The sequence below is a fragment of the Paenibacillus curdlanolyticus YK9 genome (genome assembly GCF_000179615.1).
In the GTDB taxonomy this organism is placed as follows: Bacteria; Bacillota; Bacilli; order Paenibacillales; family Paenibacillaceae; genus Paenibacillus_T; species Paenibacillus_T curdlanolyticus.
In genome coordinates this window covers 108,428-220,927 of record NZ_AEDD01000005.1, presented here as the reverse complement: position 1 = coordinate 220,927, position 112,500 = coordinate 108,428, and the positions used below count along the sequence as shown (strand labels likewise).

General features: G+C 52.3%; 105 protein-coding genes, 2 rRNA genes and 2 riboswitches (2 of these 109 only partly in view). Of the genes, 98 read left to right on the top strand and 9 right to left on the bottom strand.

From position 1 onward, the window contains the following. The 12 genes from PAECUDRAFT_RS11195 to rsmI form a co-directional block, all read left to right on the top strand. Window positions 1-2,326: ribosomal RNA gene (locus tag PAECUDRAFT_RS11195) — 23S ribosomal RNA — on the top strand (it extends 605 nt beyond the left edge of the window). A 123-nt stretch (window positions 2,327-2,449) separates the two neighbouring features. After that, window positions 2,450-2,566 (top strand): 5S ribosomal RNA (gene rrf, locus PAECUDRAFT_RS11190). 845 nt (window positions 2,567-3,411) lie between these two features. Then, a complete protein-coding gene (locus PAECUDRAFT_RS11180) occupies window positions 3,412-3,606 on the top strand; it encodes a sigma factor G inhibitor Gin (protein ID WP_006038207.1) in 195 nt (64 codons plus the stop codon). Window positions 3,607-3,716: 110 nt separating this feature from the next. Beyond that, a complete protein-coding gene (locus tag PAECUDRAFT_RS11175) occupies window positions 3,717-5,255 on the top strand; it encodes an aminotransferase class I/II-fold pyridoxal phosphate-dependent enzyme (protein ID WP_006038206.1) in 1,539 nt (512 codons plus the stop codon). Window positions 5,256-5,335: 80 nt separating this feature from the next. Beyond that, window positions 5,336-5,971 (top strand): dTMP kinase, encoded by a 636-nt coding sequence (gene tmk / locus PAECUDRAFT_RS11170; RefSeq protein ID WP_006038205.1) that lies wholly within the window; start codon window positions 5,336-5,338, stop codon window positions 5,969-5,971. Window positions 5,972-6,034: 63 nt separating this feature from the next. Beyond that, window positions 6,035-6,364 (top strand): cyclic-di-AMP receptor, encoded by a 330-nt coding sequence (locus PAECUDRAFT_RS11165; protein ID WP_006038204.1) that lies wholly within the window; start codon window positions 6,035-6,037, stop codon window positions 6,362-6,364. Window positions 6,365-6,397: 33 nt separating this feature from the next. Beyond that, on the top strand, window positions 6,398-6,838 hold the full coding sequence (locus PAECUDRAFT_RS11160; protein WP_006038203.1) for a YaaR family protein: 441 nt from the start codon (window positions 6,398-6,400) through the stop codon (window positions 6,836-6,838). A 22-nt stretch (window positions 6,839-6,860) separates the two neighbouring features. After that, on the top strand, window positions 6,861-7,838 hold the full coding sequence (gene holB / locus PAECUDRAFT_RS11155) for a DNA polymerase III subunit delta' (protein WP_006038202.1): 978 nt from the start codon (window positions 6,861-6,863) through the stop codon (window positions 7,836-7,838). A gap of 4 nt (window positions 7,839-7,842) precedes the next feature. Continuing rightward, window positions 7,843-8,646, top strand: a complete 804-nt coding sequence (locus tag PAECUDRAFT_RS11150; RefSeq protein WP_006038201.1) for a PSP1 domain-containing protein — start codon at window positions 7,843-7,845, stop codon at window positions 8,644-8,646. Window positions 8,647-8,680: 34 nt separating this feature from the next. Next, window positions 8,681-9,100 carry an initiation-control protein YabA gene (locus tag PAECUDRAFT_RS11145; RefSeq protein WP_006038200.1) on the top strand — a complete coding sequence of 140 codons (420 nt, stop codon included), beginning with the start codon at window positions 8,681-8,683 and terminating at the stop codon, window positions 9,098-9,100. An 88-nt stretch (window positions 9,101-9,188) separates the two neighbouring features. Beyond that, window positions 9,189-10,022, top strand: coding sequence for a tRNA1(Val) (adenine(37)-N6)-methyltransferase (locus PAECUDRAFT_RS25670; RefSeq protein ID WP_006038199.1), 834 nt, complete (start codon window positions 9,189-9,191; stop codon window positions 10,020-10,022). Next, window positions 10,023-10,997, top strand: a complete 975-nt coding sequence (gene rsmI, locus PAECUDRAFT_RS25665) for a 16S rRNA (cytidine(1402)-2'-O)-methyltransferase (protein ID WP_006038198.1) — start codon at window positions 10,023-10,025, stop codon at window positions 10,995-10,997. It abuts the gene before it with no gap. A gap of 130 nt (window positions 10,998-11,127) precedes the next feature. Here the strand turns inward: rsmI and PAECUDRAFT_RS11130 are convergent, their stop codons facing one another. Continuing rightward, entirely contained in the window at window positions 11,128-11,382 is a 255-nt protein-coding gene (locus PAECUDRAFT_RS11130; RefSeq protein ID WP_006038197.1) for an AbrB/MazE/SpoVT family DNA-binding domain-containing protein, read from the bottom strand. 285 nt (window positions 11,383-11,667) lie between these two features. Here PAECUDRAFT_RS11130 and PAECUDRAFT_RS11125 point away from each other — a divergent pair, with 285 nt between their 5' ends. From PAECUDRAFT_RS11125 to PAECUDRAFT_RS11030, 19 genes are all read left to right on the top strand, one after another. Beyond that, window positions 11,668-12,966 carry an HD domain-containing protein gene (locus tag PAECUDRAFT_RS11125; RefSeq protein ID WP_040712313.1) on the top strand — a complete coding sequence of 433 codons (1,299 nt, stop codon included), beginning with the start codon at window positions 11,668-11,670 and terminating at the stop codon, window positions 12,964-12,966. Between the two features lie 37 nt (window positions 12,967-13,003). Then, window positions 13,004-13,780, top strand: coding sequence for a TatD family hydrolase (locus PAECUDRAFT_RS11120; protein WP_006038195.1), 777 nt, complete (start codon window positions 13,004-13,006; stop codon window positions 13,778-13,780). A gap of 180 nt (window positions 13,781-13,960) precedes the next feature. Further along, window positions 13,961-14,190: riboswitch (cyclic di-AMP (ydaO/yuaA leader) on the top strand. Between the two features lie 296 nt (window positions 14,191-14,486). Continuing rightward, entirely contained in the window at window positions 14,487-15,635 is a 1,149-nt protein-coding gene (locus PAECUDRAFT_RS11115; RefSeq protein WP_006038194.1) for a 3D domain-containing protein, read from the top strand. Window positions 15,636-15,794: 159 nt separating this feature from the next. Next, a complete protein-coding gene (rnmV, locus tag PAECUDRAFT_RS11110) occupies window positions 15,795-16,361 on the top strand; it encodes a ribonuclease M5 (protein ID WP_006038193.1) in 567 nt (188 codons plus the stop codon). Between the two features lie 2 nt (window positions 16,362-16,363). After that, window positions 16,364-17,275 (top strand): 16S rRNA (adenine(1518)-N(6)/adenine(1519)-N(6))-dimethyltransferase RsmA, encoded by a 912-nt coding sequence (gene rsmA / locus PAECUDRAFT_RS11105; RefSeq protein WP_006038192.1) that lies wholly within the window; start codon window positions 16,364-16,366, stop codon window positions 17,273-17,275. A 64-nt stretch (window positions 17,276-17,339) separates the two neighbouring features. Beyond that, window positions 17,340-18,260, top strand: a complete 921-nt coding sequence (gene yabG / locus PAECUDRAFT_RS11100) for a sporulation peptidase YabG (protein ID WP_006038191.1) — start codon at window positions 17,340-17,342, stop codon at window positions 18,258-18,260. 154 nt (window positions 18,261-18,414) lie between these two features. Next, window positions 18,415-18,687 (top strand): biofilm formation stimulator Veg, encoded by a 273-nt coding sequence (gene veg / locus PAECUDRAFT_RS11095; protein ID WP_006038190.1) that lies wholly within the window; start codon window positions 18,415-18,417, stop codon window positions 18,685-18,687. 169 nt (window positions 18,688-18,856) lie between these two features. Next, window positions 18,857-19,042, top strand: a complete 186-nt coding sequence (locus PAECUDRAFT_RS11090; RefSeq protein ID WP_006038189.1) for a small, acid-soluble spore protein, alpha/beta type — start codon at window positions 18,857-18,859, stop codon at window positions 19,040-19,042. 149 nt (window positions 19,043-19,191) lie between these two features. Next, window positions 19,192-20,046: a 4-(cytidine 5'-diphospho)-2-C-methyl-D-erythritol kinase gene (ispE, locus tag PAECUDRAFT_RS11085; RefSeq protein ID WP_006038188.1), complete on the top strand. Its 855-nt coding sequence runs from the start codon at window positions 19,192-19,194 to the stop codon at window positions 20,044-20,046. Window positions 20,047-20,127: 81 nt separating this feature from the next. Continuing rightward, window positions 20,128-20,952 (top strand): pur operon repressor, encoded by an 825-nt coding sequence (gene purR, locus PAECUDRAFT_RS11080; RefSeq protein ID WP_006038187.1) that lies wholly within the window; start codon window positions 20,128-20,130, stop codon window positions 20,950-20,952. Window positions 20,953-20,982: 30 nt separating this feature from the next. Continuing rightward, window positions 20,983-21,375 carry a RidA family protein gene (locus PAECUDRAFT_RS11075; protein ID WP_006038186.1) on the top strand — a complete coding sequence of 131 codons (393 nt, stop codon included), beginning with the start codon at window positions 20,983-20,985 and terminating at the stop codon, window positions 21,373-21,375. 132 nt (window positions 21,376-21,507) lie between these two features. Continuing rightward, window positions 21,508-21,792 (top strand): septation regulator SpoVG, encoded by a 285-nt coding sequence (gene spoVG, locus PAECUDRAFT_RS11070; protein ID WP_040712312.1) that lies wholly within the window; start codon window positions 21,508-21,510, stop codon window positions 21,790-21,792. Window positions 21,793-21,969: 177 nt separating this feature from the next. Next, window positions 21,970-23,370: a bifunctional UDP-N-acetylglucosamine diphosphorylase/glucosamine-1-phosphate N-acetyltransferase GlmU gene (glmU, locus tag PAECUDRAFT_RS11065; protein WP_006038184.1), complete on the top strand. Its 1,401-nt coding sequence runs from the start codon at window positions 21,970-21,972 to the stop codon at window positions 23,368-23,370. Between the two features lie 175 nt (window positions 23,371-23,545). After that, window positions 23,546-24,106, top strand: a complete 561-nt coding sequence (pth, locus tag PAECUDRAFT_RS11060; RefSeq protein WP_006038183.1) for an aminoacyl-tRNA hydrolase — start codon at window positions 23,546-23,548, stop codon at window positions 24,104-24,106. Between the two features lie 96 nt (window positions 24,107-24,202). Next, entirely contained in the window at window positions 24,203-24,433 is a 231-nt protein-coding gene (locus tag PAECUDRAFT_RS11055) for an anti-sigma-F factor Fin family protein (protein ID WP_006038182.1), read from the top strand. A gap of 167 nt (window positions 24,434-24,600) precedes the next feature. Beyond that, the gene (gene mfd, locus PAECUDRAFT_RS11050) at window positions 24,601-28,134 is read left to right on the top strand and encodes a transcription-repair coupling factor (RefSeq protein ID WP_006038181.1); all 3,534 of its coding nucleotides are present in this window, start codon (window positions 24,601-24,603) and stop codon (window positions 28,132-28,134) included. Continuing rightward, window positions 28,121-29,215, top strand: a complete 1,095-nt coding sequence (locus tag PAECUDRAFT_RS11045) for a peptidylprolyl isomerase (RefSeq protein WP_006038180.1) — start codon at window positions 28,121-28,123, stop codon at window positions 29,213-29,215. The genes mfd and PAECUDRAFT_RS11045 overlap by 14 nt, the downstream gene beginning before the upstream one ends. 191 nt (window positions 29,216-29,406) lie before the next feature. Further along, the gene (locus PAECUDRAFT_RS11040; protein ID WP_050794324.1) at window positions 29,407-30,501 is read left to right on the top strand and encodes a peptidylprolyl isomerase; all 1,095 of its coding nucleotides are present in this window, start codon (window positions 29,407-29,409) and stop codon (window positions 30,499-30,501) included. A gap of 135 nt (window positions 30,502-30,636) precedes the next feature. Continuing rightward, window positions 30,637-31,784, top strand: a protein-coding gene (locus PAECUDRAFT_RS11030) for an IS3 family transposase (protein ID WP_085979470.1) whose coding sequence is annotated in 2 segments (ribosomal slippage) — window positions 30,637-30,895 and window positions 30,895-31,784 — 1,149 coding nt in all. Because the reading frame shifts where the segments join, the coding sequence is not laid out codon by codon here. 81 nt (window positions 31,785-31,865) lie between these two features. Here the strand turns inward: PAECUDRAFT_RS11030 and PAECUDRAFT_RS24625 are convergent. After that, window positions 31,866-33,395: a diguanylate cyclase gene (locus PAECUDRAFT_RS24625; RefSeq protein WP_158306244.1), complete on the bottom strand. Its 1,530-nt coding sequence runs from the start codon at window positions 33,393-33,395 to the stop codon at window positions 31,866-31,868. Window positions 33,396-33,873: 478 nt separating this feature from the next. On the opposite strand from PAECUDRAFT_RS24625, the gene urtA reads away from it, so the two are divergent. The 7 genes from urtA to PAECUDRAFT_RS10990 all read left to right on the top strand — a co-directional run bounded on the left by urtA (window position 33,874) and on the right by PAECUDRAFT_RS10990 (window position 40,712). Beyond that, complete coding sequence (urtA, locus tag PAECUDRAFT_RS11020) at window positions 33,874-35,130, top strand: urea ABC transporter substrate-binding protein (protein WP_006038175.1); 1,257 nt, start codon at window positions 33,874-33,876, stop codon at window positions 35,128-35,130. 98 nt (window positions 35,131-35,228) lie between these two features. After that, window positions 35,229-36,134: an urea ABC transporter permease subunit UrtB gene (gene urtB, locus PAECUDRAFT_RS11015; RefSeq protein ID WP_040712155.1), complete on the top strand. Its 906-nt coding sequence runs from the start codon at window positions 35,229-35,231 to the stop codon at window positions 36,132-36,134. A 13-nt stretch (window positions 36,135-36,147) separates the two neighbouring features. Further along, window positions 36,148-37,239 carry an urea ABC transporter permease subunit UrtC gene (urtC, locus tag PAECUDRAFT_RS11010; RefSeq protein ID WP_006038173.1) on the top strand — a complete coding sequence of 364 codons (1,092 nt, stop codon included), beginning with the start codon at window positions 36,148-36,150 and terminating at the stop codon, window positions 37,237-37,239. Beyond that, window positions 37,205-37,996: an urea ABC transporter ATP-binding protein UrtD gene (gene urtD, locus PAECUDRAFT_RS11005; RefSeq protein ID WP_006038172.1), complete on the top strand. Its 792-nt coding sequence runs from the start codon at window positions 37,205-37,207 to the stop codon at window positions 37,994-37,996. Before urtC ends, urtD begins: the two co-directional genes overlap by 35 nt. After that, window positions 37,974-38,669: an urea ABC transporter ATP-binding subunit UrtE gene (gene urtE / locus PAECUDRAFT_RS11000; RefSeq protein WP_006038171.1), complete on the top strand. Its 696-nt coding sequence runs from the start codon at window positions 37,974-37,976 to the stop codon at window positions 38,667-38,669. The genes urtD and urtE overlap by 23 nt, the downstream gene beginning before the upstream one ends. Window positions 38,670-38,820: 151 nt before the next feature. Then, on the top strand, window positions 38,821-39,429 hold the full coding sequence (locus PAECUDRAFT_RS10995; RefSeq protein ID WP_006038170.1) for a hypothetical protein: 609 nt from the start codon (window positions 38,821-38,823) through the stop codon (window positions 39,427-39,429). Window positions 39,430-39,536: 107 nt separating this feature from the next. Then, window positions 39,537-40,712, top strand: coding sequence for a stalk domain-containing protein (locus tag PAECUDRAFT_RS10990; RefSeq protein WP_006038169.1), 1,176 nt, complete (start codon window positions 39,537-39,539; stop codon window positions 40,710-40,712). An 82-nt stretch (window positions 40,713-40,794) separates the two neighbouring features. On the opposite strand, the gene PAECUDRAFT_RS10985 is transcribed toward PAECUDRAFT_RS10990, so the two are convergent. The 4 genes from PAECUDRAFT_RS10985 to PAECUDRAFT_RS10970 are packed head-to-tail and all read right to left on the bottom strand — an operon-like array spanning window position 40,795 to window position 43,816. Next, complete coding sequence (locus PAECUDRAFT_RS10985; RefSeq protein WP_006038168.1) at window positions 40,795-41,646, bottom strand: transporter substrate-binding domain-containing protein; 852 nt, start codon at window positions 41,644-41,646, stop codon at window positions 40,795-40,797. Between the two features lie 57 nt (window positions 41,647-41,703). Next, on the bottom strand, window positions 41,704-42,468 hold the full coding sequence (locus PAECUDRAFT_RS10980; RefSeq protein ID WP_006038167.1) for an amino acid ABC transporter ATP-binding protein: 765 nt from the start codon (window positions 42,466-42,468) through the stop codon (window positions 41,704-41,706). Between the two features lie 12 nt (window positions 42,469-42,480). Further along, the gene (locus PAECUDRAFT_RS10975) at window positions 42,481-43,173 is read right to left on the bottom strand and encodes an amino acid ABC transporter permease (RefSeq protein ID WP_006038166.1); all 693 of its coding nucleotides are present in this window, start codon (window positions 43,171-43,173) and stop codon (window positions 42,481-42,483) included. Then, window positions 43,154-43,816: an amino acid ABC transporter permease gene (locus tag PAECUDRAFT_RS10970; protein ID WP_006038165.1), complete on the bottom strand. Its 663-nt coding sequence runs from the start codon at window positions 43,814-43,816 to the stop codon at window positions 43,154-43,156. The genes PAECUDRAFT_RS10975 and PAECUDRAFT_RS10970 overlap by 20 nt, the downstream gene beginning before the upstream one ends. A 389-nt stretch (window positions 43,817-44,205) precedes the next feature. After that, window positions 44,206-44,372: riboswitch (guanidine-I (ykkC/yxkD leader) on the top strand. Window positions 44,373-44,426: 54 nt separating this feature from the next. Between PAECUDRAFT_RS10970 and PAECUDRAFT_RS10965 the strand changes: the two genes are divergently transcribed. The 11 genes from PAECUDRAFT_RS10965 (at window position 44,427) to spoVT (ending at window position 57,937) form a co-directional block, all read left to right on the top strand. After that, window positions 44,427-45,431, top strand: coding sequence for an ABC transporter substrate-binding protein (locus PAECUDRAFT_RS10965; protein WP_006038164.1), 1,005 nt, complete (start codon window positions 44,427-44,429; stop codon window positions 45,429-45,431). Window positions 45,432-45,447: 16 nt separating this feature from the next. Further along, window positions 45,448-46,326 carry an ABC transporter permease gene (locus PAECUDRAFT_RS10960; protein ID WP_006038163.1) on the top strand — a complete coding sequence of 293 codons (879 nt, stop codon included), beginning with the start codon at window positions 45,448-45,450 and terminating at the stop codon, window positions 46,324-46,326. 59 nt (window positions 46,327-46,385) lie between these two features. Beyond that, window positions 46,386-47,105, top strand: a complete 720-nt coding sequence (locus tag PAECUDRAFT_RS10955; RefSeq protein WP_006038162.1) for an urea amidolyase associated protein UAAP1 — start codon at window positions 46,386-46,388, stop codon at window positions 47,103-47,105. A 73-nt stretch (window positions 47,106-47,178) separates the two neighbouring features. Next, on the top strand, window positions 47,179-47,832 hold the full coding sequence (locus PAECUDRAFT_RS10950; RefSeq protein WP_006038161.1) for an urea amidolyase associated protein UAAP2: 654 nt from the start codon (window positions 47,179-47,181) through the stop codon (window positions 47,830-47,832). A gap of 165 nt (window positions 47,833-47,997) precedes the next feature. After that, complete coding sequence (gene uca / locus PAECUDRAFT_RS10945) at window positions 47,998-51,651, top strand: urea carboxylase (protein WP_006038160.1); 3,654 nt, start codon at window positions 47,998-48,000, stop codon at window positions 51,649-51,651. Continuing rightward, window positions 51,651-53,432 carry an allophanate hydrolase gene (gene atzF / locus PAECUDRAFT_RS10940; RefSeq protein WP_006038159.1) on the top strand — a complete coding sequence of 594 codons (1,782 nt, stop codon included), beginning with the start codon at window positions 51,651-51,653 and terminating at the stop codon, window positions 53,430-53,432. Before uca ends, atzF begins: the two co-directional genes overlap by 1 nt. A gap of 20 nt (window positions 53,433-53,452) precedes the next feature. Next, a complete protein-coding gene (locus PAECUDRAFT_RS10935) occupies window positions 53,453-54,289 on the top strand; it encodes an ABC transporter ATP-binding protein (protein ID WP_006038158.1) in 837 nt (278 codons plus the stop codon). 184 nt (window positions 54,290-54,473) lie between these two features. Then, window positions 54,474-55,133: an energy-coupling factor ABC transporter permease gene (locus PAECUDRAFT_RS10930; RefSeq protein WP_006038157.1), complete on the top strand. Its 660-nt coding sequence runs from the start codon at window positions 54,474-54,476 to the stop codon at window positions 55,131-55,133. Continuing rightward, window positions 55,105-55,458: a PDGLE domain-containing protein gene (locus tag PAECUDRAFT_RS10925; protein ID WP_006038156.1), complete on the top strand. Its 354-nt coding sequence runs from the start codon at window positions 55,105-55,107 to the stop codon at window positions 55,456-55,458. Before PAECUDRAFT_RS10930 ends, PAECUDRAFT_RS10925 begins: the two co-directional genes overlap by 29 nt. Continuing rightward, on the top strand, window positions 55,418-57,055 hold the full coding sequence (cbiQ, locus tag PAECUDRAFT_RS25250; protein WP_006038155.1) for a cobalt ECF transporter T component CbiQ: 1,638 nt from the start codon (window positions 55,418-55,420) through the stop codon (window positions 57,053-57,055). Before PAECUDRAFT_RS10925 ends, cbiQ begins: the two co-directional genes overlap by 41 nt. Window positions 57,056-57,394: 339 nt before the next feature. After that, the gene (gene spoVT / locus PAECUDRAFT_RS10915) at window positions 57,395-57,937 is read left to right on the top strand and encodes a stage V sporulation protein T (protein ID WP_040712150.1); all 543 of its coding nucleotides are present in this window, start codon (window positions 57,395-57,397) and stop codon (window positions 57,935-57,937) included. Window positions 57,938-58,016: 79 nt separating this feature from the next. Here the strand turns inward: spoVT and PAECUDRAFT_RS10910 are convergent, their stop codons facing one another. Next, window positions 58,017-58,748: a metal-dependent hydrolase gene (locus PAECUDRAFT_RS10910; protein WP_006038153.1), complete on the bottom strand. Its 732-nt coding sequence runs from the start codon at window positions 58,746-58,748 to the stop codon at window positions 58,017-58,019. A 289-nt stretch (window positions 58,749-59,037) separates the two neighbouring features. Between PAECUDRAFT_RS10910 and PAECUDRAFT_RS10905 the strand changes: the two genes are divergently transcribed. The 16 genes from PAECUDRAFT_RS10905 (at window position 59,038) to PAECUDRAFT_RS10840 (ending at window position 73,626) form a co-directional block, all read left to right on the top strand. Further along, window positions 59,038-59,733, top strand: a complete 696-nt coding sequence (locus PAECUDRAFT_RS10905) for a response regulator transcription factor (protein ID WP_006038152.1) — start codon at window positions 59,038-59,040, stop codon at window positions 59,731-59,733. Continuing rightward, window positions 59,733-61,040 (top strand): sensor histidine kinase, encoded by a 1,308-nt coding sequence (locus PAECUDRAFT_RS24620; protein ID WP_006038151.1) that lies wholly within the window; start codon window positions 59,733-59,735, stop codon window positions 61,038-61,040. The genes PAECUDRAFT_RS10905 and PAECUDRAFT_RS24620 overlap by 1 nt, the downstream gene beginning before the upstream one ends. Before the next feature lie 171 nt (window positions 61,041-61,211). Continuing rightward, window positions 61,212-61,913, top strand: a complete 702-nt coding sequence (locus tag PAECUDRAFT_RS10895; protein WP_006038150.1) for an ABC transporter ATP-binding protein — start codon at window positions 61,212-61,214, stop codon at window positions 61,911-61,913. Beyond that, the gene (locus tag PAECUDRAFT_RS10890; RefSeq protein WP_006038149.1) at window positions 61,906-64,668 is read left to right on the top strand and encodes an ABC transporter permease; all 2,763 of its coding nucleotides are present in this window, start codon (window positions 61,906-61,908) and stop codon (window positions 64,666-64,668) included. The genes PAECUDRAFT_RS10895 and PAECUDRAFT_RS10890 overlap by 8 nt, the downstream gene beginning before the upstream one ends. Before the next feature lie 85 nt (window positions 64,669-64,753). After that, a complete protein-coding gene (locus PAECUDRAFT_RS25245; RefSeq protein WP_006038148.1) occupies window positions 64,754-64,957 on the top strand; it encodes a hypothetical protein in 204 nt (67 codons plus the stop codon). A gap of 86 nt (window positions 64,958-65,043) precedes the next feature. Continuing rightward, on the top strand, window positions 65,044-65,247 hold the full coding sequence (locus PAECUDRAFT_RS25240; RefSeq protein ID WP_006038148.1) for a hypothetical protein: 204 nt from the start codon (window positions 65,044-65,046) through the stop codon (window positions 65,245-65,247). Between the two features lie 95 nt (window positions 65,248-65,342). After that, complete coding sequence (locus PAECUDRAFT_RS10885) at window positions 65,343-65,825, top strand: hypothetical protein (RefSeq protein WP_006038147.1); 483 nt, start codon at window positions 65,343-65,345, stop codon at window positions 65,823-65,825. After that, window positions 65,815-67,581: an ABC transporter ATP-binding protein gene (locus PAECUDRAFT_RS10880; RefSeq protein WP_006038146.1), complete on the top strand. Its 1,767-nt coding sequence runs from the start codon at window positions 65,815-65,817 to the stop codon at window positions 67,579-67,581. Before PAECUDRAFT_RS10885 ends, PAECUDRAFT_RS10880 begins: the two co-directional genes overlap by 11 nt. Then, the gene (locus PAECUDRAFT_RS10875; RefSeq protein WP_006038145.1) at window positions 67,582-68,025 is read left to right on the top strand and encodes a peroxiredoxin family protein; all 444 of its coding nucleotides are present in this window, start codon (window positions 67,582-67,584) and stop codon (window positions 68,023-68,025) included. After that, window positions 68,025-68,426, top strand: a complete 402-nt coding sequence (locus PAECUDRAFT_RS10870) for a DUF6941 family protein (RefSeq protein WP_006038144.1) — start codon at window positions 68,025-68,027, stop codon at window positions 68,424-68,426. The genes PAECUDRAFT_RS10875 and PAECUDRAFT_RS10870 overlap by 1 nt, the downstream gene beginning before the upstream one ends. Before the next feature lie 27 nt (window positions 68,427-68,453). After that, complete coding sequence (locus PAECUDRAFT_RS10865) at window positions 68,454-68,957, top strand: MauE/DoxX family redox-associated membrane protein (protein WP_006038143.1); 504 nt, start codon at window positions 68,454-68,456, stop codon at window positions 68,955-68,957. Then, entirely contained in the window at window positions 68,950-69,384 is a 435-nt protein-coding gene (locus PAECUDRAFT_RS10860) for a hypothetical protein (protein ID WP_006038142.1), read from the top strand. The genes PAECUDRAFT_RS10865 and PAECUDRAFT_RS10860 overlap by 8 nt, the downstream gene beginning before the upstream one ends. Window positions 69,385-69,498: 114 nt before the next feature. Further along, a complete protein-coding gene (locus tag PAECUDRAFT_RS10855) occupies window positions 69,499-71,301 on the top strand; it encodes an oligosaccharide flippase family protein (RefSeq protein ID WP_040712148.1) in 1,803 nt (600 codons plus the stop codon). Window positions 71,302-71,331: 30 nt separating this feature from the next. Continuing rightward, window positions 71,332-72,876, top strand: a complete 1,545-nt coding sequence (gene yabN / locus PAECUDRAFT_RS10850) for a bifunctional methyltransferase/pyrophosphohydrolase YabN (protein ID WP_006038140.1) — start codon at window positions 71,332-71,334, stop codon at window positions 72,874-72,876. A 195-nt stretch (window positions 72,877-73,071) separates the two neighbouring features. Further along, window positions 73,072-73,344: an HU family DNA-binding protein gene (locus PAECUDRAFT_RS10845; protein WP_006038139.1), complete on the top strand. Its 273-nt coding sequence runs from the start codon at window positions 73,072-73,074 to the stop codon at window positions 73,342-73,344. Between the two features lie 3 nt (window positions 73,345-73,347). After that, window positions 73,348-73,626: an RNA-binding S4 domain-containing protein gene (locus tag PAECUDRAFT_RS10840; protein WP_006038138.1), complete on the top strand. Its 279-nt coding sequence runs from the start codon at window positions 73,348-73,350 to the stop codon at window positions 73,624-73,626. Between the two features lie 110 nt (window positions 73,627-73,736). On the opposite strand, the gene PAECUDRAFT_RS10835 is transcribed toward PAECUDRAFT_RS10840, so the two are convergent. Next, window positions 73,737-74,399 carry a histidine phosphatase family protein gene (locus PAECUDRAFT_RS10835; protein WP_006038137.1) on the bottom strand — a complete coding sequence of 221 codons (663 nt, stop codon included), beginning with the start codon at window positions 74,397-74,399 and terminating at the stop codon, window positions 73,737-73,739. A gap of 193 nt (window positions 74,400-74,592) precedes the next feature. Between PAECUDRAFT_RS10835 and PAECUDRAFT_RS24615 the strand changes: the two genes are divergently transcribed. From PAECUDRAFT_RS24615 to spoIIE, 10 genes are all read left to right on the top strand, one after another. Continuing rightward, window positions 74,593-81,015 (top strand): S-layer homology domain-containing protein, encoded by a 6,423-nt coding sequence (locus tag PAECUDRAFT_RS24615; RefSeq protein ID WP_006038136.1) that lies wholly within the window; start codon window positions 74,593-74,595, stop codon window positions 81,013-81,015. 1 nt (window position 81,016) lies between these two features. Then, complete coding sequence (locus PAECUDRAFT_RS10825) at window positions 81,017-81,520, top strand: GNAT family N-acetyltransferase (protein ID WP_050794321.1); 504 nt, start codon at window positions 81,017-81,019, stop codon at window positions 81,518-81,520. Window positions 81,521-81,547: 27 nt separating this feature from the next. Continuing rightward, the gene (locus tag PAECUDRAFT_RS10820) at window positions 81,548-82,060 is read left to right on the top strand and encodes a phage tail protein (RefSeq protein WP_006038134.1); all 513 of its coding nucleotides are present in this window, start codon (window positions 81,548-81,550) and stop codon (window positions 82,058-82,060) included. 51 nt (window positions 82,061-82,111) lie between these two features. After that, on the top strand, window positions 82,112-82,612 hold the full coding sequence (locus tag PAECUDRAFT_RS10815) for a phage tail protein (RefSeq protein ID WP_006038133.1): 501 nt from the start codon (window positions 82,112-82,114) through the stop codon (window positions 82,610-82,612). 20 nt (window positions 82,613-82,632) lie between these two features. After that, on the top strand, window positions 82,633-83,154 hold the full coding sequence (locus PAECUDRAFT_RS10810; RefSeq protein WP_006038132.1) for a phage tail protein: 522 nt from the start codon (window positions 82,633-82,635) through the stop codon (window positions 83,152-83,154). A 56-nt stretch (window positions 83,155-83,210) separates the two neighbouring features. Next, window positions 83,211-83,513 (top strand): sporulation protein YabP, encoded by a 303-nt coding sequence (gene yabP / locus PAECUDRAFT_RS10805; RefSeq protein ID WP_006038131.1) that lies wholly within the window; start codon window positions 83,211-83,213, stop codon window positions 83,511-83,513. Then, window positions 83,510-84,130 (top strand): spore cortex biosynthesis protein YabQ, encoded by a 621-nt coding sequence (yabQ, locus tag PAECUDRAFT_RS10800; protein WP_006038130.1) that lies wholly within the window; start codon window positions 83,510-83,512, stop codon window positions 84,128-84,130. Before yabP ends, yabQ begins: the two co-directional genes overlap by 4 nt. Before the next feature lie 20 nt (window positions 84,131-84,150). Then, the gene (locus PAECUDRAFT_RS10795; protein ID WP_006038129.1) at window positions 84,151-84,462 is read left to right on the top strand and encodes an FtsB family cell division protein; all 312 of its coding nucleotides are present in this window, start codon (window positions 84,151-84,153) and stop codon (window positions 84,460-84,462) included. A gap of 126 nt (window positions 84,463-84,588) precedes the next feature. Further along, window positions 84,589-85,077 carry a S1 domain-containing RNA-binding protein gene (locus tag PAECUDRAFT_RS10790; protein ID WP_006038128.1) on the top strand — a complete coding sequence of 163 codons (489 nt, stop codon included), beginning with the start codon at window positions 84,589-84,591 and terminating at the stop codon, window positions 85,075-85,077. Window positions 85,078-85,488: 411 nt separating this feature from the next. Further along, a complete protein-coding gene (gene spoIIE / locus PAECUDRAFT_RS10785; protein WP_233516758.1) occupies window positions 85,489-87,930 on the top strand; it encodes a stage II sporulation protein E in 2,442 nt (813 codons plus the stop codon). A gap of 247 nt (window positions 87,931-88,177) precedes the next feature. Here spoIIE and PAECUDRAFT_RS10780 read toward each other — a convergent pair whose 3' ends face one another. Continuing rightward, on the bottom strand, window positions 88,178-88,516 hold the full coding sequence (locus tag PAECUDRAFT_RS10780; protein WP_006038126.1) for a YrdB family protein: 339 nt from the start codon (window positions 88,514-88,516) through the stop codon (window positions 88,178-88,180). A 194-nt stretch (window positions 88,517-88,710) separates the two neighbouring features. Here PAECUDRAFT_RS10780 and PAECUDRAFT_RS10775 point away from each other — a divergent pair, with 194 nt between their 5' ends. The 23 genes from PAECUDRAFT_RS10775 to lysS form a co-directional block, all read left to right on the top strand. Next, window positions 88,711-89,436: a vWA domain-containing protein gene (locus PAECUDRAFT_RS10775; RefSeq protein ID WP_006038125.1), complete on the top strand. Its 726-nt coding sequence runs from the start codon at window positions 88,711-88,713 to the stop codon at window positions 89,434-89,436. Continuing rightward, entirely contained in the window at window positions 89,420-90,355 is a 936-nt protein-coding gene (locus tag PAECUDRAFT_RS10770) for a serine/threonine protein kinase (protein ID WP_006038124.1), read from the top strand. The genes PAECUDRAFT_RS10775 and PAECUDRAFT_RS10770 overlap by 17 nt, the downstream gene beginning before the upstream one ends. Before the next feature lie 65 nt (window positions 90,356-90,420). Further along, a complete protein-coding gene (gene tilS / locus PAECUDRAFT_RS10765; RefSeq protein ID WP_006038123.1) occupies window positions 90,421-91,863 on the top strand; it encodes a tRNA lysidine(34) synthetase TilS in 1,443 nt (480 codons plus the stop codon). 194 nt (window positions 91,864-92,057) lie between these two features. Continuing rightward, complete coding sequence (gene hpt, locus PAECUDRAFT_RS10760; protein ID WP_006038122.1) at window positions 92,058-92,597, top strand: hypoxanthine phosphoribosyltransferase; 540 nt, start codon at window positions 92,058-92,060, stop codon at window positions 92,595-92,597. Window positions 92,598-92,701: 104 nt separating this feature from the next. Then, entirely contained in the window at window positions 92,702-94,717 is a 2,016-nt protein-coding gene (ftsH, locus tag PAECUDRAFT_RS10755; RefSeq protein WP_006038121.1) for an ATP-dependent zinc metalloprotease FtsH, read from the top strand. 168 nt (window positions 94,718-94,885) lie between these two features. Further along, window positions 94,886-96,499, top strand: a complete 1,614-nt coding sequence (locus PAECUDRAFT_RS10750; protein ID WP_006038120.1) for a glycoside hydrolase family 26 protein — start codon at window positions 94,886-94,888, stop codon at window positions 96,497-96,499. A gap of 331 nt (window positions 96,500-96,830) precedes the next feature. Beyond that, the gene (nadA, locus tag PAECUDRAFT_RS10745; protein ID WP_006038119.1) at window positions 96,831-97,769 is read left to right on the top strand and encodes a quinolinate synthase NadA; all 939 of its coding nucleotides are present in this window, start codon (window positions 96,831-96,833) and stop codon (window positions 97,767-97,769) included. Between the two features lie 35 nt (window positions 97,770-97,804). Continuing rightward, entirely contained in the window at window positions 97,805-99,418 is a 1,614-nt protein-coding gene (gene nadB, locus PAECUDRAFT_RS10740; RefSeq protein WP_006038118.1) for an L-aspartate oxidase, read from the top strand. Next, a complete protein-coding gene (nadC, locus tag PAECUDRAFT_RS10735) occupies window positions 99,411-100,274 on the top strand; it encodes a carboxylating nicotinate-nucleotide diphosphorylase (protein ID WP_006038117.1) in 864 nt (287 codons plus the stop codon). The genes nadB and nadC overlap by 8 nt, the downstream gene beginning before the upstream one ends. Beyond that, window positions 100,271-101,059 (top strand): type III pantothenate kinase, encoded by a 789-nt coding sequence (locus PAECUDRAFT_RS10730; RefSeq protein WP_006038116.1) that lies wholly within the window; start codon window positions 100,271-100,273, stop codon window positions 101,057-101,059. The genes nadC and PAECUDRAFT_RS10730 overlap by 4 nt, the downstream gene beginning before the upstream one ends. A gap of 58 nt (window positions 101,060-101,117) precedes the next feature. Beyond that, window positions 101,118-102,017: an Hsp33 family molecular chaperone HslO gene (hslO, locus tag PAECUDRAFT_RS10725; protein WP_040712146.1), complete on the top strand. Its 900-nt coding sequence runs from the start codon at window positions 101,118-101,120 to the stop codon at window positions 102,015-102,017. Between the two features lie 17 nt (window positions 102,018-102,034). Next, window positions 102,035-102,997, top strand: a complete 963-nt coding sequence (locus PAECUDRAFT_RS10720) for a peptidylprolyl isomerase (protein WP_006038114.1) — start codon at window positions 102,035-102,037, stop codon at window positions 102,995-102,997. A gap of 101 nt (window positions 102,998-103,098) precedes the next feature. Further along, window positions 103,099-104,037 (top strand): cysteine synthase A, encoded by a 939-nt coding sequence (gene cysK, locus PAECUDRAFT_RS10715; protein ID WP_006038113.1) that lies wholly within the window; start codon window positions 103,099-103,101, stop codon window positions 104,035-104,037. Between the two features lie 133 nt (window positions 104,038-104,170). Next, window positions 104,171-105,844, top strand: coding sequence for an anthranilate synthase component I family protein (locus PAECUDRAFT_RS10710; protein ID WP_233516750.1), 1,674 nt, complete (start codon window positions 104,171-104,173; stop codon window positions 105,842-105,844). Between the two features lie 14 nt (window positions 105,845-105,858). Further along, entirely contained in the window at window positions 105,859-106,440 is a 582-nt protein-coding gene (gene pabA / locus PAECUDRAFT_RS10705; RefSeq protein ID WP_006038111.1) for an aminodeoxychorismate/anthranilate synthase component II, read from the top strand. Further along, window positions 106,437-107,300 carry an aminotransferase class IV gene (locus PAECUDRAFT_RS10700; RefSeq protein WP_006038110.1) on the top strand — a complete coding sequence of 288 codons (864 nt, stop codon included), beginning with the start codon at window positions 106,437-106,439 and terminating at the stop codon, window positions 107,298-107,300. Before pabA ends, PAECUDRAFT_RS10700 begins: the two co-directional genes overlap by 4 nt. A 15-nt stretch (window positions 107,301-107,315) precedes the next feature. Continuing rightward, a complete protein-coding gene (gene folP / locus PAECUDRAFT_RS10695) occupies window positions 107,316-108,167 on the top strand; it encodes a dihydropteroate synthase (RefSeq protein WP_006038109.1) in 852 nt (283 codons plus the stop codon). Window positions 108,168-108,196: 29 nt separating this feature from the next. Next, on the top strand, window positions 108,197-108,583 hold the full coding sequence (gene folB, locus PAECUDRAFT_RS10690) for a dihydroneopterin aldolase (RefSeq protein ID WP_006038108.1): 387 nt from the start codon (window positions 108,197-108,199) through the stop codon (window positions 108,581-108,583). Then, entirely contained in the window at window positions 108,561-109,118 is a 558-nt protein-coding gene (gene folK, locus PAECUDRAFT_RS10685; protein WP_006038107.1) for a 2-amino-4-hydroxy-6-hydroxymethyldihydropteridine diphosphokinase, read from the top strand. Before folB ends, folK begins: the two co-directional genes overlap by 23 nt. Beyond that, the gene (locus PAECUDRAFT_RS10680) at window positions 109,070-109,285 is read left to right on the top strand and encodes a helix-turn-helix domain-containing protein (protein WP_006038106.1); all 216 of its coding nucleotides are present in this window, start codon (window positions 109,070-109,072) and stop codon (window positions 109,283-109,285) included. Before folK ends, PAECUDRAFT_RS10680 begins: the two co-directional genes overlap by 49 nt. Window positions 109,286-109,353: 68 nt before the next feature. Continuing rightward, window positions 109,354-110,382, top strand: coding sequence for a tRNA dihydrouridine synthase DusB (gene dusB / locus PAECUDRAFT_RS10675; protein WP_006038105.1), 1,029 nt, complete (start codon window positions 109,354-109,356; stop codon window positions 110,380-110,382). A 208-nt stretch (window positions 110,383-110,590) separates the two neighbouring features. Further along, a complete protein-coding gene (gene greA, locus PAECUDRAFT_RS10670; protein ID WP_006038104.1) occupies window positions 110,591-111,067 on the top strand; it encodes a transcription elongation factor GreA in 477 nt (158 codons plus the stop codon). Window positions 111,068-111,145: 78 nt separating this feature from the next. Then, window positions 111,146-112,500 carry the 5' portion of a lysine--tRNA ligase gene (gene lysS / locus PAECUDRAFT_RS10665; protein ID WP_006038103.1) on the top strand. Its footprint extends 163 nt past the window's final position, so the window shows 1,355 of its 1,518 coding nt (coding positions 1-1,355); its start codon is at window positions 111,146-111,148; the stop codon falls past the right edge of the window.

Sequence of the window (112,500 nt, the reverse complement as noted above, 5' to 3'; positions counted from 1 at the left end):
GTGCCTTTTGTAGAATGAACCGGCGAGTTACGTTCACGTGCAAGGTTAAGTCGGGAAGACGGAGCCGCAGCGAAAGCGAGTCTGAATAGGGCGAATAAGTACGTGGTCGTAGACCCGAAACCGTGTGATCTACCCCTGTCCAGGGTGAAGGTGCGGTAACACGCACTGGAGGCCCGAACCCACGCACGTTGAAAAGTGCGGGGATGAGGTGGGGGTAGCGGAGAAATTCCAATCGAACTCGGAGATAGCTGGTTCTCCCCGAAATAGCTTTAGGGCTAGCCTCGAGAATGAGCGTCATGGAGGTAGAGCACTGATTGGGTGCGGGGCCCGCCAAGGGTTACCAAGTCCAGTCAAACTCCGAATGCCATGTACGTGCTCCTCGGGAGTCAGACAGTGAGTGCTAAGATCCATTGTCAAGAGGGAAACAGCCCAGATCATCAGCTAAGGTCCCCAAGTGTGTGTTAAGTGGGAAAGGATGTGGAGTTGCACAGACAACCAGGATGTTGGCTTAGAAGCAGCCACCATTTAAAGAGTGCGTAATAGCTCACTGGTCGAGTGACTCTGCGCCGAAAATGTAACGGGGCTAAACACACCACCGAAGCTATGGCATGTACCAGTAGGTACTTGGGTAGGGGAGCGTTGAATGCGGGTTGAAGTCAGACCGGAAGGACTGGTGGACTGCATTCAAGTGAGAATGCCGGTATGAGTAACGAAAAGACAAGTGAGAATCTTGTCCGCCGAAAGCCTAAGGGTTCCTGAGGAAGGCTCGTCCGCTCAGGGTAAGTCGGGACCTAAGGCGAGGCCGAAAGGCGTAGTCGAAGGACAACAGGTTGATATTCCTGTACCACCGTAAACCGTTATGAGCAATGGAGTGACGCAGAAGGATAGTGACGCGGACTGATGGAATAGTCCGTCCAAGCAGTGAGGCTGATGTGTAGGCAAATCCGCACATCGCAAGGCTGGGCTGTGATGGGGAGGGAAAATTATAGTACCGAAGGTCATGTGTTCCCGCTGCCAAGAAAAGCTTCTAGCCAGGTGAAGGTGCCCGTACCGCAAACCGACACAGGTAGGCGAGCAGAGCATGCTAAGGCGCGCGGAGGAACTCTCGTTAAGGAACTCGGCAAAATGACCCCGTAACTTCGGGAGAAGGGGTGCCTCGGTAGGGTGAATAGCCCGAGGGGGCCGCAGTGAAAAGGCCCAAGCGACTGTTTAGCAAAAACACAGGTCTGTGCGAAGCCGTAAGGCGAAGTATACGGGCTGACGCCTGCCCGGTGCTGGAAGGTTAAGGGGAGTGGTTAGCCGCAAGGCGAAGCTATGAACCGAAGCCCCAGTAAACGGCGGCCGTAACTATAACGGTCCTAAGGTAGCGAAATTCCTTGTCAGGTAAATTCTGACCCGCACGAATGGCGTAACGACTTGGGCGCTGTCTCAACGAGAGATCCGGTGAAATTTTAATACCTGTGAAGATGCAGGTTACCCGCGACAAGACGGAAAGACCCCATGGAGCTTTACTGCAGCTTGATATTGGACTTTGGTACGATCTGTACAGGATAGGTGGGAGCCTAGGAAGCCTGAGCGCCAGCTTGGGTGGAGGCGCCGTTGGGATACCACCCTGATCGTATCGGAGTTCTAACCCACTACCGTGAAGCCGGTAGGGGGACCGTGTCAGGTGGGCAGTTTGACTGGGGCGGTCGCCTCCTAAAATGTAACGGAGGCGCCCAAAGGTTCCCTCAGAATGGTTGGAAATCATTCGGAGAGTGCAAAGGCATAAGGGAGCTTGACTGCGAGACCAACAAGTCGAGCAGGGACGAAAGTCGGGCTTAGTGATCCGGTGGTACCGAATGGAAGGGCCATCGCTCAACGGATAAAAGCTACCCTGGGGATAACAGGCTTATCTCCCCCAAGAGTCCACATCGACGGGGAGGTTTGGCACCTCGATGTCGGCTCATCGCATCCTGGGGCTGAAGTAGGTCCCAAGGGTTGGGCTGTTCGCCCATTAAAGCGGTACGCGAGCTGGGTTCAGAACGTCGTGAGACAGTTCGGTCCCTATCTGTCGTGGGCGTAGGAAATTTGAGAGGAGCTGTCCTTAGTACGAGAGGACCGGGATGGACGCACCGCTGGTGTACCAGTTGTTCCGCCAGGAGCATCGCTGGGTAGCCAAGTGCGGACGGGATAAGCGCTGAAAGCATCTAAGCGCGAAGCCCCCCTCAAGATGAGATTTCCCAGTATGTAAGACCCCTGGAAGACGACCAGGTTGATAGGCTCGAGGTGGAAGCGCAGCAATGCGTGCAGCTGACGAGTACTAATAGGTCGAGGGCTTATCCTACAGCTTCTTGTATGAGAAGCAAACTTCGTGAGCAAGACTAAGCTAAGGATTCATCATTCGCATCCAGTTTTGAAGGTGTAACCTTCAGCACGCGTCGCAGCAGCTAGTCTGAGCGATTGCACGTTTGGTGTCGATGGCGGAGGGGTTCCACGCGTACCCATCCCGAACACGACCGTTAAGTCCTCCAACGCCGATGGTACTTGGACCGCAGGGTCCTGGGAGAGTAGGAAGATGCCAAGCACGATGAGCCACTGTCCATGGACAGTGGCTTTTTTGTTTTTATATAGCGAGTGAAAGAAAACACGGTACCTGCGCGAGGTACCGTGTTTGTTTAGCGATGATAATAACATAGTTCGCTGTCGTCCATTTTTAGAACGCCATCGCCACTTTGCTTGCGGAGCAAAAACAATGTAATTTGACCAGGTAAGCATGTCCATAGATGCCATACGATTAAGCAGATGGAGCCGCTAGTGTGTATCCAAGGCATTAAGGCAATAAATATACAAAGTCCAATCCAACAGGCTTGACGTTCTGTTTTGCGGTAAATACTTAATTGTATCTCTGATGCAGGCACATAGCCAATAAAGGGGAGCATATAACTCCATCTCCATCTCCGCCGTTGCCATTCGTCTACGCGTATTAGCGTTAGACGATTAATGACGTAATGGATCACTATAACTGCGGGCAACCCGATAAGAGCGTATAGTAGTCCATTAAGCTTAAAAAGCACAATTAGGGCAGCAATGAAAAGGAAGGGAACAATTCTGTAGCTTTTAAGCAGCTTTGGAGGGATGATGAATTTACAAATTAGCCGGTACTGGTAAACAGTCGCATTGAGCTGTTCTTGTAAGGTTTGTCTCATAATTAGTTCTCCAATAACAGGATTCATTACTTACCTATATCGGTATCGAGCCCTCGGTACTTAAGGCGAACCTAATCTTTATTCAATTTATAATCACCTTTAGACGATCGCCTACATACGATATTTTAATTGGGGAACGGTGTAGGGGAGTGACTAAAGTGGTAGATTGTGTGCCATAATAGTAGATAGTTAGTTTGTATTCCCCCAGACAGGAGGTATTCGCATGGAGGAACAACAGCAAACGTGTAAATGCATCATATGCGGCGAGTTTAAACGCGAAGAAGAAGGGATCCATATCGTAACGGAATTTATCTGTGAGGACTGCGAAGTTGATATGGTGGCTACTGATGTAAATGACGATAGATACCCTTTTTATATTCATCAAATGAAGCAGATATGGGTACAACGAAATGCTTAAGAGACCTTTCCAGTTGAATGGAAAGGCTCTTTTTTGTTTGGATAGGTATGTGCAATCTCGTAATGTTACAATAGGGTCAAGTATACTGACCTGAAGAGGATGACGGATAGATGAAAAATAAAGCTGAGAAGCTGGGGTATGCTCCCTTGTATGAAAAGCTTAATGAGCATGCGTTAACAAGGCCAGTGTCGCTGCATGTTCCTGGACACCGCAATGGCGAAAGCTGGAGGCGGGGGCTGCAGAACAATACTGAGCGATATGGCATAGATCGATATGAGTCGCTGCTGCCTCTTGATATAACTGAGTTGTCGCATACAGATGATCTTCACGCCCCTGAGGGGGTAATAGCAGAGGCGCAGCAGTTGGCATCTCAATTGTATCGATCTGATCATACGTTCTTTCTCATTGGAGGAAGCACGGCTGGCAATCATGGCATGATATTGGCTGTTTGCGATCCAGGTGACTTAATTCTTGTTCAACGTAACGTGCATAAGTCGATCTTAAATGGTTTGCGGTTGGCAGGCGCCAGTGCAGTATTTTTGCAGCCCTCTAGAGAAGAGGCAGAAGGTACATGGACAGTACCTGACCTGCATGTAGTGAAGGAAGCATTAGAACGTCACCCAGAAGCTAAGGCTGTCTTATTGAGTACGCCTAATTATTATGGACGTGCTGTATCCATGCGAGGTTATGCTGACTTGGTCCATGAATATCAGATTCCTCTGTTAGTTGATGAAGCCCATGGGGCGCATTATGGATTCCACCCTGCGTTCCCACGATCGGCATTAGCTGACGGAGCCGACGCTGTGGTCCATTCTACGCATAAAACTTTAACGGCAATGACGATGGGGGCTATGCTGCATATTAAGGGAGCTCGGATCGATCTTGGGCGGTTACGAGATGTGTTAGCCTCCATACAAAGCTCAAGTCCATCTTATCCGATTATGGCATCTATCGATATTGCCCGGGCAATGGTACAGGCCGAGGGGGCCGACCTGTTCGATTCAGGCATTCAAGCGGCCCGTAAGCTGCGGAACCATTTGAATTCCGAAAACAGCCGTTTAATAGCTTCGAGCATCAAAGAGGAGGATTCCACGCCGTTAATTGATCCTCTGCGTATCTTGTTGAAAGATCGTGCAGGCAGGTACAGCGGCTATGAGCTGCAAAAGCGTTTTGAGCAGCATGGGTGCTGGGCGGAGATGGCTGACGAGACACGCGTTCTATTATTATTTGGCGGCTACATGAGCGATGAAGAGCTGTCGCGCATTATAGCTGCCTGTGATGCAGTAGCGGAGAGCCTCCTTGATCCACGTGAAGGGGACGGCATCTGCACAGCGAAGGATGAGGTAGCACACTCTATGGAAGAGGCGGGAGCAGTTGATGCAGTTTCTGAGCCGGTTGCCTTCTCTTTTAAAAGGGTAGATGCCCAACGGATAACGAATATTGCTATAGAACATGCAGCAGGCTACCGAAGCGCAGAGACGGTAATTCCTTATCCGCCAGGAATACCTCTTATATACGCAGGAGAGATGATCACTGCCACCGTTGCCAAGGAACTGAAACGGATTGGCGAGCATGGCGCCAAATGCCAAGGGGCGGCTGATCCGTCCCTTCAAACGATTTGCGTTGTGCAAGACAAGACGAATGGATGACGGGCTTGAATAGCTTTGTTATGATGAAAGATAGGGATAGCTCCTATTAGTATGAATTGAGATGAATTGAGGCGTTAATAGTGGAACAAGGCGTATTCATTACTATAGAAGGTGGAGAGGGCGCAGGCAAGACGACGATTATAAGTCGTTTGGCAGCAGAGCTATCTGCACTTGGCGATACAGTTACGATTACCCGGGAGCCTGGCGGTATTCCGATTGCAGAGCAAATCCGTGCGGTTATTTTGGATCGGAATCATACCGGAATGGACGGACGTACAGAAGCATTACTGTATGCAGCCGCGAGAAGACAGCATTTAGTTGAAAAGGTTGTGCCGGCGCTCGAGAAGGGGCATGTTGTGCTGTGTGACCGTTTTATCGATAGCAGCCTTGCTTACCAAGGGCATGCGCGTGGAATTGGCATGGAGGCAGTGCTGGCCATTAATGCTTTTGCAATCGATGGCATGATGCCGAAGCTGACGTTGTATCTAGATGTGCGGCCGGAGGTTGGTTTGCGCCGTATTCAAGAGGCAGAGGTTCGCGAGATCAACCGAATTGATCTGGAGGCAATAACGTTCCATGAACAAGTCCGTGAAGGGTTCCTCCAGCTTGCCCAGATGTATAGCGACCGGATCGTCGTTATTGATGCAGAGCAGTCGGCAGATGCTGTCTTCGAGCAATGCATGTCGATAATCCTGAAACGGCGGGCAGGATTTTAGGCAATCGATGTCAAAATATTAAGGATGGTCGATTACCGAAGGAAGTCATGGGAGGGATTGAGGATGAAACTAGTCATCGCAATCGTGCAAGATAAGGATAGCAACCGCTTGTCCAATGCGCTCGTTCGAGAAGGTCTTCGGGCGACTAAACTGGCTAGCACAGGAGGATTTCTTCGAGCCGGTAATACGACATTTATGATCGGAATTGAAGATGACCGCGTTCATGAAGTGCTTCAGGTCATCCGTTCCAACTGCAAGGTGAGAGATCAGCTCGTAACGCCAATGTCACCGATGAGCGGGTCGGCAGATTCTTACATTCCGTTCCCTGTGGAGGTACAGGTGGGAGGAGCTGCTGTATTCGTCGTTCCAGTGGAGAGGTTCGAGCATTATTAATGATAAACGTGAAAGGATAGGGCGTGACGACAGATGAAAATCGAATCAGGATGGCGTCCGCTTGAACAGCGTTCGCGGCCAGATCAATTGAACAAGGCGATCGTTACGAGAAGCTTCTCAGACGTCTTGCACCAGAATGACTCAGAACGAACAACAGAGCAGCTGCAGCGTAAGCTGCAGGACATTCATAACCAGGGCGAGCGGTTAGCCCGGTCGATGACCGTACGCGAACTAAAGCAATATCAGCAGATGATCAAGAAGTTTCTAGAGGATACGGTTAGGCGCGGCGTTGGGCTTAAGGAGCATCGCGGCTTCGACCGCCGTGGACGCATTAAACGGTACAAGCTTCTCGATGAGATCGATGAGAAATTAATTGAGATGGCGGAGGAGTTGCTTCAAACCGAGCAAGGGAGAATCGAGCTATTGAGCAAAATTGGAGAAATTCGAGGACTGCTCATTAATCTGTTCTTCTAGAAGAAGGAAGGAATTGCGCAGCATGAGTATGGATCAAGTTCCCGGACAAGAGAAAGCAAAAGGGATGCTGCGTTATGCGCTGCGGAGCGGCAAGGTATCGCATGCCTATTTGTTCAGCGGCCCTCGCGGGACTGGGCGAAAGGCGCTTGCGCTATCTTTTGCACAAGCGTTGTTCTGTACAGCTGGCGGAGAAGACGCTTGCGGCCAATGCATCGAGTGCCGGAAGTTCGAGCATGGCAATCAGCCGGACTTGTATCAAATCGAGCCCGATGGACAGTCGATCAAGCTGGGGCAGATTCAACAGCTTCAGCGGGAGATGTCCTATCGAAATGTAGGCGAATCGCGGAAAGTGTATATTGTCGAACGAGCAGAGACAATGACGCTGCCAGCGGCGAATAGTTTGTTGAAATTTCTCGAAGAGCCACAATCGCCGATTGTTGCGCTGCTCCTCACAGATAATGGACAAGCAGTGCTTCCGACCATTCGTTCACGCGTTCAAACGATCCCCTTTGCCCCGCTAGGGCCTCAACAAATTGTAACGGCGCTAGAAGCGGAAGGGTTCCCGACTGCGCTTGTGAGGACTGCTAGCCGTTTAGCATCAGGGCCAGAGGCCTGCCGTACGCTTATCCAGCAGAATGGGTTTGCAGAAACGAGAAACGTAGTGATACAATTAGGCAAGGAGAGCATCAGCCGATTCACAGCGGCGATCGTCACGGTTCAGCAGCAGGTCGTGAAGTCTGAAGCTGGACAAGATCCGCAGCTTTTGCTCGCCATGCTATTACTTTGGTTTAAAGACATGATTCATTATCAGGCTGGAAGGCTTGAAGATATGGTTTTTATAGATCAGTCAGATTGGATAAGTAAACATGCATTCGCCCGTACCCCGGATGGTTGGGTGGGATGTATGGAGCAGGTGCTGGAGTGTGGAAGGCGGATACGCGCCCATGTGTCAACACAGTTAGCACTCGAGCAATTACTGGTGAATCTACAGGAGGGCTAATGCCTTGTATAATGTCGTCGGTGTCCGCTTCAAGAAAGCGGGCAAGATCTATTACTTTGATCCCGTCGATCTGCCCGTAGCGAAGGATCAACATGCGATCGTCGAAACGGCTCGCGGCATCGAGTACGGTAAAGTGGTGGTTGGACAAAAACAGGTTGGTGAATCGGATGTTGTCCTCCCCCTTAAGAAAGTAATACGGATCGCGAACGAAGCCGACGCGAAAGTGGTAGAAGAAAATAAACGATCAGCAAGCCAAGCCTTCACAACATGCTTGGAGAAAATCCGTAATCACCAGCTGAAGATGAAGCTGGTAGATGTGGAATTTACGTTTGATCGCAATAAAATTATATTCTACTTCACCGCGGAAGGCCGAGTTGATTTTCGGGAGTTAGTTAAGGATTTAGCCGGTGTATTCCGTACCCGGATTGAGCTTCGTCAGATTGGCGTTCGTGATGAAGCCAAAATGCTAGGCGGTATCGGACCGTGCGGACGGGTGCTCTGTTGTTCATCTTGGCTGGGTGACTTCGAGCCTGTGTCGATCAAGATGGCGAAGGATCAGAATTTGTCCCTCAATCCAACGAAGATATCTGGGCTGTGCGGACGGCTAATGTGTTGTTTGAAGTATGAGCATGACAACTATGAGAGCATTCGAGAGGAGCTCCCGTCGGTTGGCAAGATTGTCATTACATCGCTAGGTGAAGGCAAGGTTACCGGAATTAATGCGGGTAGTAAGACAGTATACGTACAACTGCTCGACATCGGAGGCAAACCCAAAGAACTGCCGCTGGATGATGTCGTCGTGAAATAACCCGTTCCATCAAGGTCCTGAGGTGGGAACTGATTTGGATAATAAAAATGATCTGTTTGTAGAAGTGGATGAGTTGGAGGGCCGCATTGGCGGAATTCACGCTGAGCTCGGCTTGCTGAAGCGGCATATCAAGTCATTGCTTGAGGAAAATAAGCGGCTCAGTATAGAAAACAATCAATTGCACAAGCTGTTAAGACAAGGGACTTCATTCTTGGAGCCTCAAGAGGAGCCAGCCGCAGCGGACGAGTCAACTATCCAAGATCACCTACATGAGAGCGGCTTGGAAACGGTCAAAATGGCTGATACAGTGAAGGAGCCAATGCCAACCGTTAGCGGGGGGCATGATAACCTGGCACGCCTATACCATGAAGGATTTCATATATGCAATGTCTACTACGGACATTTGCGAACGGAAGGCGATTGCTTATTCTGTCTGTCCTTCTTGAACAAATAAAGCATGGCAAACAAGACCCGAAAGGGTCTTTGTTTTTGTTTGGCTAACAAGCTTGGATCGGCGAGAGAGAGATGGGGGAGCGGTATTTTTGAATAAGGACATAGAGCAAACAAGGGCTGGCGATCAAGGCGATTTGGGCAGCCGGGAGCAGCAGTTATTAGAGGGGGAACGACTTGATGATTTGATGACCAAAGAGCTTCAAATCATACAGAGCCGTGAAGTGTTCAGCTTCTCGATGGATGCGGTGCTGCTTGCTCGATTCGCGAGCATTCCGCCTAGAGGGAAAGTCATTGATTTGTGCACGGGGAATGGAGTCATTCCATTGCTGCTATCAACGCGCACACGCGCGGCAATCGATGGGGTGGAGATCCAGCCTCGCTTGGCGGATATGGCAAAGCGGAGCGTTACGTTAAATAACTTAGATGAACAGATTCAAATAATCGAAGGGGATTTGCGTACCTTTCCTCGAACGGCGGGCCAAGGAATTTATGATGCGGTCACCGTTAACCCGCCTTATATGCAAACGCAGACAGGCGATCAGAATGAAAATGAGCATTATGCGATTGCACGCCATGAAATTCACTGCACGTTAGACGAAGTGGTTGAAGCGAGTGCGAGGCTGGTGCGTACTGGAGGAAAGGTGTCCATGGTGCACAGGCCGAATCGATTGATGGATATTCTCGAGTCATTCCGCCGTTGGAAGCTGGAGCCTAAACGCATTCGATTCGTTCACCCGCATGCAGAAGCGGAAGCAAACATGCTGCTAATCGAAGCGATCCGGGATGGCAAACCATCGGTTAAGCTGCTCCCGCCGCTCATTGTCTATACAGCAGAAAGAGAATACACCGATGAGCTCAAAAAGCTCTATTACGGCAGCAACGGGGTTTGGTCCGACGGCCAAGAGAGAAAGGAGGAGGTATAAATGTTCGTTCAACGAAGCTTTAAAACGCCAGCGGCTACTACTGCTCATGCTAATGCGACTGCAAGTGGAACGTTATATTTGGTTGGGACGCCTATCGGGAATCTAGAGGATATGACGTTCCGTGCAGTTCGCACACTAGGTGAGGTTGATTTGATTGCAGCGGAGGATACGAGGCAAACGCGCAAGTTGCTCACCCATTTTGAAATTCAAACGAGGCTTGTCAGTTACCACGAGCATAATAAGCAGGCTAGCGGGCCTGAGCTTATACGAATGCTGGAGGAAGGCAAGTCGATAGCGCTAGTCAGCGACGCAGGGCTGCCGGCAATCTCTGATCCTGGTGCGGATCTTGTACGCGATGCCGTGGAGAGAGAGATTACAGTCGTTCCTATTCCGGGTGCCAACGCCGCTTTGTCAGCGCTGATCATATCGGGTCTTCCTACCGACCGATTCTTGTTCGCAGGCTTTCCGCCACGTCAGCGCAAAGCGCTAATCGAGTGGTTAACGCCGCTCGGTTATGAAGCTGGAACGATACTGCTCTACGAATCTCCGCATCGTGTCAGCAAAACGCTGAAGGTTATGCTAGAGGTGCTCGGTGACCGCCGGATTGCGATGGTACGAGAGCTGACGAAGCGACATGAGGAAGCGGCGAGGGGGACGATTAGCGAGTGTCTTGCTTGGCTAGAGGAGAACGCTCCATTAGGCGAGTACGTCATTGTCGTTGAAGGACGCGTTTCGGCTAGCTCAGGCGGCAGAACGGGTACGGATGGCGATGCGACAGAGCATGCACAGCGTGCTGGTATATTGGGACAAGACGAGTCTTGGTGGGTGGCGCTCACATTGGAGGAACATGTCCAGCATTATGAGGAGCGCAATGCGTTGGACCGCAAGGAAGCGATCAAGCGAACGGCAGCTGATCGAGCGATGCAGAAGCGGGATGTTTATAACGCGGTTATGCGGAAAAATGAAAGTGGATAACGCTCAGCGTTATCCACTATTTGTCCACAAAAAAAGGACCTTCCTGGCCGGGTTCTAGCGCAGGAAGGCATAAGGAGTATTAAAAAGGTTAGAATTAACATGTGGATAAGTACATTATAACCTATAATTCTTATTTTGTCACAGGTGCAGGCAATTCTGATAGGCAAACATTGCAAACAATTTTTCCTTTGAAGTAAGCAACGTTCTCTGCATTGCCGCAGAAGATGCAAGCTGGCTCATATTTCTTAAGCATGATGCGTTCTCCGTCCACGTAAATCTCAAGTGCATCCTTCTCTCCAATACCCAGCGTACGGCGCAATTCGATTGGAATTACAACACGGCCCAACTCATCAACTTTACGGACGATACCAGTAGATTTCATCATAGTAATCGTTTCCCCTCTCATTTAAATAAAATCGTCACTATTCGACACGTTTTTACTTTATATGATTAATATAGTACCAAGAATACCCAGAACAGTCAACCCAGAAAATATGTTAAAATGCGCTAATCTTTTCTGATTCACCTGTAAACTAGGGCATTATTAAGATACTATTACTATACATCATAGGCGACTCGTTTGGAAATGAATACACGACAGTTTTCGACAAAATATTAAGAGGCTGTGTCGAATTCTTGAACATATTAGCACTTAAGGGGTGTGATTGTCATCGAACGTCAGCTTGCGGAGGAAAAAGTATTCAAAGATCCCGTACATAAGTCGATTTATGTCCAGGATCAACTGATATGGAACCTTATCAATACGAAAGAATTTCAGAGATTGCGGAGAATTCGACAGCTAGGCACTTCCTATCTTACCTTTCATGGCGCGGAGCACAGTCGATTCTCGCATTCATTAGGCGTGTACGAGATTACGAGACGAATTATCTCGCAGTTCGAACGTAATGAATATTCAGATTGGCCAAGACAAGAGAGACTGCCCGCATTATGCGCAGCACTGCTGCATGATCTGGGTCATGGGCCATTCTCACATTCCATTGAGGATGTATTCGACACGGATCACGAGGACTGGACTTGTCGAATCATTACAGGCGATACCGAAGTGAATCAAGTGCTCCGCGAAATCGATGAGCGTTTCCCGGAGCGGGTCGCCGCTATAATTAGGAAGAAATATGACAAGCCGATTGTGGTTAATCTCGTTTCGAGCCAGATGGACGCGGATCGCATGGATTATTTGCTGCGTGATGCTTATTTTACAGGGGTCCATTACGGTACGTTTGATCTGGAGCGCATTCTTCGTGTGCTGCGTCCATACCAGGGACGGATTGTAGTGAAAGAAAGCGGCATGCATGCGGTGGAGGACTACTTGATGTCGCGTTATCAAATGTACTGGCAGGTTTATTTTCACCCGGTGACGCGCAGCTCGGAGATTATATTGAAGCAAATTTTACGAAGGGCCAAGGAGCTCTATCTTAATGGCTATCGATTCGAATGGCTGCCGAAGCCTCTGCTTCGTTTGTTCCAAAATGAGCTGACGACGGACGATTACTTCCTATTAGATGAAGCGCTTGCACAAACCGTCTTCATGGCATGGGCGGATGAGCGCGATGAGTGGCTGTCGGACCTCTCGCGAAGGTTCCTCCATCGCCGGTTGTATAAAGATATCGTAGTGAACAATCATAGCGAAGAACTGTTCGAGGAAGCGAAGCTTCAATTGAAGCATGCGGGATTGCAGCCGGATTACCACCTCGAGGTTGACTTCCCATTCGATCTTCCTTACGATGTGTACCAACCGGATGCAGGAACGAACAGGAAGGGCAATGAAAAGCCGCCAATCCTTCTGCTTGACGCAAAAGGGGAAATTTCTGAAATTTCGGCACGATCGGACATTATCCGTTCCTTGAGCGGACTCCACCAAGGCAAGCATCGCTGGTATTATCCCGATGACCTGCTGCGGCCTGTCGCGCATCGCTTGGACAAGCGTATTCGTACGATTTTTGGGTATTAATGAAGAGACACATCAAGAAGGGAATGAACGGTACGATATGGTTACATTAATTGACACACATACGCATATGGACAACCATAAATTCGACAACGATCGTGATGAAGCAATTGCGCGGGCGCGAGAAGCGGGCGTCGAGCTTATGATTAATATTGGCTTTGACCGAGAAACGATTCCGACGACGATGGCGTTGGCTGAGAAGTATGATTTTATCTATGCGGCAGTAGGTTGGCATCCGGTGGAGAGCATTCACATGCAGCCGGGAGATCTTGAATGGATCGAATCGCTGATGAGTCACCCGAAGGTCGTCGCTATCGGTGAGATCGGGCTCGATTACCATTGGGACACTTCGCCAAAGGACGTTCAGCAGCGGGTATTCCGCGAGCAGATTCAGCTAGCGCGCAAAGTGGGCAAGCCAATCGTCATTCACAATCGGGACGCCCATGAGGATGTCGTACGTATATTGAAGGAAGAGAAAGCGGAGGAGGTCGGGGGCGTGATGCATTGCTTCTCCGGCAGCTGGGAGACGGCCAAAGCTTGTCTCGACATGAACTTCTATATTTCGTTCGGAGGACCGGTTTCCTTCACGAATGCGAAGGTGCCCAAGGACGTGCTTGCGAAGGTGCCGGACGACCGTTTATTGATCGAAACAGACTCCCCTTATTTGGCGCCCCATCCTTTTCGAGGCAAAAGAAATGAGTCGGCTTACGTTGCTCTTGTGGCAGAAGCGGCCGCAGCAATAAAAGGCAAAACGGTAGAGGAAATCGGATATTTAACGTCCGTAAATGCCAAAAATTGTTTCCGTTTTGAGCGATAATAGGCGGAAATGGGAGGAAATCGAACCAAATGGATGATAAAAGTAGATTTCCTTGCATTAACCGCTTCTCTTTTGGCTGAATTTCCTTAAATATCGTGAAAATCGTCTTTAATCGGTTCTTTACAATGTTGGCGAACACGGGGTATGATTCATTTCAGAACTTACACAATGTATTGGATTTCCAGTAACACGCTTAATCTCCTAACGGAGAACGGGGGAACCAAATGTGGAAGCTTTGCATGACCTGATTAGTCGGCAAAGGCGGAAGCATTGATCCAAATGGGGTGAATTTCGCAACCCTGCATCGGGCACGTACGAGATCGTCATGATCCGCCGATAGCAGAGCGAATAGGGCAGGATCTCTAGCCCGAATCCGACAGCTAACCTCGTAAGCGAATAAGAGAGATCAACCTTCGAATCCCACTTTCCATGTTTTTTCGTTGTTTACCCGGGAAGCCACGAAGCAGATGATCCTCTGTCGAAGGCTTCTTTTCTTTTGAAAAGAACCGCGCTGCAGTCGTTGATCGAATCACGACGGAGCCGTTTCACCTCGAATAAAGGGGAAAACGTCGACATAGGGTTAATCATGGAGGTGAGAGAGAAGGGAGCTAGCTGGAGCGTGATTCGTCACGCCAATATACTATAGTCGCGTCAATTCAATCATGCAAAACACTCGACGGCGGGGCTTTGAAGGAGGACCGAAGAAGTGGGCGTATTTCCGAAGTTGGACACCCATGGTAAACGATCATCCAGCATGTCTTTCGCATTGCGATGGAAGCATGAAAACTTGCGTTTGATTATTTTGAGTGCTATTATCTCAATCGCTATGACTTTCATGTTATTGGTGTTGTTGTACGGAACGGCTGAGAAAAGCGTCTCCGTAGTAGTGAATGGACAAGAGAGCGTCGTGAAAACGAAGCAATGGGTCCTGCAACGCCTACTGGATGAACAAGCTATTACGGTTGGCCCGCATGATGTGGTATCCGTACCCCTGAATGCAGCGATCAAAGATGGAGACCGAATCGTTATCGATCAGGCTCTTCCATTGACTGTAACAGCTGATGGCAAGACTCGGACAGTGTACACGACCGAGAGAACTGTGCAAGCAGCGATCGAGGAATTGAATATTCCTGTTCGTGGTTATGATAAGGTATATCCGTCGCTTGGGACGGCTTTGCTGCCTAATATGTCAGTGAAGGTTGTACGCGTGAATCGCGAGATGTCGCGCTCTGAGCACAAAGTGCCTTTCGTAATCGTGAAACAAAATGATCCGTCTCTGGAAACAGGGAAGGAGAAGCTTGTAAAGACCGGCAAGGAAGGTCTTCTTGTTAAACAGTTCGAAAGCGTCTATGAGGACGGGAAGCTCGTTTCCACGGAGCTTGTAACGAAGAGCGTACAGACGGCAGCCGTAAACCAGGTTGTAGCTATCGGTACGAAGAAAGTTGAGCCGAAGGTGACGACACTTTCAACGAGGACTCCAAGCGTGGAGACGTTCTCGATGAGCGGCCGGACGTTTAAGGCGAAGAAAACCCTGAAGGGCGTTACGCTAACTGCTTATTCGGCTGGCGTAGAGTCTACAGGCAAGAGTAAGGGCCATCCGCAATACGGCATTACTGCCTCTGGCGCTCGCGTCAAAGAGGGACGGACGATTGCTGTCGACCCGAAAGTAATTCCGATCGGTTGGTGGGTATACATCGAAGGCCTGGGATTCCGTCGAGCGGAGGACAAGGGCAGCGCGGTTAAGGGTAATAAGATTGATGTTTACTTCGATAGCGAGGACTATGCCGAGAAATTCGGTACGAAGCGCGGCTATACGGTGTATGTCATCGGTCCGAACAAACCTTCATCGAGTTAAGGTGTGTATCACATAATTATCGTATTTCCAAGCTAAATATGCCATCATAAGAAGAGGCGAATGCCTCTTCTTTTTGCATGCTGAAAGCTGGTCCTGCAGGGACCTCATTTAAGGGCTTTTGCTGCAGGCGGACAGGCGAACGGAAAGGAATGACGGAACGTGATTAAAGAAATTATTGTAGTAGAGGGTAAGGACGATACGGCAGCCATTAAGCGGGCTGTAGAAGCAGATACAATTGAAACGGGCGGATCGGCCATTGGCGAAGCGGTGCTGAAGCGGGTCGAGCTAGCGAAGGAACGGCGAGGGGTCATTATTTTCACCGATCCCGATCATGCGGGAGAACGGATACGGCGAATCGTCGCGCAGCGCGTGCCGGGCTGCAAGCATGCATTTCTACCGCAAGAGGAAGCGATGTATAAGGGTGACATCGGCGTTGAGAACGCGACGCCGGAAGCTATCCGTAAAGCATTGGCGAATGTGCGGACAGAACAGCTGGCAGGTGAAGGCGGTTCGATTGAGGTTGCGTGGGAAGACTTGATCGAGGCGGGACTTATCGTTCATCCGCAGGCATCCGGGCGTCGTGAAATCATCGGCAAGCTGCTCGGCATCGGATATGCGAACGGGAAGACGTTCTTCAAACGGTGCGTAAGCTTCCGCATTACGAAAACCGAGTTTAACGAAGCAAGGCGCAGAATGGAACAGCAGCTGGAACAGGAGCGTGGCTAGTGATGAGCGAGAGCATAGAACGGCAAGGGCAATCAGCAGTAGAAGTGGCAACACCGACCCGTACGCGCGATATCGTAAAGAAGTATGGATTCGAGTTTAAGAAGAGTCTGGGCCAGAATTTTCTGATCGATCAAAATATTTTGCATAAAATCGTAGCGGCCGCTGAGCTGGATGGGACTAAAGGCGCACTTGAGATTGGTCCAGGCATCGGGGCTTTGACGCAGCACTTGGCACGCTCGGCAGGGAGAGTGACGGCGGTTGAGATCGATAATCGCCTCATCCCGATCTTGCGCGACACGCTTGCTGGAGAAGCGAACGTAGAGGTTGTTCACGCGGACGTATTGAAGCTTAATCTGCACGAGCTGTTCGCAGAGCGGTTCGAGGGGCTGTCGGGCATTAGCGTTGTTGCAAATCTGCCGTATTATGTGACGACACCAATTCTAATGAAGCTGCTTGAGGAGCGTTTGCCGCTTGAGCACATTGTCGTCATGATTCAGAAGGAAGTGGCGGATCGCATGGCTGCTAAGCCGGGCGGCAAAGAGTACGGCAGCTTAAGCGTTGCTGTCCAGTATTATTGCGAGCCGAGCATCGTCTGCACCGTGCCGCATACGGTATTTATTCCACAGCCTAACGTTGATTCCGCAGTGATCAAGTTATCGCTAAGGGAGAAGCCGGCTGTTGAGACGCGAGATGAAGCCCATTTCTTCCGCACGGTACAAGCTTCATTCGCGCAGCGCCGCAAAACACTGATGAACAATATGTCGTCGTGGATCGGCAAGGATCACCGCGAAACGTTGACTTCCATAATGGAAGGATGCGGCATCCAGCCGAGCCGGCGCGGGGAGACGCTCTCGTTAGAGGAGTTTGCCAAGCTGAGCGCAGCGCTTTATGATGCGGGACTCGGCCTGTCCTAGATTGCAATCGCTAGTCACCATCTCGGCGATTCACCCATAGGATAGACGAAGAGGTGATTCGCCCATGAAGCAAGGGGACCTGGTTGTCCGCAAATCATACGGCGGTGACGTGCTGTTCCGCATTGAACAATTAAGAGATAACCAACTAGCTGTCCTGAAAGGCACGGATTATCGGCTGCTTGCGGATTCCCCGATTGTCGACCTTGCGGTCGTGAACGATCCGGATTCGACACAAGCGTCTCAGCGGGTCCGTATCAAAGTAAATGAGTCGATGCGCCGCATGCAGCAGCAGCGCCCGCCGGTTATGGAGGACGATCCCATTCGGTTTGCATCGGGATCAGCATCGACATCGGCATCCAAAAGCCATCCATCAGGCCAGCCCTTCTACGAGATGCCTGGCAAGGTGCTTCACTTAGACGGCGATGGCAACTACATGCGCAAAAGCATGCAGCTGTACTCGCAGATGCGTGTGCCCGCACATGGCATCCATGTTCATGAAAGCCAAATGCCAGAGCTGTTATATCGGCTGCTGCCTGAACTGAAGCCGGATATCGTCGTTATTACAGGCCATGACGGCGTACTTAAAAACCGTCGCCAAGATGACTTGGGCAGCATCAGCAGCTACAAAAATTCGCAAAACTTCGTTAACGCCGTTCGCGTTGCGCGCGATTATGAGAAAAACCGCGATTCGCTCATCGTAATCGCGGGAGCGTGCCAGTCGCATTACGAAGCGTTGCTTCAAGCAGGATCTAATTTTGCTAGCTCGCCTGGCCGTATTTTGATTCATGCCCTCGACCCTGTCTATATTGCGATCAAAGCCAGCGCCACGCCGATTCGCGAAACGATCGACCTGCCTGATGTCATTCATGGCACCATTAGCGGGATTGAAGGCGTTGGCGGCATTGAGACAGTGGGCCGTCTTCGGATGGGCTTGCCAAAGCCAAAGTGGGTTAAAGCGCCTGCTTCCACGAGCGTAACTTTATAATATGAACGGCTGTGTTTTTTTCTATGCAGAAATTTATAATAAAGCACAAAATTACTATTGACATAAAACTTTGATGACTGATATAATATTTTGTTGATTTGACTATACCGCCCTTGCTCGGTTATAATGGACGAGAAAGAGGTGGTAGTGGACAATGGCAAAAAATGCGCTGTCAGAAATCAAACGCAGCTTGGAAGCTCATGTAGGTTCCAAAATTCGTCTCCGTGCGAATGGGGGCCGACGTAAGACCATCGAACGCACCGGAGTACTGGAAGAAATCTACCCATCTGTTTTCATTGTCAAGCTCGATCAGGAAGAGAGCGCGTTTAAACGTGTCTCTTACAGTTATGCGGATATATTGACCGAATCGGTCGAAGTTCACGTATGCAACGATGAAGGTCAGGTTCGCATAACGTATATACAATAATATGCTGGTTTGGCGTATGGAGCCGGCAGATTGAGCGTATGTCCACTACAGGGCATACGCTTTCTTTTTTTTATAACTGGCTCGCTCCCGATGATCACCATGTATGAAAGCCATCCTTCCACCGCATACTACGTATGCCATAATTACAATTCTGCAAGGAGGATGGGCAATGAGCAGACGGAGAAGAAGCATTATGTCAGAGGAGCTCAAGTATGAGCTGGCTAAGGATCTCGGATTTTACGATACGGTGCAGCAAGAGGGCTGGGGCAGCATTAAGGCGAAGGATGCAGGCAATATGGTGAAGCGGGCGATCCAAATGGCGGAGCAGGCAGCAGCGGATAAAACACGGCAATAATTTGCGCCACAAAGAGTCTCCCGACGGAATGTCTGGGGGACTTTTGTCGGATGAGGGAGGGAGGATAAGGGCGATTTGCAACTCCTTTCGCATTTCTTCATTCCGTTTGTTATAATAGGTGAAGTTAACCATACGAACGGGTGATAATTATGAAAATATACGAGAAAGCTCCCGCAAAAATCAATTTACTGCTCGACGTTCTCCATAAACGGGAGGACGGCTTCCATGAGGTCGAGATGATTATGACCATGGTCGATCTAGCCGATCGGCTTGAGATGGAAGAGCTGCAGCGGGACCAAATTATCATCTCCAGCCAAGCCGGATACATACCGCTTGATGAGAAGAATTTAGCTTTTCAAGCTGCGAAGTTAATCAAAGACCGCTATGACGTGCGTAAGGGCGTATATATTCATCTAGACAAAAAGATTCCCGTAGCGGCTGGCCTTGCTGGCGGTTCCAGCGATGCGGCAGCTACGCTTCGTGGTCTTAATCGACTATGGGGATTAGGCATCTCGAATCAGGAGCTTTGCGTGCTCGGAGCGGAGCTTGGCTCTGACGTGCCTTTCTGTGTGACGGGGGGGACAGCCTTGGCGACAGGCCGCGGGGAGCGCCTTGAATATATCGAGAATCCGCCGCAATGCTGGGTCGTATTAGCGAAGCCGCCGATTAATGTTTCGACTGCTGATGTCTATGGCCGATTCAAGGCTGCGGAGCTCACGGAGCATCCCTCGATGAAAGACATGCTGTCTGCGATCTCGCGCGGGTCGTTCAACGATATGTGCGCTTCGCTGGGCAACGTGCTTGAGAAGGTAACGCTGAAGCATTATCCTGAGGTCCTTCAATTGAAGGAAAGCATGCAGCGACTGGGTGCAGAAGGCGTCCTGATGTCCGGCAGCGGGCCGACGGTATTCGGCCTTGTGTCCAAGGAGGCTAAGCTGGCTCGGATCTATAATGGTCTGCGCGGCTTCTGTAAAGAAGTGTATGTGGTAAGAATGTTGACGTAGTTCCCCCGTATCCTTGATTAAATCCGTATAAAAATGTTATATTGGCATTATAATATTCGGATTTAGCGGGGAGTGGTAGTTTTGAAAAAGCTTAAACGTAGCGCTCGACTCGTAGAGATGACACAATACTTACTCAACCGCCCCCATACTTTAATTTCGCTCACAGCATTCGCAGACCGTTATCAATCAGCTAAATCTTCAATTAGCGAAGATCTGGCGATTATTAAAGAGGTGTTCGAGGAAGAGGGGATTGGCGAGCTCCATACGCTTGCAGGAGCAGCTGGGGGCGTTAAGTATACGCCGAAAATCCATCACGATGCGGCGATTTCAATTATTCAAAGCGTGTGCCGCCAATTGGAGCAGCCAGAACGGGTGCTGCCAGGCGGCTATTTGTTCATGACGGATATGCTAGGCCAGCCGGAATTGTTGTCGGAGCTGGGAAGAATGTTCGCGACCGCGTTCGCGAATCGGGAAATCGACGTTATTATGACCGTCGAGACCAAAGGAATTCCGCTTGCTTACGCAACGGCGGCTTGTTTGAACTTACCTGTTGTTATCGTTCGCCGAGACAATAAGGTAACGGAAGGATCGGCCGTTAGTATTAATTATGTATCCGGTTCCAACAAGCGTATACAGACGATGTCATTGGCTAGACGGACACTGCGTGAGCATTCGCGCGTTTTGATCATCGATGATTTTATGAAGGCAGGCGGAACCATCCAAGGCATGATGGATCTGCTGGGCGAGTTTAATGCGAAGGTAGCGGGAGTAGGCGTATTCGTGGAATCTGGCGAGCTGGGCACGGAGGAGCGCCTGCTGGAGGACTATATATCGCTTGCGAAGGTAACCGCTGTTGATCTGAAGACGAAACAGACGACGGTTGTCCCAGGCAACTTCTTTCAATAAAAAAGCTTGAAATAATGGAGGGATTTTGTGATGAAGGCTCAACCCCAACTGATTAATGCGGCTGGCGCGCCAGCGGCGATTGGACCCTACTCGCATGCGGTGAAGCTCGGCAATTTGTTGTTCACCTCGGGCCAAATCCCGCTCGGCGCAGACGGCCAAGTGGTGGCTGGCGGTATCGAGGAGCAGACGCATCAAGTGTTCCGGAATCTGCAAGCGGTACTCGAAGCAGCAGGCTCTAATTTCCAGGATGTGGTGAAGGCGACTGTATTCCTCAAGGATATGAACCAGTTTGCAGACATTAATGCGATCTATGCTTCCTACTTTGGCGAGCATAAACCAGCTCGATCGGCTGTTGAGGTAGCAAGGCTGCCGAAGGATGTTCTTGTCGAAATAGAATTGATTGCATCGACGTCTGTCGAATGATAGCGAAAAGTTTTCAAATCGGAAAAAATTTTATATTTAGTGCATAAGATTACCAAAAAAACAGAAGGAATTAGCACAAATGTGTGGAAGTATACACCAAGTCTTCAAGAGACAAAGGTGGTGAAAACACAAGTGCAAATTACAGATGTCAGACTCCGACGTGTAAATTCCGAGGGCCGTATGAAGGCCATCGCATCCATTACCATTGACAACGAGTTCGTCGTTCACGATATTCGTGTTATCGACGGAAACAATGGAATGTTCGTTGCGATGCCAAGCAAACGGACTCCGGATGGAGAATTCCGGGATATCGCTCACCCGATTTCTTCGACCACCCGGGAGAAGATCCAAGCTGCAGTACTCGCCGAATACGAGCGTGCTGCCGTGGAAGAAGAAGTTATCGAAGAAGGAGCGTAATAATGAGACGAAGGGAGCCTGCGGGCTCTCTTTTCTTTTTGATACGAATAAGATATATTCTATAGAGATTAAGCGGAAATTGGGTTTTAAAACTAAGCACATGCTTACGAAGCAAGATTTTGCTTCAATGGATCCAATGGATCCCATAATACTCGCAAAACCTTTAGGAGGGTCACCATGAAATTAATCGCAATCGTCCTTGCCGCAGGCCAAGGCAAACGGATGAAATCGAAGTTATATAAAGTACTCCATCAAGTAAGCGGCAAACCGATGGTAGAGCATGTGCTCGATACCGTTGATGCATCCGCATGCGAGCGGAAGGTCGTCGTCGTCGGCCATGGCGCTGAGCTTGTAAAAGCTGCGCTGGGCGACCGGGCGGAGTTCGTGCTGCAGTCGGAACAGCTGGGCACAGGGCATGCCGTGCAGCAGGCAGCCGGTCTCGTAGGTGAAGAGGAAGGTACGACGGTTATTCTGTACGGAGACACGCCGCTTGTAACCTCGGAGACGATCGGCCATTTGCTAGAGAAGCATAAGGGCGCGAAAGCAGCGGCAACGGTCCTGACGGCGGTTGTGCCTAACCCGCAAGGGCTGGGACGAATTGTTCGCGGAGACAACGGGCAAGTGCTTCGTATCGTGGAGCAGAAGGATTGCTCGGCTGAAGAAGCGGCAATTACCGAAATTAACACGGGCATGTACTGCTTCGACAACCGCAAGCTGTTTGAGGCGCTTAAGCTCGTGAAAAACGATAATGCGCAAGGCGAGTTTTATTTGACGGACGTATTGGAAATTTTGCGCGTGGCCGGCGAGACGGTAGAGGCGCATATTGCAGCTGATTTTGCTGAAGGCATTGGCGTAAATGATCGTGTGGGTCTGGCTGAAGCGGAGCAGCTCATGCGTGCTCGCATCGTGCGCAAGCATCAGATCAATGGCGTGACGATTATCGATCCTGCGGCGACTTATATTGAAGCAGGCGTTGTCATCGGCGCAGATACGATCATCTACCCAGGCACCGTACTGCGTGGCAGCACGGTTATTGGCGAGGACTGCGTAATCGGGCCACAGGCCGATCTGACGAACGTTGAGCTGGGTAATGGCGTATCGGTCAAATATTCGGTTGCAGTTGACTCCGTCGTGGGCGACGGCAGCGCTGTCGGTCCTTATGCGAATCTGCGTCCAGGCTCGAAGCTTGGTCGCGAATGTAAAATCGGCGATTTCGTCGAGTTGAAAAATGCGACACTCGGCGATGGCAGCAAGGTCTCGCATTTGAGCTATGTAGGCGACGCCGTAGTGGGTAAAGACGTTAACATCGGCTGTGGCGCGATTACGGTTAACTATGATGGATTTAATAAGTCGATTACCGAAATCGGCGACAATGCCTTCGTCGGCAGCAACGTAAACCTCATCGCCCCAGTGAAAATCGGCGAAGGCGCTTATGTGGTTGCAGGCTCCACGATCACGCAGGACGTACCGAGCGGGGATCTGGCTATCGCGCGCGAGCGCCAAGTGAACAAGTCGGGCTACGCGAACAAAATTCGTGCCCGCGCGAAATCCAAGAAAGAACGGACGAATAAGCAATAGCGGGCGATTATTCCATCTCGGAATGGGAAGCCTAAAGGCAAGCTTCACGAAATACCGAAAGGCTGCATTCGCAGCCTTTTTTTGTCATAAGGAAGAGGATTCTGCCTAGGCGACGTATAATCAATAGAGAGACAACAAGCGAGTGAATGGCATTCATAGGAGTGAAACATACGCAATGAAATGGATCGTTGGACTGGGCAACCCCGGCACGAAATATCAGAATACGCGCCATAACGTCGGCTTTATGGCGATTGATTCGCTTGCCAAGCGTTGGGGGATCAGTGTTACCCAGAGCAAGTGCAAGGCGCTGATCGGGGAAGGGAACGTAGGCGGCACGAAAGTGGCTTTGATTAAACCGATGACCTATATGAATCTATCCGGCGAGACCGTACGCGCATATATGGACTATTATAAGGTGGCGCTGGAGGATCTGATCGTCATTTATGACGACCTCGATACGGAGATGGGGCGTATCCGGCTTCGGTACCAAGGCAGCCCCGGCGGACACAACGGCATCAAGTCGATCATTCAGCATACGGGGACGCAGACGTTTAACCGTATTCGAATGGGCATCACAAGGCCGCTCCCAGGCGGCAATATCGCTGACTATGTGCTGGACAACTTCCCGAAGGCGGAGCAGGATAAGCTAGCGATTATGATCGAGCAGACCTGCGATGCAGCGGAGTTTGCATTGAAGGCTACGTTCGAGCAGACGATGGCGAAGTTTAACGGGTAGTTCAGTAGTGGAAGGGCGTTAACTGCAAGCATGCGAATTAGAAGCAGCCGGATGGGGCATACTGGAGCGTATAACAACTCTTCGGGAGGCATACATATGGCTGTAAATTACATTTGCCGGCATTGCAGATCCACGGTTGGATCGATTAATAGCAGCTCTGTGACAGAGCAGCAGCTCGGTTTCCATTTCTTGACCCCTGAGGAGCGCAGCGATATAATAGCGTATAATCCGAATGGGGATGTAACGGTAAGCGTCGTATGCGATTATTGCAATGAGGCGCTGGAAGCGAACCCGGAGCTAGTGCTAATCTCAAATCCGCTTCAATAATGCGGAGTTGATTGTCGTATGGAGCTGCAGCCTTGGCCTAGGCACTGATAGGGCTGAGGCTTCTTTGCGTGTTTATTGCTAAAGGTTATATGCGATGATCGGCGGCCCTTCCCTTGCCTAGGAAGCGGACGCCTGTCTTGCGTCGTAGAAAGAAGGTGCCGTCAACGTTGAAAGCGTTAATTCAGGCTTTTGCCGCGGATGCGGATTATCAAACGGTACTGACGGGCGTCACGGCTGGAATGCGCGAGCAGCTCATTTCCGGTCTGGCAGGCTCGTCTCGTCAGGTGCTTGTGTCGGCGCTCCGATCGGATTTGGATCGGCCGATGCTCGTCGTCACCCATAATATGTTCGCCGCACAGAAGATTGCGGAGGACCTGCAGGAGCTGCTGTCGCCTAGCGAAGTACTCCTTTATCCCGCCAACGAACTGGTTGCAGCCGAAGCGGCAGTCTCGAGTCCCGAGACGCTTGCGCAGCGCATTGACGCGCTTATCCGGCTGTCTCAGGGGTTTCGCGGGATTGTCGTCGTTCCGTTCAGCGGCGTTCGGCGCTATGTGCCCGTTAAGGGAGTCATGGCGGATGCGCAGATCAGTTTGAAGGTAGGCGAGTCGCTGCCGATGGAGACGTTCCTGCGCCGTATGACCGGAATTGGCTATGAGCGCGTCGATCGTGTCGAATCGAAGGGCGAGATGAGCGTTAGGGGCGGAATTGTCGATTTCTACCCGCTAACCTCGCCCGTGGCGTGCCGTGTGGAATGGTTCGACGAGGAAATTGACTCCATTCGAACGTTCGATGCGTCAGACCAGCGCTCGCTTGAGAAGCTGGACGCATTCGTCGTCACGCCATGCAGGGAGCTGCCGGCCGATGAGCGGCGATTCAAAAATGCTGCCCAGCATGCGCAGGATTTGCTGGATAAGCAGTTGGAGAAGATGGCGGATCGCACGGCGAAGGAGCGTTTGAAGGGCGAGATCGGCAGCGAAATTGAGAAGCTGAGGGAAGAGCAGTATTTTTCCGAAATGTACAAATACGTCTCGCTTCTGTATCCGGAACGGCACACGCTGCTCGATTACCTGCCGCAGGATACGCTGTTGATTCTCGACGAGCCGCTTCGGCTGATCGAGACGGCACGCCAGCTGGAGCGGGATGAAGCGGAGTGGGCGACGCATCTGTTGTCCCACGGCAAATCGCTGCCAAGCCTGCCGCTTGCCAGGGAAACGGATGAGATCATGCATCACCGTGCGTATCAAACGATCTTCCTGTCGTTGTTCCTGCGCCAGATTCCGCATACGCAGCCGCAAAATATTTTGAATTTTATGTGCCGTGCGACGCAAAATTTCCATGGGCAGATGAACGTGCTGAAGTCGGAGATGGATCGCTGGAAGAAGGCCGGGGCGACAGTCATGATGCTCGCTGGCAGTGCGGAACGGATGGACCGCATGCGCCGCGTGCTGCATGATTACGGCATCGAGCCGCCGTCGCTGATTGAAGGCAATTTGCAGGCAGGCTTCGAGCTGCCGTCTATTCACCTTGTCGTGATTACGGAAGGCGAGATGTTCTCGCAGAAGCAGCGTAAAGCGACGCGTGTCGATAAGAAGATCGATAATGCGGAGCGGATCAAGAGCTATACCGAGCTGAAGGTTGGCGATTATGTCGTCCACCAGAATCACGGGATTGGCAAGTATCTTGGCATCGGCACGTTGGAGATTGGCGGCATTCATAAAGATTATATGCATGTCATGTATGCAGGCGGCGATAAGCTGTCTGTTCCGATCGAGCAGATCGACATGATTCAGAAATACGTCGGCTCGGAAGAGAAAGAGCCGAAGGTTTATAAGCTTGGCGGCAATGAGTGGGCGCGCGTGAAGACGAAGGTTCGTTCGTCGGTTAAGGATATCGCGGATGAGCTGATCAAGCTGTATGCCGATCGCCAAGCGAGCCCTGGCTTCGCTTTTGGACAGGATACGCCTTATCAGCAGGAATTCGAAGCGATGTTCCCATATGACGAGACGCGCGATCAACTGCGTGCGATCGGTGAAATCAAGGCGGACATGGAGATGTCTCGCCCGATGGATCGCCTGCTCTGCGGCGACGTGGGCTATGGCAAGACCGAGGTTGCTGTGCGTGCGGCGTTTAAAGCGGCAATTGAGGGCAAGCAGGTTGCCATACTGGTGCCGACGACGATTTTGGCCCAGCAGCACTTCGAGACGTTCCGTGAACGTTTCTCCGGCTATCCGTTTAACGTGCAGGTGCTTTCGCGCTTCCGCTCCCGCAAGGAGCAGAATGAGACGATGAAGGGCATTAAAGCGGGTACCGTCGATATCGTGATCGGTACGCACCGTTTGCTGTCGCAGGACGTTGTATTTAAGGATCTGGGGCTGCTTATCGTCGATGAGGAGCAGCGGTTCGGCGTATCCCACAAGGAGAAGCTGAAGCGGCTGAAGACGAACGTGGACGTGCTGACGCTGACAGCTACGCCGATTCCCCGGACGCTGCACATGTCGATGCTGGGCGTTCGCGACCTGTCGGTCATCGAGACACCGCCGGAAAACCGTTTCCCGGTGCAGACCTATGTTTTGGAATATAGCGCAGCGCTCGTACGAGAATCCGTCGAACGGGAATTAGCGCGCGGCGGACAGGTATACTATCTGTATAACCGCGTCCAAGGCATCCATCAGATGGCTGACCAGATAAAAGCGCTAGTGCCTGACGCCAGAGTGGCTGTCGGCCATGGCCAGATGTCCGAGCAGGAGCTGGAGAAGACGATTCTCGATTTCCTGGACGGCGAGTCGGATGTGCTGGTCAGTACGAGCATTATCGAGACAGGCGTAGATATACCGAATGTAAACACTTTAATCGTACATGATGCTGACAAGATGGGCTTATCCCAGCTATATCAGCTTCGCGGGCGGGTCGGCCGTTCCAATCGGATTGCTTACGCTTACTTTACCTACCAAAGGGATAAAGTGCTGACCGAGGTGGCGGAGAAACGGCTGCAGTCGATTAAGGAGTTTACGGAGCTGGGCTCCGGTTTCAAAATCGCCATGCGAGATCTTGCTATACGCGGCGCAGGCAACTTGCTCGGCGCGGAGCAGCATGGGTTTATCGCATCGGTCGGCTTCGACCTTTACTCGCAGATGCTCGCTGACGAGGTGGCTGCCCGTAAGGCGCAGCTTGATGGCGCAGCGCCGGTCGAGGAGCGCAAAGTGGCGACGGTTATCGATTTGAGCCTCGATGCGTACTTGCCTTCGGATTATATTTACGACAGCATTCAGAAAATCGAGATCTACAAAAAGGTCGCTGCGATTCGTCAGATCGAAGAGACCGAGGATCTGCGCGACGAGCTTGTCGACCGTTTCGGCGATTTGCCGCTTGCGGTTGAAAATCTGTTGGCGGTTGCCCGCCTGAAGGCATACGGCGCTGAGTATGGCATTGAGCAGATCTCACAGAAAGCCGATGATTGGAAGCTTCGGATTGCTGCCCGCGATATGGCGCGCATCGATAAGAAGAAGGTCGACCTGCTTTGCCTGAAGTACGAGAATCGGTTCAAACGGTTTGACGACGATGGAGCGGGCGGACCGCCGTTCCTGCTGCTTCGAGGCAAAGGCCTTACGCAAGAGCAGCGGCTTGAGCTGCTAGAGAAGTTTCTTCATGACTATCAAGAAGCTGTGAAATCGAAGGGAGAACTCCAGGATGTTGCACAATAAACAGCAACGCAGCCGTTCCGGTCGCCGCGGCTTCATTGCGGCGCTGGTTCTACTGCTGGCACTGTCGGTTGCATTAGCCGCTTGCGGGAAGAAAACCGACGACACCAAAGCGCCGGCGTCAGGCGAGGGGAAGGTTATTGCCGAGTACAAGGACGGTACGGTTACCGATAAGGAGTTCGACCGGTATCTCGGATTCTTCTCCCTTGTGAACGAGCAGGCGGAAATGTATTTGACTGTCCCGAGCATGAAGGAGCAGTTTCTGCGCGAATACATTGGCTACAAGGTGCTGTATAGCCGCGTAGACGAGAAGTCGAAGGATTCGTCAAAGGAAGAGGTCGACAAATTCGTTGACCAATTCAAGCAGACGGCAGACTCCAACGCGGAAATGAAAGCAAAAATGGAGAAGTCCGGCCTGACCGTCGATAATGCTGCATGGTACTATCGGATGATCGTCTCGGTTATGGATCATTCCGAGCAGAACGTGAAGGATGCGGATATGAAGGCGATTTATGATAAGGCGCCATCCGACTTTAATAACATAACGGTTCGTCACATTCTGATCGGGTTCAAGGACCCGTCGACCGGCAAGGAGAAGCTGTCCAAAGCGGACGCGCTCAAGAAAGCCCAAGAGGTCAAGCAGAAGCTGGAGGCGGGCGGCGATTGGGCCGCGCTGGCGAAGCAGTATTCAGACGACGAAGGCTCGAAGGATAAAGGCGGACTGTATGAGAATCAAGAGCCGCGCGTGTGGGTGGAGGCGTTCAAGAAGGCTGCGAACACGCAGGAGATTGGCAAAATCGGCGATCCCGTGGAGACGGAATACGGCTATCATGTCATGAAGGTGGAGAAGCGGGAAACGCGAACGTGGGAGCAAGTGCCACAGGCGACGAAGGACGAGCTTCGCAAGTCGGCTTCGACGACGGTGCTGAACGATTTTATGACGAAGGAGCTGCCCGGCCTAATTACGAAGGTTGATCTTCCGAAGGAAGAGACGACAGGCACGAAAGAAGGCGGGACCGATGCAGGCAAAGATGCGGGCACGGACTCCGGCGCGGCAACCGAGAAGAAGGAAGAGACGAAGTAGGGATATAGGTTGGCAGGCAGGCATGCGGAGGACAAGCCGTATGCTTGCTTTTTTATGATAAAATAGGAGCCGAAATGCGGCTGTTACCCATAAGGCAACAAACGTCGCCAGCAATAGGTGCCATAGTGAATAGCCAACCCCTTGCGTATCTGTTACAATACAAAGAGTTGAATTTTGAAAGGGGATACATAATGAACCAGACAACTCGTACTTCCACGTGGAAACGCAGCTTGCTGCTCGTTGTAGCGATGTTGCTCGTCGTATCGGCATTGGCAGCATGCGGCAAGAAGAATGCGAAGGATTCGGACAAAGAAAGCGCAAGCAACAGCAGCAACAGTACGGTAATTGCTACCTACAAGGGCGGCGAGGTTACCGAAGAGGAGTTCACGAAGTACACGACGTTCTACTCGTTGTTCGACCAGTCGTTCGCTATGTATCTCCAGATTCCTGAGGCGAAAGAGCAGTATCTGAAAGAGTATGTGGGCTATAAAACGTTGTACGACCGTTCCAGCGAAGATGATAAGAAGAGTGCGGATACGGAAGTCGCGACGTTCATCAAGCAGTACAATGAGCAGCTGACAAGCAATGCAGAGATGAAGAAAACAGTGGATGCTGCGGGCCTTACAGAAAAAGACGTAAGCGGCTTCTACAAGCAAATCGTAACGATTCGCAAGTATTGGGAGCGTAATGTATCGGATGCCGATATCAAAGCGGAGTACGAGAAAAATAAAGGCGGATATAACCTCGTTAGCGTTCGCCACATTTTGATTTCGACGGTTGACCCTTCGACGGGCGAGGAGAAGCGCAAGGATGAGGAAGCGCTCAAAATTGCAAAAGAAGTGAAAGCGAAGCTGGACAAAGGCGGCGACTGGAAAGCGCTGGCTAACCAATACTCCGATGATGAAGGCTCCAAAGGCAATGGCGGCTTGTACGAAAATGCAAGCCCGAACTCGTGGGTTGCAGAGTTTAAGGAAGCAGCGATCACCCAGCCAGTTGGTACGGTTGGCGAGCCAGTTAAATCGCAATACGGCTACCATGTCATGAAGGTTGAGAAGCGCGAGAGCAAGAAGTTCGAAGAGCTGTCCGAAGATGTGAAGACGCAAGTGAAAACAGGCGCGATCAACACGAAAATGGGCGACTTCATGACGAAAGAGCTGCCTACGCTGATTGAAAAAATCAACCTGCCGAAGGCGGAGACGCCAGCTGCGGGCACAGGTACGGATGCAGGCGCAGGTACTGGCGCAACGGATTCGACCGAGAAGAAAGACGAAGCAACGACCAAATAAGTCCAAAGCAATCGGACAAGCTAAAAAAAAGGGAGACCCTCGTTCCGTTAATTGGTATTATCCCCTTACGGTAGACAGTGAAAAAAGAGTTCATGCTATGATGAACTCAACACTGTTGACCGGAGGGGATTTTTCATGGCGAAAAAGGGTCAAACATTTAACCGTTATGATGAAGCAACGAAGAAAGAAGCGGTGAGACTTCGCTTAGAAGAACAATGGAGTTATCCAATGATCATGGATAAATTCGGAATTAAGAGTGAAACTCAGATCATGAATTGGGTCCGTAAAGCCCAAAATGGAGAGTCGTTTGAAGACTACCGTGGGAAATGGACGAAGAAACATTTCAACTCTGCTGAGGAAGAGATCGCTCATTTGAAAGCACAGGTCGAGTACCTAAAAAAGCTCAATCCAAATCTACATGGGGAGGGAAGTTGGATAAGCAAGCCCGGTTCGAGTCCATTCGAGAAATGACAACAAGCTTTACGACCGTTCTTCTGTGCAAAATAGCGGATGTTTCTCGTGCTGGTTACTACAAATGGCTGTCGACCTACGAAACCCGTCAAGCACGGCTAGACGAAGATACCGTACTAAAAGAGCATATTCTAGCTATTCACCGTATTCGGCCTCATTACGGCTATTTCCGTATGCGCACTGCATTACGTAAAGAAGGCTTGACTGTGAATCATAAGAAAGTACGACGACTCATGCGTGAGCTTGGGATTCAGTCTGTTATTCGTAAAAAACGCCCCTTTGCAGGTCGCAAACCTTCCGTGCTATTCCCGAATGTGTTGAACCGTGAGTTCACGGCAACAGCAGCTAAACTCAAACTTGTTACTGACATAACCTACGTTCGTGTTGGGCATGAATTTCTCTATCTGTCCGTTATTTTAGACCTCTTCAACAATGAAGTGATGGCTTGGAAGCTTAGCGCGCGAAATGACCTTGAGCTTGTCCTCGAGACCGTCAAACAGTTGAAGACGCCAAAAGCGTCGCTTCACTCCGACCAAGGTTTTCAGTACACCACAAAGACTTATGCAAAGCTGCTGGAGGATCATGGTCTGCAAGGAAGCCATTCAAGGCGCGGAAACTGCTTTGATAATGCTTGCATCGAATCCTTTTTCTCTCACCTGAAGACGGAGAAGCTTCACTTGGCAAAGCCAAAAAGTGAAGTTGAGGCCAAGCAGCTGATTGCGGAGTACATCACCTATTACAACCAAGAACGATTCCAGAAAAAATTAGGCGACCGCTCTCCTGTTGAATTCAGGAATGCGATCGCCGCTTAGTTACTGCTTTTTTAACTGTCTACTTGACGGGGATATGACCAAATCGGAGCCGCAGGGTCACCCTTTTTTTGATGCCAGTCGTTAATGGAATTGCACGTTGTTCTTACCCTTGCGCTTCGCTCGGTACATGGCATGATCGGCGCTGCTCAGCAGTTCCTCCGTCGTTGCGCCGTCCTTCGGGTAGAGGCTGACCCCTATGCTTAGCTGGATGCGCAGCAGCTCTCCATGAATATTAATCCCGCGTTCGAAGCGGTCCTGCAGCTTAGCTGTGCTTGCCCGAAGGGACAAGTCATTGGCGGCCGGCATCAGAATCACGAATTCGTCTCCACCGAAGCGGGCAACGACATTGGGCGCTGGCATGAGCCGCTGGAGCTCTAGCGCAACTTGCCGAACGACGTCATCTCCGTATGCATGACCTTGGGTGTCGTTCAATTGTTTAAAATTATCGACATCAATGAACCAGATTGCAAAAGGCTGCCCGCCACGCTCCTTCGAGCTGCGAAGATGGCGTTCAAGCAGCTGCATCATTCGGCGTCTGTCAGGCAGCCCCGTAAGCGGGTCTGATAGGGCGAAACTTTGCATGGATTGCGTCATTTGATTAAAAGTGCTGGCCAAGCGTCCCCACTCATCCCGGCTATGCGCGGGCATGGTGACGGCAAGATCGCCGTCCTTCATCCGTAAGAAGGCCTCGCGGTATGCGCGAATAGGGCGAAGCACCAGGTTAACGAGCAGTGCGGAAACGAACAGTCCAATTAATAACGCAAGGCCAACGATAAAGCCAAAGGATCGGATCAGAGCGCTTGCGGAACTGTGCCTAGCAGCATCGGAAGAAATAAAGGCAAGCTTCCAATCTGTCTCCTTATTCGTGCTGAATATCATCTTCGACGCTGTGCCTTCTGAAGTCGTTATCGGATAGATGCCCTGATTCGCAAATCCAAGCATCCCCCTGTAAGCAGAATCATGTAAGGGTTGGCCCGTTTTTAACAAAGGATGCATGATCACATTGCCTGCGGAATCCGCGAGAATGAAAGGGCTTTCCAACTCTGCTGCAGCAAGTTGAGCGAGCTGGGCGATACGGTTTAGCGAAACGACAATCTCTACAACGCCTGATCCGTCCTTCAGCGGGGCGGTAATGGCTGTTTCGAGCTTGCCGTTCGAGCTGCGAGCAGGCTGGTGCAAGGTCGGCGTATAGCTCGCTGATAAACTTAATGCTGATGCTCCAAGGGAAACTGCTGCCGCTGGCTCAGAGGAGCGCTGAACGGACAATGCGGCACCTTGAGATGGTCGTACAATTATATAGCTGTAATCCTCATGCCGAAGCAAAAAGCTTTGCAGCCAATCCTCCAAATCGTCGCGTCCGCGGGTATTCGTATTGTTTCGTTCGTTCGGAAATACGCGAGCTAGCCAGTCAGTGTCCGCAATAGCTGCACCAATAGTGGAATCGATCTGTTGATTGATGAGGTAAAGGTTATCATCGATTCGTTGCGTAACGGCACGATCCGTTTGCGAGTGGATGAGCTGATAAGCGATCATAATGACCAGAGAGGTGGGGATGAGCATGCTGAGGGTTACGGCTAACGCGAACTTATGCCTCAGACCTAATCTGGGCATTACAAGCTGCATCATAAGTCACACCCTATGTCGTAGTTATTTCGGACTATTTTTCAATTATCATAATATTACCATGTTTATCCTTTGTGTCCAGTACCGGAAAGTTAAGTTTGTTTAAAATAATTGTGTCGAATTGGCAACATTAATCGCCGAAAATTGATAATAAAGAATTAGAATAATGTTCGGATTACGATATACTTTGTTCTTTCATGTTGAATGTTAGAATATCGAACTTGCATCTAAAGTTCTAGCCGTCAAACGTAAGAAAAATCGAATATTTCGAGTTAAAATGTCATATAAACTAACATAATAGCGGTGAAAACTCGCCGATCGATTACCATTCGCAAGGGATTCAAATAAGTTTGTGTTAGATATATTGACATTAATAGAAAAGCCCCTCTATAATGAGATCACGAACATTGGAATGGATTTACAGACTAATGTTCGTCAATTCGATCGTATATTGGGGAGTGGGAGAATGAAGAAAAAGAAAAAGACGATCTATCAGACAGCAGCGTTGCTTGTTGCCCTTTGTCTCGCATTAGCGGCATGCGGCGGTAAAGATGAGCCGGCATCTACGACGACAGGGGACAAATCGTCAGCTGCCAGCGGCGATACGATTAAGGTAGGCATTCTTCATTCGCTCAGCGGTACGATGGCGATCAGTGAGGTGTCCGTGAAGGACGCGGAGATGATGGCAATTGATGAAATAAACGCGAAGGGCGGCGTGCTCGGCAAGAAGATCGAGCCGGTCGTTGAAGACGGAGCGTCCGACTGGCCGACATTCGCCGAGAAAGCGCGCAAGCTCATTTCTGAAGATAAAGTAACGACTGTATTCGGCGGCTGGACTTCCGCAAGCCGGAAAGCGATGCTGCCTGTATTCGAAGAGCTGAACGGATTGCTCTGGTACCCTGTTCAGTATGAAGGGCTTGAGCAATCGCCTAACATTTTCTACACGGGCGCGACGACGAACCAGCAAATCGTACCGGCTGTATCGTGGCTGCTCCAGAACCGCGGCAAGAAGTTCTATTTGCTCGGTTCGGATTATGTATTCCCGCGTACGGCGAACAAGATTATTAAAGAACAGCTGAAAGCCGAGGGCGGCGAGCTGGTGGGCGAAGAATACACGCCGCTCGGTCATACGGACTACAGCACGATTATTACGAAAATCAAAGAAGCGAAGCCGGATGTCGTATTTAATACGATGAACGGCGATAGCAACGTTGCATTCTTCAAGCAGCTGAAGGATGCGGGCATTTCGTCGAAGGATCTGACGACACTGTCGGTGTCGGTGGCGGAGGAAGAAATTCGCGGCATCGGCGCGGATGTGCTGGCGGGCCATCTCGCAGCATGGAACTATTACCAAACGACGGATACGCCGCAAAATAAAACTTTCGTAGACAACTATAAGAAGAAATACGGAGCGGACCGTGTAACGGCTGACCCGATTGAAGCCGGCTATGATGCGGTTTACCTATGGGCGGCTGCAGTAGAGAAAGCGGGCTCTACGGATGTCGATAAGGTCAAAGCGGCAGCGAAGGATCTGGAGTGGGACGCACCGGAGGGCAAAGTGAAAATCGATGGCGAAACGCAGCACTTGTACAAAATTGTCCGTATCGGCGAAGTTCAAACGGATGGACAGTTCAAGGAGCTATGGGATTCGGGCGAGCCTGTTAAGCCGGATCCATACCTCAAAGGCTACGCGTGGGCCGCATCACTCAGCTCGGGCAACTAGCATAAGATACGCAGCTTAAAGGAGGAAGTATTCGCTGCTGTTCAGCTTCGAATGCTTCCTTTTCCTTTGTTGTCCAAATGGAATTGTGGGGTGAGATCATGGAATTATACGTCACGCAGCTGTTCAATGGGCTCAGCGTAAGCTCGATTTTGCTGCTGATTGCGTTAGGATTGGCCATTACATTCGGACTTATGAACGTCATCAATATGGCGCATGGCGAGCTCATTATGATCGGGGCATATGCCACGTACGTCACGCAAAATATTTTTAAAAGCGCGCTGCCTGACTCGCTCTTTAACTGGTACTTCGTTTTATCCATCCCCGTTAGCTTCGGCATTGCATTCCTCTTCGGGCTCTTGCTCGAGGCCTCGCTTATCCGGCATCTGTACGGGCGCCCGCTCGACAGCTTGCTTGCAACTTGGGGAGTAGGGCTCGCGCTGCAGCAGCTCGCTCGCTCGATCTTTGGCGCACCGAATGTTGGCGTGACCAGTCCGACATGGCTGGATGGCGGGCTTACGGTTATGACGGGCGTGGTGCTGCCGTACAAACGGCTGTTCATTATCGGTTTGGTTATCGTCTGCCTGTTCGCCATGTACCTCTACATTTACCGCAGCCACGCGGGGCGCAATATGCGCGCTGTTATGCAAAATCGCGACATGGCCGCTTGCCTCGGCATCTCAACGCGCCGGGTAGACGCGATGACGTTCGCCATTGGCTCAGGCATTGCAGGCATCGCGGGCTGCGCCTTGACGCTAATTGGCCCAATCGGGCCGTCGCTCGGCACTTATTATATCGTGGACGCCTTCATGGTCGTCGTCTTAGGCGGCGTAGGCAAACTCATCGGTACATTGTTCGGGGCAATCGGTATTGGCATGACGAATACGTTATTCGAGTACTGGACGAATGCATCATTGGGCAAAGTGCTTGTGTTTATCTGTATTGTCGCATTCCTGCAATGGCGGCCAAAAGGGTTCGTCGCGATGCGTTCACGTTCGTTGGATTAGGAGGGTGTTAACGATGCTTACGCTTACGAAACAATGGACGCCAGCGCGTATATGGACGCTTGTCGGATATGCCGCCGCTGCTGCGGCGCTGTTCGCAGCACCGCTGTATTTAAGCGATTTTCGCCTTAATTTGCTTGCGAAATTTCTCGCATTCGCTATCGTAGCGCTTGGCCTTGATCTCTTATGGGGCTATACGGGCGTTCTTAGCTTAGGTCACGGGGTGTTCTTCGGCTTAGGCGGCTACGCGATGGCGATGTATCTGAAGCTTGAGGCAAGCGGAGGCCGCATGCCTGACTTTATGGAGTGGAGCGGCCTAACCGCGCTCCCGTGGTTCTGGAAGCCGTTCGAATCTTTCGGGTTTGCATTCGCGGCGGGCATTCTGCTGCCGGGGCTGCTAGCTTTATTCCTTGGATATGTGACGTTCCGTAATCGAATACGAGGCGTTTACTTTACAATTCTTACGCAGGCGCTCGTGATCATTACGACTACGCTCCTGATTGGCCAGCAAGCCTATACGGGCGGTACAAACGGCGTAACAGGCTACAGCCGCATCATGGGCTACTCAATCGCCAACCCGGATACGAAGCAGATGCTGTATTGGGCAACAGCTGCTTTCCTAGTTGCAGCTTTTGTATTATGTCGATTCTTAGTGAAAAGCCGGTTCGGCAAAGTGCTGCGCGCGATTCGCGACGGCGAGAACCGCGTACGGTTTATCGGGTATAATCCTGCCTTTTATCAAATGACGGCTTTCGCAATTTCCGGCGCGCTTGCGGGTCTCGCGGGCATGCTGTTCGTGCTCCACGTGGGCATTATATCGCCTTCTATGATGGGTATTGTGCCCTCGATCGAGATGGTGCTGTGGGTTGCAATCGGCGGCCGCGGCACGATGATTGGCGCCGCAATCGGCGCAGTGCTTATGAACTGGGGCAAGAGCGAGATCAGCGCGCAATATCCGGATGCATGGCTGTTCTTTATGGGCGCCCTGTTCGTTATTGTCGTCGTATTCCTGCCTAACGGCGTGGCTGGCTTGCTCGGCCGAATCCAAATTCGCAAGAGGAGGGTGACGGAACATGATCAAGATGCCGTCCGTAATCCTGCAGTGTGAGGGCATTACCGTCGAGTTCGACGGATTCAAGGCAGTTCAGGGCATGAATTTGACGCTCGAGCATGGCGAATTGCGGTTCTTAATCGGCCCCAATGGGGCGGGCAAAACGACGATGCTGGATGTCATCTGCGGCAAGACGCGCGCGTCATCGGGCAAGGTCGCGTTTCATCGCACAGATGGCGTAATCGACATTACGCGGAAGAAGGAGCATCATATTGCCGAGCTCGGCATCGGGCGTAAGTTTCAAGCCCCGTCTATATTCCCGACGCTGACCGTGTTTGAAAATTTGGAGATTGCCATGCGGCAAAAGCGCGGCGTATTCGCAACGCTGTTCGCGAAGATGACAGCTGCGGACCGGGAGCGTATTGAGAAGCAGATGACGTTAATCGGCTTGCAGGACAAAGCGTTGTGGCGTGCCGGCGGTTTGTCGCATGGCGAGAAGCAGTGGCTGGAGATCGGCATTATGCTCATGCAGGAGCCGAACATTTTGCTGCTGGATGAACCGGTTGCCGGCATGACCGACAAAGAAACGGATAAGACGGGCGAGCTGCTAAAGGAGATCGCCAAGTCCCGGGCGATCGTCGTTGTCGAGCATGATATGGAGTTTGTCCGCAATTTTGCGAGCAAGGTGACTGTTATGCATGAAGGGAAGCTGCTCAAGGAAGGCACCATGGACGATGTGCAGAACGATGACCACGTAGCGGAAGTTTATCTCGGAAAAAGGCGGGATGCCGATGTTAGCCGTTCAACAGCTTGAGGCCGGATATGGCGAGAGCGTTATTTTGCGAAACATATCATTGAACGTAAAGCCGGGGCAGGTCGTATGCCTGCTAGGGCGCAACGGCGTGGGTAAGACGACGCTGATGAAAAGCATTATGGGCGTGCTGAAGGCTCGCCGAGGCGGAGTGTCGTACAACGGCGCGGATCTAACCAAGGCTGCGCCAGCGCGTCGGGCGAAGAGCGGCATTGGCTACGTGCCGCAGGGACGCGAAATTTTCGGCCAATTGACTGTATATGAGAACATCTTGGTCGGCCTGGAAGCAGCGCGCGAGAAGACGCGAGAAATTCCGGCTGAGGCGATTGCCAAGTTCCCGGTGCTGCCGACGATGTATGAGCGCCGTGGCGGCGACCTCTCTGGCGGACAGCAGCAACAGCTGGCGTTCGCTAGAGCATTGGCATCCAAGCCGGAGCTGCTCTTGCTCGATGAGCCGTGCGAGGGGATACAGCCGTCGATCGTCGACGATATTCGGGATGTAATCCGGTCGATTAAGGCGGATGGCAAGACGGCGATTTTGCTCGTCGAGCAGAGCCTGGATTTTGTGAAAAGCGTAGGCGACTATTTCTATATTCTCGATAAAGGCGCTGTCGCTTGGGAGGGGCAGTTGGATAGCCTTAGCGATGAGGTAATCCGGCGGTATTTGACGGTGTGAGTGCTGGAATCGGCTGAAGCCATAACAGAGTTGAAAGCATTGCCTGGTAGGGGAGATTTCCCGTGCCCGGTGGTGCTATTTTTTTTGTAACGGGGATTTGATAGTATTAACTTAACCGGTTAACTAATTTGAAAGGAATGATAGGATAAGAATGCCCATTAAGAACTTTGCGATTACAAGTTTTTTGATACTCGTGCTGATCATAAGCGGATGCAGTGAAGCGAAAACGATCGATTCCCCCATTGCAACTGAAGCTGAATTTAGCGTTGTGAATTATAACGATAGCGACAATTCAGAACTAATCATAAAATTGCCTGACAACTGGACTGTAACAACTGAAAAGCGTCAGGTCGTAGATCAGTTTAAATTTAAGCAAAGTAAAAATAACAAGATTTCTAACTATACGGTTTACCATTTTGATGACGGGAAGAGCGGACAAAGCTCCGTATTGGATCTTATTTCTTATTACAAGGATCAACCAAACGGCGCCGCATTGCCGAATCATTGTAGTATAAAGAATACGGAGTATGAAGGGGACACCAAGTTGGGCCACGGAGTTGTTTACATTTTGAATTGTGATTTGCCAAGCGAACAAGCAACGAAAGAAAACACAACGTACGATAGAGTATATGCACTAGTTCCGATAGAGGGCGAAGAGAAGGCTTATAATTTTGATGCACCCATAAATTCAAGAGCCAATGCGGAAGATTATATTAAGAATATAATCAGCATTTTAAAGAATTCGACAGCTACATCCTAAAAATCCCCTAAAATATCATGAAAAGCTAGTCCTAGGGCACTAGTACGTACTATAATAGTCGTTATGGTTTACAAAAGTAACCAACCAGAAGGGGGAAGAATGAAACAATGAGAAACAAAAAGAGAATAACAACATTCCTATTAGCGCTCATTATGCTTATGACGATGCCGATTTGGACAGCAAATGCTGAAGCGGCAAGCGGTCCATCCGTATTCGTTAACGGCGTGAAGGTCAAATATGCGCAAGCGCCGGTCGTCCGCGATGGCGCTACGCTTGTATCGGCGAAGGAAACGATCGAGAGCCTCGGACTTAGCTTTACGTGGGATGCTTCAAATAAGCGAATTATCGGATCGAACGGCGAGACGACGGTAACTTTCGTAGTGGGCCAGCTTTCGGCGACGATTAATGGCGTGACGGTATTCCTGAACACGGCGCCAGCGCAAGTAAACGGACGTACGATGGTGCCGCTGAAGCCGCTGCTCGATACGATGGGCGCGGTAGCGACGACGAAGCCGGATTTGATCAGCATTAAGACAGGCGACCCGAAGAAAACGAAGTTTTATACGGGATTGCCGCTCCAAATTACGAACTCATCCATTAAAAACCTAGGCGGCAACGCCGTTACAGTTGATTACGTGCAGTATTCGATGTATGACGGGGAAATCTATACGATGGACTACACGATGACGATCGCACCAGGGCAAAAAGGCGGTTTCGAGAACGCAACGAACGTACCGGGGTTTTCAATCGACGTTAATGGGGAAGACCATACCTTCCTCGGGCGCGCGATTCACAGCATGTCCAAGCAAGGGGAAGATACGGCAAGCAGAAGCTATCAATACACGGACCAAACGTATCTGAGCGATTCGTTCTACACGAGTCTCACTAATATGTGGGGCAAGGTTCTGGCGGACTACAAGAAGCAATTGAAGCAAGAGCTGGTTAATAACAAAAATGTACCGCTGCAAATTCAAGCATCGAACATTTCGTACGACACGATGGGGTATCCAGAAGCGAACATCCGCCTGAAAAACCTGACGGAAAAGAAAATCGTTGCATTCGAACTCTCGTTCAGCTGCTTTGATGCCTATGGCGACCCGGTTAAGGGCGGATATCCGTACACAAACCGGTTCTATGGCAAAGCGAGCGATGTTGTGGATTGGGGCGACACGTATACGTTCACGTGGGACCTGTGGAGCTACTCCGATACGAGCAAAATCTCCAACATCACGATCGACAAAGTCGCGTTCTCCGATGGATCGGTGTGGAAGCGCAAGAAGTAAAAATGAAGAGCCCAACGAGTCTAGTGCTCGTTGGGCTCTTTGTTGCTTTGAGCCCGCAGTCAGGGTGATCGCCGGTAATGGATTACTCCGTTACCCCGCCCTCCACTACGATCTGATCAGCGGTGACGTCATCCGGGAAGCTCGCTTTAAGCGTCGTATCGTAGAGCTTATGGAAGAAGTTTTCGTCCTTGAGCTTTCCTTTGATCAGGTCATTCACATAATCCAGGAGTTCCTTATTCCCCTGTTTGACAGCACCGGCGATATAATCCTTGTTGCCTAGCTCTTTCACGCCAACCGTGTAGCCTTCATTTTTCTTAGCCCACGATAATAACAGGGTGTTGTCCTGCGCGAACGCATCGGCTCTGCCTGTAATCAGTGCTTGGTAGCCGTCTGTAATGGCGTCGATCTTGATGAGCTTAACGTCCGGATAATTTTTGGTGAAGTAGGAGTCCGCCGTCGTGCCTGTATTTACAGCTAACGTTTTTCCCTTCAAATCATCAACCGAGTTGATTGGCGCTTTATCCTTCGACACGACGCCCAGCGACACTTTCTCGTAAGGCAGCGTGAAATCAACGCTTTTTGCCCGTTCCTCCGTTACGGTAAAGTCGGCGAGCATTAAGTCAGCCTTATCCGTTTGCAAGTAAGGAATGCGGTCGGCTGGATTGACGACAACCCAAGAGATTTTGTTCTCGTCGCCTAGCAGTTCCTTTGCAATCCGTTTCCCCAAGTCAACGTCGTATCCTTTGAATGTGCCATCGGCATCTTGATAGCAGAACGGCGCATCGTCGGCGAAAATGCCGATTCTGATCGTATCTGCTTTTTTGATTGCAGCAATGGAGCCGGATTCGGCGCTCTTCCCATCGTTGCTAGAGGAGCAACCGACTAACCCCGCTAATAATAGAATGCTTAGTATACCGGCAATCGCTTTTTTCATTTCCACTCTCTCCTTTGTACTTTTGTTTGTATAAATAAAATATTTGCATATTTTATTTCAGCTCACATGGTCGATAGAAGCGGCATCATCCACCGGGAGATTGAGAAATTGCCTAGCAGCAACCGTCCTTGGGAAGTTGAAAAATTGGGCCGGCGTATTGATTTCAATGATTTTTCCAGCCTCCATGAAGACGATGCGGTCCGCTATTTTCTCTGCAAACTCCATCTCATGCGTCACGATTATTAACGTCAATCCTTGATTCTTTAATGCCTTAATGACATCTAACACCTCACGCACCATCTCGGGGTCCAAAGCGGCCGTTACCTCATCGAACAAAATGATTTCCGGGTTCATGCATAGCGCTCTGCAGATGGCCACTCGCTGCTTTTGGCCGCCGGAAAGCTCTCTGGGGTAAGCAAGCTTTTTGTCCAGCATGCCGACTCTCTCCAGCAGCTTAGTCGCGGCCTGAGTAGCGTCCTTCCGGCTTCTGTTCTCGACCTTCATGGGACCTAGAATAATGTTGTTCAGCACATTCATATGGGGAAAGAGATCATAGCTTTGAAAGACCATGCCGATCTTCTTGCGTACCTCCACCCAGTGGGCATAATTCGAAGCGGGCTTGGAGATTAGCTTGCCGTGAAGATGAATTTCGCCGGAGTCGATCTCCTCTAGGCCGTTAATGCATCGCAATAGCGTGGATTTGCCGCAGCCAGAACGCCCCAGAATTGCAATGATTTCACCCTGCGCGACGTCTAGATCGATAGGGTTCAGGACGATGTTTCCGTTAAATGACTTCTTCAGGTTGCGTATGGTTAAGTGCATAAATTCTCCTTTTTAGGTGCCCGACGTAAGGGATGCGGCTTTTTTCTCCATGAGTCGTGAGAGGATGGATAACGGAAAGCAGATGATGAAATAGAAGACCAGCAATACCAGATACATGGTGAAGGAAATCATGCTAGCCGGGTTGTTGTAATAGGAAACTTGAATGATGTTTTGCGACACCTTGAGCATTTCTTGAACGCCTATAAGCGAAACCAAGCTGGTTGTTTTGATGAGTCGAGTTGCCAGGCTGACAATGGAGGGAGTCGTTCGAATGATGATTTGCGGCAGCAGAACGTGTGCATACATTTGCCTTCTGGTGAGCCCAATCGCCATGCTCGTTTCGAATTGGTGGCGGGGAAGGCTCGTAATAAAGCTTCTAACCAAATCCCCGATTTCAAAGGAGCCCCACAGGGTGAAAACGATGATGGATACGATGTAGCCATCGGTTTGCGCATGAAAAAGAAAAGCGATCCCATAAAAGAGGATGAATAGCCAGATGACAGGGTGAATTAGACGAAAGGCGTCCAACAAAACCCTTAAAGGGAAGGTTAGCCATTTGTATTTTAAGGTCATCAAGGCCCCGATAATAAATCCGAAGACGATCGATAAAAGAAAGGAAATGCCGGCGATTTGAATCGTGAGCATAAGGCCGTCCAACAGCCTCGGGAAAGCTTTGGCAATCGCATCAAACCCCAAATTCTGCAAACCGGATCTTCCTTTCTATACGGGAAAATAAATAGGACATAGGCAGTAAAATGAGCAGGTAGCTGATAATGGTTAAGGCAGCGACAGGGAGAGTCAAATCAGCCCGTAAGCTTATAATCGCAAAGGCTTGATAGACGATTTCGGGCAGCAGAATGATCTTCATGGCTGACACTTCTTTGGTTAAGAAAATGGAATTATTGTTGACTGCAGCGATGGAGGTGGATAACGCCTGGGGGAGGATGAGGTAGATGATTGTGTTGAATCTGGACAGCCCCATTGATTTTGCGAGCTCAAGCTGGTTGGCGGATATGGCTTTCATGCCGGAATGGATGGCTTCGCACATATAAGCGCCGCCTAATAGCGACAGGACAAGGATGGAGCAGGTATAGCTGTCGAATTGCAAAGAGATTTTGGGAAGCCCATAAAAAATAAAGTAAGCCTGAACCAGAGAGGGCGTGTTTCTGAAAAATTCAACGTATGCTCGAATGGCTGGCTTTAGGACGGGCGCGTTATAGAACAATGCGATGCTGGACAGCAGTCCTATAAGAAATGCAAAGAAGATGGATATAGAAGCGACCATTAAGGTTGTCGCCGATGCTTTCGCAAAAATAGGAATCAAATCGAACGCGGAGTAGTTTTCCATAGGATCTCCATTCTCCTTACGGCTAGTTAGCTTGTCAATTCATACTATTCTTATGCGATTTATTGTATTCAACAATAACGCGGCATTTTCCCCTTGTCAATTATTGATTTCAAATCTTTCAATTTCCAGAGAAAACCTCACATCCTTACTCGACCCTCCCTCTTTTTCCCCGACGAACTTATCGCGTTTATTCGACTTCATTCGCTGATCGGTTTCCGATCAATGTACGGATTTCATCATTCTCCCAATTACACATGTAATAAAACCTAACATAAGTGTTGACACATCCGAACATTCGAAATAAACTACAGGTAAACGTAAGGTTTTATAACAAAAAGAACATATAGTTCTCATCTCGCCAAGCGCAGGTTGCTTGCAGATTGATGAACGAAAAAGCTGTCTAGGGTTCCGCTGGTTCCACCATGAGCGACATTATTGCGAGTCGTGGGAGAGTCAGGCCAGGTCCGAGAGATGGCGTGCGATGGACCCGTACAGCTGCGGTAAGCGGCGGCGAGCCGGACATGCGCATACACGGAAGGATAAAAGCCTGGGAGATGACTCTCCCGGGCTTTTTCTTATACTTTTTTACGAAAAAGAGGGAGTGGAGTCGATGAGAAATGTTCGCAAATCCTTGCTTATTCTCGTTCTGGTATTCGTATTTACGGTAGCTGCTGGCTGTGGCGGATCGTCCAAGGAGACGGCTGCAGGAGGGTCTGACGAACCGATTACAATCGCGCTCAGCCCTTGGCCTGGCTGGTATATGTGGTATCTCGTCGAGCAGCAGGGGCTGTTCGAGAAGCATGGCGTGATCGTCAAGTTGGAGTGGTTCCCGGTGTACAGCGATTCGCTTCAAGCGTTGGCAACCGGCAAGGTGGATGCGAACTCGCAGACGCTCAGCGACACGCTCGCTCCAATATCGAAAGGGATCGGATTGAAGGCGGTTTTGGTGAACGACAACTCCAACGGAGGAGACGCCATCGTCGCCAAACCGGACATTGCGAGCGTGAAGGATCTGAAGGGCAAAACCGTTGCGACGGAACTCGGAACGGTCGACCATCTCCTGCTGCTCACGGCGCTCGATCAGAACGGGCTCAAGGAATCTGATGTTAACTTTGTGAACATGACCGTCAACGATGCCGGTCCGGCGTTCATTACAGGCAAGACGGATGCATCGGTTCTGTGGGAGCCGTTCCAAACGAAGGCTGTCACCGAGGGTAAGGGAAAGGTGCTGTTCTCCTCCAAGGATACGCCAGGGCTCATTCCCGATCTGCTGGTATTCCGCGATAGCGTTGTAAAAAACCGCAAAGACGATGTGCAAAAGATTGTCGATGCGTGGTTCGAAGGACTGGAGTACTTCAAGGCGCACCCGGATGAGACGATCAAGCTGCTGGCCGAGAAGGCGGAGACGACGCCGGCGGACTTCAAGCTCGGCCTCGACAGCATCAAGCTGTTTACCCGCGAGGATAATGTAGCGGCGTTCACCAAGCGTGATGATTATTCGTCGCTGGCATACACGGCGCAGAAAACGGCCGAGTTCCTGCAAAAGCTCGATATGGTCGATGACATCGACGACTACAGCGTGATCTTCGATTCGTCGTTCGTGGCTGGACATTAGGGCGGAGGCGAAACGGATGAGCATACCACCGACATCGACATCGTCACAGGCGCCGACCGCCACAGGAAGCACCGGGACAATGGGGTCCTGCGCCGCAACGGGGCGGCGCAGGCGAAGGCCGCATCGGCTTCAGATTCATAAAGACATTGGAACGAAGCCGTTCGCACTGACGGCGGGCGCTTCCTTCCTTCTGCTGCTGCTCGTTTGGGCGGCGCTTAGCTACACAGAGGCGGTGAATCCGGTATTTCTGCCGAAGCCGCATGAGGTGCTGGCAGAGCTGATTCATTTGCTCGGGACGGCGGATTATTGGCATCACATCGGCGTGAGCATTTTCCGCGTAACCGGCGGCTTCTTGCTCGCTTGCATCATCGGCATTCCGCTCGGCGTGCTCGCGGGGACGTTCAAGTACGGCGAAGCGTTCATTGAGCCGCCGATGGAGTTTATCCGGTATATGCCGGCGGTTGCGTTTATTCCGCTCATTATGGTGTGGGTCGGAATCGGGGAATGGGCCAAAATCATGCTCATCTTCATCGGCTGCTTCTTCCAACTCGTGCTAATGGTAGCCGATAACGTGCGCCGCGTGCCGCGGGATCTGCTGCAAGCCTCCTTCACGCTGGGCGCGAGCCGCTGGAAGGTGATCGAGACGGTGCTGCTGCCGGCAATCCAGCCGCAGCTGATGCATACGCTCCGTCTTATTCTCGGTTGGGCGTGGACGTATCTGGTCGTCGCCGAGCTCGTCGCCGTGAATAGCGGATTAGGCTACGCCATCATGAAAGCACAGCGATATTTAAATACGGATCAAATTTTCGTCGGCATCATCGTCATTGGGCTGCTCGGGCTGATCAGCGACCGCATCTTCGCTTTCATGAACAAGCGGTTCTTCCCTTGGGTCTGATCCAGCCATAGCTGCCACCGTGGCTTGCCAACACATTCATTTAACTGGGGGTAACGAGTATGAACGCGATTTGGAGCACGACAATTCGTCCGGGCGGCAAGTGGTCGGGGACGATTGGGCGAGGCAAACTGATTCGTTTTACGGCATTGGAAGCGGGGGCGAATGTATCGATTCAGCTGTTTCACGCTCGCGATTTGACGGAGCGCTACAATATGCCGGATACGCTCAAAGCTCAGCATACAGCGCATCTGACCCGCGGGAACGTGCTGATGAGCGATAACGGGCGCGCGCTGGCCAGCATTGTACAGGATAGCCTCGGCTGGCATGATCCGCTTGGCGGATACACGTACCGCGAAGCGACGGACGCCAAGTATGGCCATACGAATTATCAGGAGCTGCGCAACGATTGGCTGCGGAGCGGACAGGAAAACTTCGCGGTGGAGCTTGTGCGGTGCGGGCTCGGCATGCGGGATATGATGCCGGTCGTGAACTTATTTTCGAAAATTGCAGTGGATGAAACGGGACGCATGCATTATGACGCGGCGCATTGCCCGGCGAATGCGACCGTGACGCTTCGCACGGAGATGGATACGCTGCTGGTGCTGTCCAACACGCCGAATCCGCTTGACCCGCGTACAGAGTATCCGTCGGTGCCGGTCAAGATCGAGGTGCTGGAGGCGCCGCCCGTCGACTCGCTCGACTACTGCGTCAATTACCGGCCGGAGAACCGGCGCGCTTATGAGAATTCGTGGGCGTATTACGCGCTCATGGGTGTATAGGAGACCTTGGTTTGGCTAGATGAGGGGCTTCGCCCATTGCACATGATCAAGATGCAAATAAGGAGGGCTTACGATGTCCGTATTTAACCGAGTGGAGAGCGCGCGCGTTGCGTCGGAAGCGATATATGAGGAAGTCGTAGCGGCAGGCGACGGCTGGATGAGGGAGCTGCAGCCGGGACAGGTGCTGCGAATTGTGGATTTGGAAGGCAATCAGGCAGCCGACACGCTGTTCTATGATGCAGACAATCCGGAGGATCATTACAGCGCTGTCGCGACCATTGCGGGGCAAGGCAATATTTATTTGACGACGGGCTCCGTATTGCGTTCCGAATCCGGCAAACCGCTGGTGCAGATCGTGGCTGACACATGCGGCCGCCACGATACGGTAGGCGGAAGCTGCTCGGCGCAGAGCAACACCGTGCGGTATGCGCATGAGAAGCTGCACATGCACAATTGCCGCGACACGTTCATGCTGGAGCTTTCGAAGCAGCAGGACGTGCGGTATACGAAGCGTGATTTGGCGCCGAACGTGAACTTTTTCATGAATGTGCCAGTGACGGAGGACGGAGGCTTAACGTTCGCAGACGGCGTATCGTCGCCGGGCGCTTATGTGGAGATGCAGGCGGTTGCGCGGACGATGGTGCTGCTGAGTAACTGTCCGCAGCTGAATAACCCTTGCAACGCTTATAACCCGACGCCGGTTAAGATGCTGATCTGGGAGCGATAGGCGAATAATACGGCCGGTTAACGGCGTAAAGATGAGCCGAATTGAACACGGGTGAGTGGGCACGCGGTTCAATCGGGGTGGACAGCGATCAACGTATCGATACGGAATATACGCGAATAGATAGCACGGAATAAACGATGAATGGCAATCCGGGGAGGAATCACGATGTTCACAAAAGTACTTATTGCGAATCGCGGCGCAATCGCCGTTCGAATCGAGCGTACGCTGCGCAAGCTCGGCATTGCATCCGTAGCGGTATATACGCAGGCAGATCAAGACAGCCTGCACGTCGATCAGGCTGACGAGGCGGTATTGATCGGCGAAGGCGCAGCGAAGGACAGCTACTTGAACGCTGACCTGATTTTGCAGATCGCGGAGGAAACGGGCGCGCAGGCGATCCATCCGGGCTACGGCTTCTTGAGCGAAAATGCCGGCTTCGCGCGCGCCTGCCGCGAGCGGGGCATCGCCTTCATCGGGCCAACGCCGGAACAGATGGAGATGTTCGGCCTGAAGCACTCAGCGCGCGAGCTCGCGGAAAAGGCGGGCGTGCCGATGCTGCCGGGGACGCCGCTCATTACCGAGCTGGAGCAAGCGGTTAGCGCGGCATCGGTGATCGGCTATCCGGTCATTCTGAAGAGCACCGCCGGCGGCGGGGGCATCGGCATGCGCGTATGCGAAGAGGAGCAGGAGCTTCGCTCTGCATTCGAATCGGTTCGGCATCTGGCCGAGACGAACTTCAAGAACGGCGGCGTTTTCTTGGAGAAGTACATTGCCAAGGCGCGCCACGTCGAGGTGCAAATTTTCGGCAACGCCTTTGGTGAAGTCGTCGCGCTAGGCGAGCGGGATTGCTCGATACAGCGCCGCAATCAGAAGGTGATCGAGGAAAGCCCGGCGCCGAAATTCGCGCAAGCGGTTCGAGAGCGGATGTTCGAGGCTGCACGCAGCCTGGCGGCGGAAGCCGGCTACCGGAGCGCAGGGACGGTAGAGTTTCTATATGATCCGCAGTCGAGCGAATTCTATTTCCTTGAAGTGAACACGCGGCTCCAAGTGGAGCATGGCGTAACCGAAGAGGTGCTCGGCCTTGATCTTGTGGAATGGATGGTCAAGGAGGCGGCCAATGAGCTGCATAATCTGGAGTCGTTCGTTCCTGCATCGCAAGGCCATAGCATGCAGGCGCGCATCTACGCGGAGGATTGTCATCATAACTTCCGTCCTAGCGCGGGCCAGCTCGATCGTGCGGTATTCTCGGCGGATGCGCGCAACGAAACGTGGGTACGCGACGGCATCACGGTAACTTCGCTATACGATCCGATGCTCGCGAAAATCATCGTCCATGGCCGCGACCGCGCCGACGCGATTGCGAAGCTGATTAAGGCGCTCTCGGAAACGCGTATGTACGGCATTACGACGAACCTATCTTATATCCAATCGCTGCTGCAGGATGAGGCGGTTGTCGAGGGCGATGTCTATACCCGCATGTTGAACGGGTATGACCCTTCCGAGCCTGCAATTGAGGTGCTGGATGGCGGCGTTCAATCGACGGTGCAGGATTATCCGGGCCGGACCGGACATTGGGATGTCGGCGTACCGCCATGCGGACCGATGGACCCGCTGTCGTTCCGAATCGGCAACAAGCTGCTGGGCAACGCCGATGATGCTGCGGGCATCGAGCTTACGCTTCGCGGCGGCTCGTATACGTTCCGCAGCGACATCTGGTTCTGCTTAACGGGCGCGGATATGCAGGCAAAGCTGGATCATGAGAGCGTTCCGACCTACCAGCCAGTTCTTGGCCGCCGCGGCCAAGTGCTCAAGTTCGGTGAGGCGCAGGAAGGGCTGCGCACCTACTTGCTCATCGCAGGCGGGCTCGATATGCCGCGCATTCTCGGCAGCGCAGCTACGTTCACGCTTGGCGGCTTCGGCGGACATGGCGGGCGGGCGCTTCGCACGGGCGATGTGCTGGGCGTGCGCTTAGGCTCGGATTCGAACAGCGTGGCGCCGATTAATCGAGTTGAGCTTGCGCTGTCCGAACGTCCTGCGCTGACGAGCGAGTGGACGATTGGCGTCATTCCGGGGCCGCACTGCTCTGCGGAGTTTTTGCTTCCGGCGTTTCTGGAGGAGCTTGCGGCGACTAGCTACGAGGTGCATTTTAACAGCTCCCGTACAGGCGTGCGATTGATTGGACCCGCACCGCGCTGGGCGCGTGAGGACGGCGGCGAAGCGGGCTTGCATCCGTCGAATATTCATGACAATGCCTACGCAGTAGGTACGCTTGACCTGACGGGCGACATGCCGATTTTGCTTGGACCGGACGGCCCGAGCCTGGGCGGATTCGTGTGTCCCGTTACGACCGCATCGGCTGAGTTTTGGAAAATCGGACAGCTGCGCCCCGGCGATAAAGTGCGCTTCCGCCTTATTACACTTGAGGAAGCGGATAGGCTGCGCGATCAACAGACGCAATGGTTGAACGCCATCGGTGAAGGCGAGCGGGCATTTATTGCCCGGGCAATGGAACTGCCGGGTGAGCGCCCATTCGATACCGATTATCCGATCTTGGCGCGAGTGACCGAAGGCCATGCTTTCCCGATTACGATCCGCTGCAGCGGCGATGAGAATTTGCTTGTAGAATACGGACCGATGGAGCTGGATCTCAAGCTGCGGTTCCAAGCTCATGCGCTTATGCAGGCGATTCAAGAGAGCGGCGCCGTACCGGTGCTGGATTTGACGCCGGGCATTCGATCGCTTCAGGTGCATATCGACCGTTCGCGCATTACGGTTCGCGAAGCCTGCGCAAGGCTGCTGGAGTTGGATCGCCAGCTACCGCCGCTGGAGTCGATTCGCGTGCCGTCCCGCATCGTGCGATTGCCGCTGTCATGGGATGACCCGGCAACGCAGCTTGCGATCGAGCGTTATCAGCAAGGCGTTCGCCCCGATGCGCCTTGGTGCCCGAGCAATTTGGAGTTCATCCGGCGCGTGAACGGGCTTGATTCGATCGAGGATGTCAGACGAATTGTTTATGATGCGAGCTATCTTGTCATGGGGCTGGGCGATGTGTACTTAGGCGCACCGGTAGCGACGCCAATTGATCCCCGTCACCGTCTCGTCACGACGAAGTATAACCCCGCTCGGACGTGGACGCCGGAAAATGCAGTTGGCATCGGCGGCGCATACATGTGCGTGTACGGGATGGAGGGGCCGGGCGGCTACCAGTTCGTCGGGCGGACGATCCAGATGTGGAATCGTCTCCGCTCTTCGACGGATAGCTTCCAAAGCGGCAAGCCGTGGCTGCTTCGCTTCTTCGACCAGATTCAATTCTATCCAGTTGAGGCGGATGAGCTGCTGCAGCTGCGTGAGGACTTCCCGCGCGGCCGTTATGAGGTGAGCATTACCGAAACGACGTTTGATTTGGGCGAATATTTGCGCTTCCTCGATGAGATTGAGGCAAGCGCAGGCACGTTCCGCGACAAGCAGCAGGCTGCCTTCCAAGCGGAGCGGGAGAACTGGAAAGCGCAAGGGCTGGCGGAATACGTGTCGGAGCCCGAGCAAGCGAAGCCTGCTGGAGACGATGAGCTGCCAGAAGGCGCGGAAGCGGTGCGATGCAACATGCCGGGCAGCGTATGGAAGGTGCTCGTTGAGCCAGGTCAGCAGGTGAAGAAGGGCGATACGCTCATCATTGTGGAAAGCATGAAGATGGAATTTTCGCAGCAAGCGCCGTGCGATGGCCATGTGATGAATGCGAGTTACGTCAAACCGGGCGATTCGGTGCATGCCGGCCAGTTGATCGTGGCGATGGCGCCATCGGAAGCGGAGGTGTCAGTGTAATGCAGAAAACAACATTGCCAGCTGCTTTCACAATTGCATGGCTGCAGGAGCAATATGAGAGTCAAGCGCTGACGCCTGAGGAGGTCGTAGGCGAAATCATTCATCGTGCGGAAACGGCTGTTGCGATGAATATATGGATTACGCCTCCTTCGGCAGAGCTTGTTGCCCCTTACTTGGAGCGTCTGAGGACACTTGATCGGGCTAGCTCCCCGCTATGGGGAATTCCATTCGCGATCAAGGACAATATCGACCTTGCAGGCGTGCCGACGACGGCAGCTTGCGCGGAATATGCTTACACGCCGACCGGGCATGCCGCTGTTGTCGAGCGTTTAATAGAAGCAGGGGCGATCCCTCTTGGCAAAACGAATCTCGACCAGTTCGCCACCGGCCTCGTCGGCACGCGCAGCCCTTACGGCGAAACGCATAATGCGCTTCGCCCCGAGCTTATAAGCGGCGGCTCGAGCTCCGGCTCCGCTGTCGCGGTCGCCCTAGGGCAAGCCGCATTCTCGCTTGGCACCGATACGGCCGGCAGCGGCCGCGTTCCAGCGGCGCTGAATGGGCTGGTCGGCTACAAGCCGAGCATGGGCGCATGGCCGCTCAAGGGTGTCGTGCCTGCCTGCGAAAGCTTGGATTGCGTCACGATGTTCGCCGCCGATCTGGCGGATGCTTACGCTGTCGATGCGGTCGCCCGCGGCGTCCATGCGGATGACCCATGGTCGCGCGGCTTCCCTGCCCCGCAATCAGTGCCTCCTTCGCGGATTGTGCTGCCGGAGCAGACGCCAGCGTTTTACGGGCCTTATGCAGAGGCGTATGAAGCGGCATGGCATGCAGCAGTATCCCGGGTCGTGTCGCTCGGGATTGCAGTCAGCTATCTGGATACGGAGCTGTTCTCCGCAGCGGCAGCGCTTCTCTATGAGGGGCCGTGGGTTGCGGAGCGATGGGCAGGCTTGGGCAGCTTTATTGAGGCTCACCCGGACACGGCTGTGCCGGTCACGGAGCGCATCTTGCGCTCGGGGGCTGCCGAGCAGCATACGGCCGCTTCTTTATTCCAGACGATGCATAAGCTCCAGCGTTACAGAAAACAGGCACGTGAGCTGCTTCAGGGAGCCGTGCTCATCCTGCCGACGGCCGGCGGCACATGGACGCGCGAGCAAGTGCGCGACAACCCTGTTGAGACGAACCGCGACATGGGGCGGTATACGAATCATTGCAATCTGCTGGATTTGTGCGCTGTTGCTGTTCCGGCTGGCGCAGCGCTTGCGGATACGCCATTTGGCATTACGCTGTTTGGTTTAGCTGCAGAGGAAGGGCTCGTTCGGGACACGGCTGAGCGATTCTCGTCAATGGCAGTAACCGCGTCGCCAAGACCATCCGCTAATGCGGCGACAGAAACGACGCTCGTCGCTGTATGCGGCCTGCATATGCGGGGCTATCCGCTAGAGAAGCAGATGCAGGGCTGCGGCGCCCGTTTTGTCGAGGAGACAACAACTTCGGCCCGCTACAAGCTGCTTCGCTTAGCGACGACACCGGCGAAGCCGGGACTCATTAAGCAGCCGCCGGGCAGCGGTGGAGCTGCGATTGCGATTGAAGTGTGGGAGATGCCGCTGGCTGCCTTCGGCGGATTCACGGCCTCGATCCCGGCGCCGCTCGGAATTGGCAAGGTTGAGCTGGCTGACGGCCGAGAGGTGCCAAGCTTTATTTGCGAAGGCTACGCGGAACACGATGCAGAGGATATTACGGCATTCGGCGGATGGCGGAATTATCTCCAGAGCTTGAATTGATTCGATAGGAGGCGAGGGCGATGCAGCCTGTACGGAATGAGCAGAACGCAGCAATGGCACCGGTTAATGAGCGGACAGAGGGGGTGGCTGCTGGTCAAGGCCAAGGCCGAATTGAAATTCGCGGACTGCAGAAGGTTTACGCATCTGCAAAAACACAGTTCGAGGCACTTCGCGATATTGATCTGACGATTGCGGAAAATGAATTTCTGACCATCCTAGGGCCGTCGGGCTGTGGCAAATCCACGCTGCTGCGCATCGTTGCGGGCCTGGAGGATCCGACAGGCGGGGAGCTGACCGTCGATGGCGATGCGATCATCGGGCCGGGCGCTGATCGCGGCATGGTGTTCCAAGGCTATACGCTTTTTCCTTGGCTGACGGTTCGAGAAAATATTGAATATGGGCCGAAGCTCAAAGGCGTCCCTACACTGGTGCGTCGAGGCCTATCGAGCCACTGGCTGAAAATCATTCGGCTGGAATCGTTCGCGAAGTCTTACCCGAAGCAGCTGTCAGGCGGCATGAAGCAGCGGGTTGCCATTGCAAGGGCGCTCGCCAATCGACCGAAGGTGCTGCTCATGGATGAGCCGTTCGGCGCATTGGATGCGCAGACGAAGCTTGAGATGCAGGAGATGCTGCTGGAGGTGTGGGAGAGGGAGAAGACGACGGTATTGTTCATCACTCACGATATCGACGAAGCGATCTTCCTGTCCCAACGGATTGTGGTCATGGGGGCCAATCCGGGCCGCATCATTCGGGAGTTTCAGGTGGAGCTTCCGAATGAGCGCACGGCTGATGTGCGAGAGACGCCGGGCTTCCTGAAGCTGAAGCGCGAGCTGGCGCAGCTTCTCAAGCATGATTAGGTCTAATCCGACCGGAACCGCTTGTTTGCCATGCGGTGTCCGGTTTTTTTCATAAGCTTGGCTTAACAAAAAGAGTGAATCGGCATCCTGAGATTACGTTTGTTAATGGCTTGACGAATAAGTGAGGATACCCGATAATGGAAATAACGTATGTTAGATAACCTTACATGAAAGTGGGGCGTATATGCATATTCCGGACGGGTTTCTAGATGCAAAGACGTGGATAACGACAACGATTGCTGGGGCGGGCGCTGTCGGTTACAGCTTACGCAGAACGCGGCTTGCGATGGAACCGAAGCAAATTCCGTTAATCGCACTGATTGGCGCATTCGTATTCGCTGCACAGATGATTAATTTTCCGATTGCCGGCGCAACCTCAGGCCATTTTCTCGGCGGAACGATGACTGCAATCCTGTTCGGGCCATGGATCGCGACGATTGTTATGGCTGCGGTGCTGATCGTGCAAGCCGTCGTATTTCAGGATGGCGGCATCACGGTGCTCGGCGCAAACATTTTGTGCACCGGATTTATCGGCAGCTTTGTCGGATATGGCATATACATGACAGGTATTCGGGCGTTTAAAGGGAAAGGTCGTTCTCTCATTACTTGGCTGGCGGCATGGACGTCAATCGTTGCGGCTTCGGCAGGGGTATCTGTTTTGTTGGCGGCGTCCGGTACGTTCGAGCTGGCAACCGCGTTGAAAGCGATGGTCGGCTGGCATATGCTGATCGGCATTGGCGAAGGAACCATTACCATGCTTGTGACGGGCTATTTGATGGAGCGAAGCGCACTAACGGCACGGGGAGGGATCGCGCATGAGCGAATTACGAGTCACCGGGCATAAGCGCAGATGGATCGTGATGGGGATCATTACGGTCGCAGTAGCGGGATTGCTGTCGCCCTGGGCATCGTCCTCTCCGGATGGGCTGGAGCGGGTGGCGGAGGATCATGGCTTTCTGCATCAGGCAGACGCTGTCAACCGGCTCGCGTTAGTTCCGGACTACGAAGTTGCGGGCATTCCTTGGTCAGCTGTTCGCATAGGGCTGGCAGGCGTACTAGGCATTGCGATCATGGCGGCCGTGCTGTGGGGATTAACCCGCTCATTGGCGCGAGGTGGAGGGGATCGACATGAATCAGGATCAACTGAAGTGGATGGCGTCCAGCGCTGAACATGACGGAGCAGTGGGCACCGAGCAAATGACTCCGCCAGAGAAATCGGCTGGCCGGGCAACGAAACGGCTTCTTGCCGTATTAGGCTTATTAGCGACAATGATGTTTTTCCGACATCCTGCGGCTCTCATGGGAGCAGCAGGTTGTTTTTTATTTGGCATGCTGCTGGGTGGACTGCCGCTGCTCCAAATTTTGCGCCGATTGCTGCTCATCGTTCCATTCGCGCTTGGCGCGATCGTATTCGTGCCGTTTCAGCATGCCGAAGGAGGGACGGAGCTGTTTCGTTTGTTCGGCTGGGTTGCGACGGAGGAGGGGATGCGCCATTCGATCGTGCTGTTGCTTAAGGTCGTTAACGCGAACCTGCTTATTACCTACCTGCTGCTGTCTACGCCGTTGTTTCAATTGATCAGAAGCCTGCGGGCGATCGGCATTCCCGCCGTGCTGCTCGAAATTATCGGGCTCATGCTGCGTTACCTCGTATTATTGAAGGAAGAGGCGCAAGGAATGGTGAAGGCGCAGCGTTCGCGGGGCCTGCGTCTGGACGGGTGGTTATGGTCACGCAGTACGTACAAACGGTTTGGCGAGCTGCTTGGCGTCCTGTTTATTCGGGCTTACGCGCGCAGCTCCAGAATTTATCAGTCTATAACGGCGAGAGGCGGATTTGGCGCCGGGCTTACAGGGAGAGGACGGCGTCAGCCGATCGGACAGGGGGGCTTGGGAATGGCAATTGATGTACGCGGGGTAACGTATCAATATGGGCGAATTCAAGCGCTGCGCGGCTTAACGTTCTCGATTGGACAGGGGGCGAAAGTCGTTCTCATGGGACCCAATGGCGCGGGCAAATCGACGCTCATTTCACTGCTTAACGGATTGGAGCAGCCGGCAACGGGGGAAGTATCTGTATTCGGCGAGCGAATGACGAGGGAGAACGCCTTGCTGCTGCGCCAGCGAATCGGCGTTGTGTATCAGGACCCGGATGATCAAATTTTTTCGACTACGGTCGAGGAGGATGTTGCTTTTGGGCCGCGCAATCTCGGGCTGGACGAACAGATGGTGCAGGATCGCGTAACTGAAGCGCTGCGCGCTGTAGGGATGAGTGAGCTGCGCAGCCGTTCTCCCTTCGAGCTGAGCTATGGGCAAAAGCGGCGCGTTGCCATTGCAGGCGTGCTCGCGATGCGGCCGGAGGTCGTTATTCTAGACGAGCCGATGGCGTTCCTTGATCCGAAGAGTCGCGACGATCTGCAGGCGCTGCTGGAGCGAATGCATGAAAGCGGCTTGACGCTTATCGTAGCGACGCATGATGTGGATTTTGCCGCAGAGTGGGCGACGGATGTGATTGTGCTGAAGGACGGGAGGCTGCTCGCTTCGGGTTCAACGGAGCTATTATTCGATGACCTGCTTCTGGAGCAAGCGGATCTTCATCTGCCGCGGCTTGTGCGTCCATTTCGGCTCCTGCAGGATGCAGCCGAGACGCGTCCTCGCACGGTTCGTGATGCAGCGCAGGCGATTTGGCAGCTTATTATGCGGGGGCCGGATGGGACGTTAGCGCGTTCGTCCAAAAGAATGGATGGAGAAACACGGCAAAGGGAAGGATAAGAGCGCAGCCCAATGTTGACCAGAAATCCGGCTGCCAGTGCAGCGCGGAACGTTGGCGGCAGCGGAATTTGTTTCCTCCATGTTCGTCATCAGGGTTAGCGTATAAGAAAATGGGAGGGGATGAATACTATGGTCAAGTTCCAAACAAACATCCCTTCTTCAATATAAGCGGGCGTACGAATCACGCGGCAGTCTACAACGCTTATAGGGCTACAAACAAAGCGGACGGCAGGATTAATCCACGCCGATTCGCTGCTAAGCAACCTCCTTCACAATGCGATAACCGGCGGCAGGTATCCAGTGGACTTAAAATCTTCAGGGAAAGTGGGGCAACAAGACATGAAAGCAACTGGTATTGTGCGTCGCATCGACGATCTTGGCCGTGTAGTAATCCCGAAGGAAATCCGGAGAACGCTTCGTATCCGCGAAGGCGATCCGCTGGAGATTTTCGTGGATCGCGATGGCGAGGTCATCTTGAAGAAGTATTCCCCGATTGGCGAGCTCGGCGATTTTGCCAAAGAGTACGCCGAATCACTGTCCGAAAGCACAGGGCATGTGACGATTATCTCCGACCGGGATACCGTCATTGCCGTCGCCGGCGCGTCCAAGAAGGAGTTTCTGGATAAAGCAGTCGGCTCTATTTTGGAAAATTGCATGGAAAATCGCAAGACCATCATCGAAACCACCGGCGGCTCTTATGAGCTCATCAAGGACGTAAGCGAGCCATTCGCCTCCTTCGTGTCGGCTCCGATTATCGCCGGCGGCGATCCGATCGGCACGGTGGTGCTGCTCTCGAAGGAAGAGGGCTTGAAGATGGCGCAGATGGAACAAAAGATGGCGGAAACAGCAGCTGGTTTTTTGGCGAAGCAGATGGAGCAGTAGCCGCTGTCCTTGCGCGACAAACACATAAACAGCCCTCTCGTCGCAAGCGCTTATGGCGCTTGAAACGGAGGGCTGTTCGTCATGGGGCTAACGTCCACAACCGCCACTGGCCCATCTGAACGAATACGATCCAGAGGAGGATGAAGGTCAGGCCGATTGCTGCTGTCTCGACTACGGCTGCGCTGGATTTGCCCGACCGCATGAGCGGAATGCAGAGCTTCCACGGCAGCGGGGGCAGAAGCTGAACGCCTCGCTTGGACAAGGCATCGGCGAGAAGGTGGAGCAAGTACGATAGTCCGCCGGCTAGCCAGACGCCTGGATTGTCCTTCGCCATCCAATAGAGGGCGAACGTCCATAGCCCTGTTGCATACAACGTATGCGTGAAGCCGCGATGCGGAACAAGCGCGCATACGACCAGCGTCAGTCCGGCCGCGGCAAAACGCGGGTCATAAAGGACGCCGCCGATTGTTAAGGCGCCGCCAGTAATAAGCATCAGCAGCTGCCGCAGCCAGCGCGTGGATGCGAAGGCGGAAAGGCTGATAACGGCGCCCGCGCCCCAATTCCACGGGTACTGCGTGCGCGTGAACCAGACGGCAGCTGCAGCGGCAAGCAGCAGGACAATCTGCAGCGCGCGGATCGCCGGCTTCGGGAATGTCCGATTGGCGAGCAAGCCGTTGGGCTCGTCGAGATCGGGCAGCAGGCTGCCAACCACAGCCGCAGCAGCGGCTGCGGGCGTCAGCGAAGTGTGCAATAGCGCGGTGACGGCCAGTGAGACGCCGGTGCTGATGACAAGATGCGAGGAGCCCTTCAAACGGCGCACCGCCTTTCTGATTTTGGGAGTAATAGATTCGTAATTATTGTAGAGCAATTTGGCATGTTGTGCAAACATATGTTTGGTTTGTTGCGGGGTCACCTTATGAAAACTAGATGGTTGATTACATTGCATCTATAATATACAGAATAAAGCAATATGGTATTATTATCTATTTATGGTTGCTGAATTGAACAAAAAATCTCTCGTTCACAGGAGAATAGAAGCGAGTAGAGAATATACAAAAAATGACTTTAATATACAAACGTTGTAGGAGGTGGACCTTGTTTTGTCAGATTCAATCATTTGGGTAGAAGACGAAGTCAAGATATTAGAAGAGGGCAAGGCCATTCTTCAGAAAGAGGGTTTTGCTGTCCAAGGCTTTCATTCTTTTGAAGAGGCAAAGGAATTATTGATGGAGGGGGTAGCTGATATCGTCATCCTTGACTGGATGCTTCCCGACGTTTCGGGGCTGGATGCATGCAAGTGGGTTGTGAATACGATTGGCATCCCGGTCATTATGGTGACAGCAAGAACCGATGAGTTCGATAAAGTATTAGCATTGGAAATTGGGGCCGATGATTATATTCCGAAGCCCTTTGGAATGCGTGAGTTGATTGCACGTATTCGGACTGTGCTACGGCGAAGCCGGAAGGCGCCAGTTGAGACAAGTTCAAGCCAAGTGCTGTCATTTAACGAGCTAACAATTGATACAGATAAGCATGAGGTGCGGCTCCGAGGGGAGCGGGTATCACTGACGGCGACAGAGTATAATTTGCTCCTGGCCATGGCCTCTTATCCTGGGCGGGTATTTACGCGCAGCCAATTGATAGAGTCCTCGATGGGGGAGTCGTACTTTGGCTATGAACGGACGCTCGATTCGCATATCCGTAACCTACGGAAGAAGATCGAAGCCGATCCGAATAATTTCGAATATATTCTGACTGTCTATGCGGTCGGTTATAAATTTGGTGAGCCCCGATAATGAATGAGTACCGAAAAGTAATTGCACGATCTTTACTCCTTGCGGGGATCATTGCTTCGTTGGCTGGTGTGGTTGTATTCGTACTGCTGCTATATTTGAAGCATCATGAACAGGTCAAGGAACATACCGTACTGGTCGACCTCTGGCGTAATTATCTATATGCCTATTATTTTGCGGTTGGTAATTGGAATAACATTCAAGATCAATTTGAAGCTGGTATGATTGGGGCCGATGCAGTTCATATTGTAAGTTTTAATTTGATCGACATCACGGGGCACCAGATTTTTAATTATGACCTTCCTTCAGTTGACCAAACGTTCAAGGCGTTGCATGAACCTATTCTCGTTCAGGGTAAGATTGTAGGTTACTTCGATCTGGCGTGGACATCCCAATCGGTTTATGGTGCGGCATTATGGGTTTCGCTGCTCGTTATATGCATCGTGTTCCTACTCGCTTTCTCATTGTTATATAGATATGCGAAGCGTAGCTGGATTCAGCAGCAGCAGCTAACGTATGTACTGGGGAAGCTGCAAGAGCCTGAGACGGAATTTGATCCAACCTCCATACATACTATTCATAATGAAGTGTTGCGGAGTCGACTAACAGAGGTTGGAAATCACATCCACAAGCTGGAAACGGTAAGAAGGAGAATGGTTGCAGACATCTCGCATGAGCTAAGAACGCCAATTAGCGTTATGCGGCTCGTCATTGAAGGTGCGTTGGAGACGAATACGGCGATTTCTATTGAACAAGCGTGTAGCATTCTTGAAGAGCTCTATCGGATGTCGAAGCTAGTTCAGGATTTACAGCAATTATCGTTGTCAGAGACGGGCAACTTGGCATTGCGTAAATCATGGATATCCATTGATTCACTGATTGAGGCGACGGTGGATTCTTTGCTGCCGGGTGTGGAAGATACGCAGACAATGACGTTTCATAATCTTAGTAAGAATGTATCCGTTTATGTTGACCCGGATCGAGTTCAGCAGGTTTTAATTAACCTGCTCGGTAACGCAATTCGACACAGTAGGGGAATTATTGAAGTGCGCCACTCGCAGGAGGGAGCGAATTTTGTTGTCGAGATTGAGGATAACGGCGTGGGCATTGAGGAAGAAGAGCTGCCTTATATATTCGAAAGGTTCTATCGTAGCTCAAACACGGATCGGCATAGCGGCTTCCGTGGCATGGGACTGGGGCTCGCCATCACGAGAGGCATCGTGTATGCACATAAAGGAACAATTAGCGTAGAGAGTCAATGGAATGTGGGGACTATCTTCCGAATCACGATACCGGTATTTAAGGAGTAATATGCAGCTGCCATTTTGCCAGCCCTGAGGCTGATTAAATGGCAGATTTTTTATATTGCGCGTATAATCTGCACAAGATCTGCAGGATTAGCCGATAAAATCTTCAAAACCTTTTGTTATGATAAGCGTGTCAGATAAACAACGACAACGATCAAGAAGGAGCGCTTCGATATGATAACCGTACAGCAGTTGTGCAAGACGCACGGGGTAGGGAACGCAGCAGTGAAGGCGTTGAAGGATGTCAGCTTCTCCATTGAACGCGGTGAAATGGTTTCGATTATGGGGGCTTCCGGATCTGGAAAAACGACGCTGCTGCAAGTGTTGTCCGGTATCGATCGAATAGATTCCGGAGAGATCTGGATCGACAACACGCCGATTCATGGATTGAATGATAAGAAGCTTTCGGAATTTCGTTTAAAGCATATGGGATTCATTTTTCAGGCATACCATCTCATCCCAGTTCTGTCCGCATTAGAAAATGCAATGGTTCCGATTCTTGCGCGAGGCGAGTCGAAGAAGACCGCTAAGGAGAAGGCTGAATCGGCGTTACAGCAAGTTGGTCTCGGCGACAAGTTGGACAGGTTGCCCTCGGAGCTCTCAGGCGGACAAAATCAACGGGTTGCGATCGCACGTGCAATAGCTGGCCAGCCAAGTGTCATCTGGGCCGATGAGCCGACAGGGGCATTGGATACCGAATCGTCAGCACAAATCATTGGACTTCTCGGGATGCTGAACCAGACGCTAAATACGACGATCGTTATCGTTACGCATGACCCTAACGTTGCTAAAGCGACAATGCGCACAATCGTGATGAGCAATGGACGAGTAACGGGTGGTGTTGAAAAGGAGGTGGGTGCATTCCGCCATGCTTAGATCAAGCCTTGTATGGAAGATGTCTATCCTCTATCTGCGCAGGCAGTGGAAACAGACACTCATTGCGATTCTCGGCGGCAGCATCGGTGCGATTCTAATCGGTTTATCCTTCTCGTTCTACTACTCGCTTGTTCAGAGCGGGGATCAATATATCGAGGCGCATTATGGATCTATTGATTGGGAGCTGCTACCCGATGGAGTTCATGGAGATCTATTTTCTAACCAACAGATAGCCGAGATGGAAAAACCATTGCATAACATGCCATATAACCTGCTTCCCATCGTTCGCTCCGACGTCGAAGCGAAGCTTGTGGACGGTTCGAACCCCAGCCTAATCCCGCACTTGCAGTTAATCGGAATGGATACCGATCGTGCAGCAGTGCTAGAGCCACAGCAATCATTATGGGCTACGCCGCTCAAGGAAGATGATCTCATTATGGATCAGGCGACGGCAGAACATTATGACATTACGAATGAACAAATTATACAATTGACCGATAAGGGAGGGGCTCCCCAACTGTTTCGTGTGCATATTGCCAAGGAGCAGGGGTTAACCGGATATCGTCAAGGAACGAATGAAGGCACCGTAATTATTAGGTTAGACAAGGCGAGGCAGCTAAACGGAATAACGGCGGATCAGTTTACTTCCGTTCTAGTTGGGGGACTACAATCCAACTCAACCAATGGCGTGTACCCCATTCCTCAAGCCAAATTAAACTACCTCGTGGAAAGCACGAAGAATGATGCTTCCAATAAAATTCAAGATTTGAGGAGCTCTTACGGAATCATCTTTATTCTGCTTGCCAGCGTGGCCATTATTGCGGGTTTGCTGCTCCTTGTTCAGCTGTTAATTATGCAGTCCAAGTCACGTTCAGAAAACTATGGAATTCTACGTGCGCTCGGATTATCACGCAATCAAACCCGCGGCATTTTCTTAACAGAATCGATGATACTAACGCTGCTGCAAGCAAGCGTAGGGACAGTGCTTGGTGTTAGCGGAGGGTTAGGGTTAATTAAGCTGTACTATTCACAATATGGCGAAATGCTTCAGCGTGTATCTGGATATGCGGTTCCAATTAAGCCTTACTTCTCTTGGGTTTCTACACTTGAGGCATTCGGTACGATTATGTTCTTCCAGCTCGCAGTAACGCTTATTGCGGCATGGATAGTTGGCAAGCAAGGGATTCTAAAGCTGCTAGGGAGAACAGCTGCAACCGCACCACGGCGCAAATGGAGAAAAGGAATAAGTGGCACCGTAGTGATTGCCGCGATAATTATTCTGGCGCTTCATCTTTACTATGCCAATACGGAAACGGGCGTTAATTTGCTGCAAAGCCCCTTGTTTATATGGGTGGACTTGATCTGGTTGCTCGCATGCTTCTCTCTGGTGCACTTGGCCATCCGGTCTATTACATACTGGATGAGCGCTGTGGGTGTAGTAATGAAACGGTTTGGCTGGTCTGACGCCGCATTTTTCATGGCCTCTCGTTATCCAAAGCAGGAGCTGAAGCAAACCTACATTGTATCTTTGTTATTCAGTCTCATCGTATTGGTCATTACTTCGACCATCATTATTACGACTAGCCAGAGCCAATATAACGATGTGAACAAGACTAATCAGTCGATTATGGGCTACGGCGGTCAGATACCTTATAAGACGGACAAAGAAAAACAACGATTCCTTCATGCTATTGAGCGCGATCCAGACTTAATTTCATCCATATCGAGTGTTTTGAATCTGGAAACTTATCAGCTTGTGATGGGAGAGAGACCGACACTTCCGAATACGGTAGTACCTGTAACGGAGCAGTTGGTTAACGAAGGCGAGCTGCCCCTCGTTGCAAGGGCTAAGGCTTATGCTAACGATCGAGAGGCATGGGAAGCAGTAAGCCGTGACAATTCAGTTGTCATTTTGGATGAACGATTTATGGTTGATTCCACTGTAACCCTAAATCGAATTGATAAACGTGCTTATCAGGTTGGTCAAACCGTTACATTCCCTGTGTACGAACATAAAATTCGGGGAGACTCGGAGAGCTTAAAACCAGTGACCAAGAAGACGCTTACTGTCATTGGATTTGCCAAAGGGAATGTGGAAAGTAAACTGTCCAACCAGTTGTACAACGCGACGTTTGTTAGTCCAGGTGTGTTCGACGGCCTTAGGCCGTATGGATATATGAATACAGAGTACAAGTATGAAGGTTATCTATTGTTAAACTTTGATTACCAGAACCTTGAGAAGGCACAAGCTGTCGAAGAGGGTCTGCTTAATCAGGGCATTAAAAACAGTGCCATTCCGTATCTTCAAAACGGAGCGAAAAACTTCATGAACCAACAAATCATTCATGTATTTATTGGGTTCATGAGCTTTACGGCGCTGATTGCGATCTGTGGGCTAGCGATCATTCAGATTCGTGCTGTACAGATCCGTGCCAAGCAAATCGCTATGTTAAGGTGTATCGGCCTCTCGAACAAGCTTCTTATTCAAATGTTCTTGCTCGAAGGCTTCTTCATAAGTGCAATAGGGACGCTCATCGGGACCATACTTGGCTCGACAGGCGGGTACATGTATCTTCGAATCATCAGGCTAAGCGCGATTTCTGCTCATCTACAGGAAGTGCCGTACAAGTATCCAATAGGTGCCGTAATCACCATAGTGGTGGGAGTTAGCATCCTATCCGCGGTTATCAATTGGTTCCCATCTAGAAGGGTGCTTGCTATCAAGCCTGGTGAAGCTATGCGGGAATCAACGTAAAAATCAGTTATAACGGCCGCAGCCCAGACATCACACCCGGGGCCGATATACCATATAAAAAATTAAATTTTGGAGGTCATTTATTATGTCATGCCCAGCTAACAGCCATTCCGCAGGTACCGCTTATGGAGATTCCGGTTGCACGTCCGCTCGCGATTGCCATCCTTACGTCCCGTTCTGGGGAGGCAACTCATCGTACACGCAAATCTATGACAAATGTGTAACGGATGTAGGTAACAACCCGGTAGGTGACTACTACCGTGAGACTAGCTATAGCGGCTGCTGCTAATCGCTGAAGTTGTTGAAAGATTAGGCGCTACAGCATACATCGCTTAAAAAACTAAAAATTCAAAAAATTATTGGAGGTCATTTATTATGTCATGCCCAGCTAACAGCCATTCCGCAGGTACCGCTTATGGAGATTCCGGTTGCACGTCCGCTCGCGATTGCCATCCTTACGTCCCGTTCTGGGGAGGCAACTCCTCGTACACGCAAATCTATGACAAATGTGTAACGGATGTAGGTAACAATCCAGTAGGCGACTACTACCGTGAGACAAGCTACAGCGGCTGCTGCTAACCTAGAGGGAGGGGGCCGGGATGTTCTCGGCCTCCGCTCCCGAGAGGTAGGGTGTTAATAATGATGAACGTAAAAACGTATTATCGGAGGATACCATGCTAAAAAAAATGGATAGTCTGCTGCATCGCAAATTCCTTAAGACGAGAGACGTTAACGTGTTTGAGATTGGTTATGATTTCCCCCGAACTCTGGCGTTAGATAAATCCAGAACAATTAATATTCCATGGTTCAAACCTGGCAATCAACAGCCTGTTATTTTGTTCGTCATGAGTGCATTCTGCAAAGCATGCGATCTCGAGGCGGTGGAGTTGTTCGTCGCTGAGTTTCCTGATTTCCGGTATGTTTTATTTTTCGAGAGCAACGCCGAGAGGTTTGAAGAAATCCAGACAAGGTTCGCTTCATTGGAGACATACCGCTGTGACGCAGCCGTCATGCAAAAGCAGCTTAATTTTTCGTTATATCCTTGTGTAATTGGCCTTAATAGCGCTGGACAGGCAGTGGCTTGCGGACTATTCAATTCCGATGCTTCGATTAAGCGAATCGTGCAGCCGCTGATTAAGGTTACATATGCGCGCTAGGTGGAAGACGATTAAGGCAATTGTAGGTACCGTTTATCGATCGAACAAGGTGTATCTTATCACGGGACTTGCACTGGTCATTTTATTGTCTCTCCAATCCAATGCCAATATTATTCTATCCAAATATATCGTCAATGCAATTGGGGACCAGGATAGGAAGTTAGCCATCACTGCGATCGTAATTACCTTTACACTGCAAGTGGCGTTCATGTTGATGCAATCATACAAGACCATAATGGATGTCAGGGCTTCTGAGAATTTCAATATTCAGCACCAGAAGAAAATTATGAAGCTGCTTGAACGCATACCGCTTCTCGACAAAGAAAATGCACGCTTCCAACAGATGGTCGACATGTGGAAGAGTTATTCAGGCAAATACTTGGAAACGACAAATGGTCTTATTACGATGGTTCAACTGTTTCTTACAATGGGTATTTCAACCTTTTATCTATTAAGCTCCTATTGGGTGCTTGGCGTACTGGCGCTGGTCATCTCCGTTGCGAGAGGATGGCTCGATATCCGGAACATCCCGAAGCGTCTCCGTCTCAATCATGAACTCAACAGCCTGAATCATAAACAGCAATATGTATATGGAGTCCTCTGTTCAAGTGAATCTCAGAAGGAATTAATGATTCTAAAGGCTTATTCATACTTAATTGGCAAGTGGGAACGGCTAAAGCATGATTCCAAATCCGTTCGGTTGAAGCTTGAAAAAACGAACATGCACGGATTCGTTCTGGGAGAAGCGTTATCCTCGGGCACATTGCTGCTCGTCTCTCTGACGGTATGTTATATGGTGTTCGGCAGTAAACTGACGATGGGCGATTATGTAACGATTCCGCTTATGTTTAGTTTAATTGAGAGCAGTGCGAAACGAATTTTTCTGACGTTAAGCAAAATCGAAGAAAACCAGCGTTACATAGGCTCCTTCAATGACGAGACGGCCACGCTACGGGAGCCTGCTCCTGAACGCAAGCCATTTCAATTCAACCAGCTGCTACAGGTTAAAAATTTAACCTTCCAATACCCGAATCAAACGACACCTGCCCTTCAAAACATTAATTTGACGGTGAAACAAGGCGAGAAGGTCGTTATTCTGGGAGACAATGCAGCAGGTAAGTCAACGCTGATGAAGCTGCTGCTCGGGTTATACCGTGCGCCAGCGGGTACCGTTTTCTACGATGGCCAGTCACAAGAGGATGTCGAGGTTGAGTCGTTGTGGGCAAATGCCAGCGTAGTGTTTCAAGACTTTACTCGGTATATGTTAACGGTATCCGAGAATGTCGGGCTGGGCGATGTCGCCAATATCCATGATGAAAAGCGAATACAGGAGCTGCTGAATAAGGTAGGGCTGGATATTTCCAAGATGGATGCAGGTATTCATGCAAAACTGGGTTACTTGGACGAGCAAGCCATCAATTTGTCTGGGGGACAGTGGCAGCGACTAGCAATGGCGCGAGCTTTTTTTAAGAACAGCGATTTTCTCGTATTTGACGAGCCGACATCGGCTATCGATCCGCTATCGGAGCTTGAATTTTTCAATACACTGCTTGCAATGAGCAAGGAGAAGACACTTTTCATCATTTCTCACCGCATTAGTATAGCAAGCAAGGCAGACAAAATTGTAATGATGAGCGGGGGAGAAATTAAGGAAACGGGTTCACACTATGAACTGATCAAACGTCGCGGTTATTACTATGACATGTGGATGAAACAAAAAGAGTGGTATCACATAACGGAGCAGGAGGTTGTATAAATGGCAACAAGTATGCAGGATACAGGAATTCCGGTGGGACAAGCGGTTCCTCAAGCTACCTTTACAAACTGGGATGGCAAATCGGTCGAACTGAATGGTTTCACGAGAACGACGGCAATATTTTTTATATCGGTTTATTGTTCGCATTGTATTGATTTTATCCCTAGCATTTCGGATATTGTGAGCGAATACGATTTAGATGCCGCAATATTCTCCACGGGAGACAATGAAGACCATGAGGAAATGGCCGAATTTCTCGAATGGCATTTTCCTGTTATCTCACTAGAGTCGGAGCTTATGGAAGAGACGTTTAATGTAACTTACTTGCCTTATGTACTCATCGTCGATGCTTCTGGAACGGTTTTGAATAAAGGGGTCGTTTATACCAAAGACGATTTTCAATTCATCATGCAAGCGATTATGCCACTAGCGGAGGGAATGTAATGGAAGCGAGTTTGATCGTATGCAATGAAGGGGAGTTCTTGCCGGAGCAAGGGACGCATCGTCTCGGTGCGGTTATGAATCAGCTGTCCATCCCAACCGTGCCGCATGTCATCCCGCTGTTTACACTGGCGAAGCTGTCCTATTTATCGTCTTCGCAGCAGCATTTTGTCCAAATTATTGCGTACAACGGACAAGGCGAGGTCGTTACGGCGACAGAGAAGCGTATGGTTCGAAACCAACGGGGGACTCACCAAGTTCCAGGGATCGATATTAGCTTTAATCATCGGGTTGTGTTTTGTGATCCGGGTATTCATAACTTCAAATTGCTGGTGGATGATGAGGTTGTCGCGCAGTACCCATTAACTGTACAAGTGGAGTCGTTGATGCTGCAGCACCAATAAGGATGCTGGAGAGCGAGGTGTTCGGATATGAGAATGTTGGATGTATTAATTGCTCTTATTTTCTTGATCTCGTTTAATATGAAGCAAAAGAATACGAAAAATCTGCAGTATGAAGTGGTATCCTACTATAACGGCTTTAAGGCGATCGCGGGCCAGTTGGCCTATCTATTGCTGGGTGCAGAACTATTAATCGTCGTCCTGTTCTGGATGCCTTATCTGGTCATCGCTAAAGCGTTGCTAAGCATCGGAATGCTCCTCGTATTTTCTTATGTAACCTATCGGAAGCGTAAGGAGAAGGGGCAAGCGACATGCACCTGCTTTGGGGATGCAAGCTGGTTAAATAAAGCCCCATTAACGAGAAATGCGGCATTCATCGTTATCATTATGGCAAGCACAATCATTCATTTGAGCAACGGTGCAGCTTCTTCTGCCACCAAGTTCGATATTGCACTCTCTATTGGAATCGTGGTTGCGTTGGATAGTGCGCTCGTGATCAAAACACTAAAAAGGATGAGCTTGAACGATGCTTGAATTCGGCGTAATGAGTATTATTGTTCTTCTAGTGTCGTCGCGGGGACTGCAGTTAATGCTGGATATGCGGCATAAATCCTTAATGGAGCGATTGGATGGAATGGTTGGAGAGCAGCTTCGACATTCGTCAAATAAAGTTATTGTCCTGAACCATACGAATCCGGCATTTGAGGAAATGGACAAGCTGCTAAGCGTTGCAACAGCGTATTCTTATAATATTGTTCTATTTTCCCAGCCGTGGATGATCAAGCTGAAAGCGAAGAAATGGTTCAGGCATTCCGTTATTAATGGTTATGAGCAAGATGGGCTTATAGCTTTTCAGCAAGAAGAGGGCATATTCGTAAAGGGCTCGAAGGGTAAGGTATATTATATTAAGGAAATGCTAGAGGTACTGCGGGAAGATCTTAGCCAGAAGGCAAGCGCTTAGCGTCGGCATGATAGAGGGTTCGCCAAATCGGGCGGAACCTTTTTTTGATTACCGAGCCCCATTCCTGCGGTATAATACACCATATCGCGTAACGGGAAGGTAAGAATAAGCGCCATGAAGACAATAATAGAAGAGAAGGACCGGAGTCCTAAGGTGTGGAGCGGCGCGCTTGTATTGGCAGCGGCGATGATGGTGTCCAAGCTTATTGGCGTATTGCAAAAAATACCGCTGCAAAACCTGGCGGGCGACCGCGTATTCGGCATTTATAATGCCGTCTATCCGCTCTATCAGCTGCTGCTAGTCGCAGCGACAGCTGGATTGCCGCCGGCTGTGGCCATCGTCGTCGCCAGAAGGCTTGCCGATGGAGATGCTGAAGGGGCGATGCAGGCGAGGCGTGCGGCGCTTTGGCTGCTTGGCGCAAGCGGCGCGGCCGGCTTTGCGCTGCTCTGGCTCGGTGCGCCGTGGCTTGCTAGCGCTATCGGCGATAGAGAGACGATAGGAGCCATACGCTCGGTGGCAGCGGCGCTGTGGTTTGTGCCGGTGTTATCCGCGCTCCGAGGGTACGCGCAAGGCATGAATCACATGCCGGCATCCGCCGTATCGCAGGTTGCGGAGCAAACGCTGCGCGTCGGCGTTATGGCGGCGATGCTGACGTGGGGCATGTCTTCGGCATGGGGAGATGCGGGCATAGCGGCGGGGGCGATGGCAGGCTCTGCCGCCGGCGCGGCAGGCGCGCTGCTGCTGCTGGCGTGGAGCCAACGGCATGGGGGCCGGCAACGGAGCGGGGCGATGGCTCGCCAAGCGGTCGTTAGCGGGCAGAGGGAAGCGGCCGGAGAAGGACAGGCGGGTGCCAAGCGGCTTTCGCCGCTCTTGGCGGAGATGCGTTCGCTCGGCAAGCTCACTTTGCCGATGGCGCTTGGCGCTGTTGCCTTGCCGATGGTGGCGGTTGTGGACGCCTTCATGGTGCCTCGGCTGCTGATCGGCTCGGGCTTGTCCAGTGCAGAGGCGATGGCGCAGTTTGGAGCGTATGGGCGCGGTCAGACGTTGGTACAGCTGGTGGCGATGGTGGGCGGCGCAGCCGCTTCGGCCCTCGTGCCGTCGCTTGCGCTTGCGCGGTCGCAAGGAAATGGGCTGGAAGCAAGGGCGCAGGCCGGCTTTGCGCTGCGTGCCGCATGGTGGCTCGGCAGCGCTTCTGCGGTAGGGATCGCCTTGCTTGCGAGGCCGATCAATGTTATGCTGTTCGCCGATGACCAAGCGACGGGCGTATTCGCGCTCGTCGGCGTAACGGCGCTGGCTGCCGCCGTTCAGACGGCGGCGGCAGCCGTGCTTCAAGGCAGCGGCAGCCTTCGCCTGCCGACGCTGCTGCTCTTCGCCGGCGCCGCAGCCAAGGCCGCGCTCAACGCTGCGCTCGTGCCGCGCTTCGGCATTGCCGGCGCAGCTGCTGCCGGCCTCGCCGCGCTCACAGCCGCTGCCCTCGCTGCCGCTTGGGCAGCCCGCGCTGCGCTCGCTAGCGCGAGCGCCGATGGCGGCGCGCATCGCCGCGCCGCCGCAGTCGCCGCTGCGCCCGATGGCGCAGCTGGCGCAAGCGCAGGCACCCCCGCAGCCGCTGCGATTGCGGCTGCGGGGGTGCGCCTTGGCTTCGCGCTCGCGTGCATGGCCGCGGCGCTCGTAGTGACCGAGCGCGGCATGCGCGCGCTCGATGGGCTGCCGCCGCGGGCGGCAGCAACGCTGCAGGCGCTGATCGGCGTAGCCGTGGGCGCCTGCGTGTTCGTCGCCGCGCTGCTGCGCTGCGGCGGAATGGACGCGCGCCAGTGGCGCGCGCTTCCGGGCGGCGAGGCGATCGCCGCCCGACTGATGCGGCTGCGGCTGATCCCGCGGGCGCCGCAGCCCGAAGAACTTCGGAAGCCGCGCGAATAGCGGCACCGGTACGATGAGGAGGAACAATCGATGGCGACACAGTCCCGATTGACCGTGGTCGGACTTGGCTCCGGCGATGCGGATCAACTGACGCTCGGCGTATGGCGCAGATTGCAAAATGCTTCGCGCTTGTTCGTTCGAACGGAGCATCACCCGATGATGGCTTTATTGCGGGAGAACGAGATCGCTTACGAATCGTTTGACCGCTTCTATGAACAGCATGACAATTTCCCAGACGTGTACGAGGCAATCGCCACGGAGCTGGTTAGCTTAGCATTAGCATCATCCATTTCCGAGCTGCCCGAAGGGCTGGCCGCGCCAACGCACGCTGCCATCTCCTCCAACCCGGGCATCGTTTATGCCGTTCCGGGCCATCCGATGGTCGCCGAGCGTGCCGTTCAGCTGCTGCGCGAGCGGTGCGAGGAGGCGGGCGTTGCGCTTGAGATTCTAGGCGGAGAAAGCTTCCTCGATCAGGCGTTCGTCCGTCTCGGATTCGATCCGATCGAAGGGTTCCAGCTGCTCGATGCGGTGGAGCTTCAGCCGTCGCTTCTTCAACCGCAGCTGCATACTGTCATCGGCCAAGTATACGATGCGTTTACCGCCTCCGACTTGAAGTTGACGCTGATGGAGCGGTACCCGGATGATTATCCGGTCGTCGTCGGCCACGCGCTCGGCGTGCAAGGCGAAGAGCAGATTGTTCGTATTCCCCTGTATGAGCTTGATCGAATCGATGGCTATGGCAACCTGTCACTGGTGTGGATTCCGCGTTCCGAGGACGAGTCGCTGCGCAACCGCTCCTTCGACCGGTTGCATGAAATCGTCTCGATTCTCCGCAGTCCCGAGGGCTGCCCATGGGACCGCGAGCAGACGCATCAATCGATTCGCAAAAACTTCATCGAAGAGCTCTACGAAGCGCTTGAAGCGCTCGATAATGACGATCCGGACGGCATGCGCGAGGAGTTCGGCGATGTCATTTTGCAGGTGATGCTGCACAGCCAGATGGAAGAGGAAGTCGGTTCGTTCAGCGTGTACGACGTTATTCAGACGCTCAATGAGAAGCTTATTTTCCGCCATCCGCATGTATTCGGCGACCGCAATGCCAACAGCAGCGAAGAAGCGCTGGGCAACTGGGAGCAGATGAAAGCGGAGGAGAAGGCGCGCAATGGCACCGACAAGGATCGCAAGTCGGTCCTCGACGGCATTCCGCGCGATCTGCCGGCACTGATGACGGCGTACAAGATTCAGAAGAAGGCGGCGAAGGTCGGCTTTGACTGGGACGAGCTAGGACCAGTTTTGGCCAAGATCGAAGAAGAGCTCGGCGAGCTGCGCGAAGCTGCGTCCAGTGGAAGCGACGATGAGAAAATCGGCGAGCTGGGCGACCTGCTGTTCGCCGTCGTCAACGCAGCGCGTTTTGTTGATGCAGACCCGGAGGAAGCATTGGCTCGCACGAATATGAAATTCAAACGAAGATTCTCTTATATAGAGGAGAGGCTTCGTATAGAAGGCAAAACTTTTGACCAAACTGATTTAATAGAAATGGACCGATTCTGGGAGGAAGCCAAGCGGCAAGAATAGTTTTCTATTCGCCCCTATTCGCTAAAAAACGGCGCTATTCTGCATGATTCGCAAATTTTTTTAAATAATTAGCAGGATTTATTTAGCATTAGGCAGAAATACTAGTGAGCCAAACGGCAACAACCGCCCGCAACGCATCGACGTCCGGGGCCATTTCTATGATTCTGAGTGACGAACTATAGGAGGCAATTACTAATGAACAAGACGGATTTGATTAACAACATCGCAACGAAGAGCGGTCTCACGAAACGTGATGTCGAGGCTGTCCTCAATGGCTTCCTCGGTGAAGTAACGGACGCGCTCGCAAGCGGAGATAAAGTACAACTCATCGGTTTTGGCACGTTCGAAACTCGTAAGCGTTCCGGCCGTACGGGTCGCAACCCGCAAACGGGCAACCCAATCGAGATCGCAGAATCCAAAGTCCCTGCATTCAAAGCTGGCAACAAGCTGAAGGATGCTATCAAGTAATTTATGCGTCTAGACAAGTTTCTCAAAGTATCGAGGCTGATCAAGAGACGCACCGTCGCGAAGGACGTATCCGAGCAGGGGCGCGTCTGGCTGAACGGCCGAGAGGCTAAGCCTAGCAGTACGGTGAAGCTTGGAGACGAGCTGACGATTCAATATGGGACGAAGCTGGTAACGGTTCGCGTTGAGCGGCTGGCCGAATCGACCCGTAAGGATGAGGCTGGCGAGCTCTATACTTTGGTGAAGGAAGAGACACGCCAACCGGACGAGAAAGTCTGGGATTAATGCAAAAAGACCGTTTTGCCTACCGGCTCCAGTGCTGGCAGGTAAAACGGTCTTTTTTTGTTGCTCGGATCATCACCGCATGCCGTACGTTACGGCGGTTTTCTTCGCGCTTACCCGACAGCGCGTCTCATTACGTAAGGCTTGCCGTGAGCAGCATGCATAATGCGCGGCCCGCGGTAGCCTCTCCGGCGCAGCTCCCGCTGCAGGACGAGCAGGAATGCGCCATGCGATACGAGGAGCACACGTTTTTCTCCGCCATACCCCATAAGCTGATCCGCTAATGCGGCTGCGCGAACTCTAGCCTGCCGCTTGGACTCCGGCTGGGATCGATGCGACGCGTACCAAGCGGCTCTTGAAACAGCGGCCCATACGAGCAGCGGCAGCCGTATGCGCGTGTTCCAGAAGGGCGCCAGCTCGATTTCACGCAGTTTTGTTGTAAAGACAACTCCACCTTTTGTCCCATAAATATGTTGAGCTGTTGTGGCAGCCCGTCGCATGTCGCTCGATAGGCAAACATCCCAGTCCGTTGCTTTTATGGATGAAGAGGCTGGTATCTTGACGGACGCGCTGTTGTATCTGTCGCACCAGCCGGCGAACTGCGCGGCATCGATTCGCTTGGACTCGAGCGGAAGCTGGACCGGATAGTGGCGCACTAGCCCAATGGTTCGGGGCAGAGCATAAGAGGCGTGCTGCTGGTTTCCGGGGATGCCGCGCTCTTTTTTTATTCCAATGATCGCGAGTATTGTAACAACGAATCGTAACCGATTGAGCATGACTTATAACCTCCAAGAAGGGCTAATAAATATAGGATATAGTTTGCATCTTTTATAGCCAAAATTTATGCGGTATGCTAGCATTAAAAGGTAGTAAAATATTACTAGTTTTATATGCTTTTCAGTTGTAAGAATGCCCTTGCTGACATCATTGCATACGTGCATACATTTATATCACTTTAGGAGGTAAATTATGAAACGCAGTTTGGCAAAATGGCTGTTAGCCGCAATGTTTGTCGCGGTCGTTCAGCCGCTGCTCGTTCCGCAGAAGGCGGAGGCGGCCCTACCACCTGTTTTTGGAGGAACAATCAATGCTACCGAGGACAAATCGTATGACCCGGGCGGGGACTATAATGCCGGTTTTAGCGGCGGCGTTCATATCGTCGGATATCAGCGCGATCCCGGCGTAAGCTATGGCGATTCTATCCTTGTCATCAAGTTTCCAATCGACTCGGGCAATATCAACCCTACCAAGACAGTCGAGACGGCTAAGCTATACCTAGGACTCCAATCTGTAGATAATGACCCGGATGTGCCGGATACTCAGGAAACTTACAAGATCTTTTTATCTCCGGACGTTGGATGGGCGGAAGGCAACGCCGTTCATGTTAATGAAGCAACGTTAACGCCTGCTGGCGTATACGGGATTGATGTTTTCAAGACAGGCGTAACTGTTGAGCTTGACATCACCTCTTATTTAAATACATTCCGTGCTGCCAATCCAGCTGCGACGGCGGTAACGGTTGTTGTAAAAGGACCGCTTGAAAGCGAGCTTGGCGCGGAAACGGCGGCAGGTAAAGCGACTTATGTTAATGCGCTTGTCTATGACCGGACGTACAGCGTAGCTGCTAAGCGTCCTCATATCGATATTTATTATTCGGCTAACTCAGCGCCTACGGACATCGCTTTGTCCAATGCGAACGTAAATGAGAACCAGGCATCTGGTACGGCGGTCGGTGATCTTTCCGCAACGGATGTGGACGCGGGCGAGACGTTTACTTATTCTTTGGTGGCTGGAGCGGGCAGTACGGATAATGCAAGCTTCACGATTACCGGCAATCAGCTGAAAACGGCTGCTGTATTTGATAAGGAAGCGAAGAGCAGCTACTCCGTTAGAGTTCGAGTGACGGATTCGGCGAGCAATACCTACGAGAAACCGTTCACGGTTACCGTGAATGACGTGAATGAAGCGCCGAGCGGTACGATTTCAATCAACGGAGGAGCAGCGGCGACAAATAGCCAAAACGTAACGCTGACGCTCACCAAGGCTGATCCTGAAGGCGATGCGCTGACGATGAGCTTCTCGAACGACAATGTAACTTGGTCGACGCCAGTTGCTTTTGCAGCTACCAAATCGTACACGCTGCCTGCGGGTGATGGTACGAAGACTGTTTATCTCAAACTGACGGATGGCGGCGGGCTATCGGGCCAATCCTCGGATACGATCATTTTAGATACGACGGCACCAACAGGCTCGGTAACCATTAACAACGGGGATGCATTAACGAACAATGCCAATGTAAACCTTACGTTATCTGCTTCTGATGTCCTGTCTAATCCGCTTGAATCGCAATTCTCTAGCGATGGAACAACATGGAGCGGTTGGGAGGCATACGGTGCATCCAAATCGTTGACGCTCCCTGCTGGCGACGGCAGCAAGACCGTATCGGTGCAGTTCCGTGATGCGGTAGGGAATGTATCAGCTGTCGTTACAGACAGCATTACGCTTGATACGACAGCGCCAGTGGGCACGGTTGTTATTGAGTCTGGTAAAGCGGCTGTTAATGCAACAGCTGTACAGTTGCAGGTAGGCAATGCCGATGCGACGGCTGTTGAGATGCAGTTCCGTAATGAGAGCGGCGCATGGAACGGCTGGGAACCATATGCAGCTACCAAAGGCTGGGCGTTAAGCACGGGTGACGGCACTAAGACTGTATCTGTGCAGTTCAAGGATGCAGCGGGCAATGTGTCCGCAGCATTCAGCGACACGATTACGCTCGATACGGCAGCACCGGTTGTAACTGGTGTTACGAATAGCGGTCTCTACAACACCGACAAGACAATCACTTTCCCTGATGGTACAGGTGTGTTGGACAGCAGTGCATTTAATAGCGGCGATACGGTTACGGCAGAAGGTGCGCATACGCTCACAGTAACTGACGATGCAGGCAATGCAACCGTCATTACGTTTACAATCGACAAAACGCCGCCGAGCGGCGCGTTAACGATTAGCAATGGCGATACGGCAACGAAAACATCAACCGTATCTCTGGGCATTGCGAACCCGGACGGCACGGCCGTTCAAATGCAGTTCTCCAATGACGGAACGACGTGGAGCGGATGGGAAGCTTATGCGGCAACCAAATCCGGCTGGGCACTCAGCGGCGGCGGTGATGGCACCAAGACTGTCCACGTCCAGCTGAAGGACGCGGCGGGCAATGTGTCTTCGGCAACGGACACCATCGTGCTCGATACGACACCTCCGAACGGATCGGTCGTTATTAAAGGCGGAGCAGCGTATACGAATGACACGGCTGTACAGCTGACGATTGCAAACCCGGATGGCACGGCCGATACGATGCGCATTCAGAATGCCGGCGGCTCGTGGAGCGGCTGGCAAGCATTCGACCCATCGGTTGCTTGGACGCTGAGTACGGGCGATGGCCTGAAGACGGTCAATATTGAATTGGCGGATGCGCTGGGCAATGTGTACGCGACAAGCGACACGATTACGTTAGACCAGACAGCGCCGACTGTGGGTGGCGTGACAGACAACGGGCTTTATAACACGGATCGAACGATTACATTCTCGGATGGCAGCGCCGAACTGAATGGTTCAACCGTGACAAGCGGAACTGTCGTTTCGAGCGAAGGCACTTATACGCTGGTCGTAACAGACCTGGCAGGCAATCATACAGATATTTCTTTCGAGATCGACAAAACGGCGCCTAGCGCGGCGCTAACCGTAAATAGCGGCGATGCGGCAACGAAACAAACGAGCGTATCTTTGGCAATCGCTAACGCGGACAGCACGGCCGTTCAAATGCAGTTCTCCAACGACGGAACGACGTGGAGCGGCTGGGAAGCTTATGCGGCAAGCAAAGCGGGCTGGGCGCTGAGTGTTGGCGATGGCAGCAAAACAGTACATGTGGAGCTGAAGGATGCAGCCGGCAACGTCTCCTCGGCGACGGACGGCATTACGCTTGATACGACACCGCCGGATGGTTCGGTCGTTATCAAGGGCGGAGCGGCGTATACGAATGTAACGGCCGTTCAGTTGACAATAGCGAATCCGGACGGCACGGCCGATACGATGCGCATTCAGAATGCGGGCGGCACGTGGACGGCTTGGCAAGCCGTCGACGCATCCGTTGCTTGGACCTTGAGCGCAGGCGAAGGGCTGAAGACAGTCAATATCGAATTGGCAGACACACTGGGCAACGTTTATGCAGCAAGTGACACGATTACGTTGGACCAAACGGCGCCAACGGTTGGCGGCGTGGCAGACAACGGGCTCTATAACACGGATCGAACGGTTACGTTCTCCGACGGCAGTGCCGAGCTGAATGGCTCTACACTGACCAACGGGGCAACCGTTTCGGCCGAAGGCACTTATACGCTGGTCGTAACAGACCTGGCAGGCAACCATACAGATCTCAGCTTTGAGATTGATAAGACGGGACCGGATGGCGCAGTAACGGTCAACAGTGGTGATACGTACACGACGGATACAGCTGTCGACCTTGCGATCACGAACCCGGATGGCACAGCGGTCTCGATGCAGTTCTCCAATGATGGAGCGACATGGAGCGGTTGGGAAGCCATCGCGGCTACCAAATCGGGCTGGACGCTAACTAACGGCGACGGCAGCAAGACGGTCCATGTGCAGCTGAAGGATGCAGCAGGCAATGTGTACGAAGCGAGTGATTCGATTACGCTCGATACGACAGCGCCGGACGGGACGCTTGTCATTAACAGCGGCGAGTCGACAACAAATGCGACAAGCGCTAGCTTGACAATTAGCAACCCGGACAGCTCTGCAGTAAGCATGCAGTTCCAGAACGATGGCGGTGCATGGAGCGCTTGGGAGCCTATCGGCACACCTAAAGCATGGACGCTGCCAGCGGGAGAAGGCTTGAAGACAATCAATCTGCGTCTGAAAGATGCAGCCGGCAACGTCTATGAGACGAACGCCTCGATTACGCTCGATACGACAGCGCCAACCAGCACGGTAACGATCAACAGCAATGATAGCTTTGCATCCTCCTTGTCCGCCCAATTGGCGATGACGTCGGATGGCACAGCTGATCAAATGCGGTTCTCCAATGATGCTGCAGCTTGGAGTGCATGGGAGTCTTATCAGACTTCCAAGGCATGGACGTTGCAGACAGGAGACGGCAATCGTACCGTGTATATGGAAGTGAAAGATGCAGTAGGCAATATCAGCCGAGTTAGTGACAGCATTGTCGTTGATATGACTTCACCGACGGGCACGGCTTCCGTAAACGGCGGGGCTGCGCTGACGACAGATGCCGATGTAACGATTGATCTGACTACGGACGACGGCGCCGCTCCTGCTTCTGGCGTAACGGAAGTAAGCGTATCGGTAGATGGCGGCTCGACGTGGAGCAGCTGGACGGCCATAACGCCTCAGCTTTCTGCGACATTAGCTAGCGGCTACGGAACAAAGACTGTACAGATAAAAGTGAGAGACGCGGCAGGCAACGAGAGCGCAGTGTTCTCCGACAGCATCGAAATGCGTTCTGTGCCTGTGATTGCAGACCACACTACGAACGGTACGGAAGATACGGCTTACAGCTATACTGCTGCTGATTTCAGCTTTACGAGTGCGGATGGCGCGCCGCTTCACCAGATTAAGCTTCTGACGCTTCCATTGCATGGCGCATTAACGCTGGATGGCGTTGCGGTGACGACAGGCCAGCAGATTGCCGCTGCTGATATTGTCAAATTGGCCTTTACGCCTGATAAAGACTGGAACGGCCACACAGCTCTAAAATGGAGCGGCGAATCAAACGGCGTACCAGCTGCAGGCAATGCTACGGTGGATTTGGTAATCGCTGCGGTGAATGATGCACCAGTCGCACAGGACGGTGCAGTTACGGTGACGGGTAATGCGGAAGCCAAAGGAACAGTAAAGGCAACGGATGTCGAGGGCGACACGTTAACGTACGCGATCGTCACTCAACCCGCAACAGGAACACTGACGCTCGACGCTGCTACGGGAGCCTTTACCTTTAAGCCGGCTCTCATTGGCAAAGAGACGTTCACGTTCCGTGCATATGACGGTGTTGCTTACTCTGATCCGATGACGATTACAATCACGAATAATGCTTCGCCGATTGTTATTCCGCCGACTACTGAGCTTCCGATTTCGGTACCAGGAACGGACGCAGCGAAGCTGAAGGATTTGGTGAAAACAGAAGTTGGTACGACGGATCTTGGCAAGACCGTAACAGTTGGATTGGAAGGCGACAAATGGAAAGGCAATCTTCCTAATAAATCGGGCGATCCGTTTGTTATCGTAATCAATCCGAAGCAAGCTGCCGATGCAGGCGTTATTAAGCTCAATGCATCAATGGCCGGTTTGCTGGGTGACGACAAGCGCGACCTGGTATTGGAATTGGATGGACGGACAATAAGGGTATCCGCCGACATGCTGAAAGCCTTCGCGGATCAGATGACAGACCCAACGGACGTTTTGCGCATCGAGCTTGCTCCTGCCAAAGAAGCCGACGCCAACAAGGCGATTGCCGCCGTGAAGAAGATCGGAGCTAAGGTTGTTGCAATTCCGATGCATTATCAGGTGTACATCGATCGTAAAGGCAAGCGGGTAGACTTAGCGAAGATTAAGGGTTATGTAGCGGTGAGCTATCGTCCGGAGGAATTGACAGAGGAGCCGACAACGGCTGCGCTTCTCCAACCGAATGGCAAGCTTAAATCACTCCCGACACGATTCGTGAAGCATGACAAACAGACCGAAATTCGTGTGCATGGCCTTACCCAAGGCACATTCGTGCTCATTAGCATGAATGGCAAATTCTCTGATACGCCGAAGCATTGGGCGGAGCAGTCGATTAATGGGTTGGCTAATCGACTTATCATTAACGGAATAGGCAATGGGCTGTTTGCGCCGAATCGTACAGCGACACGGGCGGAGTTCTCTTCCATTCTGGTTCAAGCTTTCGGCCTGTATGGGAACGCGAATGCTCTGACATACTCTGATACCAATGCAGATGCTTGGTATGGCGAGTCGCTGGCGCTGGCTGGCGGAAGCGGGCTCATCACCGGTTATACCGACGGTACATTCCGTCCGAATGCAACGATTACTCGCGAAGAGGCAATGGTTATCCTAGCTCGTGCTGCTGAGCTGGTCGGCCTTAATACGAAGCTGACAGCCGAGCAAAAGGCGCAAGCATTGCGCGGCTTTGGCGATGCGGCATCGATTCATAGCTGGTCGCGTGATGCAGCGGCATTGTGCGTATCCCTTGGCATTGTGAACGGGATTGGAGCCAACCTGCAGCCTGATCAGCCGATTACGCGTGCTCAACTTACGGTAATGGTGGAGAATCTGCTGAAGAAAGCCGATTATATCTAATATGACTGATCACAATCGCATGATTTCAAGTAATGCTTTAATTAAGCTGCTGCCTGTCGATTCGGAAGACCCCTTCCTGCTGGCGGTTTATGTGTCCGTCCGCGCGGAAGAGGTCGCGGCATGGGGGTGGGACGAGGCGTCAGCGCACTCGTTCCTCCGCATGCAGTATGACATGCAGCAGCGATCCTATCGCGCCTATTATGCGGAATCGGAGATTTATGCGATAACGCTAGATGGGATGCAAGCAGGCAAGCTGCATGTGTCAGAGGCGTCAGATGGGTTGACGCTTGTCGACATTGCGCTGCTGCCGGAATTCCGAGGCAGAGGAGTAGGACGTCACTTGCTGACGAACCTCCAGCATAGGGCCAAGGAAGCCGGCAAGCCGCTTCGTTTGACGGTAAGCACCGGCAATCCAGCGGCAAGGCTGTACGAGCGATGCGGTTTCCGCATCGTGCAGGCCGATGAGATGAACGCAAGAATGGAATGGCACAGCTCGTTAGGTTAACAGACATACGACAGGAGGATTTTCAGAATGGAAAATTTCGTCGGAGAAATTCGGATGTTTGGCGGAAATTTTGCACCAGTTGGGTGGTTGCCTTGCGATGGCAGGCAGCTGTCGATCTCGGAATATGAGGTATTGTTCATGCTGCTTGGCACCACTTACGGCGGCGACGGCGTTAATACGTTCTGCTTGCCGGATCTGCGAGGCAGGCTTCCGGTAGGACAGGGGCAGCGTCCAGGTGCAAGCAATTATGTGATAGGTCAAGCGGCTGGTTCAGAAACCGTCACGCTGATTACGAATCAATTGCCAACCCATACGCACATTCCTAGCGCATCTAGCACAGTAACCCAGAATACGCCAGTGGGCGCAGTATGGGGTACAGGCGATAACGCGGCGTATGCGCCGGCGGACAGTACCGGACAGCCTTTGAACGCAGCCTTGATTGCTAGCGCTGGCGGCAGTCAGCCGCATGACAACATGATGCCGTATTTGGCGATCAACTTCATTATTGCTACAGAGGGTATTTTCCCTTCTCAAAGCTAGAAACCGCCATCTCACGGGATTTATTGACATCATTTACTAGGAGGTATTCGAATGGATCCGTTTTTGGGAGAAATCCGCGCGTTCGGTTTTGGTATTACGCCTAAAGGCTGGATGCCTTGCATGGGGCAACTGCTGAATATCAATACCAACCAAGCTCTATTTTCACTTCTAGGCACTACCTATGGAGGAAACGGAACGACGAACTTTGCATTGCCTGACTATCGTGGACGCGTGCAGGTTAGCGCAAGCAACACGATTCCGCTGGGCACAGTTGGCGGGGAAGAAAGCCACACGTTGACGCTAAATGAGATGCCTGCCCATACCCACAACGTATCGGCCAGCACTGTAGATGCTACGTCTAAGGCGCCTCAAGGCATGACTTGGGCAGTGCCTGGGAATAAGGCTAATTCGTTTGCGACAACGATCGATAAATATATGTCGGGCGAGGCAATCGGTACGACTGGCGGCAGCCAGCCGCATAACAATATGCAGCCTTACTTGACGCTTAACTACTGTATTGCAGTTCAAGGCATTTACCCGAGCAGAGGCTAATCAACGAGGAGGCATAATCGATGGCAGATCCATTTTTAGGCGAAATTCGCCAGTTCGCGGGCAACTTTGCTCCGAATAACTGGGCGTTATGCAACGGTCAACTTCTTCCCATTTCACGATATACAGCTTTGTTTTCCCTGTTGGGCACGATGTACGGCGGAGATGGCAAGACCACATTTGCTCTTCCCAATCTGATGGGGAGCGCTCCTATGCACTATGGACAAGGTCCAGGCCTATCCTTGCGTAGTCAAGGTGAACAAGCAGGCGAAGCGAACGTGACGCTTCTCCAAACCGAAATTCCTGCTCATACGCATACAGCCAAGGGCGGACAATCGGCAACCACCGCGCAACCGGATAACGCGGGCTGGGGCACTTCCGGCCGAACGGGCACGCAGCTCTACACGGATACAGCGCCGAATACGACGATGCATCCCCTTGCATTGCAAGCGACTGGCGGCACCCAGCCGCATAACAATATGCAGCCTTACATCACTGTTAACTACATCATTGCTTTGCAAGGCATTTTCCCGCAACGCCCATAGCAGTTCTAATAGCGTCCCCTCCTTCATAGGCTAGTCTCGAAGGAGGGGACGCGGCCATGTTGGAGCAAGGGAAGGGGCCTAAGCGCCCAGAGAGGTCCGAGCGGCAAGAGATGACGATGCACAATCGCAAGCTGCTCGAATTGACAGGTGTGCGTAATGTAGATAGCTTTGACAGCGAGGAGTTTTTGCTGGAGACAGATCTGGGGTTTCTGACGATTCGGGGCCAGAACCTGCATATGAAGCATCTTAGTCTGGAGCAGGGACTTGTCGCCATTGAAGGGCTCATCCATTCGCTCGCCTATCTGGATGGAACGCCGCAGACGAAAACCAAAGGGCTGTTCGGGAAGCTGTTCAAATGAATCTCACGCTTAATGAACAGTGGCTCACATTGGGATTGATGCTGCTGTCCGGCATCGGCATGGGAATCGTCTTCGACGGCTATCGCGTCGTATCGCATGAGCTTCGCTTCGCGAAGTGGACGCTTCCCTTGTTCGACCTGCTCTATTGGGCAGCGGCAACGCTCGTCGTCTTCCAGGTCCTGTCCGCCGGCAACAACGGCGAGGTGCGGGCGTACGTGTTTCTAGGACTTGTGATCGGCGTAGTCGTTTACTTCTTGATGCTGAGCCGCTCCGTTATCGCTTCCGTCCGGTGGCTGATCCAAGCGGTGCGCTATATGATCGGCTTGGTTATTCGTTTGTTTGATATATTTATTGTTCGTCCATTGCTTATATTGTACAAGCTGGCAAAGGTGCTGCTCGGGTTTTTGGTTGCCCTTACTATTTTCTCTTGCAAAATTGTGGTACAATTGATCCGTCCGTTCTGGCTTCTCTCGCGTTGGCTGCTTCGCCCGTTGTGGCAACCTGTGGCCAAGCGTCTGCAACCCATAATCGCAGGCTGGGGGCTTCCAGCGAAAGCAAGCAAGCTGATCAGTCAAGTGACGGGTTGGTGGAAGCGCACGTTCGGTAGATCTTCCTGATGAAAGGTGGTGCAGTGTTCATGGCGAATGTGAGACAGCAAGCAATAAGTGCGGCACCCGCCGGAACGAAGCGGCGCAAGCGGCTATGGCTTGCCTTTGTTATAATTTTCGCATGTTGGGCATTGTATACGTTAATTAATCAGGAGCAGAGCCGCGGTGCTGCATCGCAGCGCTTATCTGAAGCGAAGGCTCAGAAGGACGCTGCTGAGAAGGAACTGACCAGTCTCAAGCAAGAGATCGATCGGCTTCATGATCCCGAGTATATTGGGCAGTTAGCGAGCCAGCAAGGGATGGTACGCGAGGGCGAGAAAGTGATTCAGGTAGCAGAATAGTCGGCAGCCCGTACAAATCGGGTTCTTCGTCTGTTGACCTCGCTTTCTACGTTACGTTATAATTACGGTAGTAAGGTCTCCATAGAGACCGTCATGTATATTCCTTAGGGAGGAACGTTTTCTTTTATGGCAATTGAAGTGGGCGCTAAGTTAGAGGGTAAAGTGACAGGCATTACGCATTTCGGAGCATTTGTTGATCTTTCTGGGGGCGTGACGGGGCTTGTGCACATCTCCGAGATCGCCGACAACTACGTTAAGGACGTAAAGGATCACCTGAAGCTAGAAGACGTCGTCAAGGTGAAAGTCATTAATGTCGACAAAGACGGCAAGATCGGATTATCCATTAAGCAGGCTATTGATCGGCCAGAGGGCCAGCCAGCACCACAGCAACGCGAACCGCGCGCAGGTGGATTTAACCGGGGCGGCGGTGGCGGCGGTGGCGGACAAGACCGCGGCGGACGTCCTTTCAAGTCATCCTCTGGTAAAGCGCCGTACGGAAAACCGTCATTTGAAGACAAAATGTCGCGCTTCCTGAAAGACAGCGAGGAACGCATCTCTTCCCTCAAGAAGAACACCGAGGGCAAACGCGGTGGACGCGGAGCCAAGCGGGTATAATCATCATCGGATGAATAAGCGAGTAAAAGCAGAACCTTCGTGGTTCTGCTTTTTTTGCGTTTTGTGGCGTATTCCAAAAACTTTCCCCTGAAAGTCCGGTATTCCCGACAAGAGGGAACGGTGATTCGCCAAGCGGATGTCGGCGTCTTCCGTCAAGACGCAGCGCGCGAAAGCAGGGGGAACAGCCGCTAATCCCAGACGGGGCTTGAAGGCAAGCTTTCCCGACATGAGCGCGGCGCGGCGAACGTTTTGTCGGAAAAAACTTTTTGCTGGGAACGCTTTCTGACAAACTTTATAAGGACAGGCCTCTATAATCAAAAACACAATAACTCGGAAATGGTGGTGTGTCCTGTGAAAGAGAAGAACAAGCTGGTCATGTTTCCAAACGTACAGCAGGCAAGCGCGGCGGCAATGCAGCAAGCCGTGCGAAAAGGTCGCGATTGGGCCGCTGGGCGGAAAATGATTCAGCTGCTTGCTGCTAAGAAGTGGACGATCCTTCTTCTTGTCGTCGGTTTCTTGCTTGGACGAGCTGTCATTCTTGAATCATTGATGCCGTTTGCCGCTGCCTATTTCGCCGTCTTGTATTTCTTAAGACGGGACGTATGCTTTTGGGCGGGCATAGCGCTCGTCGCTGGAAGCTTCTTCGCGCTCTCCCCTTCTCCGGGCCCTATCGCGATGGAGCTTGCTGTCGTCTTCCTGCTTCTGAAGGGGCTGGAAGCATACGAGCGCGCAGAGTTATCGTACGCACCGCTTCTCGTCTTCACGTCAACGCTGCTCGTCCAGCTATTCGGGGCATTTATCCATAATAGCCTCGGCTGGTACGATCTCATGATGATTGTCGTGGAGGCTTCATTATCCTTTGTGCTGACCCTTGTCTTCGTACAAGCCATCCCGGTCTTGACGATGACGAAGAAGACGAGCGGGCTGAGGCATGAAGAGATTATATGCTTGATGATTCTCATGGCATCAATTATGACCGGCGCTGTCGGTTGGGGGGTGTATGGCTTATCCGCAGAACATGTGATGTCGCGGTATATGCTGCTGTTATTCGCACTGGCAGGCGGGGCGCCTCTGGGCGCGTCGGTCGGGGTTGTTGCCGGACTGATCCTGAGTCTTGCTGATTTTAATGCCATCGTGCAAATGAGCTTGCTCGCTTTCGCGGGGATGCTGGCAGGATTAATGCGAGAGGGCGGTAAAATGGCCGTGTCGTTCGGCATGCTGCTCGGCACGTCGATTCTATCGGTCTATATTGGAAGCCAAGCCGATGTAATGGCTTCTACGTATGAATCTGTAGCGGCTGCGGTACTGTTCCTGGTCACGCCGAAAATTATGATTCGGACGATCGCCCGGTTCGTGCCGGGCACGCAGGAGCATGTGAAATCGCAGCACGAATATGCGCGGCGAGTGAGGCAGGTGACGGCGGAGCGGGTGGAGCAGTTCTCGGAGGTGTTCCGCCAGCTGTCCAAGAGCTTCGGCCAGCTTAATGGCGCAGTGGAGGCGGTGAAACGCGAAGAGGAATTTAACCATTTTATGAATGCGGTCGCGGAAAAAAGCTGCCAGACCTGCCACCGGCGCGGCATGTGCTGGGAAGCGAAGTTTTATCAAACGTATAAGCTGATGACCGATATGATGACCACAGTAGAGGAGGGGCGGAAGCCATCGACCAAAGAGATGCCCAAATCGTGGACGGCGCATTGTGTCAAGCCGCAGCAAGTGCTCGGCGTTATGCAGCAGCAATACGAGCTGTACAAAAACGATCGTCATTGGAAGAAGCAAATTATCGACTCCAGGCAGCTCGTCGCAGACCAGTTGTCCGGCGTGTCGCAGGTCATGGAGGATCTAGCGAAAGAAATTAAGCGGGAGGGCCAGACGCTTCATCTGCAGGAGGAGCAGATTCGAGAGGCGCTGGAAGGGCTTGGCTTGTCGATCCAGAGCATCGACATCATTAATCTAGAGGAGGGGAACGTTGAGATTGAGGTTTACCATACATTCGCGAGGGGGTATGACGAATGCCGTAAAATTATTGCGCCGCTGCTGACGGACATTCTAGGCGAGCATATCGCGGTGAAAGCGGAGCGTTATCCAGAGCGGCAAGGATCGCCTGCGCTCGTAACGTTCGGCTCCGCAAAGGAATTCGAGGTGGAGACGGGCATAGCTGGACTCGCTAAAGGCGGGGACTTGCTATCGGGAGACAGCTTTAGCACGATCGAGCTCGGGAACGGCAAATTCGCAGTCGCGATTAGCGATGGCATGGGCAATGGCGAGCGTGCGCGCTTGGAGAGCAGCACGGCTCTGACCATTTTGCAACAGCTGCTGCAATCGGGGATGGACGAGCGTCTAGCGATTAAATCGGTTAACTCGGTGCTGCTGCTGCGTTCGCCTGACGAGGTGTTCGCGACGGTGGATGTCGCATTGATCGATATGTACACAGCGAAGACGACGTTCTTGAAGATCGGCTCGACGCCGAGCTTCATTAAACGCGGACAGGAGGTCATTCAGGTTACGGCGAATAACTTGCCGATTGGCATTTTGCAGGATATTGACGTGGATCTCATTACGATGCAGCTTCAGCCGGGCGACACGCTCATTATGATGACAGATGGCATCTATGACGCGCCGGGACATGCCGTTAACAAGGAGATGTGGATGAAGCGGATTATTCAGGAAATTAGCGTCACAGAGCCGCAAGAAATCGCGGATGCGCTGCTGGATCGGGTGGTGCGTCACCACGAAGGGGAGATTATCGATGACATGACCGTCGTTGTTGCACGCGTGGACAAGCATCAGCCGGAATGGGCGACCTTCCGTTGGACAGGCATTCCGCGCTTCGAACGCCCAAGGACGGTGAGTTGATTTGAGCGGATAAAAGGTTGAAGTCATGACAGGGCCGCATTGGAGCAATCATAGATAACGTTAGTCGATAAAGAGAAGTCGTCGGAGCAAGGGGGACATAGAGCGGACGTGTATATAGGTAACGATCGCCACGGCGCAGCACGCTCATTCGCGTGCGAACCGGCAAGCGAAATCAGGCTAGGCCAATAAGCTCGCGGTACGCTTTGGAATAAAGCGGCTGCAGAGCTTATTGGCATGCCTCCATTTATCACTGGCCAGCTAACGCATTAATGATGAAATTGAGCAGGAAGATGACGAAAAACCAAACGGCGGCCCTCGGATGACCGGCTGCATACAGCGCTAAGGCTGCGAGCGCGAATACGATGACGATCATGAGTGTCTTCCATGCGCCTTCGATCGGTATCGAAGCTTTCGGCGCTAGATAAGTACCCCACACGAAGATCATGAGCACGGGCGCACCAATCCCTAATAGAAGGCGAAGCGGCAGATTTGAACCGGCATGGAAGCCCCAGTACCCGAGTGCCGCAACGGCGAGAAGCTCTAGGATGAACGTTAGGCCGAGATTTATCATTAATAAAATAGCCAAAATGAATCCCTCCTCCAAAGAGTCCTTTCAAAACTAATGTGGTTAGCTTTTACAATAACTAATGTTATTAGTTTTGTCAATGGGCGATAGTTACGTCTAAAACTCGTCATTCTCGGTAAAACTGCTAGAGAGATGCATAGAGTCGCGAGGCACAGAGCTGAGCGCGTTGCCCATTTTACGGAGGAGGGGATCTTGTGAAACAAATTCTACTTATTACAGACGGTTGCTCCAATGTCGGCGTTAGCCCGGTTGTGGCGGCAGCGCATGCGCATGCGGAAGCGATAACGGTGAATGTCGTCGGTGTAGTTGATAGAGGCGATGTTGGCGATTTTGGTGCGACGGAGATCGAGGAGATTGCACGAGCGGGAGGCGGCATGAGTCGGCTCGTGAATACGAAGCAGCTGTCGCAGACGGTGCAAATGATGACGCGCAAAACGGTCGTGCAGACGATACAGATGGCGGTCCAGAAGGAGTTAAAGCAGGTGTTCGGGCAAACCTCGATCGAGTCGCTCCCTCCAGAGAAGCGCGGGGAAGTGGTGCGCGTTATCGATGAGCTGGGCGAGACATCCAAGCTGCGCGTTGCGCTGCTGATTGATGCGAGTGCGAGCATGAAGCCTAAGCTAGCGGCAGTAGAAGAGGCAATCCGCGACCTGATGCTGAGCCTCCAATCGAGGCAGGGAGCCAGCGAGCTGTCCGTGTTCCATTTTCCAGGATCGGCTTATGGCGAAGATTGTACGTTGGATCTGGATTGGACGGATAACCTCGGCGGCGTGCAGTCGATCTTCCCAAAATTGCAGATGCGGGGCACGACGCCGACCGGCCCGGCGATTATGTCCGTCATTGATTTTTACCGCCAAGGGGATTATGGTAGAAAGAGTAGAGATGAAACGGACGGGATGATGAGTGACTACGTCGTTTAAATTCACCCTCGGCCGCGGTTCGGTCGTCACTGGCAAGTGGAAGGGGAAGCAATATCGCATCGAGCGGATGCTGGGAGAAGGCGCTAACGGCAAGGTGTTCCTTGTACAGCGCGACAAGGTGTGGTATGCGTTGAAAGCCGGCGCAGACGCTGTCGACCTTCAATCCGAAATTAATGTGCTGCAATCGCTGGATTTGCAGCGACGAATGAAACGGCCGGATACCGAGCCGTTTCTTGTCGATGTCGATGATTTGCTTATGCCCGACGGGCAGGAGTTCCCTTTCTATGTGATGCGTTATGTTCGCGGAGTGACGCTGTCGGATTATTTGGCCAGAGAAGGGCCGGAATGGTTCCCGTTGGTCGGGTATAATTTGCTGCGCAAGCTGTCTGAGCTGCATGAAGCGGGCTGGTCATTCGGGGACTTGAAGGTGGAAAATGTGCTCGTCGCCGAGTATGGTCGGGTCGAGCTCGTCGATTACGGCGGCGTAACCGGGTTTGGCAAAGGGGTTCGCCAGTTTACCGAAATTTATGACCGCGGCTACTGGAATGCCGGCAAACGGATGGCGGATAGCGGCTATGACCTATTCTCCTTTGCCGTGTTGTGCATTCAGCTGCAAGATAGCAAGCGACTGCTGCAGTTGACCCATCAACTGCTGCCGCAAAATCGCTCCCCGGAGGAGCTGCTGCGCTTGGCACAACTGCAGCCTGCGCTTCGCCCCTTTATGGGCTGGTTAAGCGATGCGATGGCGGGGCGCTTTGCGAATGCGCGCGAAGCGGCGGCTTCGTGGCAGCGGCTGGTCAGCCGTTCCGGGACGATGAAGAGCAGTCCGCCCGTGCCGGGCTGGATGAAAGGGCTGTTTATGCTGTCGGCAGGCGTTGCGGGAGCGGCTATCATTTGGCTGCTGTGGCTTGAATGGTAAGGCTTGCTCGGCTCGGCAGCCTGCTTTGCACAGGGCGAGCGTTTATTGAAAGGGAATGAGCGTTTATGGACGAGTGGATGAAGCAATTAATCGCGGCGCGCGATTCGGATCAGCTATGGCAGCAAGGGGATACGATCGTGATTGCAGTATCCGGCGGGCCGGATTCCATGATGCTGCTTCATCTCATGCATCGGATCGCGACGGCAGACAGACTGAAGCTTGTAGCTGCGCATGTCGATCATGGCTTCAGGGGAGCGGAGTCTACAGCTGAAGGGGAGCAGGTGCGCGCCTTCGCTGAACAGCTGGGTATTGCTTTCGAGGCTGTTAAGCTGGATATGCCGACATATATTGAAGAAACAGGTATGAACGGGCAGCTGGCATCGCGGCTGCGCCGATACGAATTTCTGCACCAAGTCGCCTCGCGGCATGGGGCGAATCGGATTGCGCTAGCCCACCATGCCGACGATCAAGCGGAGACCGTGCTAATGCGCATGCTGCGCGGCGCGGGGGCCGGAGGCCTTGCCGGCATTCAGCCCAAACGCCTTGATAAAAACGTGGAACTTATCCGTCCGCTACTTCGTATGTACAAGACGGATATTTTTCGCTACATCTCGCAATATGAAATTCCTTATGCCATGGACAGCAGCAATGAAAAACGGGACTATTTCCGCAACGAGATTCGATTGGATGTCATGCCTTACTTAGCCAAGTATAACCCGCAATTGCCGGTTTCGCTTAATCGGCTTGCCGAGCTGGCATCGGCGGAAGATCAGTGGATGAATGACGAGGCATCACGTGTTTTCAAGCAGCTGGTAACCTGCTCCAAGGGGATGGATTGCGAGCTCCACCGGGCAGATTTCGCTGGCCTCCCCGTCGCTTTACAAAGGAGATTGATTAAACTAATATTAGATTATCTCGCATTGGAAACAGCTGGCATGAAACTGTCGGAAACGGTAGATTTTGACCGGATTGAATCGATGCGAACTGCTGCACTTGCATCTTCTCCTACAACTTGGCGAATGGATGCCGGTAGCGGCGTAGTTTTCGTTAGAACGTATGATGTATTGCGATGGTCTGGCATGAACAGCCAGAGGCTGAGGCCTTGCTCGCCTTATATGTACGTCATTTCAGGAGCGGAAGGAATCTTGCAGGTTCCAGAGGGGGGAATGTCGTTTCGGCTGACGCTTTCAGCCGCAGCAGCAGAACGAGGGCCCTATCATGTCGCATTCGATGCGGATCAGCTTATGTTCCCTCTATCCATTCGCAATCGGCGTCCGGGCGACCGGATGCGAGTTATTGGATTAAACGGCACCAAAAAGGTGCAAGATATGTTCGTTGATCTGAAGGTGCCATCCTCCGATCGGGATCGGATTCCGCTGCTTGTCGATGCAGAAGGACAGGTGCTGTGGATTCCGGGAGCAAGACGGTCGGCAATCGCTCCGATAGGCGCGGCTACAGTGAACGTATTGCGCGTACATGCGTCGCCAATTGAGACGAACATTGAATAAGCAGCCCTTGTACGATCATACATATAAGTTACAAGCCCAAGCCTAGGCGAGGGAGCTGAAGCAGCCTATGCTGCAAACTTGGGCGTAAAGTCCAGAGCAGACGCATAATCGAAGCGAATGCTTACGAAGCAGCTTATGCTGCATATCTGGGCGTAAAGCCCAGAGCAGACGCATAATCTTTAGGAGGATTCAATTTGCTAAAAGATATCCAGGAAGTACTGTTTGATGCTGAAACAATTCAAAACAAGGTCAAGGAATTAGGCGAGCAGCTCAGCCAAGATTTCGAGGGGCGCAACCCACTCGTCATCTGTGTTTTGAAGGGCGCGTTTATATTTATGTCAGATCTGGTTAAACAATTAAGCATCCCTCTAGAAATCGACTTTATGGCGGTTTCCAGTTACGGGGCTTCTACCAAGTCGTCGGGCGTCGTGAAGATCATCAAGGATCTTGACGTTACGGTCGAAGGCCGTGAAGTGCTTATCGTTGAAGATATTATCGACAGCGGCCTGACGCTCAGCTACTTGATCGACGTGCTTGAGCGCCGTAATGCGAAGTCGGTTACGGTCGTTACGCTGTTCGACAAGCCTGCGCGCCGCACGGTTGACCTCGAAGCGGACTATACAGGATTCAGTCTGCCCGATGAATTTATCGTAGGCTATGGTCTTGATTACGCTGAGCATTACCGCAATCTGCCGTTCGTCGGCATCTTGCGTCCCGAAGTTTACACCAAGTAAAACTTATCTTAGCGATTCGCCTCTAGCATGGCTGTCCGCGCATTCTTGTGAAGGAAAGTCATGCTATGGTAAAATATTTAAAGCGTCTCGAGAGGAGGTTGGGGATGAATCGAATCATCCGGAACACTGGATTTTATTTACTTATTTTTTTGGTGACCGTGGGGATTGTCCAATTTATCAGCAGCCAGAACGACTCATCGTCGCAAATTCGATACGATGAGTTCCAGAAAGCACTCAAAACGGACAACATTGCAAGCTTAGAATTACAATTTGATGGCTACTCCTATTTGGTCACTGGTGAATATAAAAAACCGCCGGAAGCCAATGCAAAAAAATTCTATACCCGCACCAACGTTGATGAGTTCGTAACGAAGGAAATCAACGAGCAGGCGGAGCTTCACAACATCGAAATCAACTATAAGAAGATGAAGGGCGAGAGCATCTGGCTCACGTTCCTGACATCGATCATTCCTTTCGTGATCATCTTTATCCTCTTCTTCTTCCTGATGAATCAGGCTCAGGGCGGCGGCGGCAAAGTGATGAACTTTGGCAAAAGCCGTGCACGTCTGTACAACGAAGAGAAGAAGCGCGTTACGTTCGAGGATGTGGCGGGCGCGGATGAAGAGAAGCAAGAGCTTGTTGAGGTCGTAGAGTTCCTGAAGGACCCACGCAAGTTCGCAGCCGTTGGCGCACGCATTCCTAAGGGCGTGCTGCTAGTCGGACCTCCGGGCACGGGTAAAACGTTGCTTGCTCGCGCTGTTGCAGGCGAAGCCGGCGTACCGTTCTTCAGCATCTCCGGTTCCGACTTTGTGGAAATGTTCGTTGGCGTCGGCGCATCGCGCGTTCGCGATTTGTTCGAGAATGCGAAGAAGAACGCTCCGTGCATCATCTTTATTGACGAGATTGACGCTGTTGGCCGTCAGCGTGGCGCAGGCCTTGGCGGCGGACACGACGAGCGCGAGCAAACCCTTAACCAGTTGCTCGTCGAGATGGACGGGTTTGGCGCGAACGAAGGCATTATTATCGTTGCAGCAACGAACCGCCCTGACATTTTGGACCCGGCGCTTCTCCGTCCAGGACGCTTTGACCGTCAAATTACGGTTGACCGTCCAGATGTGAAAGGCCGCGAAGCGGTACTGAAAGTACACGCGCGCAATAAGCCGTTGTCCAAGGATGTTAAGCTCGATATTATTGCGAAACGTACGACAGGCTTCACGGGCGCAGACCTCGAGAACCTGTTGAACGAGGCAGCGCTCCTAGCAGCTCGCCGCAATAAGAAAGACATCGCTATGGTCGAGGTTGATGAAGCAATCGACCGCGTTATCGTAGGTACGGAGAAGCGTAGCCGTGTCATTAGTGACCGTGAGAAACGCATCGTGGCTTACCACGAAGCGGGCCATACGATCGTCGGCTACTTCCTGGAGCACGCGGACGCTGTTCATAAAGTAACGATTATTCCTCGCGGCAAGGCTGGCGGTTACGTCATCATGATGCCGAAGGAAGATCGGATGCTTGTTACGAAGCAGGAATTGCTTGATAAAGTTACGGGCTTGCTTGGCGGCCGTGTTGCCGAGGAGTTGTTCATCGGCGAAATCGGAACAGGCGCTTACAGTGACTTTAAGCAAGCAACTAGCATCGTGCGCAGCATGATCATGGAGTACGGGATGAGCGAGAAGCTTGGACCGATGCAGTTCGGCAGCACGCAAGGCCAAGTATTCCTTGGCCGCGATATCGGACACGAGCAGAACTACTCGGATACAATCGCGTACCAGATCGATCAGGAAATGCAGCGCATGATTAACGAATGCTACACGCGGGCGAAGAACCTCCTGACAGAGAAGACCAAAGAGATGCACTTGATCGCACAGACGCTGCTTAGCGAAGAGACGCTTGAGCTTGAGCAGATTAAACGTTTGATTGAGACAGGTTCCATCGATGGCGAGCTTCCTGAAGGCGAGACGATTCCTGCGGAAACGCATGCCGACGTGAAGATCGATACGATCGGCGGCGTGAAAGTTCGTATCCAGACGAAGGAAGCTGATGAGGCTGCACCTCCGGCGAGCGATACGACAGGTGAAGACGATGGAAATGGCGAAGGCGGGCCAGATCGGAACGCTTAAGCGATTCATTAGAAGAAGACTCAGCTCTATTGTGTGGGTAACCGCGCAATGGGCTGGGTCTTTTTGCTTATGTAGATAAGTAACGCTTTAAGTCCTAGTACCCCTATGGTAAACTTGTCCTATTATTGGGAGTGAGAATAAAGAACTAAAGATATGGGGGAGCGAAGCGTGCTAGGACAGAAGAAATGGAAATCAGTACTACTATTGCTTATTGCGGTAATGGTTCTATCAATAACGGCCATCCCAGGCGGGAATGCGTATGCGATGAACGTATGGGGCATTTATAAGGAAGCGCAGCAGTTAGAGGCCAAGGGGAAGTATACAGAGGCCATAGCGAAATATAAGATCATTGCCGCCGAATTTGTGAAGACACAGCAATATGGCAATGCGTCTAACATTTATCGTAACATCGGCGCGGATTACTCCATTCTCGGCAAGTACGATGATGCTGTGGCTAGCTGGGATTTGGAAGCATTGTATGCGGGCAAAGTGGGGCAGACGCAAATCAGCATCGCGGCCAAGCGCAAAGCGGATGCGCTCCGCAGCAGTGCGCAGCTATTCGTCGAAACGGAGGCAGCAAAACTCGGCAATACGAATTATCATCAAGCAATATTTGAGCCGAAGAATGGCGCCTTGATCGGCGCTTATGCCGAACTCGATCCGAAGGTGCATAATGCGAAGACGAGCAATCCGTTTTATACGGAGGGGTTTCCTCAGCTAACGGGCAAGAAGCATGCCGCTTATCTTCTGTATTTCACTTATGGCAATCCGCTCTCCTCATTGAAGAGCCATATTGAGGAAGCGCGGGCGAATGGAACCGCGTTACAGTTGGGCATTCAACCCATTAAGGGCCTGAACCAAGTTCAAGATGATGCGTATTTGCATCAGTTTGCTCAAGAGATCGCGGATGCAGGCATTCCTATTTTCGTCCGTTTCGCGAATGAAATGAACGGGGACTGGGTGCCATGGAACGGTAATCCGAAGCTGTACATTGAGAAGTTTCGGCTTGTGGCGAATGTGATTCATAAGACGGCGCCAGACAGTGCAGCTATGGTGTGGGCACCAGGCCAAATTCCGGAATATAATATTGAGGATTATTATCCCGGCGATGCTTACGTGGATTGGGTGGGAGTCAGCTTATATACGATCTTTAACCCAACGCTTGATCCGCTGAAGAAGGGCGAGGATCGCTCCAGCCATCTCGACAAGTTCGATTTAATCTATAAGCTATATGCGGACCGCAAGCCTGTATTTATCTCAGAAGGCGGCGTTTCATACATGTACCCGGAGAAGCTCCAGGATAAGACGGCTTGGTCTAGCTATCAGCTGAAGCAGTTCTATATGACGCTCCCTATGGTGTATCCGAAGGTAAAAGGGGTCTTCTACTTCGATAGCAATCACGACGCGTCAAATCGGGTCAAATACTATATGCTTTCGGCGAACGCGAAGCTGCTGGAGGCTTACAAGCAGTCGATTGCCAGCCCCTTCTACTTGAGCACGGTTGGCGACGAGTCGCCGATTGCTTACCGTAAGATTAGCGGTGCAACCGTGGAGGCGAGCACGCAGAAGGTATCAGCGTATGTAAAGTCATGGACGCCAATATTAAGCAAAGTAACGTATGAGATCGGTGGCAAGGTCGTTGCTGCGACTACCCAGCTTCCGTGGAAAGCTTCCATTAATTTTGCGGTCTATAAGGGGAAATCCATTACAGTTGTTGTTAAGGCCTACGATAGCAATGGCAAGCTTGCGACGACGCAAAAGGTACCCGTAACGGTTAAATGATTATCCTGGAACCAACAGTGAGCGCTATTTCCTTATATTGGGAGATAGCGCTCACTCCTCTGAAAAGGATGCGGCACACTCCGAAAAGAGGTAATATCCGGCGGTTTTCCCCTATTCCGCAGGGTCAACTAGAACAAATGGCGGTCTAATGCGCCAAATGGCTTACTCTAGCAATTGACAGTCCACGTCGCCACGTGTACATTTAAACTTAATCAATGAAACAGACATGATTTGTTCACACTATAACGGATGCGGCGGCTAAGTATGTGCACGAATTCACAAAGTACATCATATCCATATAAAAATGACCGCACGAAGAGGAGAGACACCCATGGAAGCATTGGCACTGGAACGCAAGGCGGAACAGAACCGCGAGTTGCGCGAACGCCTCATGCAGCTGAAGAAAGAGCGTAACGCCATTATTCTGGCCCACTACTATCAACGGGATGAAATTCAAGAGGTAGCTGATTTCCGCGGCGACTCCTTCCTGCTTGCACAGAAGGCAGCGGCGACCGATGCAGACGTTATCGTGTTCTGCGGCGTACATTTCATGGGCGAGAGCGCTAAAATTCTTGCACCGAACAAAACGGTACTCATTCCAGACGAGCGGGCCGGCTGCCCAATGGCAGATATGGTCAACGTGGACGGTTTGCGCAAGCTGAAGGCGCAGCACCCGAACGCGACGGTCGTTACTTATATCAACTCCTCGGCGGAGATCAAGGCGGAGACGGACATCTGCTGCACCTCGTCCAATGCGCTTAAGGTCATTAACTCCGTGGAGTCCGACGAAATCATTTGGGTTCCGGACAAGAATCTAGGGCATTACGTGCAGCAGCACACGGACAAGAAAATGATCATCTGGGAAGGCTACTGCAACACGCATGATATGCTGACCGTCAAAGATGTAGAGGAAATGAAAGCGAAATACCCGAACGCGCAATTCGTCGTTCATCCTGAGTGCCGTCCGGAAGTCGTTGCGCTTGGTGATTATGTCGGCAGCACGACGGGCATTCTCGAATATTGCAAAAACTCCGACTGCCAAGAGTTCATCGTAGGCACGGAGGACGGCACGGGTTACCAGCTGCGAGTGGACAGCCCGAACAAAACGTTCCATTTTGCGAACAAATATCTGGTATGTCCGAACATGAAGGTTAACAACCTGAAGAAGCTCGTCAAATGTTTGGAAACGATGCAGCCGCAAATCTATGTGCCGCCGACAGTAGCTGACCAAGCCCGCAAGTCGTTGGAGCGCATGCTGCAGGTTAAATAAGCGTCATTATTTTTATGCCTGGAGGCATCCATCTTATGATTCCATCATATTTAATTGACGTTCGACTGGACGAGTTGCCGGTTATCGAGAAGGACGTTATCGTCATCGGGGCCGGCATCGCCGGTCTTTTTACCGCTATTAAGGCGAGTAAAAGCGGCTCCGTGCTCATGATCACGAAGAAATCGCTGCTCGACAGTAATACACGATATGCTCAGGGGGGTATCGCCGCCGTAATTTCGGACGACGATTCCCCTGCTTATCATTTGGAGGACACGTTGATTGCAGGCGCGGGGCTATGCGATCATGACGCCGTGAATGCGCTCGTGCACGAAGGGCCAAGGGGCGTAGAGGATCTGATTCGCATGGGTACGCAGTTTGACTTGGAGAACGGCGAATTCGCATTAACCAAGGAAGGCGCGCATAGCCAGCGGCGGATTTTGCATGCTAACGGAGATGCAACAGGCTTTGAGATCGTGCGCGCATTATCGGAGAAGGCAGTTGCTAAAGAAGGCGTTGAGGTGTGGGACGATCATTTTGTCATTGACCTCGTGACCATTCAAGGCGAATGCTGCGGTGCAATTGTACAGAAGCCGGACGGCTCGCGCTTGTTCGTCCGCGGCAAGGCAACGATTTTGTGCTCAGGCGGTACGGGGCAGCTGTATCGTTATACGACTAATCCTGACGTGGCGACCGGTGATGGCATCGCGATGGCTTATCGTGCGGGTGCTTACATACGAGATATGGAGTTTCTTCAATTCCATCCGACATCGCTTTGTTACCCAGGGGCGCCGCGTTTCCTTATTTCGGAGGCTGTACGCGGAGAGGGCGCATACCTGCGCAATATCAAGGGCGAGCGTTTTATGCATAAGTATCATGAGCAGCTGGAGCTGGCGCCGCGCGACGTCGTAGCCAGAGCGATCGTGAGCGAGATGGAGGAAACCAAGTCTACCTTTGTTTACTTGGACATTACGCATGAATCGGAAGAAATGGTCAAGCATCGCTTCCCAACCATTTATGAAACTTGCCTCACCTACGGACTAGACCTGACGACAGACTGGATTCCAGTCGCGCCAGCGATGCATTATATGATGGGCGGCGTGAAGACGGATCTTAACGGTGAGACGAATATTAAACGCCTGTTTGCCTGCGGCGAAGTGTCATCTACTGGCGTTCATGGCGCGAACCGTTTGGCGAGCAACTCGTTGTCGGAGGCAATCGTATTCGGCAGAAGAATTGTAGAACGGATTGCGGAGCTTCCGCCTATTTCGGCGAAGCCGATCATTCATTATGAAGCCGAGCGAAGCGGCATTCCGATGCAGGCCGTCGTGGAACGCCGTCTAAAGCTGCAAAAGATTATGGTGCGCTATGCCGGTCTTCGCCGTGACGGCCAGGGGCTAGCCAAAGGGCTGGAGGAGCTGAAGCGGCAGCTGCCGATTTTCCAATCCGTACTGACCAAGCGCGAGGAATATGAATTCGCTAACCTGTTGACTTGCGCGCTGCTCACAACGGAATCGGCACTGGCGCGCGAGGAAAGCCGGGGGGCGCATGCGCGCGAGGATTTCCCGGAGCGGAATGACGAAGTCTGGCGCAAGCACACCGTGCTGCACCGCGATTACGGATTGACAGAGGAGCGGATTCACGATGTATGATTACGCATTGCGTGAACAAATAAGAGCTTGGCTGGCCGAGGATATCGGCATGGGCGACATTACGACGGAGACAACGATTCCGATCGGCAGCCGTTCCAAAGCGATCATCCACGTGAAGGAAGATGGACTAATTGCAGGCTTGGACATCGCCCGGCTCGTATTTGAAGTCGTGGACCCTGATATTGTATACACGGCGCTCGTTCAAGATGGCGATCGGGTCACGAAGGGGACGGTTATCGCCGCGGCTGAGGGCAGCACGCATAGCTTGCTGACGGGGGAACGGCTCGCATTGAACCTGATGCAGCGACTGTCGGGCATTGCGACGAAGACGCGCGCTTTCGTCGATGCGCTCGAAGGGCTCGGAACGCGACTCGTTGATACGCGGAAGACGACACCTGGGCATCGTATGCTGGAGAAATACGCTGTGCGCGTGGGCGGCGGCGCTAATCATCGCTTCGGTTTGTACGACGCTGTTATGATTAAGGACAATCATATCAAAGGCGCGGGAAGCATCCGTGCCGCAGTGACGGCAGCGCGTGCGCGCATTCCGCATACGATGAAGATCGAAGTGGAAACGGAGTCGATGGAGCAGGTGTATGAAGCTGTGTCCTGCGGTGCCGACATCATCATGTTCGACAACATGAGCCTGGAGCAAATGACAGAAGCGGTGCAGCGCGTCAAAGCAATGGCTCGCCATGTTATTACGGAAGCATCGGGCGGCGTTACGCTCGATACGGTGCGAGGCATCGCCGAGACGGGTGTCGATGTTATCAGTGTAGGCGGTCTGACATATTCGTTCCAAGCGCTGGATATTAGTCTGGACTTGAATGAGAAGAAGGGCGGGGCATCGGCGTGATTTTGGTTATTGATGTAGGGAATACGAATATTGTACTCGGCGTATACCAAGGCAAGGAGCTTCTGCATCATTGGCGAATCAGCACGAACCGCTCCGCAACTGTGGATGAGTATGGCATATCGATTAACAATTTGTTTCAATTTACGGGCTTGTCGCTTGAACGAATAGACGGCGTTATTATATCGTGCGTCGTCCCTCCGCTGATGCGGACGCTAGAGCAGCTGTGCATCAAATACATGCGCAAAACGCCAGTTGTTGTTGGTCCGGGCGTGAAGACAGGGCTGAACATCCGTTACGAGAATCCGCGCGAGGTGGGCGCCGATCGGATCGTTAATGCGGTAGCGGGTATTGAAAAATACGGACAGCCGCTAATCGTCGTCGACTTTGGAACAGCTACAACCTTCGATTACATCGATTCTTCGGGCAGCTACCTTGGCGGCGCGATCGTGCCGGGCATTGGCATTTCAACCGAAGCGCTGTACCAGCGCGCAGCGAAGCTTCCTCGCATCGAGCTCGTTCGGCCGAAGAGCGTCATCGGGCGCAACCCGATAACGTCGATGCAGGCGGGCATTATTTTCGGCTACGCCGGGCAAGTGGATGGCATCGTGCGTCGCATTCGTACCGAATTTGGCGTGAAGCCCCGCGTTATCGCGACAGGCGGCCTTGCAGAGCTGATTGCGGCGGAATCGGAGACGATCGAAGAGGTTGATCCATTGCTGACGCTCGAGGGGCTTCGCATTATTTTTGAACGGAATCAAGAAAGCGCAGCTGCAAGCGAGCAATAAAGAACGGAATCGGCTTAATCGAGTTTCTAGAACGAATCAAGCAAGGGAGGCATCCATGATGGAAACGCAGAACGATATATTGATAAGAGGTACAGCGTGGGGCGGCCGCATTCGGGTGTTCGCGGTTCGTGCGACGGAGCTTGTTGGCGAATTGCAGCGCCGGCATGGGACGTTCCCGACTGCCACCGCGGCATTTGGACGGACGTTAGCAGCGGGCGCCATGATGGGCGCAATGATGAAGGGCGAGGAAAAGCTCACGATTCAGATTAAGGGTGACGGACCAATCGGCCAAATCGTCGTCGATGCGGATGCCAAGGGCAACGTTCGCGGTTATGTAGATCACCCGCAAGTGCACATGGCAAGCAACTCGCAGGGTAAGCTGGACGTGGCGGGAGCTGTTGGCCGGACCGGCTACATTCATATTATTAAGGACCTCGGGCTAAAAGAGCCGTACCGCGGCAGCTCGCCGATCGTATCGGGTGAGCTCGCTGAGGATTTCACGTATTACTTCGCAGTATCGGAGCAAACGCCTTCCGTCGTAGGGCTTGGCGTATTGGTGGATACAGACGGATCCGTATTGCATGCAGGCGGCTATATCGTACAAGTACTGCCGGGACTGACGGAGGAAGAGCTTACGCGCTTGGAGCAAGCGGTGAGTACAATGCCGCCTGTTACAGCGCTGCTGGATCAGGGCGAGACGCCGGAAGAGATTTTGAAGTTCCTTGTCGGAGACGACCTGACGATACACGACACGACGGATATCCATTTCCGCTGCCGCTGCTCGCGCGAGCGCACAGAGCGGACGCTGATCAGCATGGGTCAGCAAGAGCTGCAACAAATTATTGAGGAAGACGGAAAAGCCGAAGTCGTGTGCCATTTCTGCAATGAAGCGTACGCGTTTGATCGTGAGCAGCTAATCGAGCTGCTTGAGCAAGCGAAGCCGAAGCCGCTCCAATAACCGAAAGGCTTGAGGAAATGAAGAAAGACCGAATGCTGCGAGGGTTGGTGTCCCTGCAGGCTGTATGTATGATCGTGGTGGCGATCGTGGTCACGACGCACTATGTGCCCTTTTTGAATAAGCCCAAGCCAGCCGAGGGCGGCACAGGAGGAGCGGACGAGCTTTCGCGTGAGGAAGGGAAAGTGTTGGCCATCATTGGCGGGAAGCCGATTACGGAGCAGGATTTGACGAAAGAGCTGCATCGGCAGTACGGCGCTTCGATGCTGCGGACGATGATGCTGCACGAAGCGGTCAAGCTTGAAGCGGCGGCCCAAGGGTTAACCGTGACGGCAGAGCAGCTGTCTGCGGAGCTTGCTCGAACAATGGAAGGGTACGGATCGGAAGCTGAATATTATGAGGAAATGCAGGAGCAGCTCGGCTTGTCGCGGGAAGACGTTCAGGCTGACGCGGAGTATCGGCTGTTATTGGAACAAATCGCAACCCGGGCGATAACCGTAACCGACGACCAGATTGATGAATACTTGGCGGAGCACGCCTCAGAGTTCACAGGCGTAACGGAGCTGAAGCTCCGCTGGATTTTGACGGGAACGCGTTCGGATGCAAATGACGTCATAGAGAAATTGAGCGACGGCGAAGACTTTGCGCTAATGGCAAAGACCTATTCCATTGACGCTTTCACCTCCGAGCAAGGCGGCGACCTGGGGTATATTGAAGATAATGACCCCTTAGTCGAGGCTGCGTTGTTGGATGCTACGCATTCGCTTGATGTTGGTCAAGTAACAGGACCGGTAAAAACCGAGGGCGGCTATGCGATCATTCGGTTAGATGAGCGGCGGGAGCGGGAAGGCATGGCGCTCGGCCAACGTCGCGAGGAAGCCCGCCGGCAGGTTTCGCTGGAGCAGGCTAGGCCGTTGCCCGAGGTGGAGGATGAGCTGCTTCGCAAATACGGCGAAGATAAGCGCAATCCCGCGGCCCCGTAGGGGTTGACGGAAAAGTAAGTGTTGACAATTGTAAATGGCATTGATAAGATGTAGACAGGTAAAACCAACTGAACTAGTCGGAATAAGGAGGCAGTTTATCAATGGCAAAGATTGTTCAAAGTGTTACAGAATTGATCGGCGATACGCCGCTCGTACGTCTGAATCGCCTTGTGCCTGAAGACAGCGCGGAGATTTATGTTAAGCTTGAGTATCAGAATCCGGGTGCTAGCGTTAAAGACCGGATTGCAATCAGCATGGTAGAAGTAGCTGAGCAACAAGGTATTCTGAAGCCGGGTGACACGATCGTTGAACCGACGAGCGGTAACACGGGTATCGGTCTTGCTTTGGTAGCAGCTGCTAAAGGATATAAAGCTATTCTCGTTATGCCAGAAACGATGAGCATCGAGCGCCGCAACCTGCTTCGCGCTTACGGCGCGGACCTCGTGCTTACGCCAGGATCGGAAGGCATGAACGGCGCTGTTAAGAAAGCAGAAGAGCTGGCGCAAGAAAACCCTAACTACTTCATGCCGCAACAGTTCAAGAACCAAGCAAACGTGAAGGTGCACCGCGAGACGACGGGTCCTGAGATCGTAGAAGCAATCAACTCGCTTGATGGCAAGCTGGACGCATTCATCGCCGGCATTGGCACGGGCGGTACGATTACGGGTGCAGGCGAAGTGCTCAAGCAAAACTTCTCCGACATCAAAATCTACGCTGTAGAACCAGCGGCATCGCCGCTTCTGTCGGGCGGCAAGCCAGGTCCTCACAAAATTCAAGGGATCGGCGCTAACTTCGTGCCTGATATCTTGAACCGTGAGATTTATGATGGCATCATTACGGTAGAGAATGAAGATTCGTTCGAAACAGCACGTCGTGCTGCTCGCGAAGAAGGCATTCTGTGCGGTATTTCGTCCGGTGCGGCGATCTTCGCAGCATTGCAAGTGGCTAAAGAATTGGGCAAAGGCAAACGTGTCGTAGCCGTCGTTCCATCCAATGGCGAACGTTACTTGAGCACGCCGCTGTTCAACTTCGAGAACTAATACGCAGTCATAACGAATAACGAGCCTCCATTCCTCGGAATGGAAGGCTCTTTTTTGTGAATACTGGCTATATCGTCTGCGGCAGTTGCTTTTCTTTTGCTCCATCATTCTGTATACTAGGCGAAATAGATGGATGGAACGGGGGTTGAAGGTGATGTTCACCGCTTGGAAAGAGTGGCAACGGTGGCACGCCGAGCGTGCCTATTCGACGCTGCCGGTATTGCATAAATTGTCGTTGAACGGCGCGGGCAACAAGATTGCTTCATGGAAAGCGGCATGGCAGGATGCTGATGCTTACTCGTTTGTATTTGAAAGCGGCAAGGGCGGGCGATATACGTATTTGGGCCTGCATCCTTCATCCGTTATTCAAGGCAAGCTGCAATCTGCCCAATCCATCGATTGGTCGGGCGCTGCCTCGGATCCTGCACAGGAGAGGCGGTTGGCGGACACAACGTCATGGGAAGGTGCGCCGCTGGATGTTGTAAGGCGATGGATGGCGCCATATCGGGGGCCGAGGGTAGAAGGGGGGCCTGCCTGGACGGGGGGCTGCGCGGGATTTTGGGGCTACGACGTCATTCGAACGATTGAGCGTCTGCCTGAGATCGCAAGCGATGACCTCGGGGTACCGGATTACTTGTTCATGCGGATGGACGAGCTGTGGGTCATTGATTTAGAAGAGGATGCCTTATACTGTGCGGCGCATACCGCTATTCCGGAGCATGCCACTGAACAGGATCTGGAGACTTTATATGAGCGTGCGGTGCAGCAAACAGCGGCGATGGCCGATTATTGGCGGACTCGGTTTAGCGATGAGCCGAGGATGGAACCGCCGGGCTTCTTGACGCGTGAAGAGCGGCTAAGCAAGCTGGCTTCCGAATCGCTTACCATCGATGTCGAGTCGGTGGCGGATACGTTTTCCCCTTTTGAAAAGGAAGCTTACGAAAATGCCGTGCGCAAAATCCAGCAGTATATCGGCCAAGGCGACGTATTTCAGGTCAATTTGTCGCTTCGCCAGAGCAAACAGACCGCTGTATCGCCAGAGGAGCTCTACGAATGGCTGCGGGTCGTCAACCCTTCGCCTTATATGGGCTTTCTGCGCTGTCCGGATTTTCAGCTCGTTTCGGGCTCGCCGGAGCTGCTGGTCGAGCTGAAGGACGGGGTGCTGGCGACGAGGCCGATTGCCGGCACGCGCCGAAGAGGGCAAACGCCCGAAGAGGATGTGGCAATGGAGCAGGAGCTGCTCCATACCGAGAAGGAACGGGCGGAGCATATTATGCTGGTCGACCTTGAACGGAATGATTTGGGTCGAATCGCCAGCTATGGATCGGTACACGTCCCGGAACTTATGGTCATCGAGCGTTATTCCCACGTGATGCACCTCGTATCGCAAGTCGAAGGCCGGATTGCGCCGGGCAAAGATGCTTTTGATGTCATTGCGGCAACGTTCCCGGGAGGGACGATTACGGGTGCGCCCAAAATCCGTACGATGGAAATCATCGAAGAGCTTGAACCGACTAGACGAGGCCCGTATACGGGCTCGATGGGATGGATTGACTACTGCGGGAATATGGAATTTAATATTATTATAAGAACGATGACCGTGCGCGATAACGTCGTTCATATTCAGGCGGGCGCAGGAATCGTGATCGATTCCATTCCGCAGCGAGAATATTATGAGTCGCTTAGCAAGGCTAAGGCGCTCTGGAAGGCGATTCAGCTTGGCGAACGGTTTCATGATCAGCCAGACAAGCAAACCAAGCATGAGGGTAAAGCTGAGCCGGGGGCGCTAAGCAGCCGCTTATTATAAAGGAGGTCATCGCTATGATACTGGTAATCGACAATTACGATTCGTTTACGTACAACCTGGTACAGTACTTGGGCGAGCTAGGGCAGGACATCGTTGTGAAGCGCAACGATGAGATCGGGTTGGATGATATCGCGGCGATGGCGCCCGATCATATTCTGATTTCGCCGGGGCCGTGCTCACCGAATGAGGCAGGCATTAGCTTGGCGGTCATTGACCGATTCAAAGGAGAAATCCCGATATTTGGCGTTTGTCTTGGCCACCAATCGATCGGACAAGCATTCGGCGGCGATGTTGTGCGTGCAGAGAAGCTGATGCATGGCAAAACATCCGAGATCCTGCATGATGGGCGCTCTATCTTCGATGGCATACCGTCGCCATTCATTGCGACTCGCTATCATTCCCTAATTGTGAAGCGCGAGACGCTTCCCGATTGCTTGGAGATTACGGCAGAGACAGCAGAAGGCGAGATTATGGGCCTTCGCCACAAGGAGTATCCGATCGAAGGCGTACAATTTCATCCGGAATCGATTATTACCGAGAACGGCCTGACGATGCTCCGCAATTTCCTCGCTCTACGAGCAGGCGCAGCACGATGAAGGTCGGGTACAACGGTTCCGTCATACATGCGGAGGAAGCTGTGGTCGGCGTATTCGACCACGGCTTTTTGTACGGAATGGGGCTGTTTGAGACGTTTCGTACCTACGGTGGGCGTCCGCATTTGCTTGATGCCCATTTGCAAAGGTTGAGAGAGGGATGCGAAGCGCTTCGTATTCGGTATTCGCCTGATCCTTCTCAGATTGAGAGCTGGCTAGTCGCAGTTATGAAAGCGAATGAGCTTACGGATGCGTATGTCAGGCTTACCGTCTCCGCAGGAGATGGCGGGCTCGGGCTGCCGGCCGGTGATTATGAACAGCCGAACGTTTGGCTACTCGTCAAGCCATTGCCGCCAACGGCACCGCAACTGTACGAGACAGGACGGGAATTGCGGCTGCTGCGCACGATCAGGAATACGCCTGAGGGCGATATTCGTTTAAAATCGTTGCATTACATGAATAATATTATCGCAAAGCAGGAGCTGCAGCTTTCCGGGGCATCCCCGGGTGCGGAAGGGCTGCTCTTATCGAAGGAAGGCTGGCTTACGGAAGGCATCGTCAGCAATTTGTTCTTTGTGCGCAATGGCATCATCTGTACCCCGTCCTTATTAACCGGCATATTGCCGGGCGTGACGCGCGCCCATGTGCTGACCTTGGCGGAGCAAGCAGGCTTCGTGATCGAGGAAGGCTTGTATCGGTGGGATGAGCTGTTGGATGCGGATGAAGTATGGGTGACGAACTCGATACAAGAGCTCGTTCCTGTTACGAGCCTTGCAGATGGGGCAGGTAATTGCGCGCCAATAGGCGATGGTACGGCTGGTCCCGTGCTGCGCAAGCTGCTGAAGCTTTATCGAAGCTTTTAGAAGGGAAGTAAGGCGATGACTCCTAAAAAACACATAGTGCGATTGAGCGGAGGCGTGCAGCTGGAGCTTGGCGCCAGAACCTTAATCATGGGCATTCTGAACGCTACCCCGGATTCCTTCTCCGATGGGGGCCGCTATGATACCGTTCAGGCGGCGGTGGAGAGAGCGAAGCAGATGGTCGCCGAAGGTGCGGATATCCTCGATATCGGAGGCGAATCTACACGGCCGGGTTATGTGCCAGTACCGGAAGAAGAAGAGATTCGCCGCGTGGTGCCAGTCATTCATGCCATTCGTCAGGCGCTGCCTCACATCCCGCTGTCCATTGATACCTACAAGCCGGAGACAGCCCGTCAATCCCTAGCGGCAGGAGCGCATATCATTAACGATATTTGGGCGCTTAGGCATGATCCACGGATGGCTGTTGCAGCAGCGGAATTTGAGTGCCCTGTCATTCTGAACCATAATCGGCCGGATCGTAATTATACGAATTTTGTCGGTGACGTCATTGCTGATCTGCAAGAAAGCATTCGTATTGCGCACGCCGCAGGAGTGCGGGATGATCGCATATGGCTCGATCCGGGCATCGGATTTGCTAAGGACTATGACGAGAATATAGCGATGATGGGCAGGCTGACGGATTTGGCCGAACTCGGCTACCCTGTACTTTTAGGAACATCTCGCAAAGGGTTCATCGGCCAGGCGCTGGGCGGCGTGCCTTCCCATGAGCGGGTTGAGGGCACGGCGGCCACTGTATCCATCGGTATTATGCAGGGCTGCGGGATTGTTCGCGTGCATGATGTCCAGGCGATGAAGCGCGTATCGCTTATGACTGATGCGATTGTTTATCGGGATCGGGGCAAGGGCTAACTATACTTGATCAGGCAAGGGGGGTTCTTATGGATACGATGACGTTGAAAGGCATGCAATTTTTTGGCTACCACGGGGTTTTCGCTGAAGAAAACAAGCTCGGTCAAAAATTCGGCGTAGAACTCGAGTTGAAGCTGGATTTGTCGCGGGCAGCCGAAGAGGACAACCTGGATGCAACGGTCAATTATGCAGAGCTTCATGCGTTGACGAAAGCTATAGTAGAAGGGCCACCCCTCAAGCTCATTGAAGCGCTGGCGGGTGCCATTGCATCTAAGTTGCTGCAGACTTATACTATTCTCAATGAAGTGACGGTTCGTGTCACGAAGCCGAATCCGCCTTTTGAGATTCATTTTGATGGCGTGACAGTGGAGCTTCGCAGAAAGCGGGATGAACATGGTACAATCGTTCCCGTCTGATTTAGCGGGTTCAATAGAGGGATATGTCGCGCTCGGCTCCAATTTGGGGGACAGAGGCGAAACGTTGGAGCGTGCAATAGAACGGCTCGCAGCACATGAGGATATTGTTGTTGAGCGGGTGTCGGATGTATATGAAACGGATCCAGTGGGGTATACGGATCAGCCTGCATTTTTGAATATGGCAGCGGCGATTCGCACCCGGCTTGGCCCGGAAGAGCTGTTGGACGCGCTGCAAGCGATCGAACAGCAGCTGGGGCGCGTGCGCCTTGTCCGTTGGGGACCGCGCACGGTAGATCTCGATTTGCTGATGTACGGCGATATATCCCAAGATACGGAGCGTCTCACCCTTCCTCATCCCCGGATGATGGAGCGGGCGTTCGTACTGGTGCCGCTTCGCGACGTGCTTACAGAGACGCATCCGCTGTATTCAGCGGTGGCAGAATCAGCTAACTTGGCTTGTCGGGACGGAAAGGAAGGCATCACTAGATGGAAAACGATCAATTGGCACAGCGCATCCGCGCATTTCGAAAGTTAAAAGGCTTTACGCAGCAGCAGCTCGCCGAACGGTTGTCCGTTTCGGTGGCGGTGCTTGGTTCACTAGAGCGGGGCACGCGCAAGCCCGACCCCAAGCTGCTTGCTAACATTGCAGAGACGCTTGGCATCGATTATGACGAGCTTACGCAGGTCGGCAAGGCGCATTAAAGGAATGGAACCGACGAACAAGGAAACGGCCAGCTTTTACGTGGAATGCGAAAGGAGTATGGAGTAGCATGCTAAAAATCGGAAATATCGAGATGAAGAACAACGTGGTGCTTGCGCCGATGGCTGGTGTTTGCAATCCGGCCTTTCGTCTTATTGCGAAGGAGTTCGGCACGGGTCTTGTTTGTGCGGAAATGGTGAGCGATAAAGCGATCCTCCACGGCAATAAGCGCACGCTGGAAATGCTGTATGTTGACGAACGGGAGAAGCCGCTTAGCTTGCAAATATTTGGGGGCGACCGCGAATCGCTCGTCGAGGCAGCGAAGATCGTGGATAAACAGACGAATGCCGATATCATCGACATTAATATGGGCTGTCCGGTGCCGAAGGTAACCAAATGCGATGCTGGCGCGCGCTGGCTGCTCGATCCGAATAAGATCTATGAGATGGTATCCGCGGTGACAGAAGCTGTCGATAAACCGGTAACGGTCAAAATGCGTATCGGCTGGGATGACGAGCATATTTTCGCTGTTGAGAACGCTCGTGCAGTGGAACGTGCAGGCGGCAGCGCTGTAAGCGTGCATGGCCGGACCCGGGAGCAATTGTATACCGGCAAAGCGAATTGGGATATTATTAAAGAGGTCAAGGAAGCCGTATCCATTCCGGTTATCGGCAATGGCGACGTATTCACGCCTGAGGATGCTAAGCGCATGCTTGATCATACGGGCGTAGACGGCGTTATGATTGGACGCGGGGCGCTCGGCAACCCGTGGATGCTCTATCGAACGATTCAATATTTGACCAACGGGGAACTGCTGCCTGATCCGACACCGAAGGAGAAAATGGAGATCGCCATCCTTCACATGGATCGCCTTGTTTCACTGAAGGGCGAATCGACGGCTGTGCGCGAGATGCGTAAGCATATGGCATGGTACATGAAAGGGCTGCAAGGCTCTGCTCGTATCAAGGATACCATTATGGAAGAGACAAGCCGTGACAAAATGGTCGCGATTCTGAATCAATATATTGAATCTTTACCGGAAGATGCAGGCGCTGTAAAAGCAGCCAATTGGACCGACGGCGAAGCCGCGGCGCAATGAGGAATCCGTCATTCCGCCAAGGCTGGCTTTGATTGACATTTGATGTGATACTGCAATATAATCAAGCAATATAAATGGGGCAAGCGCTTTTATGGAGCCGTTGAACGGCTAACATCATCAGCGACTTGTGTAATATATTAAGTAATAGTGAATTCATACAGGTATCATGGATGTATGAAAATACTTCACGTGACAGGAGAATCACAAGATGGGCGATAAAGAGGTTATTCTGACTCAGGACGGGTTGAGAAAGCTAGAAGAGGAACTCGAAAACCTCAAATCGGTAAAGCGTCGTGAAGTGGCAGAGCGGATTAAAGTTGCCATCGGCTACGGTGACATCAGTGAGAACTCGGAATACGAGGATGCGAAGAACGAGCAGGCTTTCATCGAAGGTCGCATCATCACGCTTGAGAAAATGCTGCGCAACGCGCGTATCATCAACAACGATGAGATCGATACAGAGACGGTTAGCATTGGTTCGACTGTTTCGGTTGAAGACTTGGAATTCGGTGACACAGTGGACTATACAATCGTCGGAACGGCTGAGTCCGATCCGTTGAATAACAAGATCTCTAATGAAAGTCCAGTTGGCAAAGCAATTTTGGGTAAAAAAGTTGGCGCTACCGTAGAAGTAAGCGTCCCGGCTGGCGTCATTCAGTATAAAATTCTCGAAATCAAAAAATAAGGTTTTCGTGCGACCCACTCGAAAAAGCTTCCCTTGGAAGCTTTTTCGTTCGTAAGAAACCGGTAGGAGTGGTTATCTGTGGATCAGCAACAACAAGAGTTACAAGAGCAGCAAGAGCTAAGCGAGCTGTTACAAATTCGCCGCAACAAATTGGACGAGCTTCGCGCGCTAGGCGTCGATCCGTTCGGAAGCAAATTCGAGCGTTCGCATGTGGCGAAGGACATTCTCGACGCGCATGAGGAGACAACGAAGGAAGAGCTTGAATCCCAACAAATCGAGGTTGCGCTTGCAGGCCGTATCATGCAAAAACGCGGCATGGGCAAAGCCTCTTTTGCGCATATTCAAGATTTGACGGGCAAGATCCAAATTTATGCGCGCAAAGACACGCTTTCGGAAACAGAGTATGCAGCATTCGACCTGCTCGACATCGGAGACATTGTAGGCGTTCGCGGCGTCGTATTCAAAACGAATACAGGCGAAACCTCGGTAAAAGCCAAGGAGATCGTCGTTCTGACAAAATCGCTGCTTCCGTTGCCGGACAAGCATCATGGCCTCAAAGACGTCGAGCTTCGCTACCGCCAGCGGTACGTGGATCTTATCACTAACCCTGATGTGCAGCAGACGTTCATCGCGCGTTCGCGCATTATCCAATCGATGCGCCGTTACCTTGATTCGCTAGGCTATCTTGAAGTCGAAACGCCTACCCTGCATGCAATTGCCGGCGGAGCTTCTGCGCGTCCATTCATTACGCATCATAACGCGCTCGACATGCAGCTTTATATGCGTATTGCGATTGAGCTTCATCTGAAGCGTCTTATCGTGGGCGGTTTGGAGAAAGTGTATGAGATTGGCCGCGTTTACCGTAACGAAGGCATTTCAACACGTCATAACCCTGAATTTACGATGATCGAGTTGTATGAAGCGTACGCTGACTACAAAGATATCATGGCGTTGACGGAGAACCTCGTGAAGCATATCGCCCAAGAGGTGCTCGGCACAACCGTTATTGATTATCAAGGAAGCGAAGTCGACCTTGGCACGCCATGGCGCCGGGTTTCGATGGTGGACCTCGTTAAAGAAGCTACAGGTGTAGATTTTGCAGCTCAAATCTCGAATGAAGAAGCACACGAAGCAGCACGCCAGCACAAGGTGCCAGTTGAGAAGCACTGGGCAGCGGGTCATATCCTTAATGCATTCTTTGAGCAATTCTGCGAGCATACGCTTATTCAGCCAACGTTTGTTACGGGCCATCCTGTGGACATTTCGCCATTGGCAAAGAAGAACGAGCAGGATCCGCGTTTCACGGACCGTTTCGAGCTCTTTATTGTAGCGCGCGAGCACGCGAATGCTTTCACGGAGCTTAACGATCCAATCGATCAACGCGAGCGCTTCGAAGCGCAGCTGCTTGAGCGCGAGCATGGCAATGACGAAGC

What these genes read in the sequence shown, in the direction of transcription:
- PAECUDRAFT_RS11180 (WP_006038207.1), top strand. Translation starts at nt 3,412, where the DNA reads ATGGAGGAACAACAGCAAACGTGTAAATGCATCATATGCGGCGAGTTT.
- PAECUDRAFT_RS11175 (WP_006038206.1), top strand. Translation starts at nt 3,717, where the DNA reads ATGAAAAATAAAGCTGAGAAGCTGGGGTATGCTCCCTTGTATGAAAAG.
- PAECUDRAFT_RS11165 (WP_006038204.1), top strand. Translation starts at nt 6,035, where the DNA reads ATGAAACTAGTCATCGCAATCGTGCAAGATAAGGATAGCAACCGCTTG.
- PAECUDRAFT_RS11160 (WP_006038203.1), top strand. Translation starts at nt 6,398, where the DNA reads ATGAAAATCGAATCAGGATGGCGTCCGCTTGAACAGCGTTCGCGGCCA.
- holB (WP_006038202.1), top strand. Translation starts at nt 6,861, where the DNA reads ATGAGTATGGATCAAGTTCCCGGACAAGAGAAAGCAAAAGGGATGCTG.
- rsmI (WP_006038198.1), top strand. Translation starts at nt 10,023, where the DNA reads ATGTTCGTTCAACGAAGCTTTAAAACGCCAGCGGCTACTACTGCTCAT.
- PAECUDRAFT_RS11130 (WP_006038197.1), bottom strand. Translation starts at nt 11,382, where the DNA reads ATGATGAAATCTACTGGTATCGTCCGTAAAGTTGATGAGTTGGGCCGT.
- PAECUDRAFT_RS11120 (WP_006038195.1), top strand. Translation starts at nt 13,004, where the DNA reads ATGGTTACATTAATTGACACACATACGCATATGGACAACCATAAATTC.
- rsmA (WP_006038192.1), top strand. Translation starts at nt 16,364, where the DNA reads ATGAGCGAGAGCATAGAACGGCAAGGGCAATCAGCAGTAGAAGTGGCA.
- yabG (WP_006038191.1), top strand. Translation starts at nt 17,340, where the DNA reads ATGAAGCAAGGGGACCTGGTTGTCCGCAAATCATACGGCGGTGACGTG.
- veg (WP_006038190.1), top strand. Translation starts at nt 18,415, where the DNA reads ATGGCAAAAAATGCGCTGTCAGAAATCAAACGCAGCTTGGAAGCTCAT.
- PAECUDRAFT_RS11090 (WP_006038189.1), top strand. Translation starts at nt 18,857, where the DNA reads ATGAGCAGACGGAGAAGAAGCATTATGTCAGAGGAGCTCAAGTATGAG.
- ispE (WP_006038188.1), top strand. Translation starts at nt 19,192, where the DNA reads ATGAAAATATACGAGAAAGCTCCCGCAAAAATCAATTTACTGCTCGAC.
- PAECUDRAFT_RS11075 (WP_006038186.1), top strand. Translation starts at nt 20,983, where the DNA reads ATGAAGGCTCAACCCCAACTGATTAATGCGGCTGGCGCGCCAGCGGCG.
- glmU (WP_006038184.1), top strand. Translation starts at nt 21,970, where the DNA reads ATGAAATTAATCGCAATCGTCCTTGCCGCAGGCCAAGGCAAACGGATG.
- pth (WP_006038183.1), top strand. Translation starts at nt 23,546, where the DNA reads ATGAAATGGATCGTTGGACTGGGCAACCCCGGCACGAAATATCAGAAT.
- PAECUDRAFT_RS11055 (WP_006038182.1), top strand. Translation starts at nt 24,203, where the DNA reads ATGGCTGTAAATTACATTTGCCGGCATTGCAGATCCACGGTTGGATCG.
- PAECUDRAFT_RS11045 (WP_006038180.1), top strand. Translation starts at nt 28,121, where the DNA reads ATGTTGCACAATAAACAGCAACGCAGCCGTTCCGGTCGCCGCGGCTTC.
- PAECUDRAFT_RS11040 (WP_050794324.1), top strand. Translation starts at nt 29,407, where the DNA reads ATGAACCAGACAACTCGTACTTCCACGTGGAAACGCAGCTTGCTGCTC.
- PAECUDRAFT_RS24625 (WP_158306244.1), bottom strand. Translation starts at nt 33,395, where the DNA reads ATGCCCAGATTAGGTCTGAGGCATAAGTTCGCGTTAGCCGTAACCCTC.
- urtA (WP_006038175.1), top strand. Translation starts at nt 33,874, where the DNA reads ATGAAGAAAAAGAAAAAGACGATCTATCAGACAGCAGCGTTGCTTGTT.
- urtB (WP_040712155.1), top strand. Translation starts at nt 35,229, where the DNA reads ATGGAATTATACGTCACGCAGCTGTTCAATGGGCTCAGCGTAAGCTCG.
- urtC (WP_006038173.1), top strand. Translation starts at nt 36,148, where the DNA reads ATGCTTACGCTTACGAAACAATGGACGCCAGCGCGTATATGGACGCTT.
- urtD (WP_006038172.1), top strand. Translation starts at nt 37,205, where the DNA reads ATGATCAAGATGCCGTCCGTAATCCTGCAGTGTGAGGGCATTACCGTC.
- urtE (WP_006038171.1), top strand. Translation starts at nt 37,974, where the DNA reads ATGTTAGCCGTTCAACAGCTTGAGGCCGGATATGGCGAGAGCGTTATT.
- PAECUDRAFT_RS10995 (WP_006038170.1), top strand. Translation starts at nt 38,821, where the DNA reads ATGCCCATTAAGAACTTTGCGATTACAAGTTTTTTGATACTCGTGCTG.
- PAECUDRAFT_RS10990 (WP_006038169.1), top strand. Translation starts at nt 39,537, where the DNA reads ATGAGAAACAAAAAGAGAATAACAACATTCCTATTAGCGCTCATTATG.
- PAECUDRAFT_RS10985 (WP_006038168.1), bottom strand. Translation starts at nt 41,646, where the DNA reads ATGAAAAAAGCGATTGCCGGTATACTAAGCATTCTATTATTAGCGGGG.
- PAECUDRAFT_RS10980 (WP_006038167.1), bottom strand. Translation starts at nt 42,468, where the DNA reads ATGCACTTAACCATACGCAACCTGAAGAAGTCATTTAACGGAAACATC.
- PAECUDRAFT_RS10970 (WP_006038165.1), bottom strand. Translation starts at nt 43,816, where the DNA reads ATGGAAAACTACTCCGCGTTCGATTTGATTCCTATTTTTGCGAAAGCA.
- PAECUDRAFT_RS10965 (WP_006038164.1), top strand. Translation starts at nt 44,427, where the DNA reads ATGAGAAATGTTCGCAAATCCTTGCTTATTCTCGTTCTGGTATTCGTA.
- PAECUDRAFT_RS10960 (WP_006038163.1), top strand. Translation starts at nt 45,448, where the DNA reads ATGAGCATACCACCGACATCGACATCGTCACAGGCGCCGACCGCCACA.
- PAECUDRAFT_RS10955 (WP_006038162.1), top strand. Translation starts at nt 46,386, where the DNA reads ATGAACGCGATTTGGAGCACGACAATTCGTCCGGGCGGCAAGTGGTCG.
- PAECUDRAFT_RS10950 (WP_006038161.1), top strand. Translation starts at nt 47,179, where the DNA reads ATGTCCGTATTTAACCGAGTGGAGAGCGCGCGCGTTGCGTCGGAAGCG.
- uca (WP_006038160.1), top strand. Translation starts at nt 47,998, where the DNA reads ATGTTCACAAAAGTACTTATTGCGAATCGCGGCGCAATCGCCGTTCGA.
- atzF (WP_006038159.1), top strand. Translation starts at nt 51,651, where the DNA reads ATGCAGAAAACAACATTGCCAGCTGCTTTCACAATTGCATGGCTGCAG.
- PAECUDRAFT_RS10935 (WP_006038158.1), top strand. Translation starts at nt 53,453, where the DNA reads ATGCAGCCTGTACGGAATGAGCAGAACGCAGCAATGGCACCGGTTAAT.
- PAECUDRAFT_RS10930 (WP_006038157.1), top strand. Translation starts at nt 54,474, where the DNA reads ATGCATATTCCGGACGGGTTTCTAGATGCAAAGACGTGGATAACGACA.
- PAECUDRAFT_RS10925 (WP_006038156.1), top strand. Translation starts at nt 55,105, where the DNA reads ATGAGCGAATTACGAGTCACCGGGCATAAGCGCAGATGGATCGTGATG.
- cbiQ (WP_006038155.1), top strand. Translation starts at nt 55,418, where the DNA reads ATGAATCAGGATCAACTGAAGTGGATGGCGTCCAGCGCTGAACATGAC.
- spoVT (WP_040712150.1), top strand. Translation starts at nt 57,395, where the DNA reads ATGAAAGCAACTGGTATTGTGCGTCGCATCGACGATCTTGGCCGTGTA.
- PAECUDRAFT_RS24620 (WP_006038151.1), top strand. Translation starts at nt 59,733, where the DNA reads ATGAATGAGTACCGAAAAGTAATTGCACGATCTTTACTCCTTGCGGGG.
- PAECUDRAFT_RS10895 (WP_006038150.1), top strand. Translation starts at nt 61,212, where the DNA reads ATGATAACCGTACAGCAGTTGTGCAAGACGCACGGGGTAGGGAACGCA.
- PAECUDRAFT_RS10890 (WP_006038149.1), top strand. Translation starts at nt 61,906, where the DNA reads ATGCTTAGATCAAGCCTTGTATGGAAGATGTCTATCCTCTATCTGCGC.
- PAECUDRAFT_RS25245 (WP_006038148.1), top strand. Translation starts at nt 64,754, where the DNA reads ATGTCATGCCCAGCTAACAGCCATTCCGCAGGTACCGCTTATGGAGAT.
- PAECUDRAFT_RS25240 (WP_006038148.1), top strand. Translation starts at nt 65,044, where the DNA reads ATGTCATGCCCAGCTAACAGCCATTCCGCAGGTACCGCTTATGGAGAT.
- PAECUDRAFT_RS10885 (WP_006038147.1), top strand. Translation starts at nt 65,343, where the DNA reads ATGCTAAAAAAAATGGATAGTCTGCTGCATCGCAAATTCCTTAAGACG.
- PAECUDRAFT_RS10880 (WP_006038146.1), top strand. Translation starts at nt 65,815, where the DNA reads ATGCGCGCTAGGTGGAAGACGATTAAGGCAATTGTAGGTACCGTTTAT.
- PAECUDRAFT_RS10875 (WP_006038145.1), top strand. Translation starts at nt 67,582, where the DNA reads ATGGCAACAAGTATGCAGGATACAGGAATTCCGGTGGGACAAGCGGTT.
- PAECUDRAFT_RS10870 (WP_006038144.1), top strand. Translation starts at nt 68,025, where the DNA reads ATGGAAGCGAGTTTGATCGTATGCAATGAAGGGGAGTTCTTGCCGGAG.
- PAECUDRAFT_RS10865 (WP_006038143.1), top strand. Translation starts at nt 68,454, where the DNA reads ATGAGAATGTTGGATGTATTAATTGCTCTTATTTTCTTGATCTCGTTT.
- PAECUDRAFT_RS10860 (WP_006038142.1), top strand. Translation starts at nt 68,950, where the DNA reads ATGCTTGAATTCGGCGTAATGAGTATTATTGTTCTTCTAGTGTCGTCG.
- PAECUDRAFT_RS10855 (WP_040712148.1), top strand. Translation starts at nt 69,499, where the DNA reads ATGAAGACAATAATAGAAGAGAAGGACCGGAGTCCTAAGGTGTGGAGC.
- yabN (WP_006038140.1), top strand. Translation starts at nt 71,332, where the DNA reads ATGGCGACACAGTCCCGATTGACCGTGGTCGGACTTGGCTCCGGCGAT.
- PAECUDRAFT_RS10845 (WP_006038139.1), top strand. Translation starts at nt 73,072, where the DNA reads ATGAACAAGACGGATTTGATTAACAACATCGCAACGAAGAGCGGTCTC.
- PAECUDRAFT_RS10840 (WP_006038138.1), top strand. Translation starts at nt 73,348, where the DNA reads ATGCGTCTAGACAAGTTTCTCAAAGTATCGAGGCTGATCAAGAGACGC.
- PAECUDRAFT_RS10835 (WP_006038137.1), bottom strand. Translation starts at nt 74,399, where the DNA reads ATGCTCAATCGGTTACGATTCGTTGTTACAATACTCGCGATCATTGGA.
- PAECUDRAFT_RS24615 (WP_006038136.1), top strand. Translation starts at nt 74,593, where the DNA reads ATGAAACGCAGTTTGGCAAAATGGCTGTTAGCCGCAATGTTTGTCGCG.
- PAECUDRAFT_RS10825 (WP_050794321.1), top strand. Translation starts at nt 81,017, where the DNA reads ATGACTGATCACAATCGCATGATTTCAAGTAATGCTTTAATTAAGCTG.
- PAECUDRAFT_RS10820 (WP_006038134.1), top strand. Translation starts at nt 81,548, where the DNA reads ATGGAAAATTTCGTCGGAGAAATTCGGATGTTTGGCGGAAATTTTGCA.
- PAECUDRAFT_RS10815 (WP_006038133.1), top strand. Translation starts at nt 82,112, where the DNA reads ATGGATCCGTTTTTGGGAGAAATCCGCGCGTTCGGTTTTGGTATTACG.
- PAECUDRAFT_RS10810 (WP_006038132.1), top strand. Translation starts at nt 82,633, where the DNA reads ATGGCAGATCCATTTTTAGGCGAAATTCGCCAGTTCGCGGGCAACTTT.
- yabP (WP_006038131.1), top strand. Translation starts at nt 83,211, where the DNA reads ATGTTGGAGCAAGGGAAGGGGCCTAAGCGCCCAGAGAGGTCCGAGCGG.
- yabQ (WP_006038130.1), top strand. Translation starts at nt 83,510, where the DNA reads ATGAATCTCACGCTTAATGAACAGTGGCTCACATTGGGATTGATGCTG.
- PAECUDRAFT_RS10795 (WP_006038129.1), top strand. Translation starts at nt 84,151, where the DNA reads ATGGCGAATGTGAGACAGCAAGCAATAAGTGCGGCACCCGCCGGAACG.
- PAECUDRAFT_RS10790 (WP_006038128.1), top strand. Translation starts at nt 84,589, where the DNA reads ATGGCAATTGAAGTGGGCGCTAAGTTAGAGGGTAAAGTGACAGGCATT.
- spoIIE (WP_233516758.1), top strand. Translation starts at nt 85,489, where the DNA reads ATGCAGCAAGCCGTGCGAAAAGGTCGCGATTGGGCCGCTGGGCGGAAA.
- tilS (WP_006038123.1), top strand. Translation starts at nt 90,421, where the DNA reads ATGGACGAGTGGATGAAGCAATTAATCGCGGCGCGCGATTCGGATCAG.
- ftsH (WP_006038121.1), top strand. Translation starts at nt 92,702, where the DNA reads ATGAATCGAATCATCCGGAACACTGGATTTTATTTACTTATTTTTTTG.
- nadA (WP_006038119.1), top strand. Translation starts at nt 96,831, where the DNA reads ATGGAAGCATTGGCACTGGAACGCAAGGCGGAACAGAACCGCGAGTTG.
- nadB (WP_006038118.1), top strand. Translation starts at nt 97,805, where the DNA reads ATGATTCCATCATATTTAATTGACGTTCGACTGGACGAGTTGCCGGTT.
- nadC (WP_006038117.1), top strand. Translation starts at nt 99,411, where the DNA reads ATGTATGATTACGCATTGCGTGAACAAATAAGAGCTTGGCTGGCCGAG.
- hslO (WP_040712146.1), top strand. Translation starts at nt 101,118, where the DNA reads ATGGAAACGCAGAACGATATATTGATAAGAGGTACAGCGTGGGGCGGC.
- PAECUDRAFT_RS10720 (WP_006038114.1), top strand. Translation starts at nt 102,035, where the DNA reads ATGAAGAAAGACCGAATGCTGCGAGGGTTGGTGTCCCTGCAGGCTGTA.
- cysK (WP_006038113.1), top strand. Translation starts at nt 103,099, where the DNA reads ATGGCAAAGATTGTTCAAAGTGTTACAGAATTGATCGGCGATACGCCG.
- PAECUDRAFT_RS10710 (WP_233516750.1), top strand. Translation starts at nt 104,171, where the DNA reads ATGGAACGGGGGTTGAAGGTGATGTTCACCGCTTGGAAAGAGTGGCAA.
- pabA (WP_006038111.1), top strand. Translation starts at nt 105,859, where the DNA reads ATGATACTGGTAATCGACAATTACGATTCGTTTACGTACAACCTGGTA.
- PAECUDRAFT_RS10700 (WP_006038110.1), top strand. Translation starts at nt 106,437, where the DNA reads ATGAAGGTCGGGTACAACGGTTCCGTCATACATGCGGAGGAAGCTGTG.
- folP (WP_006038109.1), top strand. Translation starts at nt 107,316, where the DNA reads ATGACTCCTAAAAAACACATAGTGCGATTGAGCGGAGGCGTGCAGCTG.
- folB (WP_006038108.1), top strand. Translation starts at nt 108,197, where the DNA reads ATGGATACGATGACGTTGAAAGGCATGCAATTTTTTGGCTACCACGGG.
- folK (WP_006038107.1), top strand. Translation starts at nt 108,561, where the DNA reads ATGGTACAATCGTTCCCGTCTGATTTAGCGGGTTCAATAGAGGGATAT.
- PAECUDRAFT_RS10680 (WP_006038106.1), top strand. Translation starts at nt 109,070, where the DNA reads ATGGAAAACGATCAATTGGCACAGCGCATCCGCGCATTTCGAAAGTTA.
- dusB (WP_006038105.1), top strand. Translation starts at nt 109,354, where the DNA reads ATGCTAAAAATCGGAAATATCGAGATGAAGAACAACGTGGTGCTTGCG.
- greA (WP_006038104.1), top strand. Translation starts at nt 110,591, where the DNA reads ATGGGCGATAAAGAGGTTATTCTGACTCAGGACGGGTTGAGAAAGCTA.